General features: G+C 56.9%; 94 protein-coding genes (1 of these 94 running past the window's edge). 54 read left to right on the top strand and 40 right to left on the bottom strand.

Annotation, left to right across the window (positions count from 1 at the left end):
* From glyS to def, 7 genes are all read right to left on the bottom strand, one after another.
* Positions 1-761, bottom strand: the start of a protein-coding gene (gene glyS / locus G565_RS0110525; RefSeq protein WP_028670890.1) for a glycine--tRNA ligase subunit beta. It extends 1,315 nt beyond the left edge of the window; only the first 761 of its 2,076 coding nucleotides appear in the window; it begins with the start codon at positions 759-761; its stop codon lies beyond the left edge, outside the window.
* A 6-nt stretch (positions 762-767) separates the two neighbouring features.
* The gene (gene glyQ / locus G565_RS0110520; RefSeq protein WP_028670889.1) at positions 768-1,754 is read right to left on the bottom strand and encodes a glycine--tRNA ligase subunit alpha; all 987 of its coding nucleotides are present in this window, start codon (positions 1,752-1,754) and stop codon (positions 768-770) included.
* Positions 1,755-1,902: 148 nt separating this feature from the next.
* Positions 1,903-3,351, bottom strand: coding sequence for a TrkH family potassium uptake protein (locus G565_RS0110510; protein ID WP_028670888.1), 1,449 nt, complete (start codon positions 3,349-3,351; stop codon positions 1,903-1,905).
* 175 nt (positions 3,352-3,526) lie between these two features.
* On the bottom strand, positions 3,527-4,903 hold the full coding sequence (gene trkA / locus G565_RS0110505) for a Trk system potassium transporter TrkA (protein WP_028670887.1): 1,377 nt from the start codon (positions 4,901-4,903) through the stop codon (positions 3,527-3,529).
* Between the two features lie 24 nt (positions 4,904-4,927).
* Positions 4,928-6,217 (bottom strand): 16S rRNA (cytosine(967)-C(5))-methyltransferase RsmB, encoded by a 1,290-nt coding sequence (rsmB, locus tag G565_RS0110500; protein ID WP_028670886.1) that lies wholly within the window; start codon positions 6,215-6,217, stop codon positions 4,928-4,930.
* Positions 6,214-7,188 (bottom strand): methionyl-tRNA formyltransferase, encoded by a 975-nt coding sequence (gene fmt, locus G565_RS0110495; protein ID WP_028670885.1) that lies wholly within the window; start codon positions 7,186-7,188, stop codon positions 6,214-6,216. The genes rsmB and fmt overlap by 4 nt, the downstream gene beginning before the upstream one ends.
* Before the next feature lie 3 nt (positions 7,189-7,191).
* Entirely contained in the window at positions 7,192-7,698 is a 507-nt protein-coding gene (def, locus tag G565_RS0110490; protein ID WP_028670884.1) for a peptide deformylase, read from the bottom strand.
* 529 nt (positions 7,699-8,227) lie between these two features.
* Here def and G565_RS0110485 point away from each other — a divergent pair.
* The 5 genes from G565_RS0110485 to G565_RS23775 all read left to right on the top strand — a co-directional run bounded on the left by G565_RS0110485 (position 8,228) and on the right by G565_RS23775 (position 12,734).
* Positions 8,228-9,301, top strand: a complete 1,074-nt coding sequence (locus G565_RS0110485; protein WP_028670883.1) for a LysM peptidoglycan-binding domain-containing protein — start codon at positions 8,228-8,230, stop codon at positions 9,299-9,301.
* A gap of 127 nt (positions 9,302-9,428) precedes the next feature.
* Entirely contained in the window at positions 9,429-10,526 is a 1,098-nt protein-coding gene (gene dprA / locus G565_RS0110480) for a DNA-processing protein DprA (RefSeq protein WP_028670882.1), read from the top strand.
* Between the two features lie 248 nt (positions 10,527-10,774).
* Positions 10,775-11,353: an L-threonylcarbamoyladenylate synthase type 1 TsaC gene (gene tsaC, locus G565_RS0110475; protein WP_245584164.1), complete on the top strand. Its 579-nt coding sequence runs from the start codon at positions 10,775-10,777 to the stop codon at positions 11,351-11,353.
* A 44-nt stretch (positions 11,354-11,397) separates the two neighbouring features.
* A complete protein-coding gene (gene hemF, locus G565_RS0110470; RefSeq protein ID WP_028670880.1) occupies positions 11,398-12,315 on the top strand; it encodes an oxygen-dependent coproporphyrinogen oxidase in 918 nt (305 codons plus the stop codon).
* A gap of 32 nt (positions 12,316-12,347) precedes the next feature.
* Positions 12,348-12,734, top strand: a complete 387-nt coding sequence (locus G565_RS23775) for a thiol-disulfide oxidoreductase DCC family protein (protein WP_051207757.1) — start codon at positions 12,348-12,350, stop codon at positions 12,732-12,734.
* A 5-nt stretch (positions 12,735-12,739) separates the two neighbouring features.
* Here the strand turns inward: G565_RS23775 and G565_RS0110460 are convergent, their stop codons facing one another.
* The 7 genes from G565_RS0110460 to G565_RS0110425 form a co-directional block, all read right to left on the bottom strand.
* Positions 12,740-13,789, bottom strand: a complete 1,050-nt coding sequence (locus G565_RS0110460) for a proline racemase family protein (protein WP_028670879.1) — start codon at positions 13,787-13,789, stop codon at positions 12,740-12,742.
* Complete coding sequence (locus G565_RS0110455) at positions 13,786-14,958, bottom strand: zinc-binding dehydrogenase (protein ID WP_028670878.1); 1,173 nt, start codon at positions 14,956-14,958, stop codon at positions 13,786-13,788. Before G565_RS0110455 ends, G565_RS0110460 begins: the two co-directional genes overlap by 4 nt.
* 100 nt (positions 14,959-15,058) lie before the next feature.
* Positions 15,059-15,502 carry a universal stress protein gene (locus G565_RS0110450; RefSeq protein ID WP_028670877.1) on the bottom strand — a complete coding sequence of 148 codons (444 nt, stop codon included), beginning with the start codon at positions 15,500-15,502 and terminating at the stop codon, positions 15,059-15,061.
* Between the two features lie 27 nt (positions 15,503-15,529).
* Entirely contained in the window at positions 15,530-16,813 is a 1,284-nt protein-coding gene (locus tag G565_RS0110445; RefSeq protein WP_028670876.1) for a TRAP transporter large permease, read from the bottom strand.
* An 83-nt stretch (positions 16,814-16,896) separates the two neighbouring features.
* Positions 16,897-17,487, bottom strand: a complete 591-nt coding sequence (locus tag G565_RS0110440) for a TRAP transporter small permease (protein ID WP_028670875.1) — start codon at positions 17,485-17,487, stop codon at positions 16,897-16,899.
* A gap of 262 nt (positions 17,488-17,749) precedes the next feature.
* Positions 17,750-18,775, bottom strand: coding sequence for a TRAP transporter substrate-binding protein (locus G565_RS0110435; RefSeq protein WP_028670874.1), 1,026 nt, complete (start codon positions 18,773-18,775; stop codon positions 17,750-17,752).
* A gap of 557 nt (positions 18,776-19,332) precedes the next feature.
* Complete coding sequence (locus tag G565_RS0110425; RefSeq protein WP_028670873.1) at positions 19,333-20,175, bottom strand: helix-turn-helix domain-containing protein; 843 nt, start codon at positions 20,173-20,175, stop codon at positions 19,333-19,335.
* 369 nt (positions 20,176-20,544) lie between these two features.
* Here G565_RS0110425 and soxR point away from each other — a divergent pair, with 369 nt between their 5' ends.
* Positions 20,545-20,985, top strand: coding sequence for a redox-sensitive transcriptional activator SoxR (gene soxR / locus G565_RS0110420; RefSeq protein ID WP_037338702.1), 441 nt, complete (start codon positions 20,545-20,547; stop codon positions 20,983-20,985).
* A gap of 50 nt (positions 20,986-21,035) precedes the next feature.
* Here soxR and chrA read toward each other — a convergent pair whose 3' ends face one another.
* Positions 21,036-22,226 carry a chromate efflux transporter gene (gene chrA, locus G565_RS23770; protein WP_084649325.1) on the bottom strand — a complete coding sequence of 397 codons (1,191 nt, stop codon included), beginning with the start codon at positions 22,224-22,226 and terminating at the stop codon, positions 21,036-21,038.
* A 200-nt stretch (positions 22,227-22,426) separates the two neighbouring features.
* Here chrA and G565_RS23765 point away from each other — a divergent pair, with 200 nt between their 5' ends.
* From G565_RS23765 to G565_RS0110385, 6 genes are all read left to right on the top strand, one after another.
* Positions 22,427-23,836, top strand: coding sequence for an ATP-binding protein (locus G565_RS23765; protein ID WP_051207756.1), 1,410 nt, complete (start codon positions 22,427-22,429; stop codon positions 23,834-23,836).
* On the top strand, positions 23,833-24,501 hold the full coding sequence (locus tag G565_RS0110405; protein WP_028670871.1) for a response regulator: 669 nt from the start codon (positions 23,833-23,835) through the stop codon (positions 24,499-24,501). Before G565_RS23765 ends, G565_RS0110405 begins: the two co-directional genes overlap by 4 nt.
* A 235-nt stretch (positions 24,502-24,736) precedes the next feature.
* A complete protein-coding gene (locus G565_RS0110400) occupies positions 24,737-25,207 on the top strand; it encodes a Spy/CpxP family protein refolding chaperone (protein WP_157600050.1) in 471 nt (156 codons plus the stop codon).
* 278 nt (positions 25,208-25,485) lie between these two features.
* Entirely contained in the window at positions 25,486-26,547 is a 1,062-nt protein-coding gene (locus G565_RS0110395; protein WP_028670869.1) for a Leu/Phe/Val dehydrogenase, read from the top strand.
* Positions 26,548-26,609: 62 nt separating this feature from the next.
* Entirely contained in the window at positions 26,610-29,108 is a 2,499-nt protein-coding gene (locus tag G565_RS26010; protein WP_028670868.1) for a GAF domain-containing protein, read from the top strand.
* Between the two features lie 94 nt (positions 29,109-29,202).
* The gene (locus G565_RS0110385) at positions 29,203-29,595 is read left to right on the top strand and encodes a response regulator (RefSeq protein WP_028670867.1); all 393 of its coding nucleotides are present in this window, start codon (positions 29,203-29,205) and stop codon (positions 29,593-29,595) included.
* Here the strand turns inward: G565_RS0110385 and G565_RS0110380 are convergent.
* Entirely contained in the window at positions 29,537-31,228 is a 1,692-nt protein-coding gene (locus G565_RS0110380; RefSeq protein WP_028670866.1) for a diguanylate cyclase, read from the bottom strand. The genes G565_RS0110385 and G565_RS0110380 overlap by 59 nt on opposite strands.
* 135 nt (positions 31,229-31,363) lie before the next feature.
* Here G565_RS0110380 and G565_RS0110375 point away from each other — a divergent pair, with 135 nt between their 5' ends.
* Positions 31,364-32,512 (top strand): response regulator, encoded by a 1,149-nt coding sequence (locus G565_RS0110375; RefSeq protein ID WP_028670865.1) that lies wholly within the window; start codon positions 31,364-31,366, stop codon positions 32,510-32,512.
* Positions 32,513-32,626: 114 nt separating this feature from the next.
* The gene (locus G565_RS23755) at positions 32,627-33,853 is read left to right on the top strand and encodes a multidrug effflux MFS transporter (RefSeq protein WP_051207754.1); all 1,227 of its coding nucleotides are present in this window, start codon (positions 32,627-32,629) and stop codon (positions 33,851-33,853) included.
* A 3-nt stretch (positions 33,854-33,856) separates the two neighbouring features.
* Here G565_RS23755 and G565_RS0110365 read toward each other — a convergent pair whose 3' ends face one another.
* Positions 33,857-34,366, bottom strand: a complete 510-nt coding sequence (locus G565_RS0110365) for a dihydrofolate reductase (protein ID WP_028670864.1) — start codon at positions 34,364-34,366, stop codon at positions 33,857-33,859.
* A 137-nt stretch (positions 34,367-34,503) separates the two neighbouring features.
* On the opposite strand from G565_RS0110365, the gene G565_RS0110360 reads away from it, so the two are divergent.
* Positions 34,504-35,061: a hypoxanthine-guanine phosphoribosyltransferase gene (locus tag G565_RS0110360; RefSeq protein WP_028670863.1), complete on the top strand. Its 558-nt coding sequence runs from the start codon at positions 34,504-34,506 to the stop codon at positions 35,059-35,061.
* A gap of 346 nt (positions 35,062-35,407) precedes the next feature.
* On the opposite strand, the gene G565_RS0110355 is transcribed toward G565_RS0110360, so the two are convergent.
* Entirely contained in the window at positions 35,408-35,686 is a 279-nt protein-coding gene (locus tag G565_RS0110355) for a MoaD/ThiS family protein (protein WP_028670862.1), read from the bottom strand.
* Between the two features lie 4 nt (positions 35,687-35,690).
* The gene (locus G565_RS0110350) at positions 35,691-36,875 is read right to left on the bottom strand and encodes a WD40/YVTN/BNR-like repeat-containing protein (RefSeq protein WP_028670861.1); all 1,185 of its coding nucleotides are present in this window, start codon (positions 36,873-36,875) and stop codon (positions 35,691-35,693) included.
* Positions 36,876-37,272: 397 nt separating this feature from the next.
* Here G565_RS0110350 and G565_RS0110345 point away from each other — a divergent pair, with 397 nt between their 5' ends.
* The 4 genes from G565_RS0110345 to G565_RS0110330 all read left to right on the top strand — a co-directional run bounded on the left by G565_RS0110345 (position 37,273) and on the right by G565_RS0110330 (position 40,451).
* A complete protein-coding gene (locus tag G565_RS0110345) occupies positions 37,273-37,590 on the top strand; it encodes an antibiotic biosynthesis monooxygenase family protein (RefSeq protein ID WP_028670860.1) in 318 nt (105 codons plus the stop codon).
* Positions 37,580-39,544 (top strand): hypothetical protein, encoded by a 1,965-nt coding sequence (locus G565_RS0110340; protein WP_028670859.1) that lies wholly within the window; start codon positions 37,580-37,582, stop codon positions 39,542-39,544. The genes G565_RS0110345 and G565_RS0110340 overlap by 11 nt, the downstream gene beginning before the upstream one ends.
* Before the next feature lie 107 nt (positions 39,545-39,651).
* Complete coding sequence (locus G565_RS0110335) at positions 39,652-40,128, top strand: GNAT family N-acetyltransferase (RefSeq protein WP_028670858.1); 477 nt, start codon at positions 39,652-39,654, stop codon at positions 40,126-40,128.
* Between the two features lie 131 nt (positions 40,129-40,259).
* Positions 40,260-40,451 (top strand): DUF3185 family protein, encoded by a 192-nt coding sequence (locus tag G565_RS0110330; protein ID WP_028670857.1) that lies wholly within the window; start codon positions 40,260-40,262, stop codon positions 40,449-40,451.
* A gap of 250 nt (positions 40,452-40,701) precedes the next feature.
* On the opposite strand, the gene G565_RS0110325 is transcribed toward G565_RS0110330, so the two are convergent.
* The gene (locus G565_RS0110325) at positions 40,702-41,361 is read right to left on the bottom strand and encodes a peroxiredoxin (protein WP_028670856.1); all 660 of its coding nucleotides are present in this window, start codon (positions 41,359-41,361) and stop codon (positions 40,702-40,704) included.
* A 123-nt stretch (positions 41,362-41,484) separates the two neighbouring features.
* Positions 41,485-42,192, bottom strand: a complete 708-nt coding sequence (locus tag G565_RS0110320) for an NAD(P)-dependent oxidoreductase (RefSeq protein ID WP_028670855.1) — start codon at positions 42,190-42,192, stop codon at positions 41,485-41,487.
* Between the two features lie 140 nt (positions 42,193-42,332).
* Between G565_RS0110320 and G565_RS0110315 the strand changes: the two genes are divergently transcribed.
* Positions 42,333-43,232 carry a LysR family transcriptional regulator gene (locus G565_RS0110315; RefSeq protein WP_028670854.1) on the top strand — a complete coding sequence of 300 codons (900 nt, stop codon included), beginning with the start codon at positions 42,333-42,335 and terminating at the stop codon, positions 43,230-43,232.
* 293 nt (positions 43,233-43,525) lie between these two features.
* On the opposite strand, the gene G565_RS0110310 is transcribed toward G565_RS0110315, so the two are convergent.
* On the bottom strand, positions 43,526-44,800 hold the full coding sequence (locus G565_RS0110310; RefSeq protein ID WP_028670853.1) for an O-acetylhomoserine aminocarboxypropyltransferase/cysteine synthase family protein: 1,275 nt from the start codon (positions 44,798-44,800) through the stop codon (positions 43,526-43,528).
* Between the two features lie 350 nt (positions 44,801-45,150).
* Between G565_RS0110310 and G565_RS0110305 the strand changes: the two genes are divergently transcribed.
* The 3 genes from G565_RS0110305 to ppk1 all read left to right on the top strand — a co-directional run bounded on the left by G565_RS0110305 (position 45,151) and on the right by ppk1 (position 48,061).
* Complete coding sequence (locus G565_RS0110305) at positions 45,151-45,612, top strand: GNAT family N-acetyltransferase (RefSeq protein WP_037338693.1); 462 nt, start codon at positions 45,151-45,153, stop codon at positions 45,610-45,612.
* Positions 45,609-45,860, top strand: a complete 252-nt coding sequence (locus G565_RS0110300) for a hypothetical protein (protein ID WP_028670851.1) — start codon at positions 45,609-45,611, stop codon at positions 45,858-45,860. The genes G565_RS0110305 and G565_RS0110300 overlap by 4 nt, the downstream gene beginning before the upstream one ends.
* Positions 45,861-45,979: 119 nt before the next feature.
* Positions 45,980-48,061: a polyphosphate kinase 1 gene (ppk1, locus tag G565_RS0110295; protein ID WP_028670850.1), complete on the top strand. Its 2,082-nt coding sequence runs from the start codon at positions 45,980-45,982 to the stop codon at positions 48,059-48,061.
* Positions 48,062-48,251: 190 nt separating this feature from the next.
* On the opposite strand, the gene G565_RS0110290 is transcribed toward ppk1, so the two are convergent.
* Both G565_RS0110290 and uvrD read right to left on the bottom strand, forming a co-directional pair.
* Positions 48,252-48,767, bottom strand: coding sequence for a DNA-deoxyinosine glycosylase (locus tag G565_RS0110290; RefSeq protein ID WP_028670849.1), 516 nt, complete (start codon positions 48,765-48,767; stop codon positions 48,252-48,254).
* 1 nt (position 48,768) lies between these two features.
* Positions 48,769-50,934, bottom strand: a complete 2,166-nt coding sequence (gene uvrD, locus G565_RS0110285) for a DNA helicase II (protein ID WP_028670848.1) — start codon at positions 50,932-50,934, stop codon at positions 48,769-48,771.
* A 171-nt stretch (positions 50,935-51,105) separates the two neighbouring features.
* Here uvrD and G565_RS0110280 point away from each other — a divergent pair, with 171 nt between their 5' ends.
* Both G565_RS0110280 and G565_RS0110275 read left to right on the top strand, forming a co-directional pair.
* Positions 51,106-53,835: a putative bifunctional diguanylate cyclase/phosphodiesterase gene (locus G565_RS0110280; RefSeq protein WP_028670847.1), complete on the top strand. Its 2,730-nt coding sequence runs from the start codon at positions 51,106-51,108 to the stop codon at positions 53,833-53,835.
* 260 nt (positions 53,836-54,095) lie between these two features.
* Positions 54,096-54,287, top strand: a complete 192-nt coding sequence (locus G565_RS0110275) for a PA3496 family putative envelope integrity protein (RefSeq protein ID WP_028670846.1) — start codon at positions 54,096-54,098, stop codon at positions 54,285-54,287.
* Between the two features lie 184 nt (positions 54,288-54,471).
* Here the strand turns inward: G565_RS0110275 and dctP are convergent, their stop codons facing one another.
* Complete coding sequence (gene dctP, locus G565_RS23750; RefSeq protein ID WP_051207752.1) at positions 54,472-55,431, bottom strand: TRAP transporter substrate-binding protein DctP; 960 nt, start codon at positions 55,429-55,431, stop codon at positions 54,472-54,474.
* Between the two features lie 187 nt (positions 55,432-55,618).
* Here dctP and G565_RS0110265 point away from each other — a divergent pair, with 187 nt between their 5' ends.
* Both G565_RS0110265 and G565_RS23745 read left to right on the top strand, forming a co-directional pair.
* Positions 55,619-57,484 (top strand): DUF294 nucleotidyltransferase-like domain-containing protein, encoded by a 1,866-nt coding sequence (locus G565_RS0110265; RefSeq protein WP_028670845.1) that lies wholly within the window; start codon positions 55,619-55,621, stop codon positions 57,482-57,484.
* Positions 57,477-58,100, top strand: a complete 624-nt coding sequence (locus G565_RS23745) for a 3'-5' exonuclease (protein WP_169579639.1) — start codon at positions 57,477-57,479, stop codon at positions 58,098-58,100. The genes G565_RS0110265 and G565_RS23745 overlap by 8 nt, the downstream gene beginning before the upstream one ends.
* A 264-nt stretch (positions 58,101-58,364) precedes the next feature.
* On the opposite strand, the gene G565_RS0110255 is transcribed toward G565_RS23745, so the two are convergent.
* On the bottom strand, positions 58,365-59,201 hold the full coding sequence (locus tag G565_RS0110255; protein ID WP_028670844.1) for an ion transporter: 837 nt from the start codon (positions 59,199-59,201) through the stop codon (positions 58,365-58,367).
* Between the two features lie 179 nt (positions 59,202-59,380).
* Here G565_RS0110255 and G565_RS0110250 point away from each other — a divergent pair, with 179 nt between their 5' ends.
* From G565_RS0110250 to G565_RS23730, 9 genes are all read left to right on the top strand, one after another.
* Complete coding sequence (locus G565_RS0110250) at positions 59,381-59,692, top strand: putative signal transducing protein (RefSeq protein WP_028670843.1); 312 nt, start codon at positions 59,381-59,383, stop codon at positions 59,690-59,692.
* Between the two features lie 36 nt (positions 59,693-59,728).
* Positions 59,729-60,526, top strand: coding sequence for an acyl-CoA thioesterase (locus G565_RS0110245; protein ID WP_028670842.1), 798 nt, complete (start codon positions 59,729-59,731; stop codon positions 60,524-60,526).
* Positions 60,527-60,776: 250 nt separating this feature from the next.
* Positions 60,777-61,667, top strand: a complete 891-nt coding sequence (locus G565_RS23740) for an NAD-dependent protein deacetylase (protein WP_245584163.1) — start codon at positions 60,777-60,779, stop codon at positions 61,665-61,667.
* Between the two features lie 353 nt (positions 61,668-62,020).
* A complete protein-coding gene (locus tag G565_RS0110235) occupies positions 62,021-62,680 on the top strand; it encodes a hypothetical protein (RefSeq protein WP_028670841.1) in 660 nt (219 codons plus the stop codon).
* A 564-nt stretch (positions 62,681-63,244) separates the two neighbouring features.
* Positions 63,245-64,090 carry an AAA family ATPase gene (locus G565_RS0110230; protein ID WP_028670840.1) on the top strand — a complete coding sequence of 282 codons (846 nt, stop codon included), beginning with the start codon at positions 63,245-63,247 and terminating at the stop codon, positions 64,088-64,090.
* Between the two features lie 6 nt (positions 64,091-64,096).
* Positions 64,097-65,278 (top strand): vWA domain-containing protein, encoded by a 1,182-nt coding sequence (locus tag G565_RS0110225; protein ID WP_028670839.1) that lies wholly within the window; start codon positions 64,097-64,099, stop codon positions 65,276-65,278.
* Positions 65,279-65,350: 72 nt separating this feature from the next.
* Entirely contained in the window at positions 65,351-66,133 is a 783-nt protein-coding gene (locus G565_RS0110220; RefSeq protein ID WP_028670838.1) for a substrate-binding periplasmic protein, read from the top strand.
* Positions 66,134-66,306: 173 nt separating this feature from the next.
* On the top strand, positions 66,307-67,278 hold the full coding sequence (locus tag G565_RS23735; protein WP_169579638.1) for a phospholipase A: 972 nt from the start codon (positions 66,307-66,309) through the stop codon (positions 67,276-67,278).
* 561 nt (positions 67,279-67,839) lie between these two features.
* The gene (locus G565_RS23730; protein WP_425413972.1) at positions 67,840-68,976 is read left to right on the top strand and encodes an ABC transporter ATP-binding protein; all 1,137 of its coding nucleotides are present in this window, start codon (positions 67,840-67,842) and stop codon (positions 68,974-68,976) included.
* A 91-nt stretch (positions 68,977-69,067) separates the two neighbouring features.
* Here the strand turns inward: G565_RS23730 and G565_RS23725 are convergent, their stop codons facing one another.
* Together G565_RS23725 and G565_RS0110200 are read right to left on the bottom strand one after the other, a co-directional pair.
* On the bottom strand, positions 69,068-70,777 hold the full coding sequence (locus G565_RS23725; RefSeq protein WP_051207746.1) for an ABC transporter permease: 1,710 nt from the start codon (positions 70,775-70,777) through the stop codon (positions 69,068-69,070).
* Between the two features lie 99 nt (positions 70,778-70,876).
* A complete protein-coding gene (locus G565_RS0110200) occupies positions 70,877-71,923 on the bottom strand; it encodes an extracellular solute-binding protein (RefSeq protein WP_028670837.1) in 1,047 nt (348 codons plus the stop codon).
* Between the two features lie 211 nt (positions 71,924-72,134).
* On the opposite strand from G565_RS0110200, the gene G565_RS0110195 reads away from it, so the two are divergent.
* Positions 72,135-72,563: a GNAT family N-acetyltransferase gene (locus G565_RS0110195; protein ID WP_028670836.1), complete on the top strand. Its 429-nt coding sequence runs from the start codon at positions 72,135-72,137 to the stop codon at positions 72,561-72,563.
* Positions 72,564-72,576: 13 nt separating this feature from the next.
* On the opposite strand, the gene G565_RS0110190 is transcribed toward G565_RS0110195, so the two are convergent.
* Positions 72,577-74,343, bottom strand: a complete 1,767-nt coding sequence (locus G565_RS0110190) for a choice-of-anchor I family protein (protein ID WP_028670835.1) — start codon at positions 74,341-74,343, stop codon at positions 72,577-72,579.
* A 235-nt stretch (positions 74,344-74,578) separates the two neighbouring features.
* Between G565_RS0110190 and G565_RS0110185 the strand changes: the two genes are divergently transcribed.
* A complete protein-coding gene (locus G565_RS0110185; protein WP_028670834.1) occupies positions 74,579-75,193 on the top strand; it encodes a LysE family translocator in 615 nt (204 codons plus the stop codon).
* Between the two features lie 67 nt (positions 75,194-75,260).
* Here the strand turns inward: G565_RS0110185 and G565_RS0110180 are convergent, their stop codons facing one another.
* Complete coding sequence (locus G565_RS0110180; RefSeq protein ID WP_028670833.1) at positions 75,261-76,106, bottom strand: MBL fold metallo-hydrolase; 846 nt, start codon at positions 76,104-76,106, stop codon at positions 75,261-75,263.
* Positions 76,107-76,936: 830 nt separating this feature from the next.
* Here G565_RS0110180 and G565_RS0110175 point away from each other — a divergent pair.
* Positions 76,937-77,218, top strand: a complete 282-nt coding sequence (locus G565_RS0110175) for an HlyU family transcriptional regulator (RefSeq protein WP_051207745.1) — start codon at positions 76,937-76,939, stop codon at positions 77,216-77,218.
* A 55-nt stretch (positions 77,219-77,273) separates the two neighbouring features.
* Here the strand turns inward: G565_RS0110175 and hslO are convergent, their stop codons facing one another.
* Both hslO and hslR read right to left on the bottom strand, forming a co-directional pair.
* Positions 77,274-78,146 carry an Hsp33 family molecular chaperone HslO gene (gene hslO / locus G565_RS0110170; protein WP_028670831.1) on the bottom strand — a complete coding sequence of 291 codons (873 nt, stop codon included), beginning with the start codon at positions 78,144-78,146 and terminating at the stop codon, positions 77,274-77,276.
* A 39-nt stretch (positions 78,147-78,185) separates the two neighbouring features.
* Positions 78,186-78,578, bottom strand: coding sequence for a ribosome-associated heat shock protein Hsp15 (gene hslR, locus G565_RS0110165; RefSeq protein ID WP_037338688.1), 393 nt, complete (start codon positions 78,576-78,578; stop codon positions 78,186-78,188).
* Between the two features lie 254 nt (positions 78,579-78,832).
* Here hslR and G565_RS0110160 point away from each other — a divergent pair, with 254 nt between their 5' ends.
* Positions 78,833-79,639: a 3'(2'),5'-bisphosphate nucleotidase CysQ family protein gene (locus G565_RS0110160; RefSeq protein WP_051207743.1), complete on the top strand. Its 807-nt coding sequence runs from the start codon at positions 78,833-78,835 to the stop codon at positions 79,637-79,639.
* 282 nt (positions 79,640-79,921) lie between these two features.
* Here G565_RS0110160 and G565_RS0110155 read toward each other — a convergent pair whose 3' ends face one another.
* Positions 79,922-81,052, bottom strand: coding sequence for an imelysin family protein (locus G565_RS0110155; RefSeq protein WP_028670828.1), 1,131 nt, complete (start codon positions 81,050-81,052; stop codon positions 79,922-79,924).
* 3 nt (positions 81,053-81,055) lie between these two features.
* Positions 81,056-81,712 (bottom strand): histidinol-phosphatase, encoded by a 657-nt coding sequence (locus tag G565_RS0110150; protein WP_028670827.1) that lies wholly within the window; start codon positions 81,710-81,712, stop codon positions 81,056-81,058.
* A gap of 486 nt (positions 81,713-82,198) precedes the next feature.
* On the opposite strand from G565_RS0110150, the gene G565_RS0110145 reads away from it, so the two are divergent.
* Both G565_RS0110145 and ptsP read left to right on the top strand, forming a co-directional pair.
* Entirely contained in the window at positions 82,199-82,690 is a 492-nt protein-coding gene (locus G565_RS0110145) for an RNA pyrophosphohydrolase (protein WP_028670826.1), read from the top strand.
* A gap of 1 nt (position 82,691) precedes the next feature.
* Entirely contained in the window at positions 82,692-84,962 is a 2,271-nt protein-coding gene (ptsP, locus tag G565_RS0110140; protein ID WP_028670825.1) for a phosphoenolpyruvate--protein phosphotransferase, read from the top strand.
* Between the two features lie 17 nt (positions 84,963-84,979).
* On the opposite strand, the gene G565_RS0110135 is transcribed toward ptsP, so the two are convergent.
* Both G565_RS0110135 and typA read right to left on the bottom strand, forming a co-directional pair.
* Complete coding sequence (locus G565_RS0110135; protein WP_157600049.1) at positions 84,980-87,442, bottom strand: ATP-binding protein; 2,463 nt, start codon at positions 87,440-87,442, stop codon at positions 84,980-84,982.
* A 122-nt stretch (positions 87,443-87,564) separates the two neighbouring features.
* Positions 87,565-89,382 (bottom strand): translational GTPase TypA, encoded by a 1,818-nt coding sequence (gene typA, locus G565_RS0110130; protein ID WP_028670823.1) that lies wholly within the window; start codon positions 89,380-89,382, stop codon positions 87,565-87,567.
* Positions 89,383-89,562: 180 nt separating this feature from the next.
* Between typA and G565_RS0110125 the strand changes: the two genes are divergently transcribed.
* The 5 genes from G565_RS0110125 (at position 89,563) to G565_RS0110105 (ending at position 105,066) form a co-directional block, all read left to right on the top strand.
* A complete protein-coding gene (locus G565_RS0110125) occupies positions 89,563-90,264 on the top strand; it encodes a glutathione S-transferase N-terminal domain-containing protein (RefSeq protein WP_028670822.1) in 702 nt (233 codons plus the stop codon).
* Between the two features lie 70 nt (positions 90,265-90,334).
* Entirely contained in the window at positions 90,335-90,631 is a 297-nt protein-coding gene (locus G565_RS0110120; RefSeq protein WP_028670821.1) for a Dabb family protein, read from the top strand.
* Between the two features lie 388 nt (positions 90,632-91,019).
* A complete protein-coding gene (locus G565_RS0110115) occupies positions 91,020-97,607 on the top strand; it encodes a Calx-beta domain-containing protein (RefSeq protein ID WP_028670820.1) in 6,588 nt (2,195 codons plus the stop codon).
* Positions 97,608-97,630: 23 nt separating this feature from the next.
* Complete coding sequence (locus tag G565_RS0110110; protein ID WP_028670819.1) at positions 97,631-100,927, top strand: hypothetical protein; 3,297 nt, start codon at positions 97,631-97,633, stop codon at positions 100,925-100,927.
* Positions 100,924-105,066 carry a Calx-beta domain-containing protein gene (locus G565_RS0110105; RefSeq protein ID WP_028670818.1) on the top strand — a complete coding sequence of 1,381 codons (4,143 nt, stop codon included), beginning with the start codon at positions 100,924-100,926 and terminating at the stop codon, positions 105,064-105,066. The genes G565_RS0110110 and G565_RS0110105 overlap by 4 nt, the downstream gene beginning before the upstream one ends.
* A gap of 88 nt (positions 105,067-105,154) precedes the next feature.
* Here the strand turns inward: G565_RS0110105 and G565_RS23720 are convergent, their stop codons facing one another.
* From G565_RS23720 to G565_RS0110085, 4 genes are all read right to left on the bottom strand, one after another.
* Positions 105,155-106,165, bottom strand: a complete 1,011-nt coding sequence (locus tag G565_RS23720; RefSeq protein WP_037338682.1) for a glycoside hydrolase 5 family protein — start codon at positions 106,163-106,165, stop codon at positions 105,155-105,157.
* Positions 106,166-106,216: 51 nt separating this feature from the next.
* The gene (locus G565_RS0110095) at positions 106,217-107,506 is read right to left on the bottom strand and encodes an extracellular solute-binding protein (protein WP_037338711.1); all 1,290 of its coding nucleotides are present in this window, start codon (positions 107,504-107,506) and stop codon (positions 106,217-106,219) included.
* Between the two features lie 106 nt (positions 107,507-107,612).
* Positions 107,613-108,449, bottom strand: coding sequence for a carbohydrate ABC transporter permease (locus G565_RS0110090; protein WP_028670816.1), 837 nt, complete (start codon positions 108,447-108,449; stop codon positions 107,613-107,615).
* Between the two features lies 1 nt (position 108,450).
* A complete protein-coding gene (locus tag G565_RS0110085; RefSeq protein ID WP_028670815.1) occupies positions 108,451-109,533 on the bottom strand; it encodes a carbohydrate ABC transporter permease in 1,083 nt (360 codons plus the stop codon).
* A gap of 168 nt (positions 109,534-109,701) precedes the next feature.
* On the opposite strand from G565_RS0110085, the gene G565_RS0110080 reads away from it, so the two are divergent.
* From G565_RS0110080 to G565_RS27205, 7 genes are all read left to right on the top strand, one after another.
* Positions 109,702-110,667, top strand: a complete 966-nt coding sequence (locus tag G565_RS0110080) for an ArsR/SmtB family transcription factor (RefSeq protein WP_051207741.1) — start codon at positions 109,702-109,704, stop codon at positions 110,665-110,667.
* A gap of 521 nt (positions 110,668-111,188) precedes the next feature.
* A complete protein-coding gene (locus G565_RS0110075; RefSeq protein ID WP_028670813.1) occupies positions 111,189-112,253 on the top strand; it encodes a mechanosensitive ion channel family protein in 1,065 nt (354 codons plus the stop codon).
* On the top strand, positions 112,234-112,920 hold the full coding sequence (locus G565_RS0110070; protein ID WP_028670812.1) for an alpha/beta hydrolase family protein: 687 nt from the start codon (positions 112,234-112,236) through the stop codon (positions 112,918-112,920). The genes G565_RS0110075 and G565_RS0110070 overlap by 20 nt, the downstream gene beginning before the upstream one ends.
* Positions 112,921-112,990: 70 nt before the next feature.
* A complete protein-coding gene (locus tag G565_RS26365; protein WP_084649320.1) occupies positions 112,991-113,410 on the top strand; it encodes a GFA family protein in 420 nt (139 codons plus the stop codon).
* 41 nt (positions 113,411-113,451) lie between these two features.
* Positions 113,452-113,823 (top strand): GFA family protein, encoded by a 372-nt coding sequence (locus tag G565_RS27865; RefSeq protein ID WP_483826394.1) that lies wholly within the window; start codon positions 113,452-113,454, stop codon positions 113,821-113,823.
* A gap of 130 nt (positions 113,824-113,953) precedes the next feature.
* Positions 113,954-114,421: an ion channel gene (locus G565_RS0110065; protein ID WP_028670811.1), complete on the top strand. Its 468-nt coding sequence runs from the start codon at positions 113,954-113,956 to the stop codon at positions 114,419-114,421.
* Positions 114,422-114,662: 241 nt separating this feature from the next.
* Positions 114,663-114,908 (top strand): GNAT family N-acetyltransferase, encoded by a 246-nt coding sequence (locus G565_RS27205; protein WP_425413973.1) that lies wholly within the window; start codon positions 114,663-114,665, stop codon positions 114,906-114,908.
* Positions 114,909-115,343: the final 435 nt, after the last annotated feature.

Genomic DNA, 115,343 nt, shown 5'->3' with positions numbered 1-115,343 from the left:
AACGCCGTCACTTCATCGAGCAGGTCAGGGTCAATCACGACCTCGACGCCTTCGGCCCGGGCGATTGCCTTTGCCTCGGTGGCAATATAGTCCCGGCGCTCATTGAAAGACGCCAGCACCTTGCCCTGTTTGCGCAAGGTGTCGGCATAGGCGGCGGGCGCTGGGATGTCCAGATTAGCGGGCGCGTGAAAGCGGTGGCCGCGGCTGAAACGACCGGATTCAATGCCATAGATAGTGGCGGGAACCACCTCGTTGCCGAGCAACATGACCAGCCATTGTACCGGGCGCACGAATTCGTCGCGGCTCATGCCCCATCGCATGCGCTTGGGAATGGGCAGGGCATCGAGCGTTTGCTGTACCAGTTGCGGCAGCAAGTCGGCCGTGGCTTTACCCGGTTCAACACCCCGGTAGACCAGCCATTCGCCTTTGTCGGTGGCCATGCGCTCCAGGGCATCAACACTGACGCCATTACCACGGGCAAAGCCCTCGGCGGCTTTGGTTGGGTTGCCATCGGCGTCGAACGCCGCTTTTACTGCCGGACCGCGGCGTTCAAAGGCTTCGTCCGGCTGGGCCAGTCCCAGATCGCGAATCAGCACGGCCAGGCGGCGGGGTGCGCCAAAGCGCTCGGTGTCGCCAAAGCTCACGCCGGCGTCTTTCAAACGTTGAGTCAGTCCGTCGGCAAAGGCATCTTGCAGCGGTTTCAGTGCCTTGGGCGGCAGTTCTTCGGTGCCCAGTTCAATCAGAAAATCAGCCTGTGTCATGTGGTCTTAATCCTTGTTCTCGGCACTGAGAATGTCGTCGCGCAACGCTTTTGGCGCCATCGGGAACCCCATGGCCTTGCGTGCTTCATAGTAGGCTTTGGCCACATCCCGGGAGAGGGCGCGAATGCGCAGAATATAGCGCTGACGTTCGGTGACCGAAATGGCGTGACGAGCATCCAGCAAGTTGAAGGTGTGACCGGCCTTGAGGATTTGCTCATAGGCAGGCAACGGCAAGTTCAGGTCGATCAGCTTGCGGGCTTCTCCTTCGTGGTACTCGAACTGACGGAACAGGTTGTCGACGTCGGCGTGTTCGAAGTTGTAGGTCGATTGTTCGATTTCGTTCTGCAGGTAGACATCGCCATAGGTGACCTTGCTGCCATCGGGGCCGATCGTCCAGACCAGGTCGTAGACATTGTCGACGTCCTGAATGTACATCGCCAGGCGTTCCAGGCCGTAGGTGATCTCGCCCGAGACCGGGTAGCATTCAATGCCACCGACCTGCTGGAAGTAGGTGAACTGAGTCACCTCCATGCCGTTCAGCCAGACCTCCCAACCCAACCCCCAGGCACCCAGTGTCGGGTTTTCCCAGTTGTCTTCGACAAAACGAATGTCGTGCACCAGCGGGTCGACGCCAATGGCTTCCAGCGAGCCCAGGTACAGTTCCTGAATGTTGCTCGGGTTTGGCTTCAGAATGACCTGATACTGGTAATAATGCTGCAGACGGTTCGGGTTCTCGCCATAACGGCCGTCAGTGGGGCGACGTGACGGCTGCACATAGGCCACGTTCCAGGTTTCCGGTCCAATGGCGCGTAAAAATGTGGCCGGATGGCTGGTCCCGGCGCCGACTTCCATATCCAGAGGCTGCAGGATGACACAACCCTGGTCGGCCCAGTACTGCTGCAGCGTCAGAATAAGGCCCTGGAAGGTCTTCAGATTCCGGGCTGTGGTGGCGTTTTGGGGTGGTGCTGTCGATGGCGAGTTCTGTTCAGTCACAGCGAAACGTCCTGATGTCGGAAGGTCAAAAATCAAACGCCGCATTATACATAGGCGGTGGGGCGGGGTCACTGTGGCTGGAGAGCCGGGAGCGGCTGCGGGTTTCTGCCAAAGCCGGCTTCTGGCCTTTTAAGGGCGAGCAGCGGCTTTAGCTGCGCCAGAATTGAGGCGAGAACAGCACCAGCAAGGTGAAAATTTCGAGGCGACCTAGCAACATGGCGACGCACAGTACCCATTTGGCCATGTCCGGGATGTTGGCGTAGTGGCTGGCAACGTCGCCCAGACCCGGGCCGAGGTTGTTCAGGGAGGCGGCAACGGCCGACCAACTGGTGACAAAGTCCATGCCGGTGGCCAGTAACGCGAACAAAATCACTCCGTAGATGAGGATGTACATGCTGAAAAAGCCCCAGACGGCTTCGATCACCCGATCTCCGACCGGGCGTTTGCCGATTTTGATGGGAAACACGCCGGCGGGGTGAATCAGCCGCTTGATCTCGCGCAAGCCTTGCTTGAGCAGCAACATGGTCCGAATGACTTTAATGCCACCGGCGGTCGATCCGGCACAGCCGCCAATAAAGGAGGCGAGAATCAGGAAAAAGGGCAAATACAACGGCCAGGCCGCGAAATCGGCGGCGCCGAAACCCGTAGTCGTCAGCAGGGAGACTGATTCGAAGAGGCCGTAGCGCAAGGCCTCGCCGGGCGCGTAGACGCGCGTCAGAATCAGTGTCACCGTGGTCATTACCACGAAGACCAGTAAAATGACGATAAAAAACCGGTATTCGGGGTCGAGCAGGTACTGCTTGATGCTGCGGTTGCGCCAGGCCACAAAGTGCAAACCGAAATTGGCGATCGACAACACCATGAACACCACCGCGACCATTTCCACGGCGATGCTATCGAAGTACCCGATACTGGCATCGTGTGTGGAAAAACCACCAATGGCCACGGTCGAGAAACTGTGAGCGATGGCATCAAACAAACTCATGCCAGCGGCCCAGTAGCCCAACGCACAGGCGATGGTTAGCGCGAGATAAATGTACCACAGGGCTTTGGCCGTTTCGGTTATGCGGGGCGTCAGTTTGGTGTCTTTGACGGGCCCGGGGGTTTCCGCCCGGTACAGCTGCATGCCGCCAATGCCCAGCATCGGCAAGACAGCAACGGCCAGCACAATAATGCCCATGCCGCCCATCCATTGCAGTTGCTGGCGATAGAAGAGCAGGCTTTTGGGCAGGCTGTCCAGCCCGACCACGACGGTAGCGCCCGTTGTGGTTAGCGCGGAAAAGGCTTCAAAAAAAGAGTCGGTGTAGTTGGTGGTCGCGGCCGGCGCCAGGTGAATCGGAATGGAACCGGCGAGGCCCAATACGATCCAGAACAGCACGGTAATGACAAACCCATCGCGGGTGCGCAATTCACCCCGGTAGTGGCGAACCGGCATCCAGCTGACAAAGCCAGCGATCAGCGTCAGCAGAAACCCCAGAATAAAGGCATTGTGAATGCCATCCTGATAATAAAAAGACACCAGTACGGACGGCAGCATCGACAGGCTGAATACCATCAACAGCAACCCAAGAACCTTGATGGTCATCCGGTAATGCATGGTTCGATTCAACTCCTACTGCATGGTTTAAGGGTCTTGATGCCGCCAACGTAACAAGGGTTGCAGGGGCGCTTCATGTAACAGCGGGCAGGACGCCCGCGTCCCGCACTCATGCCACCGAACCGTCCGGCTTTCTATGCAACCATCCTATACAGCTATTCAATACAATGGTGGTTTAAAAGAACGTCAGCCCCACCTGGAACAACCGTTCTACATCGGTAATGCGTCGTTTGTCGATCAAAAACAGAATCACGTGGTCGTCGGATTCAATGGTCAGGTCATCGCGGGCGATCAGGACCTCTTCATTGCGCACAATAGCACCGATGGTGCAGCCTTCCGGCAGGTCGATGTCTTCGATGGCACGGCCGACGACCTTGGATGATTTCCGGTCGCCGTGAGCGATGGCCTCAATGGCTTCAGCGGCACCGCGACGCAGTGAATGCACATTAACAATGTCACCGCGACGCACGTGGGTCAGCAAGCTACCAATGGTGGTTTGCGACGGTGAAATGGCAACGTCGATTTCGCCGCCCTGCACCAGGTCAACATAGGCCGAGTTGTTGATCAGCGTCATTACCTTGCGAGAGCCGAGGCGCTTGGCCAGCATTGAGGCCATGATATTGGCTTCATCGTCGTTGGTCAGTGCCAGAAAGATATCGGTGTCTTCGATGTTTTCATCCAACAGCAAGTCCTGATCGGACGCGTCGCCGCGCAGCACAACGGCATGATTCAGATTTTCACTGAGCCACTGGCATCGGACTTCGTTGCGCTCCAGCAGTTTGACCGAATAGCGGCTTTCCAGGCCCAGCGCCAGCCGATACCCAATGTTACCGCCGCCAGCAATGATGATGCGTTTGTAGGCGCGCTCCTTGCTGCGCAGTTCGCTCATGACGGCGCGGATGTCGGTGCGACCGGCAATGAAAAACACCTCGTCGTCAGCTTCAATCACCGTGGACCCTTCGGGAATGATTGGCCGGTCTTTGCGGAATATGGCGGCGACCCGGGTCTGTACCGACGGCATGTGTTGTTTCAAAAAACGCAGTTCCTGACCCACCAGCGGCCCGCCGTGATAAGCCTTGACTGCCACCAGCTGGAGTTTGCCGTCGGCGAAGTCCAGCACCTGCAAGGCACCGGGTGTCTCGATCAGGCGTTTGATGTAATTGGTGACCAGTTGTTCCGGGCTGATCAGTACATCCACCGGCACCGCTTCGGGGGTGAACAGTTTTTCGCTGTGCTGAGTGTATTGCGGGCTGCGAATCCGGGCGATCTTGGTGGGCGTGCGGAACAGGGTGTAGGCCACCTGACATGCCGCCATGTTGACTTCATCGCTGCTGGTAACGGCGATCAATAAATCGGCGTCTTCGGCACCGGCTTGCGCCAGAATATCAGGCAAAGAGGCCATGCCGGTGACGGTGCGGATATCGAGCCGGTCCTGAAGGTTACGCAACCGTTCAGCGTCTGTGTCGACAACAGTGATGTCGTTGTCTTCACTGGCGAGGTTCTCTGCCAGCGTAGCGCCGACCTGGCCGGCCCCTAACATGATGATCTTCACGCCCGCTTCCTTTTTTGTGCAGGGTTATCCATCTGCTTTTTTAAGTAATGCAAAATAGAATCCGTCGTGACTGCCAGGCTGAGGCAGCCACTGTACCCCGACCGAGACCTCGGCGTCACCCGCCAGTTGCAGCTCCACAACTGAAGCATCGGCCTGCCGGTTTACAAAAGCACTGACCCGTTCTGAATTTTCACGCTGCAATAGCGAACAGGTCGCGTAGAGCAGTATTCCGCCCGGCTTGAGCGTTTGCCACAGACGGTGCAGTAACTGGTCTTGTACCTGAGTGAGAAACTCCACGTCTTTGGGTTTGCGCAACAGTTTGATGTCCGGGTGCCGGCGAATGACGCCGGTGCCGGAGCAGGGGGCATCCAGCAGAATCCGGTCAAAGGGTGTGCCGTCCCACCAGCTTTTCAATTCGGCCGCATCGGCGGCTTTCAGTTCGGCTTTCAGGCCGATTCGGTCCAGGTTCTCTTGCACCCGCTCCAGGCGTCCGGCGTCGATGTCGAGGGCGGTGACCTGAACGTCTGCCCGCTCCAGCAGGTGTCCGGTTTTACCACCCGGTGCGGCGCAGGCATCAAGAATGCGCTCTCCCTGCTGAGGATCAAGCAGGAAGGCGCATTGCTGGGCTGCTTCATCTTGCACGCTGACTCGCCCCTGCTCGAACCCCGGCAGCTGCAGCACGCCGACCGGTTGTGCCAGGGTAACGGCAGAGGCGGTAATGGCGGACGGGGTGATCGACAGGCCGGCTTCATCGGCTTCAGTCAGCCAGTCTTCACGGCTGCCCTGGCGCTGATTCACGCGCAAGATCATCGGCCCCTGCTCATTGCTGCTGGCCATGATGTCGAGCCATTGTTCCGGGTAATCCTTGCGCAATTGCCGGGTCAGCCAGCCAGGCATGGCGTGCTTGTTTTGCAATGTTTCAATCAGTTCTTCGCGCTCACGCTGAAAGCGGCGCAGGGCCGCGTTCAGCAGGGCTTTCGCCCAGGGTTTCTTGAGCGGTTTGGTGGCGTCGACGGTTTCATTAATGGCCGCATGTTCCGGTATGTCCAGATACAACAGTTGGTACAGGCCCACCAGCAACAGCATTTGGATAACCCGTTCCTTGTGCTGAATCGGCTTGTCGAGCAGGGCGCGGGCCAGTTCGTCGAGGCTGAGGTAATGTCTAATCGTGCCGTAGACCAGTTTCTGGTAAAGGCCACGATCGGCTTCTTCGAGGGTGTCGCGATAACGCGGCAGCAAATCGCTCAGGGAGCGACCATGATCGGCCACCTGAAGTACGGTCTGAGCCGCCAGGACACGGACATTCTGGGTCATTGGGCGGCCTCGGTTGGCTGGGGTTGGGTATTGCCGAATATCGGGTCGGCTTCAAAGGCCGCGCGACGTGCGTTTAGAACATCGGCCGCAGACATGGCTTTCTTGCCAGGCATCTGCAGCCGCTCAACGACCAGGGTGCCCCGGCCACAGGCGACAACCATATTGTCTGATCCCATCTGTTCAATAGTGCCCGGGGGTTTGGTCGCAATCCGGTCACCGGGGCGGGCCTGATGAATGCGCAGCGTCTGGCCCTGCCATTGCGTATAGGCGCCCGGCCAGGGCGTGAGCCCGCGAATCTGCCGGTCGATGTGGTCGGCACTGTCGCTCCAGTTGATGTTGCCTTCGGCCTTGCTGAGTTTTTCGGCGTAGGTGGCTTCGGCGTCATCTTGTGGCTCCGCTTTGGCGGTACCGGTGTTCAGGCTGGCCAGCGTGTCGATCAGTGCCGGTTTGCCGCATTCGATCAGTGCATCGTGCAGGCGTTCGCTGGTCATGTCGGGCGTGATCGGGCATCGGGCTTTGAGCAACATGTCACCGGTATCGAGTCCGGCGTTCATTTGCATGATGGTGACACCGGTTTCAATGTCGCCAGCCAGCAGGGCCCGGTGAATGGGTGCAGCGCCGCGCCAGCGGGGCAACAGGGAGGCGTGAACATTGATACAACCCAGGCGCGGGGCATCGAGTACCGTTTGCGGCAGAATCAACCCGTAGGCGACGACGATCATCAGGTCGGCGTTCAGGGCTGCAAGTTGTGTTTGGGCGTCGGTGTCGCGCAAGGTGGCTGGCTGGTAAACCGGAATATCCGCTTGCTCGGCCACCGTCTTAACGGGGGATGCGGTGAGTTTGCGCCCACGCCCGGCGGGCTGATCCGGGCGAGTATAAACGGCGATGACCTCGTGGTCTGAGTTGAGCACCGCGCGCAAGTGCTCGGCCGCGAACTCGGGAGTTCCGGCAAAGATGACCTTCAGTGACATGAATCAGGACGCCATCTGTTTGTGCTGTTTTTCCAGCTTCTTGCGAATCCGCGTGCGCTTCAGATTCGACAGGTAGTCGACAAACAGCTTGCCATCCAGGTGATCGATCTCGTGCTGAATGCAAATCGCCAACAGGTCTTCTGCGACCAGTTCGAAGGTCTCGCCATCGAGGTTCAGTGCTTTCACCCGAATTTTGTCGGACCGGGAAACCTTTTCATAGTACCCGGGCACCGACAGGCAGCCTTCCTGGTACTCGATGTCGTCACCGAGCTTTTCATAATCGGGGTTAACGAACACATGCGGCTCGTCCTGTTCTTCTGAAATGTCCACGACGATAACCCGCTCGTGCACATTGACCTGGCTGGCAGCCAGACCAATGCCGGGGGCGTCGTACATGGTGTCCAGCATATCGCTGGCCAGGGTTCGAATGCGCTCATCCACGGTCGCTACCGGTTTGGCGACGGTTCGCAAACGAGGATCGGGGTATTCCAGTATGTCGAGTAATGCCATGGTTCCAGTGCCCTGTCTTAATTCGGTGTGTTATGACGGTATTTTACACAATATGGGCGCTAACCGGTGCTTGCAACGCACGACGAACCGCTAAAAACGGTAAAAAAACCGGGACATACAGCGTTAGGCGGACTCTCTGACCGGGGCTCCGATACGGGTTTAGTGTGACTTTGCTCTCAAAACCAACGATAAAGCGCCTAAAACAGCTCAGAGTGGGCTTTAATATGTCTCGCTAAGCGATTGACTGCTAAACTAAAAGTGGTCACTCTTAGAGTAGTTGTTTGCGCAACATACAGATCGGACCCCGGCCGCCTTTACGGATCGATGATCAGGCGTGAGACCCGACGGTTACCGAACCGGCTGAACGAAGCGTTCATACCTGCGCGATTGCAGGTCGGCTTTGCGCGCGACTGCTTATATACTGATCATGAAGATTGATCGTTAGGCTAATCGTTAGTATTGACCGCACCATTGACCTTATCGTGGCGCACCATTGACTGTACCGTAGATTGTTATAGGGAAACTGGCCATGAGGAACACCATCGCAGCTTTTGTCATTCTGTGCTTCGGCGCGCTTCCTGCGTGGTCGGAAAACGTTGCGCTCAATGCCGATGTGCCCGAACGCTACACCGTTCAGAAAGGCGATACACTTTGGGATATCGCTGAGATGTACCTGGCCGATCCGTGGAAATGGCAGGACATCTGGCAACTGAATACTCAAATTGAAAACCCACACCTGATTTACCCGGGCGACGTTATCGGGCTGATTCTGATTGATGGCGAGCAACGGCTGACCACTTTGTCGCGGGGTGAAGACGCGAGCACCGTTAGGGTGTCGCCGGAGGATGTTGAAGGCGGGTTGGTCAAGCTGCGTCCTACGGCCCGGATCACGCCTATTTTGGGCGCTATTCCGTCCATACCTCGCGAATACGTGGCAGGATTTCTGACCGGCAATCGCATTCTGTCTGAAAACCAGTTGGCGGAAGCCCCTTATATTGTCAGTGGTCAGGAAGGTCGGCTGATTGTCGGCGCCGGAGACACCGTCTATGCCCGGGGTGAGTTCGACGAAGCACTGCGCACTTATCAGATCTACCGTGAAGGCGAGCCTCTGTCCGATCCGGACACCGGAGAAGACCTCGGGTTTGAAGCCATAGAGCTGGGTCAGGCGCGTTTGTCTGACTATAGCCGGGACATTGGTACCCTGGGTCTGCAGCGCACAAACCAGCAAATTGGTCTGCGTGATCGCCTGTTGCCTTCCGATGAAACCCTGTTGAATTCTGTATTTTATCCGAGTGAGCCGCCCGATGGCGTTGAGGGTGAAATTCTGCGGGTGGCTCGGGGCGTGCGAAGCATTGGCCAGTTTGATGTAGTGACCATTAATAAAGGGCAGCGCGAAGGGCTTGAAGCGGGCAACATCTTCCGCATCTTTCTTCGGGGTGACCAGGTCCGCGATCCGGTCACCAATGATCGACTGCAGTTACCGGAAACAGAAGCGGGCCTAATGATGGTGTTTCGCGTTTTCGACAAAGCATCCTATGGTCTGGTTCTTGAAGCCGACCTTCCGATGAGCGTAGGCGACAAGGTGCGTTCCCCCGGTTTCTGATCCAACGAACGACTTGCCAAAGCGGTACTGCTCACGGTGGAGCGGTGCCGGTTTTGCGATTTACTGAAAGCCATAACCGGCAGGGAAAAGGCCGGTGGCTGACAATCAGGGAAAAGGACCCGTTTCCATGGATGAGCGCCTGCATTGGCTGTGCTGGGTATTGACGCCCGGCCTCGGCCTGAAACGTTGCCACCAGTTACTTGATGTGGTCGACGACCCTCGCGATTTGTTCCGACAGGCCAGACAGTGGCCACTCCCGTCCGCCATTAAACAGACCCTCAGTGACATCCACCGGCTGGGTGAACAGCACCCGGTCTATAGGCGTGCTTTGGAGCAAATGCGCTGGCAGGAGCAGGAAGATTGCCATCTGGTCAGTTTGCAGTGTTCGACGTATCCACAATTGCTGACTCACATTCCTGATCCGCCACTGATGTTGTGGGTTCGCGGTAATCCCGACTTGTTGAGTCAGCGCCAGGTGGGTGTTGTGGGCAGCCGTAATGCCAGCTTGTCGGCCCGCCAGCACGCCCGGGCATTTGGCCAGGGCATCAGTGATGCCGGTCTTGTTGTTACCAGTGGTGGCGCGGCCGGGATCGATGCCTGCGCCCACGAAGGCGCCCTGCAAAGCAGCGGTAAAACCCTGGCGGTACTCGGCTGTGGCGTAGACAGGGTGTATCCAAAGCAGAACGCGGGGCTGTTCTCCCATATCATGCGGCACGGTGCTCTGGTCTCAGAGTACCCGTTGGGTACCCAGCCCAAGCCGGGTCATTTCCCACGCCGAAATCGAATCATCAGCGGGTTAAGTGACGCCATCGTTGTGGTCGAGGCTGCTGAGCGCAGCGGTTCGCTGATAACCGCCGAGCACGCGCTGGAGCAAGGGCGTGAAGTCTTCGCGCTGCCCGGTGATATCAGTAATCCGAACACCGCTGGTTGCCACCGACTGATTCAGGAGGGTGCTCGACTGCTGACCGGCATGGATGATTTGGTGGACGATGGAGCGCTGGACACACTGCGCACCCGCCCAATCCAAGCGCCCTGCCCACCACTGGACCCAAACCTGCCTGAGCTGCAAACCACCTTGCTGGGTTTGCTGTCGTCTGAACCTCAGCCGCTGGATGTGCTGAGCGATCACCTCGAATGTGCCAGCCACACCCTGCTGGAACCGCTACTGGAACTGGAGCTGGCGGGCTGGATTCAACAGCAACCCGGCGGCTATTGTCGGATTTGAATGACGCAGGACATAAAGTGACGCAGAACATTAAGTAACGCAGGACATGGACTGACGCAGGACATAAAGTGACGCGGAACATGAAAAGACGCCGGACATGTACTGACGTCTTTTATTGTTTTGCGTCTTTCCATGTTTTGCGTCCTTTATTGTTTCGCGTCTTTTCCAACCCCACGTCTGTTATTGTTTCGCGTCTTTTAATTCAGTACCCTTTCCGCCTCTTCGACGTAAAACCGGATCCCCCGACTGTGACTGACGCCCTGTTACCCGCTGCCCTCGATTTTTCCGCTCGCCAATTGGCCAGGCGATTGTTGGCCGGGGGTGTCTTGGCCTACCCGACCGAAGGTGTCTGGGGACTGGGTTGTGATCCCTGGAACGCGGATGCTGTGGGTCGAATCCTGGCCATTAAGGAACGATCAGTGGAGAAGGGGCTGATCATTATTGCCAATGACTACGAGCAATTGGCTCCTTTTCTCGCGCCTCTGAGTTCTGACCTGATTTACCGCCTGACAGAACGCTGGCCAGGCCCGTTTACCTGGGTTGTCGAACACAATGGCAGCCTGCCCGATTGGGTGACCGGTAACCGCCCGACCATTGCGGTTCGAGTGCCCGGGCATCCGATGGCCCGTGCATTGTGTCGCCATGCGGGCATGCCGTTGGTGTCGACCAGCGCCAATCGCGGTGGCAAACCGGCGATGACCGACCGCCTGCAAGTGCGATTGAAACTGGGCGCTGAGTTGGATGGCATTGCACCGGGCAAGACGCTGGCCGGCGCTCAGCCGAGCCAGATCCGGGACTTACTGACCGAGCAGCTATACCGTGCCTGAGACGTGCCCTTGCGACACCCGCCCTAACCTCTTCTGGAGACCGAATGACCGATACTGAGTTCGATATTGAACCCATCAAAGCCTACCTGCTGGATCTGCAAGATCGCATTTGTGCGGCCCTTGAGCGTGAAGATGGAACCGCACGTTTTACCGAGGAAAGCTGGAATCGGGCCGAGGGGGGTGGCGGTCGTTCACGAGTACTGCAGGGCGGACCGATCATTGAAAAAGGCGGTGTCGGGTTCAGCCATGTGATGGGCGATACCATGCCCGCCAGCGCGACGGCGCATCGGCCAGAATTGGCCGGATGCCGCTGGCAGGCGTTAGGCGTCTCGCTGGTGATCCACCCGCGCAACCCCTTCGTGCCAACGTCGCACGCCAATGTCCGCTTCTTTGTTGCCGAGAAAGACGGCATGAAACCGGTCTGGTGGTTTGGGGGTGGTTACGACCTCACACCCTATTACGGTTTCGATGACGATTGCGTCCACTGGCATGAAACCGCCCGGGCGGCGTGTTTGCCCTTCGGAGAGTCGGTGTATTCACGTTACAAGCGCTGGTGTGATGAGTACTTTTATCTGAAACACCGTAATGAGGCCCGTGGTATCGGCGGTCTGTTTTATGACGATCTGAATGAATGGGATTTCGACACCTGTTTTGGCTTTATGCAAGCGGTGGGCGACAGTTACCTTGATGCCTACTTGCCGATCCTGCAAAAACGCAAAGAGACGCCCTACACCCAGGTTCACCGCGACTGGCAGGAAGTTCGCCGGGGCCGCTATGTGGAATTCAATCTGGTGTTCGACCGGGGTACCCTGTTTGGGTTGCAATCGGGCGGACGTACCGAGTCGATTCTGATGTCGCTGCCACCCCATGTGCAGTGGGTGTATGGCCACACGCCCGAGCCCGGTAGCGATGAAGACCGCTTGTTGACGCACTTTTTGAGACCACAGAACTGGGTGAATTGATCCCGGCGCACAGTCGATGCGTATAAACGGGTATGAATACACTCTATTTTGACGGGTCTTGCCCGCTGTGCGCCAAAGAAATTCGCCTGCTGCGTCGGCTTTGTGACGATGGCCTGGCCCTGCGCGACATACACGACCTACCGGATTCGCATCAACCTGACCGGGAAGTCCTGCTTAGGACGTTGCACTTGCAAACAACCGATGGCGACTGGGTGACGGGCCTGAATGCGACAGTCAGCGCCTGGCAGCATACCCGTGTTGGCTGGGTGTTCAGGCCGCTGTTATGGCCCGGGGTGAAGACCATTGCCAGCAGGGTCTATCGACGCTGGGCCGACCGCCGGTTTGACCGGCGCTACTGCAGCACCGGTACCTGTCAATTGCCCCCACTCAATTCGACGGATGGGGTAAAACGTTCCTGAGCGGTTTATCGCGCGCTAAACAGTTTGTCGAGCCCTGGGCTGCTGACCATGGGGTCATCAACATTGACGATAATGTCTGATTCTGCAATCACATAGCTTCTACCGGTGATGGTGTTTTCAATCACTGAAAACTGACCCTGCTGTTCAAAGCCGGTAAATTTCCCTACAAAACGGGTATCCCGCAACGAGATCGTTTCCAGCTGGTCGCCGGGTTTGATCAGCCCCTCGTAGTGCATTAGCGCCAGGCGAGCTGAGGTGCCGGTTCCCGTGGTGCTGCGGCAAATAACGCCCGGGTGCACATAGGTAGCAGAGCGTGAACGGAAGCGGCCGCTACTGACTTCTTCAACCGGCCCCATAAAGTGCAGAAAAGGAAGCGGCCCTACATCACCCAGGCTGTAGTGTGACAACGGGGGTTGTTGTTGGAGCGCGGTTACAATGGCGAAAGCACAGTCGTTGAGCGCGCGCTCTTCGTCGGGCGTTAATGCAAATCCCAACTGAGCAGCGTCTACCAGGGCATAGAAGCCGCCGCTGTAGGCAATGCTGTAGGTAACCGTGCCGATGCCTGGTACATCAAGCTGCGCCTGATAGGTATCGATATAGCTGGGCAGGCCTTCACAGGTGATGGCCTTTACCTCGTTGTTTTCAACTCTGGCCGTAATATTGACCAGGCCCGCCGGGGATTCCAGCAGGAAGGTTTGCTCACCCTCCTGTTTATCGACCAGGCCGGTCTCCAGTACGGCGGTTGCCGTGCACAGGGTATTGGAACCCGAATAGATCGGATACCCCATCACTTCCATGATGATATAGCCGGCGGCCGCTCTGGGGTCGGTGGCAGGCACCAGCAAGTCGACCGACATTTCGGGAATGCCGTAGGGTTCCTCAAGCAGCAGCGTGCGCAGCCCGTCTGCATGGTCGCGCAAATATTCCATCTGGGCTCGCACAGTGGCACCTGGCAATGGCGCAATTCCGCCGGTTACGATTCGGCTGACATCACCCCCGGCGTGGGTATCAAGCAGTTGAAGTGTCAGCGTTGTCGGTGCGGCTGCTGGGTTCATTGGGCACTCTCCAGCGCAAAGGGGGCGCCGTGCTCGGCCCATTGCGTATCCGGCACAATCACGATCTTGCCCAGGTAATTGCTGCCGCGATTGACAAAGTATTTTTCAGCCAGGTGCAGTTCGGACAGTTTGAAGGCTGCGTGAAGCACTGGCTTGAGATCCTCGGTTCGTATCCATTCGATTAATTGATCCGCCTCTTCCCGGGTACCGTGAGACACGCCAAACAGCTGTACCTGGTACAAATAAATCTTGGTCCACAGTATTTCACTGAGGTTGCCGCCGCTGGCACCGGCGATGCTTAGCCTCGGGTAGTCGTTGCGGCTGGTCATGTCGGTAATCATGGTGTCGATGAACAGATTTGTCGACTCACCCCCGACCAGGTCCATGACCGCATCGATGGGGTGACCGCCGGTAGCAGCCAATACCCTGTCGGTGAAACCCTGCATGGTGTGTCGGTCCAGTACCGCCTCAGCGCCCAGTTTGAGCAGGGCATCGGCCTTGTCGGCCTGACTGAGTGCATAGGGCACGGCGCCCATGATGCGGCACAACTGAATCAGTGCGGTTCCGACTCCCCCACTGGCACCGGTTACCAGAATGCGCTCCCCGGCCTTGACCCGGGCAGAGGTCAGCATATGCAGTGCCGTTTGATAGGAGCACATGCCCATGGTCGCCAATTGCGCATCGGCCAGTTCGGGGTTATCGATACAATGAAACTGATCGGAAGGAACCGCAATGAAATCGGCGTAGCCACCGTCGCAGCCATGGCCGTAGTAGTCCGGAGCGAGATTAATGGTGCGGCGTGCATCCGGGTAGAGGTTGAAGTCGAGCAGGCCACGCTCGCCGAGCCGGCCTTTATTGACGCCCTCTCCAACAGCAATGACTCGCCCGACGACATCGGCGCCCTGAATGCGGGGGAACGTCAGCGTCGCTTCACCGCCCATCTGAAAAGACGTAACCTCGTTTTTGTCCTGTGTTGGATACAGCCCTTCGCGAGCTTTGCGATCCGTGTTGTTTTTTGCCGTTGCTGTCACCTGCACCAGAACCTGGCCGGGGCCTGGAACCGGTGTGGCGACATCGGTTCGATACACGAGTTTTTCGGTGCCACCGTGGCCAGTCAGAACCATGGCCGCCATCTGGGTCGGGAGCTCACCTCCATTACCGCCGGTCATAAACAACCTCCTGTTTGAAGCAGTCTTGTTAAACGTTCAACGGGAAAAGAAGTGGAGCACCGATCGCAAAGCCGCAATGGCCATGACGACCGGTGCAGGATCAGACGATCAGTGTCGGACAATGGGCCAGGCTGGCAACCCGGTGCGACACACTGCCGAGTAACAGGCCGTCTTTATCGGAATGCGTACCGTGCGCGCCCATGACAATCAGGTCGATGCCTTTGTCTTTGGCGAATTTGACAATCATTTTTGATGGCCGTCCGCCCTTTACAAAACCTCTGACTTTTTTGCCGCCTTTTTCGGTCGCGACGGTCTTGGCATGCTCAACAATTTCTTTGGCGTAGCCGGCCAGTGTGTCGTCCGGGATTTGCAGATCTTCCGGCCGGCCCACCGACAGTGATGCTGCGAAAAGACTGTGGTGTTTATACACACAGATCAGATAGATCTCGGCGTCGGGTGTTATCTGTTGAAATTCAATCGCCTGTTCCATCGCACGAAGTGCGGCTTTGGATCCATCAACGGCCACCAGTATCTTCTTAAACATGCTTGGTTCTCCCTGTCAGTAACGGTATCAACGGAACGCAAGATCCCGCAGGAACAAGGCAATTTGCGGAAACATAATCAGCAAGGCCGCCGAGAAAATCAGAATGAAAATAAACGGAGGCGTTCCGCGAATGACTTCCCAGTAGGGGCGTTTGAAGATGGCAATGGCGGTAAAAATATCACAGCCGAAAGGGGGGGTGGCGGAACCGATGGCAACTTGCAATGTAATCAGAATACCTACCAGAACCGGGTCCAGTCCGGTTGCAGCAATGGCCGGTGCGAAGATGGGTGTCAGCACCAGAATCACAACGATGGGGTCGACAAACATACAGGCGATAAAGAAAGCGATACAAATAGAAATCAGCACGCCCGCCGGGCCCATTTCATTGACGCCTACCGCTTCCAGAATGGTCTGCGGAATCTGAGCAAACGAAATGATCCAGGAGAAACCATTACCCACCGCGACCAGGATAAACACCACGGCAGTGATGAGTCCGGTTGATTTGGCGATGCGATACATATCCGGCAATTTCAGTTCGCGGAAAACAATGAATTCCAAAAATACCGCGTACAGTACGCAGACTGCGGCCGCTTCAGTCGGACTGAAAATGCCACCGTAGATTCCGCCCACAATAATAACCGGGAACATCAGCGGCCACAGGGCACCGAGTACTGCTTTTCCACGATCGTTCCAGCTAGATTTGGGTTCAGTAGGGACATTGTGTCGATAAGCATAAATAAGCGCATAGAGCGAAAAGAACACCAGAATCATCAGGCCCGGGCCGACACCGGCAATGAATAACTCGGCAATGGATGTCTGGGAAATGACCCCGTAGATAATCATGCCGATGCTGGGGGGAATGAGAAAAGCAATGTCACTGGCGTTGATGATCAGCGCCAGGGTGAATGGATCTGAGTAGCCCGCCTTCAGCATTTTGGGGCGCAGTGGCGAACCTACCGCAACCACCGTCGCCTGAGTCGAACCGGAGACCGCACCAAAGAGCGTGCAGGAAGCAGCGGTGCTGATGGCCAGGCCGCCTTTCACATGGCCGATGAAGGACATCACCATGTCGATCAGGCGGTTGGCCGACTGACCTCGGGTCATGATATCGGCCGCGAGAATAAACATGGGCACGGCGATCAGTGAGGCGGGACGAATGCCGCCCATCATTTGTTGAATGAATGTGGTGTTTTGTCCGAAACCATCGAACATCATGTAGAAGCCAACCAGTGCAGCTGTGGTCAGCGGAATCATCATAGGAAAGCCGAGTAGCAGCAGACCTATCATTATGAACATCAGGGTCGTAGCCATGATTGCCTCGTTTTTTGAGTTCTTTTAAGCGACGTGCACTTTCTATCAGAGTGTCCGTTTGACACAGAGCCGGATAACCGCTGTCACACTTCTTTTTCAGTGTCGGCGTAGCCATCCACCACACCGGTAGACAAATAGACATCGGTCGACGTGACGTTCTTGATCGCAGTCAACAGGTATTGGGTTCCGGTAACGGCGAAGCCAACGGGTACCCACACGTAGATTGTCCAGATTGGGAAACCAAGGGCTGGCAATATTCGACCCCGGTCATAGAGGCTGCTGATGTATTGGACGGAGTAGTAACACAAAAAAAACATGACCGCTGACGTAAACAGGGCAATCAGAATCATCATGATACGACGCGGCGTTGTGGGTAATACATCGTAAATCGCTGACATTCGAATGTGTCGGCCGTGGCGTGCCGCATAACCGATGCCGGCAAAGGTAATCATGATGATCAGAATTCGGTTGATTTCACCGGAGAAGAAAAGGCCTTCTCCCAATGCAAAGCGGAAGATGACGTTGGTGCAGGTATTAACGGCCATCAATATCACACCGAGAGCCAGTATAACGGCCTCGGCTTTGCTGATGGCAACATCGATGACACCCAGAAAACCGGGCAGACCGGACTCAAACGTTCCGGTGTCATCCATCTCATTAGGCTGGTCGGACATAGCAATGGCTCCTGTGCGTAAAAACGCAGAGCAAAAGGCTCATGTGAACAGATCCGTGTTGTCAGGGCCAAAGACAGCCGTCTACGCTGAGGCTGTGTCTGGTATCCAGAGTAGGGCGGGATAACTCCCGCTGATGTCAGGCAGAATGTGCCGCCCCGGGGTGGATCTGGATAGTAGTAAAGCCCCGGCCAGCGATCGTTCACTGTGCCCGGGGGGTGACCTGGATCAGTCGGGTGCTTGTCGCACCCGACTGTTGTCACTATTACATGCTTACTGCTTCGAGGTCTTTCTTAAACTGATTCAACAGGTCCCGACCGCTTTCGCCGGTCATCTCGATGAACGTCTCTTCCACCTGAGGTGCCCGGGCCTTGAACGCTTCAATCTGTTCGGCGGTCAGGCGGGTGACGGTGACGTCATCGCTGGCGGCTTCGATCGCTGCCAGGGCTTCGTCAGCAAGGCCGTCAATGTGGACCAGTATTTCTTCGAAGGCATAGTCCGAAGCGTCCTGAATCAGTTGCTGATCGTCTGAGGACAGACCGCTGTAGAAGTCCTGGTTGGCCATCATCGCAGTGGTGAACCAGCCGTGGCCGGTAAACGTCAGGTTGGGCGATACTTCATACAGACCGCCGGATTCAATCCAGAAAATTGGGTTCTCCTGACCCTGAATCATGTTGGTCTGCAGTGCACCGTACACTTCACCCCAGGGCAGCGGGGTTGCCGTGGCACCGAAGGCTTCATAGGTTGAGGCCAGCAGTGGGTTAGTCATGATCCGGATTTTCTTGCCGTCAAAATCGGCCGGTTCGGTGATCGGCTCGTCAGCGGTGACGACCATTTCACCTTCCGGGTACATTTGCAGCAACTCCAGGTTCTGCTCGGCATAGAGTGCCGGGAAGTCTTCGTTGATGGCTTCACTTTCGCGGAAGAAGGTCACCACAGTGTCCATGTCGGTTGGCATCAGATAGGGAATGAAGAAAATCTGTGCTTCCGGAATCAGCGACCCTGTGAAACCCGGTGACTGGTTCACGAACTGCAGAATGCCATTCTGGGTTTGCTCCATGATGTCATCGGACTCGCCCAGCTCACCGAAGCGATATACCTGAATGGTGTGGTCAGAATTGTCTTCAATGTATTCCTTGAACGCGTAGGCGTAGACGTCTTGAACATCGCCTTCATATTCTTCGTGCGCGTAGCGCCAATTGGCAGCCTGAGCCATGCTGGCGGCACCCAGGGTTGCAGCGGCGAGGGCAGAAATGCCCAAAATTTTGGTGACAGATGCAGATGTTTTCATGCGGTTAACCTCCATTCACCCCGGCGCTGGTCGAACACCCCGGGTGGATTTCTGTTGGTTAGAGTTGAGGGTCTGAAACAGGCCGATATCCATCGACTTAGTACCCCCAAAATCCTTTAGAGCTATATCAGAATGGCAAAACAATTCGGCTCTGGCAAGGATTTGGACGTTAAAATATTTCAAAGCATCAGGATGATAGAGGCTTGCAACAATGAAGCGAGCCCGCTGTCAGGCCTTCAAACAGTATTAACCGGGGTGTTGCCCAAGGCTCCGCTAACGCCAGCCCAGATCATGCCTAAAAGGCTATAAAAGCTGATTCCCCTAAAATTATCGCCCCCAAAGAAGGCGGCTGTTTCTGTCGAGCCATGCACGATTAAAGCAAACTAAAAAGGTGCTCGTTTCAATAACTTAGATCGTATTTTGTACAGGAGTCTATAATCGAACAGCGAACGATCAGGAAAATAGGTGGGAACAATAAACTTTCGTGTTCGAAGGTTTATTGGCCTGCTGTTGAGTCTTGTCGCTGGCCGACTAATGGGGGTGTTTTCGAGGGAAAATCAGTATTCGAACAATCGCCACCAGTCTTTATCGGCTGGCAGGTTTGCCAGCGACATCAACAGTTCATCCAGAACGTCCGGTGAGCTCGCATAGCCGGCGATGAGGTCGTTGATCAGGCACAGCCGCTGTTCTTGTTTTAATCGGATCTTCAGGTAGGGGCTGTCATCCAGAATGCGCAGGGGGTAAACACCCGTCGACAGATAAAAACGGGCGTAGTAGCTGAAATTGAGGGTAACTTCACCCGAGAGGATGCGGCGAACGGTGCGCGGTGTCACATTGAGGTGCCGGGCCAGGTCGCGCCGGGTCAGTTGGTTGTCGCGCAGGAAAAACAGCAGGCCTTCCGCCACCATCTTGTAATAGTCCGTATCGTAAAAAAACGGTCGGACACCGGCCAGTTCGCTGGGGTTGATACACACCGACTCATCCGCGTCGCGGCCAATGTGCCGCGGGCAATGGTCAATCATGCTTTTCAAGGTAGTCAGGCAATCTTCCGGTGTGACCCGTTGCAGCAGTGATGCGAGTCGCACCTGGCGAATGTTGCGGTAGTCGCCGATGGGCAGGTGGGCAAAGTAATTTGATTGCGCCAGCAAATGCAGCGGCGACATGCCCATCACAAAACACCACCAGTTGATGATGTGCAGGCGATACTGGCGTTTGCCCTTTTCCATTTCCAGATAGGTCTTTTTGGAAACGGACAGCAATCGCGTCATGGCAGGCGTATTCAGGTCATTCATGTGGCGTACCTGGGCGATGAAGGCACCGGCACTTTCATTGAACAGGTATTCGATGTCGTCAAAGTCGACCACCGGTCTGGGCCCGGGTGCGCACTGATCTGCAGTCATAGTGTTCAGTCTGGTATTGGCCTGGAGTGTTATCAGTCGGACAACAATCCGGGTGAACAAAAACGCCGGCTACGCCTTTTGGGGAGGAAACTCAGGCCAGGTAGTCCGGTAAGACCTCAGACGCTACCGGTATGCGCATCCTTTCACAATAAACAATCCGGCCAATGAGGTGCTTACCGGGCAATACTCATGCAAACGTTGATGTGGCCTCGTTTACAGAGCGGACACAAACGACACCCCTGTGGATAACCTGGGCGGGCTTTGTTCACCGCATGGCACAAATAAGCCAATTCCAGAGCTATCCGGGGTTATGTTCGGGTTTTGTTGGCGTTAATCTGACCCCCAATCGTATTGAACAAGGCTGATCCTATGGCAGAAGTTTCAGTGGGCCAATTGGCGTGTCGGGCTGGGGTGTCGGTGGCCACGCTGCATTTTTATGAGCAAAAGGGCCTGATTCAGAGCCATCGTAACGCCGGCAACCAGCGTCGCTACAATCGCCGCATGCTGCGCCGGGTAGCGGTCATCAAGACTGCACAACGACTGGGCTTCAGTCTCAGAGAGATCGCCGACATGCTCAGCGAGCTGGGAGATCAGCAAGACATCACCAAAGACAACTGGCAACGTCTGTCGCAGCAATGGCATCAGGCGTTAACCGAGCGAATTGATTCACTGCAGCGGCTGCGCGATGAACTGAACACCTGTATCGGGTGCGGTTGTTTGTCGATGGATAACTGCCAGTTGCGGAACCCGGACGATGCGCTTGGTGAGCAAGGCCCGGGGCCGGTATTGTGGGAGAGGAAAGATAGTTGAGAGCTTAGAGCTGCGAGTATTGAGCTCACAGCTCACATAGACTCCGTTCTTCAGGCAGCCAGGGTCACGTTGCTCAGTAAAGCGCCACTGAGAGCAAACCCAAGCACCAGTAACACCAGCGGCACACGTTGGCTGCGCAACAGCAGCACACCGATGACCACAGGCGCCAGATGCCAGGGCAATTGCACTCCCTGCAAAAATACGGGCTGGTATAGCGCTGCCATTAACAAACCTACCACAGCGGCATTGATGCCGGAGACGGCACAGTTGACGCGGGGGCGAGCCAGCAGGGATTGCCAGTAATCACGTACGGCCAGCAACAGCAGAAAGCCTGGCAGGAATATAGCCAGCGTGGCCATTACGGCGCCGAGCAGCGGCGCTTCGGGTTGCAACAGGGCGCCCAGATAAGCGGCGAGTGTAAACAGTGGCCCGGGCAACGCCTGCGCGGTCGCATAGCCCAGTAAAAACGCATCCTGACTGATGGCATCGCCCACGGTGGCCTGTAACAGCGGCAACACCACGTGGCCACCACCAAACACCAGCGCTCCGGCCTGATAGAAACCGGGCCAGATACCACCGAGCAGACCCGGCACACCAAGAACCGCCAACAGCAGAAACAAGACCAGCCATCGCCAGTGTACTCGCCCTTGCGTCCCGTCAGGCACCAAACCTGGCGTGTCGGCCCGGCGACGGGAGCCCCAGAGTGCTGCCAGTACCAGAACCAGCAATTGCCCGCCAACGCCGGGCCACAGCACCAGCGTTGCGAGTGTCAGCAGTGCAATTGCCTGGGTGGCTTTGTCTGCGCAAAAGCGCGAAAACATACCGGTGACGGCATCCAGAACCACCACGACCGCCAGCCATTTCAACCCCGTCATAACGCCGGGAACCCAGGCTGCAGTGGCGGTGAGACTGGTCATTGCTACTGCAGTCATGATGATAAAAGAAGGTAGGGTAAACCCTATAAAGGCCGCGATGCCTCCGGGTAAACCGGCCCGGTGCTGGCCAATTGAAAAACCGACCTGGCTCGAGCCGGGCCCGGGTAAAAACTGACTCAGCGCGAGCAAGTGGGCGTAGTGGTCATCGCTGAGCCATTTTAATCGCACAACAAAGGTTGTTCGGAAATAGCCCAGGTGGGCCGCCGGGCCGCCAAAGCTGGTGCAGCCGAGGAGCAGGAAGCGCCAGAACACTTCCCAGGTTCCTAACCAGGCACGGTTGCCTGGTGAGTCGTTAACGGATGTCAAACGGGTATGCCCTGCTCAGATGAATGGAATCAGGCGATTGCTTTATGATATGGGTGACACAGTTTATGGCGGTAAGATGACAGAACCAAGACAGTGAGCGCAATCGTTGTCCTAAGCAGCGCGCGCTGGCGTTTGCATGCTGGCTGCACAATGGGCGGCTAGAATGCGCTAAGACACACCCTTATTTATGACAGGCGACCATGCGCATCAGTCTTCGATACAAGTTGTTTCTCATCATTCTGCTGGCCAATGCGCTGGTGGCCAGTGCGATTGTAGTGACCAACAATCGCGCTTTTGATGCGGGGTTCGAGGCCTATCTTGAGCAGGTGCAAAGCCGCCGGCTGGCCCCCTTGTTGTCGGCGTTGTCGGATATCTACGCCGACCAGGGCAGTTGGGCCTGGGTGCAGCGCGAGCCGATACGATTCTACCGGTTGGTCAGCAATGCCACTCCGGGGCGCTCACCCCGCGATCAGCGTCGGGAGCCGGTGTTGCTGAGCGATGCCGACAATACCCTGCTGATCGGTGATCCGCGACTGCAGAGTCGGGCATACTGGCTGCCGATTGAACTGAACGGCGACATCGTAGGGTCACTGGGCGTGCCGCAAGCCGTGCGGCTCGGCGCTGAATTTGATCGATTGTTTGCCAGCCAGCAACGCCGGCAATTGCGCTGGATCGCACTGATCACCTTGCTGGTGTCGGCCGCACTGGCCATACCTTTCGCCGCGCGTTTGCTGCGCCCGATGGCTGATTTAAAAACCGCTTTTCACCGGCTTGCCAGTGGCGATCTGAACATAGAGGGTGAGCAGGATCGGCTGGTCATTCGCGGCAACGATGAACTGGCGGATCTGGCAAAGGATTTCAATGTGCTGGCTGAAACCCTGAAGCGCAACCAGCAGGCCCGACAGCGCTGGATCGTCGACATCGCTCATGAACTGCGCACGCCCATCGCTGTGCTCAAAGCTGAAATCGAAGCCTTGCTTGACGGGGTGCGCCAGCCAGACCCCGACACTCTGACCTCGCTGTTTCAGGAGGTTCAGCGGTTGGGTGGGCTGGTCAATGATCTGCGTGACCTGTCACTGGGGGATGCTGGCACGCTCACCTACCAGCCAACCGAACTCGATTTGATGGATGTATTGAGTACCGTTCACGGTCACTTTGACCTGGCGTTGGCGCGCCACCACCTCGATTGGACTCTACAGGCGCCGCCCGCACCGGTGATGATTACCGGTGACCCCAACCGCCTGGTTCAGCTGTTCAGTAATCTGATGCAAAACAGCCTGCGCTACACCGATGGCAGTGCCGGGCAGGCGGGGAGAGTCCAGGTGCAGGTCGAGGTTGCTGACGCCGGCATTACCGTGCACTGGTCGGACTCGGCACCCGGTGTTCCCGATGACGCCCTGGCACTGCTGTTCGATCGGCTCTATCGGGTGGACGCCTCGCGCAGTCGGGCCAGCGGTGGTTCCGGACTGGGCTTGTCGATCGTGCGCAGCATTGTCGACGCTCACCATGGGCAGGTAACTGCCACACACTCACCTCTTGGCGGGTTAGTGGTGTCGGTCGTCTTTGCGCACCCGGAACATCAACCTGGCTTTGGGAGCCCGGCATCATGAATGATCACATTCTTATTGTTGAAGACGAAACCAAGCTGGCAACCGTATTGCGAGACTACCTGGTGCGCGAAAATTTCAACGTCAGCCTGATTGAACGGGGCGATGAAGTGATCGATTGGCTCAGCCGGGAAACCCCCGATCTGATTCTGCTCGACCTGATGTTGCCGGGCATCGACGGGCTCAGTCTCTGCCGTACTATCCGTAGCAAGCAGGACACACCGATCATAATGACGACCGCTCGTGTCGAGGAGATCGACCGCCTGCTCGGCCTGGAGCTGGGCGCCGATGACTACATCTGCAAACCGTTCAGCCCGCGCGAAGTGGTGGCAAGGGTCAAGGCCGTGTTGCGGCGCACCCGTCACAGCTCAGATACCACGCAGGCAGCCCAATTGCAGCTGGCCGAGAACAGCAATCGCGCCCGCTATGGTGATCGGGACACGGAACTGACGGCCATTGAGATGCGCTTGCTGCAATTGCTGATGAAGCAGCCGGGGCGCATTTTTACCCGCGATCAACTGATGGATGACATCTACCCGGATCGCCGCCTGGTCAGCGACCGAACCATCGACAGTCACATCAAAAACCTGCGTCGCAAACTGGCAACCTTGGCGCCGGATCAGGAGTTTGTACGATCGGTTTACGGGGCCGGCTACAAGTTCGAGTGAGCATTTACCCCCGTTAAGTCCGGCACATTTAATGACGGCTACGTCATTGATTGTGACCGATAAGCAAGAATCACACTTTTTGGGTCAACGTGTTTTGAAACAGGCAGGAGGCCATTTTCAACAACCTGAGAGTGCAAAGAATCCGTCATCCACGGTGGCTCCACACTTTCTGCAATGTGTCAGTCGATACTGGTTTTCACCGGGTCAGAAGACCCAATCAGCGGAGAGCCAGACCATGAAAGTATTTTTCTCGAACGCCCCTCGTCAATCACTGATGGCAACCGCCGTGGTTATCGCGCTGGCGGGCAGCGCCGGTGCCGTTTATGCCCACGATGCGATGAACCCTAGCCGCATGACTGAGCGATTCGACTACATCTTTACCCAGTTGGACCTGACTGACGACCAGCGCGCTGACGTCGTTGACATTATGACCACACAGATGACCGAACTGCGTGATCAGCACCGTGCGCAGCGTGACAGCGACGCCGAACGCCCGACAGCGGAAGAACGAGAGGCCCTGCGTGACCAGGCCCGCACCGCCCTGATCGATGAACTGGGCACGGTATTGCAGGCCGATCAGGTCAACGGCCTGACCACCTATCTGGAAGCCCATATGGCGCGCAGCGGCAAAGGCATGCACCGGGGAGGAAGCCACAACCGGGGAGAACGCCAGGCACAGGCCACTCAGCCGCGCGACGCTCAGTAACCAGCCCCGCTCAAATTCAAGACTCCCTTGCCCGCCCAGTGCGGGCTTTTTGCTGTTTGTCAGATCCGGATCGGCTAGCAATAGCCGGTTAAAACTCAGACTCCGACCGGGTGACCCCTGTGTTAAAACACGGCGATAGTGCTGGACAAAACCGCCTGACCAATTAAGGTTATGCCAAGGCCTCACAAGGGCCGACAAGGCTGAGGCGGTTGCACTGCCCAATGCCAATAATCAGTACCGGTGACCCCGGCACTCTCCCAACAAAAAGGACTCTCGTCATGAGCCTGTTTGATCATGTCGACTTCGACCAGCACGAACACGTCAGCTATGTCTGCGACCCAGAATCCGGCCTGCGCGCCATTATTGCCATTCACAATACCCATCTCGGTCCGGCCATGGGCGGTACGCGGTATTACCCCTACCAGAACGATGCCGATGCTCTGACCGATGTGCTGCGTTTGTCGCGTGGCATGACCTACAAGAGCGCCCTGGCACGGTTACCGCTCGGGGGTGGCAAATCGGTCATTATTGGCGACCCGAAAACGCAAAAAACACCGGCGCAGATGCGTGCTTTTGGTCGCTTTCTGCAGCGACTTGGCGGCCAGTACATTGCCGCGGAAGATTCGGGTACGTCGGTGGCCGATATGAAGGTCGTGCGTGAAGTGACCGCTCATGTGTCTGGCTGTGACGACAAACAAACGCTGGAAGGCCATACCAAATCCGGCGACCCGTCGCCAGCGACAGCCTTAGGGTGCTTTCTCGGTATTCAGGCAGCGGTTAAACATCGCCTGAAGCGGGACGATCTGAATGGTTTGACGGTAGGCATTCAGGGGCTGGGCAATGTTGGCTACCGGCTGGCAGAAAGGCTCGCCGAAGCAGGAGCCCGACTGGTGGTAACGGACATCAACGCCGACGCCGTTCAGCGGGCAGTAAAAGAGTTGGATGCCAGTGCCGTTGGGCTGGATGATATCTACCGTCAGCCGATGGATATTTTTGCTCCCTGTGCGCTTGGTGCCACCGTGAACCCGCACACGCTCGAACAACTGCAGGCGAGCATCATCGCTGGCGCCGCCAACAACCAGCTCGACACCGCCAAGACCGGTCAGCTGTTGCATGCCAAAGGCCTGTGTTATGCGCCGGATTATGTGATCAACGCCGGGGGCATTATCGATGTCTATTATGAAAAACAGGGCCACTACAATACGGACACGGTGAACACCCATATCGAAGGCATATACGACACCCTAATGGCGCTGTTCGAGCGGTCGGAACGGGATAACATCGCCACCAGCGATCTGGCCGACACTATGGCTCGTGAGCGGTTGCAATCGGTTTCATGACAGCCAGTCTCGCTGCGCAGTGCTAGACTGTGTAGCAGTGACCCGACACAACGGCCGTATTGATGCAAGCACCCGACTTTCCCGACAACGAACGCGAACGGCTGATTGCCCTGAACAGCCTCGACATTCTGGACACGCCCGCCGAAGCGCCCTTTGACCGGATCACCCGGCTCGCTCGCCGAACGCTGGGCGTTGAAACCGTATTAATCAGCCTGATCGACGCCAACCGACAATGGTTCAAGTCGCGCCAGGGGCTTGATGCGACAGAGACGCCGCGTACTGTGTCTTTTTGCGGCCATGCCATTCTTGGGGAGGGTCTGTTTGAGATACCCGATGCGCTGGCCGACCCCCGCTTTGCCGATAACCCCCTGGTGACCGCTGAGTCGGGTATCCGGTTTTACGCCGGTATGCCGCTGCAGTCGCACTCCGGGTACGCACTCGGCACCCTTTGTCTGATTGATTCGGCACCGCGAACACTCACACTGGCAGAGCGCGACTTGTTGGCCGACCTGGCCAGCCTGGCTGAGGCCGAACTGCAACGGCGTGAACAGCTTGAGCAGGTTCAGTTAAGGGCTACCCTGGCCGAGCTCAAAAACAGTGAATCCAAACGCTTGCAAACCGACCAGGCTCTGCAAAGCCGGGAGCGATTGTTACGCACCATCATCGATAACATTCCGATGAACATTTACGTCAAGGATCGCAGCGGCCGGAAATTGCTCGCCAACCGGTCTGAACTGGCGCATTTGGGGCTGGCCAGCGAAGCCGACATTCTGGGCAAACACGATCGCGACTTATACCCGGCGCATTTGATTCCCCAGTCGGACCGGGAAGACCGGGCGGTGCTGGATAAGGGCGAGACCCTGTCGCAAATGGAGAATGAGGGCGCGGATGATCAGGGTAATCCCTTGTGGTACCGGACATCCAAGATACCGCTGCGCAATGAGAGCGGTGACATCACCGGCCTGGTCGGGCTCAGCATTGACGTCACCGAAGAACATGACATCCGCCAGAACCTGCGCCGACAGTTGCAGTTTTTGCGCATATTGAATGACATAGCCGCCGATGCAAAAAGTAGCCTGGATGAGCGGCTTAACCGGGCGCTTGCGCTGGGTTGCGAATATCTGGGTCTGGAGGTTGGCATCATCAGCCGGATCGAGCAGGACCGGTACACCGTGCAGTGGTGCCAGGCACCCCCGACCACAGATCTGAATCCGGGGGATGAGTTTGCCCTGGGCGATACCTTTTGCAGCCTGGTGCTAAACAATGAGGGCGAGTTGGTCATTCAAACGGCTACCGGGACCCCCTTTCAGCAACATCCCTGTTACCTGCGTTTTGGTGTGAAAAGCTATGTTGGCATTCGACTGCAGGTTCGCTCAACCGTTTATGGGACTCTGAATTTTTCCGCCTCACATAAAAAGTCAGCCCCACTGGATGAAACCGATCTGGCTTTTGTCCGCCTGTTGGGGCGCTGGATTGAGGCAGCCCTAGAGCGCGCACAGGACCAGCGCCAGCTGCAGCAGCGTGAAGCCCGGTTACGCGTACTGTTTGATCTGTCACCACTGGGTATTTCGTTGACGGATCTGGTCAGCGGCCAGTTTCTCGCCGTTAATGATGCTCTGGTGACGCAAAGTGGTTACAGCCGAGTCCAGTTGCTGGCAATGAACCAACGACACTTGTCGTCGAGCCTGAGCACAGTGATTGATCAACAGGGGTTCCGGGCACCGGACAAGAAAGAGCCGTTTGGCCCGGTAGAGGCCAAAGTGCGGCACCGGGACGGACATAAATACCCGGTGATGGTCATCGGTCTGCAAGTATTGGAAGCTGATGGCACCCAATTGCTCTGGACGGTCTACCAGGACATCAGCGATCAGCGTCGTATTGAGCGATTGAAAAGTGAGCTGGTCTCATCAGTGAGCCATGAGTTGCGTACTCCGCTGACCTCGATATCCGGATCGTTAAAACTCTTGGAAGCCGGGCACTTGGGCGAGCTGCCCGAGCCCGCAGGCAAGATGGTCAGCGTCGCTCTTAAAAACGCCGATCGGCTGATTCTGCTGGTCAACGACCTGCTGGACATGGACAAACTCATCGCCGGGCGCATGCCGTTTGACCTGCAGCCGACCTCTGTTCAGCAATTGCTGAGCACCACAGCAGACAACATAGCGGGATACGCGCAACTGCATAAAATCCGTGTAGTGGTTGATGGGGTGCCCCCGGTTAAGGTCCGGGTGGATGCACACCGGTTCGAACAGGTGATGGCCAACCTGCTGTCCAACGCGATCAAGTTTTCGCCGCAAGGCGAGACGGTAACTATAGGCGTGGTTGCCAGTAACAGCAGTGTCGCCATAACGGTTAGGGATCGTGGCCCGGGTATTCCAGACAGTTTTAAACCGCAGATATTCCAGCGTTTTAGCCAGGCCGATAACCGGGATAGCGGGCAAAAAGGTGGCACTGGCCTTGGGCTGGCGATCAGCCAGAGCATCATGCAAACCATGGGTGGCGAGATCGGTTTTGAATCCGAGCCGGGGTTGACCGAGTTTCGCGTAGTGGTGCCACGAGCGTAAAACGCGGTATCCTGATTTAGCTGAGAGCTGAGAGCTGAGAGCTAAGAGTGGTTAGAGTGCCACACCAACCTGTTGAACGAAGAGACGCCAGGCAATGCCTCTGAACCATATTATGCACGTGGAAGATGACCCGGACATCCGCGCCATTGCTGAACTGGCGCTGGCGACCGTGGGCGGCCTGAATATTACCCAGTGCACCTCGGGCAGGGAATGCCTGGCGGTGGTGGAGGAGTGTATTCCGGATCTGATTTTGCTCGATGTCATGATGCCGGATCTGGATGGACCCGAAACCCTGCGTCGGTTGCGCACGCTACCCGGTATGAGCGAAGTGCCTGCCGTGTTTATGACCGCCAGGTGCCAACCCGATGAAATCAGCGGGTATCAGGCGCTTGGTGCGATCGGTGTTATTCCCAAACCCTTTGATCCGCTTACGCTGGCTGATCAGGTGCGTCAGCTGTGGGATCAGTCTCAGGCGGCGGGGGGCTGATCACTACCTGGTTCCTGCCCGTATGTTTGGCCTGGTATAGCGCTTCATCGGCGGCCTTGAATTGCGCCAGATGACTACTGTGCCCCTGAGCGTCGCTGATGCCCGCACTGAAGGTGACTCTAAAGCTGCCTGCTGATGTCGCGAACGTCATTGCCGACATGTCAGCGAGCAGTTCTTCAGTGAGTTGTTTGGCTGTGTCAGGCGCTGTACCGGGCAGTAGAATCACGAATTCCTCACCGCCATACCGCCCGACCGTGTCGGTGCCGCGAAATCGGGCGAGCAACAGTTGCGACAACGTGCGAATGACCTGATCACCGGAGTCGTGTCCGTAGGTATCGTTCACCGCCTTGAAATTGTCCAGATCCAGCATCACCAGACTGCTGGGCATGTGCTTGCGCTGGGCTCTGGCAAAAGCCTGCTCGGAGGCCAGTTGCACGGCACCGTGGTTGTTCAGACCGGACAATGCATCCCGGTTGACCAGGTCGCTCAACTGCCTCGCTCGTTCGGCCCGGGCTGTTATCAGTTGCACCAGCTCGGTTTCATCCATGCCCTTGTACAGCAGATCATCCGAGCCGATGTTGAGCAAATCACTGCGCTGCGTTGCCTGATCGTGATCACCGGTCAGGAACAGAATGGGCAGCGTTTCAAAGCGTTCGTGCAAACGTAAAACCCGGGCAACCTCAGGGCCGGTTGCCTTGGGCATGTTGATGTCGAGCAACAGTATATCCGGGTTAAACTGTTCGATCTGCCGGAAAATGCGCGCCGGCTCACTTTCGGTTTGTACCTTTAGCCCCGAGGCTTCCAGCAGTGTCTGGTAATAGCGCATGACCTGTTCCTGATCGTCCATGAGCAAAACACGCCCCTGGAATTCCGGCGCGTGGCCCATTCCGGGTTTGATCAGCCGCAACAGTTGGTCCACTGATACTGGCCGCATCAGACAGTGCGTCACACCGGCACGTACCAGGGCCAGTTGCGCTTGAAAGTCCAGCTCATCGATCAGCACTATGACCTCAAATCCCTGCCTGAGCCAACGGTGAATCGGCGCCAGAAAGCGACGCACCGACCCCTGGCTTTCGGCCAGATCCAGCAGCACCCATTCGGGCAGTTGCGCCGCCTGACTTGAAAGCGATGCCTGAATCACTTCATAGCCCTGAACCATCAGGTTGTTCAGCAATGCCTGGTCAGTGGTTGCCTCGGATTCGGTAACGTAAGCCAATTGCGGCCGTTTTACCGGTACTGACATTGCGGGGTAGGGTGTGGCTGGCATGGGCGCTGCCACAGACGCTTTCGCCGCAGTCGTGCCGCGGTCGCGAGCAGTGTCGGGCGTCAACGTGGCCTGCAATTCGGCCTGCAATTCGGCAAAACAGTCCGTCGCCGATAGCTGGTTGTGCTGGCGGGCATCCAGCGTCGCCTCCAGCCGAGCCGCGCGTTGACTCAAATCATGGAAACCAAAGGTACCGCTGTTGCCCTTGAGGGTATGAATCTGGCGCAGTAATGAGTGTCGCTCCGACTCCTGTCCGAGCCTCACCCAGCGGTCCCAGAGTTCAGTCAGGCTGTCGTATTCAGCCGGCAAGCGTTGTTGAAACTGAAGTCGCAGAGCATCGAGTTTTGCGGTTACCTCTTTGGACGCCATGGTTACCTCGTTTACGTACAAGTCTTGACGGGACTGGGCTCATCGAACATCCCTACGGCGGGTGTCGCATGGCTTTGAACCTTTATCCACGTTAGTCTAGCTTACCCGGTGGGTAATAGGCAGTGCGCGGCATTTATGAACATTTTAATTGTAGAAGACGACCCGTTGATGCGTGAGTTGCTGCTGACCATTGTCGGCAGTATCCGCAACGGCTTGTCGATGTTTGAAGCCGACGATTCGGGTTCGGCCTGGTCACTGTGGTGCAGTACACCAATGGATCTGGTGCTCTGCGACTGGAACCTGCAAGGCATCGACTCCGGGCTTGATCTGGCTCGTCGCATCCGCAAACAGAACGGCAAGGTTCCCATTGTCATGGTAACCGGTCGGGGTGATCGACACTCGGTGATCGCAAGCCACCGTGCTGGCTTAAATGGTTATATTGTAAAACCCTTCACGCCCGATGATGTGATGGCAAGGCTGACGCCGTTCTTCCCGTCAGTGACTCCGCAGGCAGAGTCACTCGGTGTTGCCCGGGAGCCAACGGACTGGATTGGCTGGTTGAACGAACAGGCGAACAACCTGGATCATTTGACCTTACTGCCAGAGGCGCAAAAAGTACTGACTTTGCAATGGCAGGAAGAGTTACCAACAGCCAAGTCACTGGCCAGATTGTGGCAGGACGATGTCATCATAACCTCCCGTTTGCTCAGCGTCGCCAACGGCAGTGAAATGCGACGTCATGGTCGCACAGTGTCCACCTTACTGGAGTCGATAGCGACCATGGGCGTGTCGATGGCGATTGCACAGGTGAGTGCGTTGTTGCTGAACCAGAACTCGGGAAGCCGAACGCCCGCTGTTCGAAACGCCATGAAACGTTACGCTGAAGAAAGCCAGCGCGTTGCCGAGGCCGCCGCCAAGCTCGCCGCGCGACTCAGACTGGACCCTGCACCCTATTACACGGCGGGCCTGTTGTACCGGTTGGGAGAGTTTGCAGTGCTGGATGTGATGGAGCAGCACCCCAACCCGACCAGTCCGCCAGATGAAACGATGCTTGATCGATGTGTACCCCTATTCGCTTCACAGTATGGCAATGCGGTGAAGCTAAGCTGGCAACTGCCATTGCAGATGCGTGAATTCATCGGCGCTGCCTATTATTTACCACCGGATACCGTCCGTCGGGATTTGCTGCTGATGCACCTGGCCGGGGAACTGGCATTGCCCGACGCCAGGCCCGAAAAAGTGCTGCGCTTGCAGCGAGTTCTGGGTTTGGATGCAAGCGGCTGAACCGCCATTAGTCACGGAGTTGGCTTGCAGCCCATTGGGCGTATTAAAGCGTGGTAAACTGCGCGTTTGTGTCGCTGGCACTCCTGCCGCAGACCTGTTCTGGATTGACCTGTCATGACCTCCGCTCCTTCGGCGAACACCGCCCGTTCCGAGATGCGCCTGCCCGAATTTGTGACCCTAATGGCGTTGATGACCTCTCTGGTCGCGCTCAGCATGGATGCCATGTTGCCGGCTATGCCCGCCATTGCCGCAGACCTGGGCATTACCGACGTGGCCCGCACGCACATGATCATTACCTTTTTGGTGCTGGGTATGGCCTTTGGTCAGTTGTTCTACGGGCCTTTGTCAGACGTCATCGGCCGGCGACCTTCGATTTTCAGTGGGCTAATCTGCTTCACCGTCGGCTCGGTGATTTCCATGCAGGCGCAGTCGCTGGAGTGGATGCTGTTCGGGCGCCTGGTGCAGGGGTTTGGGGTGTCCGGGCCCCGCATCGTGTCGGTCGCGATCATCCGTGACCGTTACATTGGTCGGGCCATGGCGCAGGTGATGTCGTTCATCATGATGGTGTTCATCATTGTGCCGATGATTGCGCCGGCGATCGGTCAGCTGGTGGTGAAACTCTCCAACTGGCGGATGATCTTCGCGGTATTCATTGGCCTGGCACTGATCATTACCGTTTGGTTTGGGTGGCGTCACCCGGAGACCCTGCCCAAAGACAAGCGTAAGCCTTTTTTATGGGCGGTGCTGTTCCGCAATGGCTGGATTGTGCTGACCACGCGCAGCACCATGTGGTTCACTGCGGCGGCGGGCTTTATCTTCGGCGGTTTTCTCACCTACCTGAGTTCAGCGCAAGCGATTTATCAGGAGCTGTACGATGTGGGCGACCGTTTCCCGCTGTACTTCGCCGCTCTGGCGGGCTCTATTGGCGTGGCGTCTTACGTGAACAGCCGATTGGTCATGCGCTTTGGCACCCGGCGGATCAGCTATTTGGCCCTGTTCGGATTTATCGGCTGTTTTGCCATACTCTGGGTGCTGGCACTGCTGCAGGGCGGGCTGCCACCGATCTGGCAATTCATGGTTTTCGGCGCCAGTGGTTTTTTCTCGGTCGGCCTGCTGTTTGGCAATTTGAATGCCATGGCGATGCAGCCACTGGGCAAGGTGGCGGGGCTCGGGGCGGCCTTGATCGGCTCGCTGACCAGCTTTATCTCAGTGCCACTGTCTTACCTGGTCGGTTTGTTTTTTAACGATACCCTGATTCCGCTCGTGGCAGGCTTCACCCTGTTCGGCAGTGCGTCCCTGTTCTGCACCTGGATGGGCCTGAACGGCTTTATTGAGGAGTAGGGGTCAGGCGTCCGGCCGCTCGTAGACGACAAAGGAGTAGTCGTACGGGTTGGGGCCTTCGGCTTTGAAGTCTTCCCGCGCCAGCTCCTGGTAGGCGTCCAGGTCGATGGGCGGGAAAACCGCATCGCCGTCAACCTCGGCATGCACCCGGGTGACATACAGCCGGTCGGCATACGGCAGCGCCTGGGCATAAATCTCAGCCCCGCCCATCACGATCACTTCCTCGACGTCGCTGATCACCGATTCGGCCCGGGCCAGCTCCAGGGCGGCATCCAGGCTGGTGACGACTTTCACGCCTTCCAGTGAGAGGTTTGCATCCCGGGTGACCACGATGTTGGTGCGGTTGGGCAGCGGCCGACCAATGCTGTCGTAGGTTTTGCGGCCCATGATAACGGGCTTGCCGGTGGTGACGCGTTTGAAGTATTTGAGGTCTTCGGGCAGATACCAGGGCAGTTTGTTATCCCGGCCGATAACGCCGTTGCGGGCCATGGCCCAGATCAGCGCGATGCGCATTGCGTTCTCCGTCACTATTCGTCTTAAAAATCAGCGACTATACTACCGAACAGTGAACAGTCTGTCGCTCCACTTGCGCCGCACTCAAGTAGCCGCTAAAGTTCGCCCCCGTTTAAAACCTGACCACAGAGGCAGCAATGACCGCCATCCCGTCTGATATCCAGCAAGTTTGGAATGAAGCTGATTGCCTGTTTACAGAGGCGCAGGTCGAGCAAGCCATCGATAACATGGCGGTCGGCATTTCCCAGGACCTGGCCCAGAAGAACCCCATTGTCTTCAGTGTGATGAATGGCGGCCTGGTGCTGACCGGCAAGCTGGTTACCAAGCTCGGTTTCCCACTGGAGATCAGTTACCTGCACGCGACCCGTTACCGCGATGCAACCCGCGGGGCCGATCTTGAATGGCGCACTTATCCACAGCAGTCGCTAAAAGACCGGGCTATCCTCATTGTCGATGACATCTACGACGAAGGCTCTACTCTGGGTGCCATTGTCGACCACGCACACAAAGAAGGCGCCGCCGAGATCCACATCGCGGTCCTGGTCGACAAGCAACATAACCGCAAAGCCCGCCCCGACATCATCCCCGATTACATCGGCCTGCAATGCGCAGATCGCTATGTGTTCGGTTACGGGATGGATTACAAAGGCTACTGGCGTAACGCCCCCGGCATTTATGCGGTGAAAGGGCTCTAACAGGCCCGCAAACCAAGGCCACCAGCGTTCGCCCTGAGCCTAAAACCCTCCACAGCCCTGAGCCTGTCGAAGGGCCTTGGGGCTGCATCATCAACCGCTGTACCCACCTCTAGCCTCAACCCGGCCCGAACCGGTACCGGCTTTCGCCCGGTCTTGCAGGGGCATCCATGCCCCCAAGCCCTACCGCAGGCATCCCTGCCTGCTGAGAAACCCGACCCCGGTTCGAGCCTGGTGCAGAGTCAACTCCTGGCACCAACAACGTAGGAAGCCAGTCCCCCTGGGTGACAGGAAGTAGAACAAACTCCGGACCCATCACCGTTCACTCTGCGTCAGCCAGCAGTCTGGCTCACCCTCCACTCAACGCTTGAAAGATAAACAGGGTGTCCTCTGCTTTCAACTGGTCGGTCAGTGCTTTGCGATCGATCACGATGGTGTCGTTAATACAGAGTTTCACATGCCGTCGCAAGGCGCCGCGGTCATCGAGAATGTAGTCGGTGAAGCCCGGGGCCTGTTCGTTGATGGTGTGTAACGCGTTACCGACAGGGCCCGCGGGAACCGTAACCGGCTGGTTCTGTAATTGCGGGAAAAACCGATAGAGATGCGATGTCATTTTTACCGTTGGCATTGAGTCACCCGAACCGAACGGAGTAGATGGGCGGGAAGTTATTGCCCAGGCAGTGCCAGGTGTCACCACGGTCTTCCGAGACATAGGCATTGCCGGTGGTGCTGCCAAAACAGAGGCAGTCGCCTGAACTGTCCAGGCCGTGCCTGAGCACGATGTCGTGCGCGTTTTCCTGTGGCAGGCCCTTGCGCAGGGGTTCCCAGGTTTGGCCGCCATCGGTGGTGCGGGCGACGAACAGGCCGCCATCGATGGCCATCCGTTCGGCATCGGCCCGGGCTGGCACGACCCAGGCGGTGCGGCCGTCGTGATCATCCACCGCGATCGGGAAACCAAAATGCACGCCGGCTTCCGGCACGCTGACTTTCTGCCAATGGTTCGCCCCATCCTCGCTGTAGAAAACGCCGCAGTGGTTCTGTTGCCACAGGTGCTCGGGCTGGCCCGGGCATTGCGTGATGTAGTGCGGGTCATGCCCCCAGTCGGCCGCCGGTTCGGGCAGGTAATCCATCAGCATGCCGGTGTTGCGCCCGGCCCAGGTCTGGCCACCGTCTCTGGTTTCGAGCACACCGGCAGAGGAGGCCGCCACGTGAATGTGGTTCGGGTCCTTCGGGTCAACCAGGATGGAATGAATGCCGGGCTCAAACACGCCATAGTCGACGCTGGCGGGTGTGCCGCCCCAGTGGGTTTCGCTGGTGGCATCGCCGGCAAAGAGGTCGCCACCCCGACTCTCGTGGTTCCACAATGGTCGGTTCAGCGTCCAGCTATCGCCGCCGTCATCGCTGACAAAGAGGCCGCCGGGAATGGTCCCGGCGTAGAGTCGCCCGGGCTGGTCTGCGCTGCCAAAGGCGATGACCCAGATCTTGTATACCGTCGCATCGGCATAGTCGGGTTGCCCGGTGGGCGCTTCCGGGTCGAAATCGGGTGTGGGCAGGTATTGCAGGATGTGTCGCGCGCCTTCGGGGTATTTCAGGGTGCTCAGGTCTTCCCAGGTAGCGCCGTCGTCTCGCGAACGGGATAATTTGGGGCCCCAGTGGCCATGGTCCAGTGAAGCCCAGAGGGTGCCATCCCGAGGATCACGGGTGGCGTAGCAGACGGGGACACCAGCGTGCAGTATGGGGCGCGCGGCCCAGCCCGTCGCCGTCCGGTCGAGGATAACCGTACCCTTGCGGGTACCGAGTAGAATCGTGTTGTTCATTGCCTTGCCCTCATTGTGTTGCTCGTGCACTAACAACCGGACTGCGGCACTGTTGAATCCCGACATCGACCGCAAACGCCAGTACTGCGGTAGAGTCGGGTGGGAGCCCTCAATTTAGACACCGAAACCCAAAAAAACAATCTCTGGAACCTACAGACAAAATGGCAAGTACATGGGTCCCTCCCGGGCTCTCTTTTGGCGAACCCCGGCGTTGTGTTTTGAGCATGCAGAATAAATCTGCAAGCCGTCACTGCCAGTAAAACGGATTCAATTTGTAACTGCCTCTGAACAATGGCTTCATGTAACACTGAGAGAGGCTGGAAGTGGATAGGCAAAGCGCCCTGAAGTCTTCAACAAGCCCGGTTGACTGTCGCGTCATGTACTCTAAGGAGACCCTGTGTCATTCATTGCCAGAACACCCGAACCGCCCTACTACGCGGTCATCTTTACGTCTATTAGAACGGAAGGTGATCAGGGCTATGCAGACCGGGCTGACAGAATGGTTGAGCTCGCGTCAAAACAACCCGGCTTCCAGGGTATAGAGTCAGCCAGAGAAGGGGTTGGCATTACCGTATCCTACTGGTCCGACCTTGAATCAATCCGGCACTGGAAATCCCATGTTGAGCATCAGGAAGCTCAGCGGCTCGGTCATGAAAGGTGGTACTCGTCTTTCAAGGTGAGAATCTCAAAGGTTGAACGTGATTATGGCTGTTAGCACTCTTGAGCAGGCGTCAAAGCTGTTTGACGCTGCATTGGCAGACTTCGGCAGAGCGCGAAGTTCCGATGCCCAGGCATCGAGCCTGGCGCTGTTGGAACGTGCGCGACTGTTGATGGAACTAGAGGGTGGCTTTGACACGCTGTACCGGCGCGTCCGCTCGCTGGAATCTGCCGGTATCTTTGGCACCAGCGATTGGGCTCAGCCAGGGATCCTCCAGCCGGCACTGGCCAAGCACTCTCTGCGCGAAGCCGGGGCTGTTACGACGGTGGTCGAAGTCATCAGCGAGCTGCGCATGCTGGCCGTTACCCGGGGCGATTACTTCCACCCCGGTATATCCGCAGAGCAAGCCCGCAATTTTCTGACCCAGGTGATGGCGTTGAACCTGGATTTGCTGTCTGGCCAACTCACGGAAGCCGACCGGGAGCGGCCGAAGCAACTGGGGCCCATCGTTCAGGGCCTCTACCAATACCTGATTTCCCACCTCGGCTATGAGAGCCTGCTCGATAGCCTGGTGGCAGAAGTCTGGCGGTTGTTGGACCAGGGCCCGGTTCAGGTTGAAAGTATCTGTGAAATGATTAACCAGATCGCCAAATGCCTTTACGATCCGGAAATAAAAACCACAGAAAATGCTGATGCAACTCGTCTGGTCAAGGCGCTTTTTTCGCCCACGCCTGCCAGCGCAGAAGACCCGGGCTTGTCGATTTATGAGCAGCGCCTGATGCAGATGGACAACGCAAAGCTCAAAACCGAAGCAGTGAGCTTTGCGCGCAGTATGCACGACACCGGTCTCGCCTCCGCATACCATGCGGTAATGCTTAGATTCCTGCGCGCCAGTGACCGGAACGATCTGATTCCCGTTATTCTGGGGCTGACCATGACCGGTCAGGACGACCTCTATTGCTATACCGAACTGGTTCACGCGCTGATCGACGAAGCCATCTACCCGCAGACCAGTCAGGCGGTTTATGGCCTCACCATGATGCTTGAGCGAGGATCACTGTTTACACCGTCTGTTGCCCAGGCGTTGTGGCGACAGATCAAACTTCGCCTGTCTCCTGAGACCGATACCACCTTGCAAGAAGCGTTTGGCAATGCCCGACCCCCCCGGGTTTTTCTGCTCGCTGGTGTTATTAACCTCCTGGGTCAGCCGCTGGGTGTCGGGCAGGGTAACAACCCGACGTGTCAGTCGGCCATTGGTCTGTCGGTGTGGGCTTCCGGAGAGGCCGATTACTTGCTCCAGGTACTGGCCTGGGCCGCTCGCGACAACGAAGTGCTGAGCCGCTTCGAGGGCCAAAATGTTTCTTCCAGAAACCTGGAACCCGGATTGGTAAAGGGAACGCCCATCGATGTCGACCCGGTATCGCTGATCCTGATTCCCCACCTCGATCGCCTGTATGGCGAGATGTGGCGCCAGTGCGAAAGCCGTGATGACGATGCTCACCGTTGGATCAACCCGGAATTCTATGGTTGGTGGGTAAGCCACGGCTTTCGTGTGGTGGCGGATATACACACAGGTGAGGTGACCGACTATGAAGGTTTTATCCGCCACTTTTACGCCAGCTACCACCCATACTACAACGGCAATATGACCGTCATACATGCTCAGCCTGCTGGCATTGCGGTGACCGATAGCGCTGCCCGTTTTGTCGGCCGCCACGCCATCAATATTCTGAGGGTCGGGTTGAGCCCCCACGAGGAAATGCGCGTCTACTTTTTTAACCCCAATAACGACAGCGGTCAGGACTGGGGCCAGGGAATTCATTGCTCTACCCGGGGCAATGGCGAGTTTCGGGGCGAAGCTTCCTTGCCCATTGCCGAATTCGCGTCCCGACTTTACGCCTTCCACTACGATACTCTGGAGCTGGGCGACCTGTCTGCCGTGCCTGATACAGAAGTGGCTTATATCATGGAGCTGGGCCATGCCAGTTGGGCGGCACAGTCTGAGCAGTGACCGCGCCAGGCGCGGTAAGTCAAAAGAGGGAACGTCAATGGTAGTCATTTTAGGAGTCATAGCACGCTGCTGGGCAGCCTATTGCCGACATTGCCGACGGAGTTGTAATGAAGATTATTGCGGTATCAAAAAGCAGGTGTTTGGATCTGCTCCCACTGTTCATTGAACTTGAAAAGTATTACTTCAAGGAGCAAGCGGCGTCAGATAATGAGCTAAAAAGTTACCTTGAGGAGAGAGTGTTTTCCGAGCAATCTGGCGTTAAAGCCATTGCCGCTTATGAAGGGTCTCAAGTACTCGGCTTCGCGACGTTCACCATCATGTACCCTGCGCCAAAGCTGTCTGGCCAAATGTATATGAAGGATCTTTTCATTTCGTCGAAAGCGAGAGGTCAGGGAATAGGCGTGAGTTTGATGAAGCACTTGGCGAAACTGGCAAGGGACAATGGTTGTTATCGACTGGACTGGACAGCGGAGTCAACGAACCCCGATGCCGGGAATTTTTATCAGTCAATTGGCGCAATGCAAGTGCAGGAAAAAGAGTACTACCGTTTCGAAGGGTCGGCACTGGTGTCGTTTGCGCAATAACCGCAGTTAGGTGAAGGTCGTTGGCTCCATCAGGCCATTAGGAGGATCATTGCGCCAGGCAACTCAGATCTTCATTATGTTAGGTTAGGCTGAAGTACACTTTAATCGTTGTTCAAAACTTGGGTTGAATCATGAAAAATAAATACATCGGTATAATTTTGTTAGTCGTTGGCGTGGCTTTGGCCGTTTGGGGGTATAGTGTTTATGACTCTGCCGCCTCTCAGGTAACGCGAGCGTTGAGTGGCGATGCGCCTTTGGAAGCCTGGGCTGGTATGGTTGGTGGCGGTATTTGCATCCTGATTGGCCTGTTAAAAATAAAGTAACCCGGTTCAGTCGCTGCGTTCGCATGGTTGCTCCTGGCAGGTGGTCGGTAAAGGCTACCTGCTTTTGTTCAAACACCGAAAGCAAAGCGCGTAATTGTTTCCTTTCTCGCAGTTGCTGAGTTAGCAGGCATCGGTTTCGCTGTAAGGTGGATGTTCCGGATGTGGTGTGTTGACGTCAGAGGCTCCTTAACAGCCTGTTAGATACCAAAAAACCCGGCAAAGCCGGGTTTTTCTCGTGGTAAAGTTCAGGTTATTTGGGTTGGTTGACGATGCGCAAATAGGGCTTGAGTGTGCGGTAGCCCTGAGGGTATTTCTTTTGCGCTTCTTCGTCGGAAACGGCCGGCGGAATGATGACATCCTCACCGTCTTTCCAGTTAACCGGGGTGGCGACCTGATGCCTGGCGGTAAGCTGAATCGAATCCAGTGCGCGCAGGATCTCATCAAAGTTACGACCGGTGGTCATCGGGTAGGTCATCAGCAGTTTGATTTTTTTGTCCGGCCCAATGATGAACACTGAGCGCACCGTCGCGTTGTTGGCCGCAGAGCGCCCGTCGCTATTGCCCTCTTCATCGGCTGGCAGCATGTCGTACAGCTTGGCAACCTCCAGTTCGGTGTCACCGATCATCGGGTAGTTGGGTTTGTGTCCCTGAGTTTCTTCGATGTCTTCGGCCCACTTGGCATGGTTGTCGATCGGGTCGACACTCAGCCCAATAATCTTGGTGTTGCGCTTGTCGAACTCCGGTTTCAGGCCGGCCATGTAGCCAAGCTCAGTGGTGCATACCGGGGTAAAATCTTTGGGGTGGGAAAAAAGAATCGCCCAGCTGTCGCCGATCCAGTCGTGGAAGGTGATTTCGCCCTCAGTGGTCTGGGCTGTAAAATTCGGTGCAACGGCGTTTATTCGCAGTGACATAGTCAGTCTCCCTGTTTTGTTAGATGACGTCATAGTCTATCGGTGCCAGAGCGCCTTATTTCAACCGGAGACCCTAGGCTCGGTTAGTGCGAGTTGTCATAGCTTTAGATCGTTTTTCTCACCTCAGTCGCTTTGTGTGTTGTAGAGGACGGGCATTTGATGTCGCCACCGCGCCCAGGCTGCCGTGTCGCTGACCAGTGAGCCGATAAAGTGGGCCACATTGATGCGGCTGGATTTTCCAGCGTTAAAAATCGGGCTGCGCAGGGGGGATGGCACCGTCTGATAGGGCGTGACACTGGCTTCGTCGGTCAGCGTGTCGGGACGAACGACCACCCATTCAAGTGCCGGGTTGCTGTTGCGTTGTTCGGCCAATAACAAAGCCGCCTGTTCATTGTCCGAGTGCGGCGGCACCAGATGGCGGATGAGATTTATGGCCAGTCGGTCTTGCAGGGGGTGTTGCTCGTTGAGCAGGCCGTTTGAGCAGCCACTGGAGCCCAGCAAAATGATATTTGCCCGCCGCCCGGTTGAAGCCATCGCCGTCATTACCCGCCTTAGGCTGTCGCGAACGAGCTTTCTCGGCTGACCATACATGCCTGAGAAGGTGACGCGATGCCCGAGGCAGCTGATGACCACATCCACGTCAGTCATGAGTTCAGCCAGCCATTGTTGATCGCAGTCCAGAGCGGTGGTCTGGTGACGGTCAAGCCGCGGGTGCGCCGAAAGTGCGTCCGGGCGGCGAACCAGGGCGGTTACCCGGTGGCCCCTCTCCAGAAGGTGTTGTAGGGTCAGTCGGCCGACAGCGCCGGTGCCTCCCAGTATCAGTGCGTGCATCGTTTGTCCTGCGTCCGTTTAAGCGAAGCGGGCAGTCTACGCTTCACTCAGGCCGATTAAATCGGCTATAAATGCACAGCGGGTATACAAAAAAGCCGACAATCAGCCAACACAACGAGACAGAAAGCCGGGCCTACTGCATGAAATGGACACATCTGACATTCGACTGGAATCAGGCCAAAGCGTTCTACATTGTCGCCTCTGAAGGCTCTTTTTCTGCCGCAGCGAGAGCGCTGAACACAACCCAGCCAACCCTCGGCCGGCAGGTGCGGGCGCTTGAAGCAGCGCTGAGCGTTACATTGTTTGAGCGAGTCGGGCGAGGAGTGGCTCTCACGGCCAGTGGCCAGGCGCTGTTTGAGCAAGTGCGGCCAATGGGTGAGGCTGCCTCCCAGTTTTCGATGGCAGCACAGGGGCAGACTCAGATCGATGAAGGGGATGTCAGTGTCTCTGTCACTGAACTCGATGCCATCTACCGTTTGCCGGGCATGCTTGCGAAGTTAAAGCGAGAGGCACCGAATATTCGGGTTGAGCTGATTGTCTCGAACCAGATAAGTGACCTCAAGAAACGCGAAGCCGATATCGCGATTCGCTATCAGCGCCCGGAGCAGGAAGACTTGATCATTCGCAAAATAGACACCGAGCGGGTGCGCTTATACGGCAGTCAGTGTTTGGTTGATCAATACGGTCAGCAAGCGCCTGATGAAACAACCGACCTTAAACTGATCGGGTTCGGTAAAGGTGACCCCTTGTTGAATTTTTATCAGGAGCAGGGCTGGGATGTTAGCGAGTCTGATATTTCGCTTTATTGTCAAAGTCAGATTGCTCAGATCGAGCTGGTCAGGCAGGGGCTGGGTCTGGCCCTGTTACCAGACCACGTTGGCGACATCCTGGAGGGCGTTAGCCGGGCTTTTCCCAATCATTTAGAGCCCGTAGAGGTCGATGCTTGGCTGGTGTGCCATCGGGAGCTGCGCACTAGCCGGCCTATTCGCAAAGTATTTGATGCTATCGTTGCCCACTTTACTCATGAACAGGGTCGATAGCTTTGCTGGCTGTTGAAAACCCATGGATTTCTGCCACTGGCGATTGGAGCGGGAATGTTCCTGTTAGACCCGAACGTTGCCTTCAGGGGTGTTTAAAATGCCGGTTAGTATCCGACGGTAAACGCTTCATGGATGTGGTGTGACAAATCCGCCTCATCCATCATTGCGACGGCAAAGTCCTTCAGGACTCATCGCATTGCCTGGGCGGTCGCGTTGAGACGCGTTTATTCAGGGCTTGGGCGATGCGTGTTCCGCATCGCCCGGTTTGGGTGGGTTTTGTAAGCCCGAAACCCTTAACTGGCCGACTTTTCCAGTGCCTGGTCGATGTCTTCGATCAGGTCATCAACGTGCTCGATACCAATCGACAGTCGAACCATGTCGGCACTAACGCCGGCGGCTTTCAGCTCTTCGTCGTTCAATTGACGGTGAGTGGTGGATGCGGGGATGGCAGCGCAGCTTTTTGCATCGCCAATGTTGACCAGGCGCAAGATCAGTTCAAGGGCGTCGTAGAATCGGGCACCGGCTTCGCGGCCCCCTACAATGCCAAAACTGAGAATCCCAGAGGCCGTGCCGTTCATGTATTGCTGCGCCAGGGCATGGTCTTTGTGATCAGGCAGGCCTGCGTAGTTAACCCAGCTTACACGCGGGTGTTGTTGCAGGTGTTCGGCAATTTTCCGGGTGTTTTCGCAAACGCGCTCAATGCGCAGTGCCAATGTTTCCAGGCCTTGCAGAATGTTCCAGGCGGCCTGTGCCGACAAGGCTGCGCCCATGTTGCGCAAAGGCACAACCCGGGCTCGAGTGATAAAGGCGGCCTCCCCAACATCGCGGGTGTAGCTGACGCCGTGGTAAGACACGTCCGGTTCGTTTAACAGCGCAAAGCGTTTGGGCTGATCGGCCCAGGGGAATTTTCCGGAGTCGACGATGACGCCGCCAACCGTTGTGCCATGGCCGCCCATGTATTTGGTCGCTGAGTGCACCACAATATCGGCACCATGCTCTATGGGCCGCCACAGGAAAGGCGTTGCAACCGTGTTGTCGACGATCAATGGCACGCCTGCCGCGTGAGCGACGTCGGCCAGGCGTTTGATATCAACCACACTGCCTGAAGGGTTACCGACCGACTCGCAGAAAACGGCTTTGGTGCGTTCATCGATCAGCTTCGCAATGCCTGCAAAGTCGTCTTTGTCGGCAAAGCGAGTTTCAATGCCCTGGCGGGGCAGGGTGTGGGCGAGCAAGTTGTATGTGCCGCCATAGAGTTCACTGATCGAGACAATGTTATCACCTGCTTCGGCGATCGTTTGTATCGAATAGGTGATGGCGGCCATGCCGGAGGCAACCGCCAGGGCACCGATGCCTCCTTCCAGCGCAGCGACTCGTTGTTCAAGCACGGCACAGGTTGGGTTCATGATGCGTGAATAGATGTTGCCCGTGACTTTCAGGTCAAACAGGTCCGCCCCGTGTTGGGCGCTGTCGAAGGAGTAAGACGTTGTTTGATGAATGGGTACGGCAACGGCGTTCTGGTTGTCGGCTTCGTAGCCATGGTGCAGAGCAATGGTTTCGCGTTTCATGTATGAATCCTTTTTAGCGGGTTGTTGAAAAAGGCTTCCTGCCGTTTTCAACACACAGATAGCAAAGAGTGTGATGTTTGCATTACTCCCGAAATCAATGACCTGGCGGCAATCGATTTCGACGGAACATCCAGTTCCGGACGCAGGCCGCTGACGCTCAACGCACCCCGGCAGCCTGTTAAAGGGGTACAGGCATGGTACCTTGGGCGAGTAATTTCACAAGCGAATACAGGGTGTGACCGCTAATGGCAGAACCTACTCCGTTTTCCGGAACACCCACATGGGTTAATGTAGGTATTCCTTTGGTAGCTTTATTGGCTAGTGACCAGCCTACAATCGTTGGGATTCCCATGACGACATTGCACTTCAGAAAAACGGAAAATGGTGACGTGACGGCGCTGTTTGATGTTCGCAGCAAGACAAGAGAAAACCCCATTTCCACAGCCCGGCTGGCTGAGATGGGGGTCACTCATGCCAGTACGGTTGAGGGTCTGGAAACCGGTCAGCTGTGCAGTTGGGTGTGTTTGAGTGGTCCGAACGTCGTCGGTTTTTGTACGGGTCACCTACCCACTGGCGAAGTACTGGTTCTGGCGGTTTTGCCGGAATTTGAAGGCCAGGGCATTGGTAAGCAGTTGCTGGGTAACGTTGTTGATGCAATACAGCAGGGCGGCACCCATCCGATATGGTTGTCCGCGGACAGCAATGCCACGGTAAAAGCGCATGGTTTCTACCGGCGGTTGGGCTGGGTACCCAGTGGCCAAACACTGGGCAACGGCGATGAGGTTCTGGAATTGGACTCGCCCCATAAATGAACCGATTGGCACAGCCCACGATGCTGGGCTTGCACATTCTGCAATACTTCCCCGACCGGCTAGACGACATCAGCTACGATCCCACACCCATTGAAACCTGGCCCTATCGCCTGATTTTCACCCGCAGCCCCAGAGGCGAGGCACTGAACCGGGCATTTAACCAGGGGCTGGAAGCTCTAAAGGAGCGCCAGAAAGTCCAGATCCACCTGAATAACGTCGCCAATGGTGTTTATCTTCCTACGGAATAGCCGTTGCCTGAACGTTCAGCCAACCGCCCTGGCCGAAGGGAAAGCGTAAATCCTGATGTCTGTCACACCTCTGCAACAGTTTTGTCATACACTGATCGCGTCTGAATCAGAGGTGGGTCATGGCTGAACCAATTACGCACGAGCATTTCATCAATCGCGAGCTGTCATTGCTGGAATTTCACGACCGGGTACTGTCACAGGCTCTGGACGACCAGATTCCGCCGCTGGAACGGCTTCGGTTTCTCTGTATATCCAGCACCAATCTGGATGAGTTTTTTGAAATTCGTGTGGGCGGTTTAAAAGAGCGTTTTGAGGCCGGCTCCATGGTTACGGGGCCAGAGGGCATATCTCCGCGAACCCAGCTTGACCAGATTGCGAGCCGAGCCCATGACCTCGTGCAGCGCCAATATGAAACACTGAATGCAACCCTGTTGCCCTTGCTCGCGGAGCACGATATTCGGGTGATTCGGCGTGAAGACTGGAGCGACATGCAGACCCAATGGTTGCAGTACTACTTTGAGCATGAAGTGCTGCCCTTGCTGAGCCCGATCGGGCTGGACCCTGCGCATCCGTTTCCGCGCATTCTGAATAAGAGCCTTAACTTTATCGTCAAACTCGATGGCAAAGACGCTTTTGGCCGAAACAGCGGACAGGCCATCGTGCAATGCCCGCGCGCCCTACCCGATATGATCAAATTGCCACCGGAGCAAACCCAGTCAGGCTCGAACGATTACGTGTTCATGTCGTCAATCATTCACTATTTCATGGACGAAATCTTTTTCGGCATGACCGTGATCGGTTGTTACCAGTTCCGGGTGACGCGCAATTCGGATTTATTTGTCGATGAAGAAGAAACCGGCGATCTGCGTCGCGCCATTGAAGGCGAGCTGGTGTACCGCCAATACGGTGATGAGGTCAGGCTGGAAGTGGCCGCTAATTGCCCCGATGAACTGGTGCAGTTTCTGTTCAAGCAGTTTGAGATCAGCGAGGTTGACCTGTACCGGGCGGATGGGCCCGTTAACCTGAATCGCCTGGCAACGCTGATCGACCAGGTCAATCGGCCTGACCTGATGTACACCCCCTTTGATGCCCGGGTACCCAAGGTTCTTAAGCGTAAAGACACCATTTTCGATGCCATTCGCAAAGGCGATATTCTGTTGCACCACCCGTTCGATTCGTTCATGCCGGTGGTGGATCTGATTCGCCAGGCAGCGAAAGACCCTCAAGTTCTGACCATCAAGCAAACCCTCTATCGCACCGGGGTGAACTCGATCATCGTGGAAGCGCTGGTGTCGGCGGCCAAAGCGGGTAAGGAAGTGACGGTCATTATTGAACTGTTGGCCCGGTTCGACGAAGAGGCCAATGTGGCATTGGCCGAGCGGTTACAGGAATACGGTATTCACGTTGTATACGGCATCGTCGGGTATAAAACGCATGCTAAAATGCTGCTGATTGCCCGGCGCGAAGGTGAAAAGTTACGCCATTATGTGCATTTGGGAACCGGCAACTATCACCCGAAAACCGCGCAAATTTATACCGACTATGGATTGATGACCTGCAACAAACAGATCGGTGATGATGTCTATCGGGTGTTTCTGCAACTGACCAGCCTGGGCAAAGTCAGTAAGCTCGAGTGTTTGTTTCAGTCGCCCTTTACCTTGCATAAGAACCTGATGCGTAAGATTGAACGTGAAATCGACTTGGCAAAAGCCGGCAAGCCGGCCCGGGTATTGCTGAAGATGAATTCCCTGTACGAAGAGCAGTTGGTGCGCAAGCTGTATGAGGCCAGTCAGGCGGGTGTTCAGGTGGACCTGATTATTCGCGGTATTTGTCAGATCCGGCCCGGCATCAAAGGTGTCTCGGAGAACATTCGGGTGCGTTCCATCGTCGGTCGTTTTCTGGAGCACACCCGGGCGTTCTGCTTCCACAACGACAATGACCCTGAAGTCATTCTCGCCAGTGCCGATTGGATGAGTCGCAACATGTTTCACCGCGTCGAAACCGGTTTCCCGCTGGTGACCAAAAAACTGCGCGACAAGGTCATCAAGGATCTGGAGTTGTACATGACCGACAATCTGCAAGCCTGGGAGCTTGAAGCCGATGGTCGCTATCGCCAGCAAAAACCGAACGGTCACGACCCCTTGTCGGCGCAGATGATGCTACTCGAAGAAGCCATCGGTTCGGGTAGTTTGGCGCCATGAGCTCGGCCAATGTTTCTTGGGTGCCAGGAGTCCGTGTCAGACACCGGATGTGCTTATCTGGGTGGTGCGACATCTCGATCGGCGTTAACCCATCCATGGGGCCTAGACCGCAACATCCATGTTGCGGACTACCCCAGATAGGCACACCCGGCGCCTGACACTCAATTGGACGCCAATTCTGATTCGTGACTTACAAATAGTCGAGTAGTATCCGCCACTGATCTTTCTTTTCTTCGAAGTTGAGGCTGGCGTGTGCCGGGCTGGTTGAGGGTAACCTGTGCAGAGGCAGGGCCTGGTCGGCGGTACTCAGTGTTGGCAGAACTTTCTTGCTATAGTTATCGAATGCCGCCGCGCCATTGCACAGTACCGCCTGTGTTTGCGGGTGTCGCGCAAACCAACCGGCAAAGTCATTCGGTACGATACTGGTTTTTACGATGTCGGCATCAAGGCTTGAAGGGCGTTCGCACTGGTAGAGCGCATCCCATAAACCGATATGACGTTGGGTCAACTGGTTCAGTCGTTCCTCGTAAGGCAGCGCTGCATCGAACCCAAGCCAGTATCCGAGAATAGGCCAGAAGGCATTGCGCGGGTGGGCGTAATACTGGTGCGCGTTCAGCGACGCCTTGCCCGGCATCGACCCGATGATCAGTACCCGGGCCTGGCCGGGTTCCACCGGCGCAAAACTGTTGATGGTGCTGCCGGCCACGTCAAACCGCTTCGAGTTTGGCGTATTGCATCATCAGCCAGCGTTCGCTGCCGTCGTCGAACGAGACTTGCACCCGGGCGTGGGCGCCGCTGCCTTCGGCGTTGATCAGAGTGCCTTCACCGAACATGGGGTGCAGTACGCGCTGGCCCAGGCTGAAACCGGCATGGTCCATCGCCATGTCTTGTTGCAGTCCGAAATTGACCGGGCGGCTGACGGTTGAGCGCAGCCGCACTTCGGTCAGTAATTCCTGGGGAATTTCGCGTACGAAGCGCGAAAGGGAATTGAAGGTTTCCGAGCCATAGAGCCGGCGGCTTTCGGCGTAGGTGAGGGTCAGGATCTGGCGGGCGCGGGTAATGCCGACATAGGCCAGTCGCCGCTCTTCCTGGAGGCCCGAGGCATCGTCCATCGACATTTTGTGCGGAAACAGGCCTTCTTCCAGGCCAACCAGAAACACATGGTCGAACTCCAGACCTTTGGCGCTGTGCAGCGTCATTAAGTTCACGCTGTCTGCGAACTCGTCTGCCTGGCTGTCGCCGGCGTCGAGTGAGGCTTCCCCCAGAAATTGAGCCAGCAAGGCAACCGGTGTGTCGGCTTCGTCGTTGCCGGCAAAGCTTTGTGCGCCAGAGACCAGTTCCTGCAGGTTTTCGACACGGGCCCGGCCTTTTTCGCCTTTCTCTTTTTCGTGATGCTCAATCAGGCCGGAGGCGGCGGTTACTTCCTTGACCATGTCGCCGAGCTCTTCCTGATCGGTGACGATTTTTTCCAGGTCGGCGATCAGCAGCATGAAGTCTTCGAGGGCGTTGGCAGCGCGCTTGGGCAGCACCGAATTTTCCAGGGCCGATAAACAGGCTTCCCACAGAGAATACCCCTGGTCCCGTGCGATCACGCGCAGGGTTTCGATGGTTTTATTGCCAATGCCGCGCGTCGGTACATTGATGATGCGTTCGATCGCCGCATCGTCTTGCCGGTTCAGTACCAGGCGCAAATAGGCGACGGCGTTTCTGACTTCCAGCCGCTCGTAAAAGCGCTGGCCGCCGTAGATGCGATAGGGAATCTGACTGTGAATCAGCGCTTCTTCCAGTACCCGGCTCTGGGCGTTGGAGCGGTACAGCATGGCGATGGTGTTGGCATTGGTGCCGTTCTCGATCAGCCGGTTGATTTCATCGGCGACGTAACGTGCTTCGTCCTGCTCATTGAAGGCGGCGTACAGGCGAATCGGATCGCCGCGGTCACCTTCGGTCCACAGGCTTTTGCCGAGCCGGGCCGGGTTGTTGGCAATGACAGCGTTGGCGGCATCGAGAATGGTCGCGGTGGATCGGTAGTTTTGCTCCAGGCGAACCATGTGAGTGCCCGGAAAATCCTGATTGAAGGTCTGAATGGTTTCGACCTTAGCACCCCGCCAGCCGTAAATCGACTGGTCGTCGTCACCGACGATGGTCAGGCTGAGTTTGTCGCCGGCCAACACTCGTAGCCAGGCGTATTGAATGGTGTTGATGTCCTGAAATTCGTCGACCAGCAGGTGGGTAAAACGCTGTTGGTAATTCGCCAGCAACTCCGGGTTGTGGAGCCAGAGCTCATGCGCGCGCAACAGCAGTTCGCCGAAGTCGACCAGGCCGCTGCGCTGGCAGATTTCTTCGTAACGCAGATAGATGTTTTTCAGCGTTTCCTGGTACCAGTCGCCATGTGACTGCACGAATTCGGCGCGGCGGCCTTCGTCTTTCTGGCCGTTGATGAACCACTGCACCTGCTTGGGCTGGACGCGCTCATCGGTAATGCCAAGATCGACCAGTAGCCGTTTGACCAGCCGCAACTGATCGTCGCTGTCCATGACCTGAAAATTGTCGGGCAGGTTGGCGAGCTTGTTATGGTGTTTGAGCAGGCGGTGCGCGAGGCCGTGAAACGTGCCGATCCAGAGGGTATTCGACGGGGTTTCCAGCAACTCTTCGACCCGGCCCCGCATCTCCCGGGCCGCCTTGTTGGTAAAGGTGACGGCCAGCACGCTGTAGGGCGATGCGAGGCCTGCCGCGATCAGCCAGCCAATACGGTGGGTCAGCACCCGGGTCTTGCCGCTGCCGGCGCCGGCCAGTACCAGCAAGTGCTGGGCATCGCTCTCTACGGCCTGGCGTTGTTCGGGGTTGAGTTGGTCTAGCAGGGCATTCAGGCTCATCGGCAAGGTCACTGTACAAAAAAACAGGGGTAGTGTACCAGAAGGCATGCCGCTTTGTGGATGGGCACTGTGCCTGTAGCCCTTTAGTCTTAGGCTGGTTGCTTTGCGTCGATTCGCCCTGCGGCCAGTAGTGACTGGTCTATACTCCCCCCAAACCAGTCGGGATTGAACATGCAGTCGGTCAGCCATTCTTTTCGTCAGGAGCGCCAGCGCCAGGTATTGCGCCACAGTAATTTGCTGTGGGTGTCTTCACTGGCCATGGGACTGGTGTGCACAGCCGTGCACCCCAGTCGGCCGGATATGCTGCTGGTGGGCGGATTGATTGTTGTGTTGGCGCTGGCAGGTCTGGCGTTGTCCCGTTTTGGGCTGCTCTGGCAAGAGAAGGTCACAGGTTTCAGGGTTATGCCAGCCGTGGTGGTTATGACGGCGCTGCAGTCTTCTGTTTGGGGGTATGAAGCTCACTATGGCGGGCTGTGCCTGACGCTCTCAATTGCTTATGTGGGAATGGCGTCTATCGCGCTGTATGCGCATTGGCGCGCGTTTTTGGCTGCCTGGGCACCGGTGATGGTACTGCCCATGTTTGTTGGCCCGCCACTGCCGACCGAAACCCTGATCGACGTGCACCTGCCACTGATGAGCATGGTGCTGCTGGGAGCCTGGCAGGGGCATTTGATGGCGCGTCGCGCTACTCGCCGCGCTTTGGTCAACAAGCGGCTGAATGCGTTACTGGCGCGCAACCGCGACACTCTGGAAGCCACTGTCGGGGAGCGCACCCGGGCGTTACACCAGAGTAATGAACGCCTGCAGGAAGAGGTTGCGTTGCGCAAACAGGTCAATCAGTCGCTGATCAAGCATGAAGAACAAATGAACCTGGCAATGACCGCCAGTGGCATCGGTTTTTGGGACTGGGATATTACGGCCCGTCGTGTCTACCATTCGGATCAGCATCGGTTCTTCGGTGAGACGGCCAGTGCTGAAGATGGTGTCAATCTGGTTGCGCGGGTGCATCCGGATGACCGCTGTCAGGTCAAACGCGCACTGTCGGCTCACCTGACCCGGCGCAGCGATTTTTACCATGCCCGCTATCGCTTGTTGACGGACAATGACGCCGAGCCAGTCTGGCTGGAAGACAGTGGCCGGGTGATTGAACGTTCCGCTACGGGTCAGGCTGTGCGCATGGTGGGTACACGCCGTGACATCAGCAGCGATATGCGCCAGCGTGAGGAATTGCGTTTGTCGGCCTCGCTGTTTAACAACAGCTCGGACGGGGTGTTTGTGCTCGGGCGGGATCAGCGTTTCAAAACGGCGAACCGAATGTTCAGCCAGATCGTGGGCATGCAGAAAAGCCAGTTACTGGGGCGTGATCTGTTTGCGGTTATGCCGACTCATCAGTCGCAGCACATAGCCAAGGCGCTGTTGAACAATGGCCGCTGGCATGGCGATTTGGTGATCAGAGTCAGTGGTTCGCGCCGCATTCAAGTGTTGTTGACGCTGACCGCCGTGCGCAGCAAAGACCGCAGCATCAGCCACTTTCTCGGTATCTGCCAGGATTTGTCGCAGCGCTATAATGGCCTGATTCCAACCGACAAAGATGCCTACGACGCGCTGACCGGTGTTTACAACCGGCGCTTTTTTCAGGAGTTGCTGTCCGGGTTTCACCAGCATGAACCCTTGTTACCCGATCACTATGCCATCGCCATTCTGAATCTGGACGACTTCGCCGCGCTGAACCGTCATGTCGGAACCGATACCGGTGATCAGTTGTTGCGCGATGTCGCTGCCAGGCTGACCAACCAGAACGACCCGCTGCGCTGGGTAGCGCGGCTCGGCGGCGACCGCTTTGGACTGTTCCTTGAATACGAAGGCGACCGGACGACACTGGAGGAATGCTTGAATGCGCTGTTGCAGGAAGTGGCCCGGCCGATGCTGATCGACGATCAGGTGGTGTCGGTGACCGCCAGCATCGGGGTGTGTCGGGTGCAGTCCGATAACATCGATACCCTGCTGACGCTGTCGCAGCAGGCAATGATTCAGGCCAGCGCGGCTGGAGGCAATGGCATCAATTACCATGCGGCTTATCCACCAGGGTTGCCGCAGTTGGGTGACGCCTGGGCCCGGGAATTCAGACAAGCGCTTGACGGGCAATTGCTGCGTCTTGATTTCTGGCCGCGCACTCGCCTGGAAAGTGGGCGGTTGGAGGGCGTCGACGCCCGCGTCAGCTGGCATCACCCGGTTTACGGTCGACTGGAATCGGATGTGCTGTTGTCGATGGCTCAGTCTGTCGGGCTGGGTCAGTCGCTGCAGTACTGGTATCTCTGTCAGAGTTGCACTGAGGCAGTGCGCTGGCAGCGAGAAGGATGTGAAACGGTGCGTCTGTCGCTGCGCCTGGCCAGCAATCAGCTTGACGACGATGACTTTGTAGACCAGGTCAGCGCGGTATTGGCCCAAACGGGGTTGGCCAGCGACGCGCTCGAACTGGTGGTGACCGAAAGCCAGTTGATGGCAGATGTAACCCACGTGCGCGGGGTGTTGGACCGGCTGTCACGGCTCGGGGTGAAACTGGTGTTGGGTGACTTTGGGGCGGGTCAGTCGTCGCTGAGTCATCTGAAGCACTTGCCGGTCGATGCTCTGAGCCTGGCGCAGAATCTGGTGCGGGAGGCGGTCGCCAAAGGCCAGCAGCCAGTCCTTAAGGCGGTGATCGAGATGGCGCACAGCTTGAACCTGGCCGTCGTCGCCAGCCCGGTTGAACAGCCGGCGCAATTGCGGATGCTTAAAAAACTGGGCTGCGATATAGCCCAGGGGGGCCTGGTCAGTCAGGCATTGTCGGCCGATACCCTCCTGGCGCTGGTGAAGCAACGCCACCAAATGCAGCTGGCGGCGTCACCCATTCAAGTGCACTGATATCCGTCGTGACATGCTTTGGGCTTAAAGTACCTTACCAATTTGGGCATATAAACTGCATAGGCAAGCCTCGGTTGCGAGTCGTTCCCTGTTCGATGAAGACCTAGACTGGCGTCACTGAATTGCCATACAGAGCGAATAGTATGTCGCTCGGTTCGGCGCCAGCGGGCACTTCTGTGAACGGATGCTCCTTCGAACCACACCCGGTTTCAAAACGATCAACAATAAGAAAACGGCAGTCGCCCTAAGGAGTTCAACTTATGTCGGTCAACCTGTTCGATCTTGAACTGGCCAATATTGAAGACAATCAGTTGCATAAGCCCACGGAGTCCAGCGAGAACAAACGGTCCAATAATCACCGTCGACTGGCCGCTCGTCGTGCCATTGAAGACCATATGGAGCAACAGCGCCTGCGCACTGACCTCGACGACCTGGATCTGGAGTTGTTCTGAGCAGCCACGATTGTCGCTGGTGATGGATTTCGGCTTGAAACAGCCGCTGGCAAAAGGCAGAGCGGTCTCCTGACTGTCTTTTGCCAGCGGCGTATTTCCGTCGAGTCGTGCGCCGGTTGGTGGCCATGGCAGACTCACGGGCGCAGCATCCGCCTTTTGTTGTTACCCAATCCTACACTCTGTGTTACGAACCGTTACCTGATGCGATTCGTTGGCCTAATTCCTCACGAATCGACCTGAGCGAGGGGGGCGCGATTGACACCTCGGTGAGGTGTTGGCGCAAAGCCTGGTCCGCCGAGTGGTTGCTGTCGCGCATCTGTTCGTCCAATTGTTCGGCCCAGTGCGAGAGAACCCGATGAGCCGCAGCCTGCTGATCGACCGACAGCCGGGCCAGGCTGCGTTCTGGCAATACCAGCATTCCCCAGGTATAGACGACTGGCTGGCCGGTTACGTAGCTAACCCGGCTGTGCCAGTTCAAGGTCAGAGCCGCGCTCGGTGGTGCGATCAGCGCATCCAGGGCGCCGGTTTCCAGGGCGGGCAATACATCGGCGATGCCCAGTACCTGGTAATCCACCCGAATCTGCTGGCTCAGCTCACGGATCGTATCGGTATTGGGCAGCCAGAGTTTGCTGGCACGCAACCCGGCTAGATCGGTGACCGGTTGTTGTGACATGACGTAGGAAAACCCGCCGTCCAACGGTCCAAAGCCATGCCAGCCGCGACGGGCCAGGCGCTCGCGCACCGTTCCGTCAAAGGAGGTCCGCGCCTGATACACTTCAGCCAGGGTGTCGAACTGAAACGGCTGGCTGAGGTCATTGATGTCGACGTCCAGAGCTTCCAGTGTGCTACTGCTTACCAGGGCCCCCTGCAATTGCCCGATGCGCATTTTTCGCAGCACGGTAGCATCATCTCCCATCACCCCGCCGGGGTAGACCTTTAACGTCAACCCACCCTGGGTGGCGCTCTCCAGTTCAGCCGACAACGCATTCAGGCTGAGCACGGGCGCGGAACCCGGTGGGTAGAGCGTTGAGATCTTTAACGTCTCGGCTGTCAGTGGAACGCACCCGAGACTGATGCTGAGCAAGAGTAACGCCCGGTAAAAAACGGCTGGCAGTGCGATAAGGCTTACGGTGTAAACCGGCATGATGTTCCCCCCTGGTGTGCTCAAAGCGCACAGCATAGGGGCGTTTTGTTACGGCTGGATGGCACTGGCGACATAGATCGCCAGTGGTCGTAACCGCTTTCTATTCCCAAGACGGCGAAAAAACGGGGCAGCCATGGTAGATTGCAAACAGTGCCAACCGATACGCCGCCCGCAGACAGGAGGGGCCATGAACAGCGATGACTTGCATGACGTGGTGGATTTTCTGGCCCGGACTCTGCCATTTTCAGCGCTTTCCCCTGAAGAACGGTCGGAAGTCGCCCGGCGGCTAAGCATCGACTATGTGCCCCGGCAACAACAATCGGCGCTGACACTGACCGGCTACCTGTATCTGATTCGCACCGGTGCGTTTGAACTGCGAACCCAGCACGATGAACTGATTGACCGGCTGGGTGAGCACGAAATATTTGGTGTTAATACGTTGCTCGAAGGCAATACCGGAGGCATACGGGTCTTCGCCATCGAAGATGCCCTGGTGTTCAAGTTGTCGAGCGAGGATTTTACGTCGCTGTGTGAACGATACCAGCCGATGCGCCAGTTCTTTCAGCAGATCAGTGAACAACGCCATCGCCAGAACCGGTTGATTCTTGATCGTGATGTACAGCCCCGGTTTGAACAACCATTGAACCAGTCGGTTCGACAGTTTGCCCACCTGGGGCCGGTGATTGGCCAGAGTGACATCAGCATCAAGGCGGCCGCGGGCATCATGCGGGAGCACCGGGTGTCGTCGCTGTTGCTGATGAATGGTGAGGCCCTGGCTGGCATCGTCACCGACCGCGATTTGCGCAACCGCGCCGTCGCCGAGGGAATGGATCTGACCCTGCCGGTATCGAGCATCGCCACCGACGAACCCTCCACCATTGATGCCGATGCGCCGCTGTTCGATGCGCAAAAATTGATGACGCAGCAACAGATCCACCACTTGCCCGTTATGGAAAAAGGCAAGCCCGTGGGCATGATCTCCGCGACCGATCTGGTGCGGGCACAGCAGGTGTCGCCACTCTATCTGATCAATGATATTCAGCGCCAGTCATCACTCGACGCCCTGGCCGAGTTGCGCCACCGCATTCCCCGGTTGATCCACAACTGGGTCCAGGTTGATACCAGCCCCTATGAAATGGGTCATATTCTGGCAGCCATCGGCGATGCCTTTGTGCAGCAATGCCTGCGGCTGGCCAAGCTGGAAGTCGGTGATGCGCCGATGCGTTTCGCCTGGCTGGCCTTCGGTTCCCAGGCGCGGATGGACCAGACGTTTGCCTCCGATCAGGATAACGCCCTGATTCTGGCGCGCGAACCGACACCGGAAGAAGCGGATTATTTCGCAGCCCTGTCCGACTGGGTCTGTGTCGCACTCGACCGCTGTGGCTATGTACTGTGCCCGGGAGACATCATGGCGCGCAACCCGACCTGGCGACGCAGTGTTGCTGGTTGGCAGGCGGCTTTCGACGACTGGATCGATGAACCCACGCCCGAGGCCCTGCTCAATAGCAGCATCTTCTTTGATGTGCGGGTTATTGATGGCGATGCCAGCCTGCTCGATCCGATTCAGGCGCATCTGGCCGCCCGAACCCCCAAATCCGATATCTTTCTTGCCATGCTGACGCAGACAGCCGTGCGCAGTCGCCCGCCGCTGGGTTTTTTCCGGCAATTTGTGCTGAAAAGCAGCGGTGAGCAGGACGATGTGCTGGATTTGAAACATCGCGGTGTTGCGCTGGTCAACGACCTGGCCCGGGTCTACGCCCTGGCCTCGGGCGTTACCGTAGCCAATACGCAAGAGCGTTTGTTGGCTGTGAAGGCCGCCGGAGGCATCGACAGTGAACTGGCGGAAAGCCTGATCGAAGCCTGGTCGCTGATCGCGCATCTGCGCATCGAGGGGCAGAGCAATGCTTTGGCCAATGGTGAAGAACCGACCAGTTTTGTCGACCCGGATACGCTAAGCTCACTGACACGGGCGCATCTGAAAGACGCCTTTGCGACCATCAAGCGCGCCCAGTCACTGGCCTTGCAACGCTTTGCGCGAGGTCAGCTTGGTTAACTGGATCAACCATTTTTTTCGAAAGGGTGACGCCTGGGAGTCCCGTCGTTACTGGGTGCTGGATTTGGAATTATCCGGCCTGGATCCGCTCGACAGCCACATTTTGAGCGCGGGTTGGGTTTGCATTGAAGGCGGCGTCATCCAGTTGGACCAGGCAGGGTATTGTCTGTTCAAACAAAGCGCCCTGATGGGCGACGATGTGCGTGACAGCGCGCATGTGCATCACATTACCGACCAGCAACGCGAGCAAGGAGTGGACCTGAAGCTTTGGTTGCAACAGCAACTGGCGCAGCACCATCAGGATATCTGGGTCATGCACCATTCACCGCTTGATCTGCGTTTTTTGAAGCTGCACAGCCAGCGTCTCGGTGTGCACTGGCCCAAACCCGAAACACTCGACACCATGCTTTATGAAAAGCGCCGGGTTCCACCCGATCGGCTCGGCACCCATGCGACATTGAACCTGAATGCCTGTCGTCACCGTTACAGTCTGCCGCACTATCGATCACATCATGCGTTCAGCGATGCACTGGCAACGGCCGAATTATTTCTTGCTCAGGTTAAATCCCGTCGCGATACCGGGCTGACTGATCGGAAATTGAAGCGGTTGTTTTAGAATTTGATACTGGCAATCAGGTGAGTTTCAGGTGCCGTCAGTGCCTCTCCGGGGTAGTTCGCAGCATGGACTAAAACGCCAGGAGCGTTTTAGCATGAGCGCAGCGAGCCCGGAGGGTGGATCCCACGGAAGGGATCCATGTTATGCGATCTAGGCTCCATGGATGGATTGAGTGGGCGGCATCCCGCCCGACCCCGGAGAGGCACTGACGGTGCCTGAAACGGGCGACAGGCACTAAATCAAAACAAACCACCAAAACTGTATTTAGTGGTTTGAATTGGGTTTCGATTTTTCTTCCAGTAATTGTTCCATCCGCTGCATCTGCGCCTGCATCTGGTTCATTTGTTCGGCCAGGTCATGGCGTTCCTGGTGCGCCTGCTCCTGTGAACTCGCATTCTGTTCAGCCGTCATCACGTCGAGAATGGCACCGACCATCATGTTTAAAAAAACGAAAGCGGTCAGGAAAATAAAGGTCAGGTAGTAAACCCAACTGAGTGGGTGCACGGCCATGGTTTCGTACATGACGTCCGTCCAGTCTTCAAAGGTCGCGACGCGGAACAGCGTCAGCATGGCAATGGAGACATCGCCCCAGAGGAATTCATTGATGTTGGCAAAAAACAGTGAACCAATGGCACCATAGATGTAGAAGATGATGAACATCAGTAAGGCGATGTAGCCCATGCGCGGAATGGCCTTGAGCAGCGCATTGATCAGCGAGCGCAATTCGGGCACCACCGACACCAGGCGTAAGACCCGAAAGACGCGCAGCAGACGACCAATCAATACCGCATCGGCGTTGTCGAGCGGGATCAGGCTACCGACCACTACCAGCGTGTCAAACAGGTTCCAGCCATCACGAAAGAAGCGTTTCTTGTTTTCACAGACGGCAAAGCGAAACAGGATTTCTGCCAGGAAAAAATAGGTAATGGCGTAATCCATCACCGAGAGAGCCCGGCTCAGCAGCGGTGGCAAGTCGTAGGTTTTAGCACCGATGGTAATGGCGGACAAAATAATGATGCTGATCACCACCATCTGAAACAGTCGGCTCGATTCGACCCGCTTCAATTGTGCCGCCAGGGATTGGGAAGACACGCCAGGCATAGTGCAGGGACTCCAGTGTATTAAGGGGGGGGATTATACGGCGCCTGTGCAGTGCATCCTATGGTCCTGTCCTTTGAATGTGAAAAAATCGCGTCTGCATTGCGCCGCAACCCGGCCTTCCCTAAGCTGGCCCTTGAGTGGCCAGAGGCCCTTCTCAATAACTCGCTAACGGAGGAATCATGAAGCTGGTGTTTACTCACCCAAACCACTTTGCCGTGATCCATGTGCGCCATTTACTGGAGTCCCGCGGGATCGGCTGCGAAGTGCGCAATGAATTTGCCGTGGGTGCCATGGGTGAGTTGGCTCCCATTGATGTCTGGCCTGAACTTTGGGTGGCTGAAGATGACGATGAGGAAAAGGCTCGCAGGCTGATTGATGAGGCAGACGCCAAGGCCGAACAGGCCGACTGGTTCTGTAGCCAGTGCGGCGAACGCAATGCCGGCAGCTTTGAGCTGTGTTGGGCGTGCGGCGCTGAACCGCCACAACGATAACAACAGGCCGGTTTGGCCAACTAAGGATTCACTGTTATGACGATAGATGAGCTTTTGCAGCAGGCCCGGCAGTGCGATAACGGCCAGACGATGACCGTCCCTGACAGTTGGGGCCAGGGGCGCACGGTATTCGGCGGTTTGTCAGCCGGTCTGGCGTATCAGGTGATGCGCGCCTCGGTGCCAGTAGACCGGGTATTGCGTTCCATGAGCATCAGCTTTGTCGGGCCAGTGGCGACCGACACGCCGTTCGGGTTTCAGGTTGAGGTGCTGCGCGAAGGTAAAAACGTCACCCAGGTCGAGGCACGGGTGGTGCAGGAGGGGCAGGTGGGGGTCGCTTTGCTGGCCAGCTTTGGTCAGGCCCGAGCCTCCGTCACGGGCGTTGAAAACACCGAAACGCCGCCTTTCAGCCGGCCAGAGAGCCCTGTCTGTCTGCCGTTTATCCCCAACGTTACCCCTCAGTTTTTTCAACATATTGATGTTAATCTGATTGACGGCAACATGGCCTTCACCGGCGCCGATACTTCTCACCACGGTGGCTTCATGGCGTTCCGGGAAGCTCCGGCAGCGCTCACCGATGCGCACCTGATTACCCTGATCGACGCCTGGCCACCGACCTTGTTGCAGCAACTGAAAGAACCAGCCCCAGCCAGCACATTGGCCTGGAACCTGGAGTTTTTGCACCCCCACGCCGACGTACCGGCGGATGCCTGGTTCGGGTATCGCGCGATAACGCGCCAGGCTGGCGAAGGCTACGGCCATACCGAGGCCAATATCTGGAATGCCCGGGGCGATCTGGTCGCCATCAGCCGTCAAACCATTACCGTGTTTGCGTGACCGGATTGAGGGTGTTTTGCGTAGGTTGACAGTACAGCCGACGATTGAATGTGACACTTAGCTGGTTGCTGAAAAAGGCTTCCTGCCTTTTTCAACACACGAGAACCAAACATTGCGATGTTTGTTTATCTCGCAAAATCAACGACTTAACAGTCATTAATTTTGCCGGAACGTCCATGTTCCGGTAGCAGGCCGCCGAAATACTGCGAATTTTAACAGCCTGTTAGACGTTAATGGAGTGAATGGCACCATGAGGGCAACCGAATCCGGGTTTCGCAGCATTGCCATGCCACCGTCCAGCCGTGACCCCCGGGTACTGGCAGTCGGGGAGGCGGCGGAGCAACTTGCTGATTTCATCGAACGACATCCCCGGTTGTTTATCCTCACCGGTGCGGGCATCAGCACGGGGTCGGGCATTCCGGACTACCGTGACGACAAGGGAGGCTGGAAACGCAGCCCACCGGTTCAACATCAGGCCTTCATGACCCGTTACCCGGTGCGCCAGCGCTATTGGGGTCGCAGCCTGATCGGTTGGCCGGTGATGCAAAGCGCCGCCCCGAATGAGGCTCATCAGGCGCTGGTGTCATTGGAGCGAGCAGGTCAGGTGTCGGCACTGGTCACTCAAAATGTCGACAGGCTGCATCAGAAAGCCGGGAGCGAGCGGGTTGTGGACTTGCATGGTCGTGCCGACGAGGTGGTCTGTATGAGTTGCCATTACCGGTGTCTGCGCGAGGAGGTTCACGATCGGTCACGCCAGGCAAACCCGACCTACTGCGGCTATTCGGCCGAAACGGCCCCGGATGGTGATGCCGACCTCGAATTGGATTTCAGTCAATTTACCGTGCTTGATTGCCCGCAGTGCGGGGGTATTTTAAAGCCGGATGTCGTCTTTTTCGGCGACAATGTCCCCAAAACCCGGGTAGAACATGCCATGGCGGCTCTGGAAGCCAGCGATGCCGTGCTGGTCATCGGCTCCTCTCTGATGGTGTTTTCAGGCTACCGCTTCTGCCGCCACGCTCACCAGTCCAACATCCCCATGGCAACCCTCAACCTCGGCGCCACCCGGGCCGACGCCCTGATGGACCTGACCCTGAACGCGCCCATAGGCGACACCTTGGCTTGTTGGTCGCGTTCCCAGTAATTGGTCTGGGTGGTTGATCCAAATACGTTGAATTCCATTTGGTGGCAGAATTCGTGAACGGCACCGGGTACTGTCCTCCGGGGTCGTGCGGAATGCCGCCCACTCAATCCATCCATGGAGACTAGGCCGCAAAATCCCTGTTGCGGACTGCCCCGGAGGACAGTACCCGGCTCCCTGGCTGTGATCTGTCTACTTGGCGATTGATTCTAAGCGGCAATCCCTCGCCGCTAACTTGAGTCGAACCTGCAGAGCGTTAACTGACAATACGAGTAAAGCGGCTAATAGCGCGGGCTCCGCCTATCTGGAATAGCCTTTGCAATGGTCCACTCCGGACTCCAGACAGGATGCAAACGATGGCCATTTCACCTCTAATCCCAGTGTCGTCTACCGGGGCTAACCAGAACGTCAGCGGACAGGGTACAGCGGTTGGCTCCACGACACTGCCTACTCAAACTGCTCAGGCTGAATCGGCCACTGAGACCAGTGATGACAGTGCCAGCTTCAGCTCGCGCGCAGAGCGCCTGGCGGCGTTGAATGAAGAGTTCACCATCACCGGCCCCGATTTCGAAGTCAGCGCGGCCTTCATCAGTCGCCTGCAGGAGTTTGAATTCATCAGCCCGGGCGAGGCCGAAGGCTTGCTGGGGCAGTCAGCGCCGGGTGCTGAGCCGGCGGTTAAAGACGCAGGCCCGCAAGCGATCATCGACCTGCAGCAGGACCTCGAAGCGCTGGCCGGCACCGTGCCCGAAGACGGCAATCTGGCGCTGCTCCTCAACGAGACCTCTGCTGCCCTGACCGACCTGAAAGCCTCCTCTCCCCTGGCCAACGCCCCTCAATACAAGGCCCTGCAACAACGCCTGGAGCAATCCCTGGCCAGCGACCCGGATGCCGCCGCCCTGAGCGATGCCGACCGCTATCGCATGACCCAGGCCATGGATGTGATGCTCATCGCCAGCCGCCTGGCCCCTGGCTCGGAAACCAATGCCGGCATTCGCAGTTACCTGGCCAACACTTGAGTTTATTGCCTATGGTTGGCCTGGGTGGTTGAACTTTGGTGGCTGAATTTTATTCGGTGGCAGAATGCGTGACCGCCACCGGGTACGGTCCTCCGGGGTCGTGCGGAATGCCGCCCACTCAACCCATCCATGGGGTAGTCCGCAGCATCCCTGCTGCGGACTACCCCGGACAACCACACCCGGTACCGGTCACTAATCCCAGTGGTTTAAATTTTAATCTTGAATCGACATATCAGACCAGCGACGGCATCGGGTGCGCCTCCAGCGGGGCGTCGGTCCCCATGGATGGGGACCGCCGAGCTTACATGGATGTACTTGCAGCGACCCGCTGGAGGCGTACCCGGTGCCCTCGCGGCCCACTGGCAACCAAGTCAAGGCAACGGAGGTAGCAGAGGCAACCTCCCAGGCAGCCCACAGACTGCCAATGGTTAGATTCAACCAGTAAACAATCCACATGCAACCAACCCGATTGCCAACTTGAGCGACGTGCTGACGCACCAGCCGTTTATTCTGGAGCGGGCTCGGCCTACACTCGTGGCACATCCGCTTTGTACAGGTTATCGAATGTCGACGTTTTCCGGGTCCGATCGTTATATTGCCACTGGCGAATTGCAGCGCGCTGTGAATGCCGCCATTACCTTACAGCGACCGCTGCTGGTCAAGGGAGAGCCGGGTACCGGCAAAACGTTGCTGGCTGAAGAGATTGCCGCTGCTCTGGGTATGCCGCTGGTGCAGTGGCACATTAAATCAACAACTCGGGCGCAGCAGGGGTTGTACGAATACGATGCGGTGTCGCGCTTGCGCGACAGCCAACTGGGGGATGACCGGGTGCATGATATCCGCCATTACATTCGCCCCGGTAAGCTGTGGGAAGCCTTCACCGCCGAGCAGCGGGTGGTGTTGCTGATTGATGAAATCGACAAGGCCGACATCGAGTTTCCCAATGATTTGCTGGTCGAGCTGGACCGCATGGCGTTTCATGTATACGAGACCGGCGAAACCATCGAGGCCGTGCAGCGCCCGGTAGTGATCATTACCTCCAACAACGAGAAGGAGCTGCCGGATGCCTTCTTGCGACGCTGCTTCTTTCACTACATTCAGTTTCCGGATGCCGAGACGTTGCAGGCCATTGTTGATGTGCATTTTCCCGAGATCGAGTCCCGGCTGGTGCGTGAAGCCTTGCAGCTGTTTTTCCAGGTTCGGGACGTACCGGGCCTGAAGAAACGGCCCTCTACCTCAGAACTGATCGATTGGCTCAAGTTGCTGGTCAGCGACCGCCTGGCGGCCGATGCGTTGAAGGAAGGGGATATTCGACAGGCGTTGCCACCTTTGTACGGGGCTTTGCTGAAAAACGAACAGGACGTGCACTTGCTGGAGCGGCTGGCTTTTATGAGCCGGCGCGAGCGCTGAATCGTTATGCTGATTCGTTTCTTTACCACCGTCCGCCAGCACGGCGTCAATGCGACACCCAAGGAGCTGCTGACCTTGCTGGAGGCGCTGGACGCCGGGCTTGGTTCGGCTGACCTGGACGCCTTCTATGAACTGGCGCGTCTGTGTCTGGTGAAGGATGAGACCCAGTTCGATCGCTTCGACCGCGCCTTCGCCGACTTTTACGAAGGTCTGGAGACCTTGCCCAACCCGCTGGACGTCGATCTGCCCGAAGACTGGTTGCGCCAGCAGCTGATACGTGATCTGACCGACGAGCAAAAAGCCGAACTGGACGCCATGGGCAGTCTGGATGAATTGCTGGCCACACTGGAAGAACGACTTAAGGAGCAGGAAGGCCGGCACGAAGGTGGCAATCGCTGGATCGGTACCGGCGGTACCAGCCCCTTCGGGCATGGCGGCTATAACCCCCAGGGCATTCGCATTGGCGGGCCCGGTAAACACCGGCGCGCGGCCAAAGTCTGGCAGCAGCGTCAGTATCGCAACCTCGACGACAACGTCGAGATCGGTACCCGCAACATCCAGATGGCGCTGCGTAAATTGCGCCAGTTCGCGCGCACCGGTGCCCGCGAGGAACTGGCGCTCGACGACACCATTCGTTACACCGCCCGCAACGCCGGCATGCTCGACATCCGAACCCGGCCGGAGCGACACAACGCGGTGAAAGTCTTGTTGTTTCTGGATGTCGGTGGGTCGATGGACGATCACGTACGCATCTGCGAAACCCTGTTTTCTGCGTGTCGTAACGAGTTCAAACACCTCGAACACTTCTATTTTCACAACTTCATTTACGATCACGTCTGGCACGATAACAGCCTGGGTCGGCAGGCGATTACCCCGCTTGGCGACGTGCTGCACAAGTACGGGCCTGACTACAAAGTCATCTTCGTCGGCGATGCTGCCATGGCCCCTTATGAAATCGCCGCCGCATACGGCAGTATCGATTTCATGAATGAGGAGCCGGGTGCCGTGTCGTTTGAGCGGTTGCGCAGACATTTCAAGCGCAGTGTCTGGCTCAATCCGATTGGTCGGGAATACTGGGACTATACCCAGAGCATCGGTATGGTGCGCCAGTTGATTGAAGGTCGGATGTTCCCGTTAACGGTGGACGGTTTGAGCCAGGGGATAGCCGCGCTCAGCGGCAAAGCCTGAAGGTGCCTTCCCGGGTTGGCATGGGGTATACTCAAGGTAAAGACGTACCGCGACACACCGAGGTTATGGAAGATGAAAAAGGTGTGGGTGTATGCCCTGTTTTGGGCGGGCCTGGCCGCATGCCAGGTGCCTATAGCCAGTGGCGACACAATTCGGCTGGTTGCCGACCCCTGGTGTCCCTATAATTGCGAGCCTGGCACTGAGCACGCGGGGTTTATGGTGGATCTTGCGCGCCTGATATTCCAGGCCGAGGGACATGAGGTGGAGTACCACCAACGGCCTTGGGTGAGGGCATTGCAGGAAACCCGTGATGGGGCTTTCCATGGCGTTATTGGCGCTACCCGGCTCGAAGCACCTGACTTTATCTTTCCTGACCTGGCTCAGGGACAAATGGCCAATGCTTTCTGGACCCTGTCCGACTCCTCCTGGCAATTCCACGAACCTGCATCACTCGAAGGTCATTATCTGGCCGTCATCGCCGGATACAGCTACGGTGCCCTTATTGAAGGCATGCTGCAGGATGAGCGCCACCGGCCTTATATTACCGAGCTGCACGGCGTGTCTCCGCTGAAGAACGGACTCAAAATGCTGGAGCGAGGGCGAATTCAGGTATTGTTGGAAGATGAGCACGTGATGCGTTACCAGCTGCGTCAAACCGGACAAACCCCGCAATTCAAACAAGCCGGTTCTGTCCCGGCACAACCCGAATCCGCTCGCGTGTACATTGCCTTTAGCCCGGCGCATGACGCTTCTGCTGACTATGCCCGACTGTTAACCGAGGGCGTAGCTAGAATGCGCGCCAGCGGCGAATTGGCGAGCATTCTGGCTGACTACGGAGTCAGTGACTGGCGCTAACAAGGTTATATTCCCCCCATTTCTGGTAGTCTGACAGTCGGTTGTCTGTTGGGGTCAAGAAACCTATGTGTTTGGTAGTAAATCGTTTGGCTTACCTGTTTCAGCTGTGTCTCTGGGTGGCGGTGCTGTGTGTTTCTGTAGCCCCTGTCGCGGTGGGCGAGGTTCAGGACTCCATGGCTGATAAACCTGAACCTAAACCTGAACCTGACGCCGTTGTGCTGTCGCCTTATGAGCAGTGCATGCTGCAACTGATCGAAAGCGCCTCCAACGTGCTCAGCGCATCCCAGCTGCGCAATTATTGCAGCCTTGAAAGCCGCACTGGCAGTGGCGTAAGCAACGCGGAAACCCCGTTGCGACGGCGCATCGCGCTCGAGCAGTTCTCGTTGAACAACCCTTTTAGCTTGCTCCCGCACCGGCCCAACTATCTGCTGCCACTGGCGTATTCGACCGACCCTGACCCCAATGCCCAGGGCGACGTGGACTTGCAAGCCGTCGAAATCGAGTTTCAGCTCAGTCTCAAGGTGGTGATCCTGGAAAGTCTTTATCGGGATTTCGGAACCTTTTCATTCGCCTACACGACCCGGTCTTTCTGGCAAGCCTATAACTTTGACCTGTCCTCTCCGTTTCGTGAAACCAATCATGAACCCGAGTTCATTCTTGCACTGGGTAGTCGGCTTGAATTGGCCGGGGTGCGTAACATTGGTAATGCGATTTCTCTGAACCATCAGTCCAATGGCTTGAGTGGCGAAAATTCTCGCAGTTGGAATCGGGTGATTTTCCAGACCGTTTGGGAGCGCAAACGCTGGGCCCTCGCTTTCCGGCCCTGGCTTCGCATTCCTGCTCCCAAAGAGCGCTACCCCGGTGATCCGCTGGGCGACGACAACCCGGATATCCTGGATTACATGGGCCATTTTGACGTCAATGTCGTCTATGGCGGGAATACGCACCAGTTTGCGTTAATGCTGCGCAATAATTTGCAGGCAGATCCCAACCGGGGCGCCGCGGAATTAAGCTGGTCGTTTCCGGTGAACGATCGGGTACGGGGCCGTTTGCAGTATTTTCACGGCTATGGCGAAAACCTGATCGATTACGACCGGTTTAATCAAACGCTGGGGTTGGGTTTTGAACTGAATGGCTGGCTCTAGGGAGCCTCTGAACAACTCCCCCAGGGCTCTGCGCGAGCTAAAACGTTCTGGCACAAGGCGCACTTCGCAGCGCAATGGCCGTAGCCCTTGTCAAGAAGTGCAACGCCGGGCCAGGACGTTTTAGCCGCGCCCGCTGGGGCTTTCCGAGGAACGCTGCCACTTCGTTGGACTTATTTGAAAGGTCTAGACATTTCTGCATAAGTCCGCCTTGTGGCAACGTCCCTCGGATAAGCCAGAGCCCCGGGGGAGTTATTCAGAGGCTCCCTAGCAGTGTGTTGAAATTCTCTGAATGTGAGCATTCTGTACCTGGAACATGGCTGTTCCAGCGACATCGATGACGGCTAAGTCATTGATTTCGGCAGGAATGCAAAAATCACACTGTTTGTATTCCGTCTTTGGGAAAAGCCAGGAAGCCTTTTTCAACACCGTGCTAGGGAGTGAGTCGGAGGTTCTCTTGCACCCGGTCAGGCTCCCGTAAAACCGCGCGAGTGACTTGCCACATACTGAGATTCATTTACACTTGCTAGTGAGAATCTGAATAGATCAGGCACCGGGGGTGTGGTGAATTCATTGTTGAAGATCGACAATCTGGCTTGCCAGTATGGCTCGGTACCGGTGCTGAAAAACATCGGATTGCAGGTGCTTGAAGGCGAAATCTGCTGTTTGCTGGGCCCCAGTGGCTGCGGTAAAACCACCCTGTTGCAAGCCATTGCCGGCTTCACACCGCTGGTAACCGGCCAGATCGAGCTTGATGCCCAGATTATTGCCGAGCCGGGGTCAGGTATGGCGCCGGAAGCCCGGGGCATCGGCATGGTGTTTCAGGATTACGCCCTGTTCCCGCATCTGACGGTGCGCCAAAATATTGGTTTTGGGCTCAAATCGGTCGATCGTACCGAGCGCCAGGTCCGAATCCGGGAAGCGCTGGATCTGGTCAAAATGGAGGCTCTGGCCGACCGTTACCCCCACGAGCTATCCGGTGGTCAGCAACAACGCGTTGCCCTGGCGCGGGCGCTGGCGCCCAAGCCGCGTCTGCTATTAATGGACGAACCCTTCTCCAACCTCGATACCGAGCTGCGTCGCAGTCTGTCGCGAGAGGTTCGCCGTATCCTGAAAACCGCTGGCATCACCGCCATTATGGTGACTCATGATCGTGACGAAGCCTTTGTGGTCAGCGATCGGCTGGGCGTTATGGATCAGGGCCGTTTGTTGCAATGGGGCACTCCGGCACAGGTGTATCATCAGCCAGCAACACCGTTAGTGGCCAGTTTTGTCGGCGACGGTAACTGGATCGAAGGCCGGGTTCTGGACAGCCAGACACTGGCAACGGAATTGGGCACGGTTCATCAACCTGGCCATCTCTGGACTGCAGGCAAGAGCCTGGACATTTTCGTTCGCCCCCATGAAGTCACGGTAACCGATGCCTTCGACGCCGTTCAGGTAGAAACGCTCAGTGGTGAGTTTCTGGGGACCCAGACCCTCTATCGTTTTAGATTGCACAGCGGGCGTGAGCTCGAAGCCCAGTTCGGGTCTCAAGCGGTCTTTCAGCCTGGCTCAACTCTGGGGTTGGCGCTCACCTCGGCCAACCTGGTCGCTTTTCCCGCCAGCGGTGACTACGACCAGACTGACTGGTACGGTCCTGTCACCCCTTTGGCGACACAAGCCCAGTCTGCCACGTTACTGAGTGCGACAGCCCGATAAAGAGGCGGTTTTTAGTGCCCGGGCCGACCTGCAGACGCCAGGGTGACCCTGGGTAGCTGAATCAATGCAAACCAGGAAACCAAAGGGTGTTCTAACCCTGTTCCGCCACCGGCAAAACCGGCGTCGCCGCTTTACGCCCGCCCTGAATTGACCGGCTTAGCATTATCACCGGCAGCAACCCCACCAGCACAATCATCAGCGCGCCCATGGCCGCCACTTCAATTTTTTCGTCCGAGGCGTATTGGTATACATAGGTGGCCAGGGTGTCGTAATTGAAGGGGCGCAGCATCAGGGTGGCGGGCAACTCCTTCATGGTGTCGACAAAGACGACTAAAGCGCCGGTGAGCAGCCCCGGACGGATCAGTGGCAGATGCACCCGACGCAGGGTCTCCAGGCTGTTCATGCCAAGGGAGCGGGCAGCCTTGTCCATCGACGGCGTGACCTTGTCGAGGCTGGACTCAATGGCCCCCGCCGCGACGGCCAGAAAACGAACGCTGTAGGCAAAGACGAGAGCGAAGACGGTACCGCTGAGCAGCAGACCACTGGAGACGTCGAACCGGGCACGCAGAAACGCATCGACGGTGTTATCGAACGTCGCCAGAGGGATCAGAACGCCAATCGCCAGTACCGTGCCGGGCATGGCATAGCCCAGCTTGGAGAGGCTGACAAAGGTGCGGACACTCCGGTTGGGGTGCAGGCGGCGGCCATAGGCCAGCAAGGTGCCGATGACGACGGTAACCAGCGCGGCGGTGGCCGATAGGAACAGGCTGTTCCAGGAAATGGCGATGAAATCGTCGGTCCAGTAGCTGGAAAAGTTCCCCAGTGCATAGCTGGCCAGTTGATAGGCGGGGACCGCGAAGCCAAGCACAAGAGGCAGTGCACAGGCCATAAAAGCCAGCCACCCTTTGGCGCCGGTTAAGGTGTAGAGGGCGGAATCCTGATTGGGTTTGCCCTGACCAAAGTGGCGCTGCCGGGCGCGGCCGATGCGTTCAAGCGTAATCAGCACCACAACAAACACCAGCATCATACTGGCGATCTGAGCGGCCCCGCCCAGGTTGCCCATATTTAGCCAGGTATCGTAAACGCCCAGGCTCAAGGTACGAATGGCAAAGTAATCGACGGTGCCGAAATCGTTCAGGGTTTCCATCAGCGTCAGCGCCAAACCAACGGCGATAGCCGGGCGGGCCAGCGGCAGCGATACCCGGTAGAAGCTTTGCCAGGGAGTGCAGCCCAGGGTGCGACTGGCGGCCAATATATTGCTGCCTTGTTCCAGAAATGCAGCGCGGGCCATTAAATAGACATAGGGGTACAGCACCAGTGACATCAGCACAATGGCACCACCCATGCTGCGGATGTCCGGGAACCAGTAGTCGCGTCGGGTTTGCCAGCCAAAGACATCACGCAGGGTTCCTTGCAACGGGCCTGCGAATTCGAGCATGTCGGTGTAGATGAAGGCTATGACGTAAGCCGGTACCGCAAAGGGCAGCAGTAAGGCCCATTCAAACAGCCGGCGGCCGGGGAAGTGGCACAGCGTCACCAGCCAGGCCGTGGTCACCCCGATGGTAAAGCTCAGTAGTCCGACTCCGGTCAACAGCAGCAAAGTGGCTTCAAGGTAGCGGAACAAAACGGTGTTATAGAGATGCCGCCAGATGTTATCGGTCGGGAACAGAGCCAGGTAGAACACGGACAGTACGGGTAATACGACCAGCCCGGCGATGATAAAGACCAGAATCGGCCAGGCACGCAAGTGCTTGAAAAGTCTAATGCGCGGTTGGGTGCCCAGTGCTGGCGGGTTGGCCATTCATGCCTCGGTTGCAGATAAAAGAAATGGACGGGGTGTGTGCAAACAAAAACGGCAGCCGAGGCTGCCGTTTATAAGTTTACTTCAAGGCTGGGGTGCTTAGAAGTCGTAACCGACTTCGTCGACGAGTTTGGAGGCGTCTTCGACGTGGTTCACGACCGCCGTCAGGCTGACGTCATCGGCTACAAAGTCACCCATATACTGGTTTAACAGTGCTGAGCGCGGAGTATCGGGTTTAACCGGGAATTCGTGGTTCTCCTGAGCATACATGTACTGAGCCAGATCCTGGCTCATGAACTCCAGCAATTGCACGGCTTCATCGCGGTTCGGTGCGTGTTTGGCAACTGCCGCGCCAGAGATGAACATGTGCGCACCGCGGTCTTCCTGGTTCGGGAAAACGATGTTAACCGACTGGGCCCAGGCAATTTGCTCGGGCTCTTCGTAGTTGGTCATCATGGCGCCCCAGTAGTAGCTGTTGCCCAGTGACAAATCGCATTCGCCTTCCATAATGGCTTTCACCTGCGCCCGGTCGTTCCCCTGAGGAGTGCGTGCCAGGTTGTTTTTCAACCCTTCGAGCCAGGTCTGGGTGTAGGCTTCGCCATGATGTTCGATCATTGAGGCAAACAACGACAGATTGTAGTTGTGTTTGCCGCTGCGGGTACAGATGCGGCCTTCCCATTCGGGATCGGCCAGTTCTTCATAGGTGGTAATTTCGCCGGGTTCAACGCGATCCTTCGATGCGTAGATAACGCGGGCCCGGGTAGTCAGACCAAACCAGTGATTGTCTTCAGCGCGGTATTGCGCCGGAATGTTGCTGGTCAGAATGTCGCTGTCGACCGCCTGTGTCAGGCCTTTGTCGTAGGCGTCGACCAGAATGGTGGTGTTGGGCGTCAGAATGATGTCGGCCGGGCTGTTGCGACCTTCCTGCTCGATGCGCTCGTTCAGGCCGGAACTGGCGTAAATGACATTGGTTTCAATGCCGCTTTGTTGGGTAAATGCTTCCAGGAGAGGTTCGATCAGAAACGCCTGGCGATAGGAGTATATGTTCACTTCTTCCGCCTGGGCGGCGGTGACAGTCAGGCTGGCGGCCAGTGGCAGCGCAGCAAGTGTCAGGTGTTTCACGGTGCGTTTGATGGTTGTATTCATTCTCGGTCTCCATTGCGAAAGGCTTTCAACATGATAAGTATTCTCAGTTGTATGCAATGACGTGTCAAGCAATGTGGTCGACACCGACCGGGTTTGAGTATGATTTGGCCGTGTTTTCGGGGAATATCCCGCGTGGTGAAACTGATTCGGGCTGCTAAACTGGGGAAAGCTCAGGCTCTAACAGGAGGCCCCGTGTGGGCAGGAGTGACCGATGATCCGACACGCCACCAATACTGACTTCCACGAATTGGCCGAGCTGTATCACGATGCCAGTCTGATTGCCCATCCGTTTATTGACCCCAACTACATTGCCCGGGACCGACGGCATCTGCGTGAGCACCGTTTGCCGCTTGAGCAGGCGTTTTTGTGGGAGCGGCAGGGTGACATTGCCGGGTACATTGCACTGGAAGGCAAGCGGATTAACGGCTTGTTTATTAAGGTAGAGCATCAGCGCCAGGGCATAGGCCGAATGCTGGTAGACCACGTGAAGCACTTGCACGATGAGTTGCGGGTCAAGGTTTTTCAGGAAAACTATCAGGCTCAGCGCTTTTACTTCGCCATGGGGTTCGACATCGTTCCCGAAACGGACACCCCGGAAGACGGGCCACACGCACAATACTGCATGCGCTGGCCCGTCTGAGGCTCACTCCAGCTTATTGCTGTTGTACCTGATACACGCTCAGGGAACCGCTGACTTCGTTGGCGACCAACAGCAGCGCAACACCGGATGGGCTCTGACTGGCCGGTATGAATTGCATGCCCTCCGGCGCCAAGTCGCCCGCTTGTGCGGTGATGTCGCCGTTAGCACTGGCAGCGGTCGCATCGTAATTGCGGTGGTTGGTGTAAGCCACAAACTGCACCGCTTCCGGGTTGGTGATATCGAAGGTCATAAACCCGCCCATGCGCTCAAGGCCAACAAACGCCAGAGTGCGGTCACCCAGTTGCCCCAGGGTCAGCGCTTCGGGTTCAGGCCCCTTGTTGTCACTGCGGTCGTCTACGGCCAGTTCATTGTCGGTGGTATTGAAGTACGCCGGGAACCGATCGGCCGTGATGCGTTCGATCAGGTCGCCGGAGTCGTACACCAGGGCGCCAATGTCGTCGAAGATCGCAAAAGAACGGGCGCCGTAGGCGTAAACAGACTCGTAAACTCCGTCGCCATTGGCATCGCCCAGCGCTTTATTGATTTTCAGGCCGCCGATGTCGTCGAAGCCGGCAAGCGAAGCGGCCAGTTGCACATCACCGATCTCGGTTTCGTCGGTGTAGACAAGGCAGCCATCGTCTTCATCCCAGTCATACTGACCCATCGGCAAAGCGCCCTGGCACTGTGCTTCGGTTTCAGCATCCGAGAAATATTCGCGAGCATCCCCTTCGTTGGCCGTGACCACATAGGTGCGGCCATTGATGCTGTAACTGGCGATGGAGTCCGGATGGTAGGTACCATAGAGGCCAGCGTAAGTCGCCAGGGCAGCTACCTCGTCATCTTTGTTTGCATCCAGGCTGTTGTCGGCCAGGCTATGATCCTTGAAACCCAGAGGGTAAAGCCCGGTGATGCTGGGTGTATCGCTCAGACTGATTTTGGCCAGGGCGTTGTTTTCCTGCAGTGACACAAAGGCCGTGCGGCTGTCAGGAGTGACGGTGATGTATTCCGGCTCCAGGTTTTGCGACAGACGGGTGTACTCCGGGTCCGGGTTGTTGGCGGTGATGATGTCCGGGTGGTGGTTGTCGTCAAAACCATTGAAGTTCAGTTGAATTGCCAGATCATCCGGAATGCCGCGGGTTACCGGAATCACCGAAACGCTGCCTTCCGGGTCGATCAGGTAGTCGCCGCTGGGCTCGCCTTCATTAGCGACCAGTACGTAGCGGCCATCGGGCGAAAAGGTCACCATATCTGGCAATGCGCCTGCCAGTACACCTTTGACGAAGTCGGTGTCACCCTGGTCATTGAGGCGGTAAAAGAGAATGGCGCCTTTATCAACCTTGCTCTCGTTTTCAACGGCAATCGCCAGCAGGTCACCATGCACAGCCAGGCTGTTGGCTCCGCCGATCATGATTTTGCGGTATCCCGTATACGGGTCTGCGACCCAGACTTGCGCCGGCACGGCATCGCTGCGATCGGCCAGGTTGCTCAGAGTGTAGGGCGCATCAGTGCTTTCCGTCAGCAAGTTGCTGATGCGCACCGCATTAATGCGCCCGGTGGCGCCATTGGTCAGGTAAGCGAAGCCAGAGGCTTGGTGGTAGGCGACGATTTCAGCCGCACTTTCATCAAAAATACCGCTGGTGTAGCGGCCAACCATATCAATTTGTACGCTGGGATCGCCTGCGGGCAGCGCACGATCGGCTGATTGGGTTGGGTTTGTGCTGCAGGCACTGAGTGTCAGGCCAGCGGCGAACGTAATCGCCAGGGGTTTTAGGGGCGTCATGGTGGCATCCTGTCGCGGGTTGGTGAGCGTTGTTGTATTTGCTCACGCTACGGAGTCTGTGTGACAGAAAGACGACAATGGGATGACAGTCTGAATACAGTCGGGGTGCGCAGTGACTTTGCTTGTGGCTTTGGTTAGTCTGCCAGACTGGTTGGAAAGCTTTTAATATGGCCCGGGCGTCTCGCTGCATTGTTCAGAGCCTCCCCGGCCCTAACTCCTATTGATGAGGTGAATTGTGACCTGGACGACCTGGCTGGCAGTGGTCAGCATATGCATGTTGGGCGCGATGTCGCCAGGGCCATCACTGGCCGTCGTGTTGAAGCAAACCCTGGCCGGTGGACGATCCAACGGTGTGGTGGTGGCTGTGACACATGGGCTGGGCATCGGTCTCTATGCGCTGCTGAGTATCTTTGGTCTGGCTGCGCTGATTACGGCATCACCCCTGGCTTTTACCGCCTTGCAGTGGAGCGGCGCCCTGTACCTGGCCTGGTTGGGGGTAAAGGGGCTACGCGCCCGCGCTAACCCGGATGCCGAGTTGCCAGACGTACCCACCACCGCAAGCGCCGCCCGCGATGGTTTCCTGGTGGTCTTTCTGAACCCGAAAGTGGCGGTATTCTTTATCGCGTTGTTCAGTCAGGTTGTTGGCGCTGATACCAGCGTTTTGGCCAAACTCGGCTACGCCGCTACCGCCATGGTGATCGACGGCAGCTGGTACCTGGTTGTGGCCTGGTTGTTTTCCACGCCCGCGTGGCTTGACCGGCTAAAGCAGCATTCAGTCTGGTTTGAGCGAGTATTCGGGGTGATTCTGGTAGCGCTGGCGGGTCGGCTGGTGCTATCGATACTCCGTTAAGCGCTGCCGTCAAGATCGATGAAAACGGCGACGGGTCATCGATGGTGACCGGCCGCCAATGTTGGTATCAACAAGCCACGGACTCATCGGTCACCGTAAAACGCCCTTTCTCATCTTTCACCACCCGCCCCGAGGCAATATGGGGATCATGGGTAAAGAATAAGCGCCCGTTGCGGCTGGCAAGATCTGATAGCAGGCGGCGCTTTTCATCGATCAGCGCTTCTGGAAATCGGTCGTAGCCCATGGTTATCGGCAGGTGTACCCAAGCCTTGCCGGGAATCAGGTCTGCTGCAAACACAAGCGGGCCGTCGTCTGTCTGAATTTCCGTCAGTAACATGCCCGGTGTGTGGCCATCGCTGTAGTGAAAGCGATAAGCATCGCCCAGGCGTTTTGAGCGGGTGCCGTTTATTCGTTCCAACCGCCCCGATGCTTCCAGCAAGGCAGGCAGTTCGGGAATGAATGACGCTTTGTCGCGCGGGTGGGGATGTAATGCGCGTTGCCAGGCTTGTTCCCCGACGATAAACCAGGCGTTTTTGAACACCAGGTGCGGTGCCTGGCCTTCCTGCCAGGCGCCAAGCAAGCCACCGGCGTGATCAAAGTGCAGGTGGGACAGCACCACAATATCGATGTCATCGGGCTCCAGGCCCAAGTCTGCCAAGGCCTCCAGCAGGCAATGATTGTCTTCCTGAACGCCGTAGCGTTCGCGCAAATCCGGTGGGAAAAAAGCGCCTACACCCGTTTCAAACAGTATCGTGCGGTCGGCTTCCTGAACCAGCAGGCAGCGACAGTTCAGATCGATCCGGTTGTGCTCGTCGCTGGGCAGCCATCGTTCCCACAAGGCCTTGGGCGCGTTGCCGAACATGGCGCCACCATCGAGTTTTTGGGAGTTTCCGAGCAGGGCATGCAGTTTCATTGTGGTCTCCTGTGGCAGGCATAACCTTACCTTAGGCCTTCGTTCCCGCAGTTCACAGGGCAGGGGCAGCAGAGACGGCGGTTGACTATGTCACGTCGGCGTTACGAGGAGGGTCGTACGGGCGGCATAGATGAAACGGACGAAGGGGTAGCCAGTCAGGCGCGATCCAACAGCCAGACACAGCAAAATCGCCCGACAAGGGCGACTCGATCAATAAGGTGAATCGATGCAGGTAATACACGTGACTGACACGTTGGTTAGCAAATAAGCTAAGCTGGCCCTGTTGTTGTTTTTAGGAGGCCCTAAATAAAAACTGTGCCCTTGTTATTGTTTTTAGGCAGGCACGTATCGCTCTTATATCACCCTGTTTTTGTTTTTGTTTGTGGGTGTCTTTATCGTTGTGCACAGATGATTGCAGGCTGCGTGCCAGTTTTAAAAAATCTTTTAAAAACAATGAGTTAAAAAATAGTGGTTATAATTTGATCAGCTTACTCCGGGGCTGTGATCGCTTTACACGGTGTTGACGTGTGTATAGGTAACACTCGGAAGGTGTCAGTAACACTTTTGGAATCCCGTTCGACCACTTTACGCAAGCCGGTTACCTAACATTACAGTTCACGCAGTGAATTTGACGCCGCGATTGCAATAAGACGGTACAATCCTGGCTGACAGTGGTCGGGTCTGCCGTTTTGCCGTGAGTCCATGCTGGCGGCCGGTTAGGCATCTACCCGGCCGCCAACGCTCGGCTCGAAATGCGGCCGGTGCCAGTTTGGTTGAACTCTATTCACACAATAAAAAGTGCAGTACTGCTGAAGCAGTGAGGATGAATCATGTTTGGATGGTTAAAGAAAGCGATGGCCGGTGGCCCGGCGAGCCCACGGGAAGTGAAGGGCGAGACGATTGAGTACAAGGGCTATCAGGTCACCCCGACGCCGATTCCCGAGGGCGGTCAATATCGGGTCAGCGGTATTATTGTGAAGCCAGGTGAGCCTGAGCAACGGCACACTTTTATCCGCTCGGATCTGGTGGCCGGTGAAGACGAAGCGTGCAACTTTACGGTCGTGAAGGCCCGGCTGATGATCGACCAGTTGGGTGACCGAATATTTGAGTAACGAACAATGGCCCCGGCGCGATGCCGGAGCCAGCCATTCTACTCAGTCAGTGACCTCAGTTCAGCTGTTGCTTGTATGACTCGAACAGCTCGGTAACGTCGTCGGCTCCGAACTGGTAGTGCTGGTGACAAAACTGACAATCACTGCGAATTTCTCCCTGTTCGGCCACGACTGCCCGGGCTTCCTCTTCACCCAGCATCAGAATGGCATTGGCGCAGCGTTCGCGGGTGCAGGTGCATTCAAACGCGAGTGAGCGTGCCTCGTAAACCCGAACGGTCTCCTCATGGAACAGACGCTGCAATACCGTGGTGTTGTCGAGTGTCAGCATTTCTTCCGGGGTCAGCGTTTCCGCCAGATGGACAACCCGGTTCCAGGCATCGTCATCCACTTCCAGGCTGCCTTCGCTGGCTGAGTGCGGCATGGCTTGCAGTAATAAGCCGGTCGCAATGTGCGGGTCGGCAAACAGCCAGACCCGGGTGCGTATCTGCTCCGACTGGCGGAAGTAGTCTTCCAGCGCATGACTCAGGCTGTTATCCCCGTCGTTGATCGAGACAATGCCCTGGTAACGTTTGCCGTTTTTTGGCTCGATGGTGATGGCCAGTTGACCATTGCCAAGCAACGCCTGCTCCGGGCTGAAGTCGTCGTTGTACTGGGCGATGGCGCGCAAGGCCTGATTGTCACGGCATTCAGCCATCAGCATGCGCACCTGCCCCGCGCCGCGAACCTGCAGACTCAGGGTGCCGTCGAATTTCAGCGTATCGCTGAGCAGCGCTACCGCCGCCATGAATTCGCCCAGCAGTAGCTGCACCGATTCCGGGTAGTTGTGTTTGGCCAGTACTTCCTGGTAACTGTGTTGTAATCCGGTAATTTCACCCCGGATGTGGGTGTTGTCGAACAAAAAGCGTTGCGTCTGGTCGGGGTTGCTCATGCAGACCTCATCGGGGCTTGGGCGACTGGCGACAGTGCCCTAGGCGTTAAAGGAATCTTTCATTTTACGGATATCGCGGCGGTCTTTCTTGTTCGGCTTGTGATCGGGCGCCGCCAGGCCGGCATTCTGCGCTTTGCGCTGCGCGGCCATGGCAAGCCGTTTTTCGGCAGACTCCGCTGTCTCCCGATAGAGCAGTTGGGCCTCAGGCGCGCCCCGGCGTTTGTCGCTGAGAGCCAGGACTTCAACGGTTTTTTCATCGAAGCCCACACGCATGCGCAGCATGGTACCGATTTCAACGTTGCGGCTTGGCTTGGCGCGGGCACCGTCGTAATGCACTTTGCCGCCTTCGATGGCGTCTTTCGCCAGTCCCCGAGTCTTGAAAAAGCGCGCGGCCCAAAGCCATTTGTCGAGACGTACGGCGGTATCAGTCATAACCTCTCTCAGTATCGTTAGCCCAGCTAATCGCTGCTAACTCTAGTTTAGTAGATGGGATCGGCTGGGTGGCATGGGTCCGCGCCGGATACCAAGGTTGCCCCGGTGGCTGGCACGAAAATCTCGCGTTTAAGCTAATTAAACCAGGGCAGCCGTTAATAAGGGTGGCGCCTCCGAGTTACAAGGGGGTGATCAGCTTCATGGTAGACTGAGCAGTTCTGAATTCAATACCGTAAGCGCAATGAGGGTACGACATGCCAGCCAAGCCAGACTTGTCGGAGCAACAGATTGACGCCTTGTTTCATTTGATGAAGCAAGCGGGAGGCGACATTCTGGCCGTCTATCATGACCGGTCGCGCTGGCAGACGGATCATAAAGCCGATGACTCTCCGGTAACGGCGGCTGACTTGGCTGCGTCCCGGCGATTGGTGGCCGGGCTGCCCGCCATCGTGGCCTGCCCGGTGTTGTCAGAGGAAGCGCTGGTGCCCTTTGCGCAACGGCATGACTGGCAGACATACTGGCTGGTCGACCCGATGGATGGGACACGCGAATTTCTGCACCAAAGTGACGAGTTTGTGATTAATGTCGCCCTGATGCACGAAGATCAGCCCTTGTTCGGCATGGTGTTGCAACCGGTAACCGGCATCGGCTGGTGGGGTGGCGTGAACGTTCGGCCGCGACAGGGGGCTCCGGGCTTGTCGAAGGCAATTGCAGCCGCATCGGCGACAGACCGGGTGCAGGTGCTGGGCAGTCGGCGGTCAGCCTGGAAAGGCCCGTGGCGCGACCGGCTTGAAACCGCCGGCTACTCAGTGGAAACCCGCTCCGTTGGCAGCGCCCTTAAATTCATGTTGCTGGCCAATGGCACGGCGCATTGCTATCCGAGGCTCGGGCCGACCAGCGAGTGGGATACTGCAGCCCCCCAGGCCATATTAACGGCAGCCGGAGGTGGGTTGGTGCAATGGAATGGCGCTCCGCTTGCCTACGGTAAAGAATCGACGCTCAATCCCGAGTTTGTCGCCGTATCCGACCTGGCACTGCTGGCAGTGCTGTGTGATCCCTAGGGAGCCTCCCTAGGGAGCCTCTGAATAACTCCCCCGGGGCTCTGGCTTATCCGAGGGACGTTGCCACAAGACGGACTTATGCAGGAATGTCTAGACCTTTCAAATAAGTCCAACGAAGTGGCAGCGTTCCTCGGAAAGCCCCAGTGGGCGCGGCTAAAACGTCCTGGCCCGGCGTTGCACTTCTTGACAAGGGCTACGGCCCTTGCGCTGCGAAGTGCGCCTTGTGCCAGGACGTTTTAGCTCGCGCAGAGCCCTGGGGGAGTTGTTCAGAGGCTCCCTAGATCATTGGGCGGCTCGTAGCTGACTGATCAGATCGGCCAGTCCGGTGAACGCCACTACGGCCGCTTGCCAGGCTTCGGCGTCGCTCTCTGTGGTCGGGGTGTTGTCCGGTAAAGCATTTAATGCTTCCCGGGCCGAAACGATTTGGTTGCCCAGCGTCTCACTGGTGACTGCGCCACCGAGGCGGTCGAGCCAGGATGAAAAGGCGCTGATGCTGTCATCCGGACTTGCAAACAACGCTTCAAGGCCAGCCAGCCGGGCTTGCAAGTGGCGTTTGCCCTGGCCGGCGACCAGGCTGGGGTGATGCCAGTCTGGTTCCTGAAGGGCATCATCGGTAAAGGTTAGAGCGAGCAGGTCATCACGAACCTGGTGCTCTAGGCTGGTCAGAACAATGCGCCGCTGTGCCGGCTCAGGCAGACCGGTAAACCCCACCTGACCCGCCCAGCGAAGGCGTGCCTGCTCAAGTTGTTGCAGTAAGTGGTCGGTCGCCAGGCTCAGATACTGGTGTCTGCGGGTGATGGTCAGATCTCCGTCTCCTCCGGAAGTCAGCCAGTAGGTGTCCGGATCGGATTGCCAGAGCAGGGTTTCGACGACGGGAAACCCCAGGGCAGGCGACTCCAGATCCATCAGTTGATGTTGCTCAAGCAGATTGTCCAGCGTCAGATCCATGCCGGTCTCGTGTACCAGGCCGCTGTAAGGGTACTCCGGCAAGGCATCGACGTAACCGGGCAGGAAGGGGCGCACGTTGATCAACCGGCGAGAGCGATCCAGTGCTTCCTGGGCTGCCGGGTTAAACGCGACCTGATGAAACAGTGAGAAGGCTTGCCAGTGCTCGTAACAGTCGTGCCAGACCGCCTGGGCTTCACTTTGCAGCCCGGTTTCCACAGAATCCAGAAACGCGGTAACAGCAGAACCCAGGGGCTGGCAGGCGGCCTGCATGGCTGTACCAGCAATGTCGGCCCGGTCCTGAAACGCCCGGGCAAGGCTCGCGAACTGGACATCGGGTTTGGCCGTCTTAATATCGGGCAGAGGGCTTTGCGCCAGCTGGTCGGTCTCGCTGGTCGGCTCGTTTGGCGAAGAGCAGCCCAGTAGCACCAGGGCGAGCAGGGTATGGGCACGAATCACATGACGCATAGGTCAATCCCTCAGGCTGATGATGGGCCAGTTCTGGCGTTGTGCCTCGGCCGCCAGGGTTGCATCCGGGTCAACCGCCACCGGGTTATCCACGAGTCTTAGCAGCGGTAGATCGTTCAGCGAGTCACTGTAAAACCAGGCCCCATCGAGCGATTCCCGGTGCGCGTCGAGCCAGCTTTGCAGGCGCACTACCTTGCCTTGCTGATAGCTGGGGGTGCCTGTGGGCAAGCCGGTGTACCGGCCATTGTTCATTTCGGCCTCGCAGGCGATCAGATGCGGGATGTTCAGATGCCGGGCAATGGGGCCGGTCACAAAGTGATTGGTTGCGGTAATGATCATCAGTGTATCACCGCGCTGCCGATGCTGATCCAGCAGGGACAGGGCGCCGGGGGCTATCATCGGTTCTATCACAGCGCTCATGAAGTGCCGGTGCAAGCTGGCCAGTTCCTCAATCGGTTTGTTCGCCAGGAACGACAGTGAAAAGCGCAAGTAGCGATCAATATCCAGCTCCCCGGCCTGGTACTGCTTGTAAAAAGCTTCATTGGCGGCTTTGACGACAGCAGAATCGACCAGACCCTGGTCAATCAGGAACTGACCCCAGGCGTGGTCTGAATCCCCGGCTAGCAGGGTGTTGTCGAGATCAAAAATAGCGAGGGTCACGGCAAGGCTCCGTTGTTGCCTGGGCAGGGTAGACTCGGCGGCCTCCAATAAAGGGGTGTCCGATGGGTGTCAAGAATACGGGCATGGCCTGAAAGGTACAAGGCAAGGGCTTCACCTCTGACCATACTGCGCAAGAAGCTGGTTTGAATGTGACCTGTTTTGGTGTTTTGCAGCCGATGTGGAACAATGCAGTCTGAACAGACGGACTCTCTTGCGGTTAGTGGAGGGGGTCGTGCACGCCAGCAGGCTAGTAGTCTGTCTGACTTAGGATGAATCGGCTGCGGAAGCGGGACAACGGCCCAAATATCCGCAAATTTCGAGCACATAGGATCACTATGCACACGAAATTTGCGAACATTTGGTCTTGCCGTCCCACTCCCTCGCTTCGATCCCCCTAAGTCAGTCAGACTCCTGGGCTGCGGCGGTCACCAACATTCATTGATTCGCGCACTGTGCGAATCCAGTCACAGGGGGATGCTGGCGATCATGATCGATTCCGATGGCTATCGCCCCAACGTGGGCATCATATTGACCAACCCGGAGGGGCAGGTTCTTTGGGCCCGCCGCATTGGTCAGGATGCCTGGCAGTTTCCGCAGGGTGGCATTCGCGCTCATGAAACCCCAACCGACGCGCTTTACCGCGAGTTGCAGGAAGAAGTCGGCCTGCTTCCGGACAGCGTCGAGATTCTGGCCTGCACCCGTGGCTGGCTGCGGTACCGCTTGCCCAAACGGATGATTCGCTACAATGCCCTGCCTATCTGCATCGGTCAGAAGCAAAAATGGTTTTTGCTGCGCATGACCGGGCAAGACGACAACATCATTCTCAACGATTGCGAAGATCCCGAGTTTGATGGCTGGGAATGGGTGTCCTACTGGTATCCGCTGGCCCGGGTTGTCTCGTTCAAACGAGAGGTCTACCGTCAGGCGCTCGCTGAGCTGGCACCTAGAGTGCACAAGGAGCTGAGACGCCGTGGTTGATATGTTGCATTTACTCCGCCAGGTGGTGGAGGAAGTAAACAGCACCCGGGACTTGCAGGCTTCGCTGAGCACTGTGGTGGGTCGTATTCGTGCCGGTATGAATGTTCAGGTTTGCTCCGTCTTTCTGTGGGATGCTCATGTTAACCGTTACGTACTGATGGCCACCGATGGCCTGAGTGCGGAAGCCATCGGTAAGGTCACGCTGACTCAGAATGAGGGCCTGATCGCTCTGGTGGGCAAGCGCGAAGAGCCGCTCAACCTCAGTGATGCCACCCGCCACCCTAACTATCATCACATTCCGGGTCTGGGTGAAGAACCGTTTAAAAGCCTGTTGGCGGTGCCCATTATCCACCACCGCAAGGTGCTCGGTGTGATGACCATTCAACGGTCTGAGCCCGGGCGCTTCGAAGACACTGAAGAAGCGTTCATGGTGACGCTATCGGCCCAATTGGCCGGCGTGATTGCCCACGCTGAAGCCACCGGAGCACTGTCGGGTCTGAACCTGATGGGTGGCGAGCAACTGGATGTCCGCTTTGCCGGTGTGGCCGGGTCACAGGGCGTTGCCATTGGTAACGCCCATGTGCTGGTACCGCCGTCGGATCTTGATTCGGTGCGCTACCGGCCTGCTCGCGATATCAACGCGGAGCTGGTGTTGTTTGAAAACGCCCTGGCCAAAGTCCGCTCGGAACTGACAGCCACGCGGGAGCGGTTACGAAGTGAACTGCGCCCCGAAGAGTTGGCGCTGTTCAATGTTTACGTCGGTATTCTTGAAGACCGGGCGCTCGGTGACAGTGTGGTTGAACTGATCAATCAGGGCGAGTGGGCGCAAAGTGCGCTGGCAACGGTCATGCGCCGCTACATTGATCATTTCGAAAGCATTGAAGACGATTATTTGCGCGAACGCGCTGCGGACATGCGCGATCTGGGGCGCCGGGTGTTGTCCCATTTGCAGGCCTCGGTACCGGAAGTCGCCATTCCCGATCACGCCATTCTGGTAGGCGAAGAAATTTCACCGACGGTGTTTGGTGATTTGGCCGCCGGTCGCATTGCGGCCATTGTGTGTACCACCGGCTCCGCCAACTCGCACGTGGCAATTCTTGCCCGGGCGCTAGCGATTCCAACCATTATGGGTGTACAGGAACTGCCCTGGCAGGGCCTACAGGGTGAAGAATTGGTGGTCGATGGCTATCGTGGCCACGTGTATTACCGGCTCTCAGCGGAAAAACGCCAGTATTTCGAAACCATCTGCAAGGAAGAAGCCGAACGCGAGGCGGACCTCGAAAGCCTGACTGATGAGGCCAGCGAAACCAGCGATGGCGTAGCCATCAGCTTGATGGTCAACACCGGCTTGCAAACCGATGTGGTGCGCTCACAGAATAAGGGCGCCGATGGCGTTGGCCTCTTTCGGACCGAAGTGCCCTTTATGATGCGCGATCGCTTCCCGTCGGAAGATGAACAGGCCAAAATCTATCGGGCGCAACTGGAAGCCTTTGCGCCACTGCCGGTGACCATGCGCATGCTGGATGTTGGCGGCGATAAGAGCCTCGACTATTTCCCGATCGTCGAAGACAACCCCTTTCTGGGCTGGCGCGGTATCCGGGTCATGCTCGACCATCCTGAACTGTTTATGGTGCAGATCCGTGCCATGTTGCGTGCCAGCCTGGGCCTGAATAACCTGAAAGTTATGTTGCCCATGGTCACCAGCGTCAGTGAGGTGGAAGAAGCTCTGGCGATCATCCACAGGGCGGTACTGGAGCTGAACGAAGAGGGCGTGTCGGTCACCTTGCCGGAAGTCGGGGTGATGGTTGAGGTGCCCTCTGCGGTGTATCTGGTGAAGGAGTTTGCCACTCAAATCGATTTCATTTCGGTCGGCTCCAACGACCTGACCCAATATTTGCTGGCCGTAGACCGCAACAACCCGCGCGTCGCCAACATCTATGATTCACTCCACCCAGCCGTGCTCAAAGCACTGAAAATGGTCGTCGATGCGGCCCATGAGGGCGGCATTCCGGTCAGTTTGTGTGGCGAACTGGCCGGTGACCCGCTGGGCGCCGTTACTCTGGTGGGGCTTGGGTACAGGAACCTGTCGATGAGCAGTTCAAATCTGTTGCGGGTTAAATCGGTTCTGCGGCAGATAGACAGCGACTGGGCACATACCATCGCCTCTGGCCTGCTGCACCTGGATGACCCCAAAGTCGTTCGCTCCACATTACGACTGGCGTTACGCAAAGCCGGTATCCCGCTCACCGACATCGGCATTCTGCCCTCCTGATCGCCAGGCCTGGCTGTCTAATCGTCCGCAAGCAACCATTTGCTGAGGGTCAGCTCCAATGAACGGCGGCGCAGTGGCTTGGTCAGATAGTCATCCATCCCGGCTGTCAGTGCTTTTTCCTGCTGCTCCATCATGGCGTGAGCGCTGAGGCCGATGATGGGTATCCGCCGAATCCGTTCGTTGTCGGAATGTCGAATGGCGTAGGTCGCGGCGTAACCATCCATCACCGGCATTTCGCAATCCATCAAGATCAGATCGACGCTGGCTGAGACGAGGCCGTGCCCGGAAATGGCTTCTGCTCCGGCATCGTCGAGTTCATTTGCCGGCACATTATTTTCCAGATAATCCAAAGCCTGTTGACCGTTGCTGGTCACCGTAACATTCAGTCCGAGTCGTTTTAGCATGCCTTCGGCGACACGCTGATTAACGTGGTTGTCTTCAACCAGCAGCAGGTGCGCTGGCGGAAACTCGGGCGATTGCAGGCCGGGGTCTTCGTTTGGCAACCCCGCAGGACCGGGCTGTCGTTCTTCACTCAGTTTCAGCAGGCTTCGTGGCAGCGACAATGGCTTTTCCATCAGGCGTTTAAACTGGTGTCCCGTCAGAGTTTGCCAGTCGGGTGATGCCATGCGACTGGCGATCAGCGCGAGCAGGGCCTCGGGTTGGGCGTTGGCCAATCTGGGCCCCAGTGCCAGGCCCTGGTTATGATCCACCGTAGCATCGACCAGAATGACGTTGAACTGTTGCTGGGCACACAGGGCCAGTGCTTCGACTCCGCTGGAAGCGCAGGTGAGTGTCAGAGCCGTAGCCTCTGTGTGGTGGCAAAACAGGCGTTGCAGCGTCAGATTACTGGTCACCAGCAGTGCATTGCCGCTGAGGCCACCGCGATCGGTAGCAGAAAATGGCAGGGTCGAGGATATTGCCGCAGTGGCGGAGTTAAGCGGTATTTCAATCCAGAACGTTGAGCCCTTGCCCGGTTCGCTGTTAACGCCTATCTCCCCGTTCATCAATTCGACCAGGCGTTTGCAGATGGCCAGCCCCAGTCCGGTGCCGCCGCGTTCACGGTGCGTACTTTTGTGTGCCTGGAAAAAAGCGTCGAACAAGGAGGTGACTTTATCCGGCTCGATCCCGAGCCCGGTATCGCTGATCGCCAGACCAAGGCGTTGCCGGTCGGCGTGCCACTGCAGGTGTACGATGATTTCGCCGTCATCGGTGAATTTAAAGGCATTACCCAGCAAATTTAACAGCAACTGCTGCATGCGAATGGGGTCACCGACAATGGTTTCCGGAGTGCCCCGTTCGATGTCGGCAATCAGCAGCAGCCCTTTCTCTTCGGAGGGTTTGATAAAGAGCGCCAGGGTTTCCTCAACCAGCTCAGGCAGATTAAAGCTGATGGATTCAAGCTCAAGCCGCCCGGCTTCGATTTTTGACAGATCCAGAATGTCATTGATGATGGTGGTCAGGGTGTGACCCGAATTGAGGATGGTGGTCAGATAGTCTCGTTGACGCTGATCGAGTCGAGTGTCCTGGAGCAATTCGGCCATGCCGATAATGCCGTTCATGGGTGTGCGTATTTCGTGGCTCATGTTGGCCAGAAACTGGTTTTTATGGTCGGTGCTGATTTGCAGGGCTTCGAGGGTCTCTTCGAGTTCATGAGTGCGCGCCTGGATTTTTTGTTCCAGGTTATTCTGGTGCTGGCGGATGCGTTGTGACTTTTCGGCCAATTGGACCTGTAGTTCGTTGAGTGCATCACACAGGGTAGCAATTTCATCGCGCTCGCGACCGATCCAGTCGGGAATCAGCCGGGGTTGAAAGACATCGTGCTCGGTTTCGATGGTCGCAAGAACACGTTCGACCACATTCAGGCGACGGGCCACCAGCCTGTGTACAGACCAGGCAGTAATCACAACCACCAGAATGCACAGCAGAATTGAACTGGTCAGTGTAAATACGAAGTTAAGCAGGCTCTGGTTGAGGATCAAACGCACGTTTGAATAGACAGTCACGGTGCCGACTGGGTAAAGGCCGTCACCAGTGTCGAAGTTAATGGATTCGGTAAACTGCAGGGCTTTTTGCAGCAGCCGACCCTGGCTGGCAATATCAATATCAGGGTAGCCGGGGTTCAGATCGCTTGCAGGCAGATACCCTGTCGGGTCTGGCAGTTCGCCGCGAATCTGGTTCAGTGCAGGGTCTTCTGATTCGATCAGCACGCCTTCAATCAGCGGATGGGCGATCAATAAATCGGCCGTGGCATTCAACTGCACCGGGTCAAAACTCCACAGGGCATTGGCCAGAACATCACGCGAGCCGAAAAGGGCGAAGCCAATTTGCTGGACACCGGATTCTTCTTCGAGGGAGTATTCGACGCTCAGCTGAAGGGCTGTGGTCAGGCTGACAAGTGCAATGAAGATGCCTGCTATCCAGACCAGCAAGCGGCGCGATAATGACAGCGGGTGCCGGGTAGGCATGGCAGGTGTGCTCAAAGGTCGCTCTTCCGCTAAGCTTTTAGGTCAGTGTAGCTCAGTTTCCGGAAAAACGTCACCCTTCCAGGAAGCGCCTGTGGCGCAACCTGGAACGGTGGTTTGGTGGTGCTATAAGGCAGCCTTTACTTGGGGCCACGACCGGCGCGCTTGCGCTCGTTCTCGGCCAGCAATTTCTTGCGGATGCGGATCGACAGCGGCGTCACCTCGACCAGTTCATCGTCTTCGATAAACTCAAGCGCCTGTTCCAGAGTCTGGTGAATCGGCGGCGAGAGGGTCAATGCTTCATCGGTGCCGGCAGCCCGGATGTTGGTCAGCTGCTTGGCCTTGGTCGGGTTGACCACCAGGTCGCTGTCGCGTGAATGAATACCGATGACCTGGCCTTCATAAATATCCACACCATGTCCGAGAAACAGGCGACCGCGACTTTGTAACGTAAACAGACTGTAGGCCAGGGTTTTGCCCTTGGCCATGCTGACCAGCACACCGTTCTGGCGGCCAGACATGTCACCACCTTTGACCGGGCCGTAATGGTCGAAAATGCTGGTCATGATGCCGGAACCGGAGGTCAGCGTCAGGAACTGGCCGCGGAAGCCGATCAGGCCGCGCGAGGGGACCATGAACTCAAGCTTCAAACGGCCCTGACCATCGTTTTCCATGTTGGTCATTTCGGCCTTACGCAGGCCCAGCTCTTCCATTACACCGCCCTGGTGCTGTTCTTCCAGATCGATCACGACTTGCTCGTACGGCTCCTGAATCTCACCGTCGACCAGGCGCTGAATCACTTCGGGGCGCGATACCGCCAGCTCAAAGCCTTCGCGACGCATGTTTTCGATCAGTACCGACAAGTGCAATTCACCACGACCCGATACCTTGAACTTGTCCGGGCTGTCGCCCTGTTCAACTCGCAGAGCCACGTTGTGAATGAGCTCCTGGTCAAGGCGGTCTTTCAGGTTACGCGAGGTGATGTACTTGCCTTCGCGACCGGCAAACGGCGAGTCGTTGACCAGGAAGTTCATGCTTACTGTCGGTTCATCGACTGTCAGCGGCGGCAAGGCCTCCGGAGTATTGGGATCACACAGGGTATCGGAGATGTTCAGACCTTCGATGCCAGTCACACAGACGATGTCGCCGGCTTCGGCTTCTGGTACTTCGATCCGTTCCAGACCGTGGTAGCCCATGACCTGTAAAATACGGCCTTTTTTCTTGCTGCCGTCTTTACCGACCACAACCACTTGTTCATTGGTCTTGATGCGACCGCGCTTGATGCGGCCAACACCGATAACGCCAACGTAGCTGTTGTAGTCCAGCGCGGAGATCTGCATTTGCAGGGGTCCGTCACGCTCAACTTCCGGCGGTTGTACCTGGTTGACGATCATTTCGAACAGCGGCGTCATGTCTTCAGCCATGTTCTCCGGGTCGTCGCCGGCAACGCCGTTCAGGGCCGATGCATAGATAACCGGGAAATCGAGCTGCTTGTCGGTCGCGCCGAGGCGGTCAAACAGATCAAATACCTGATCCATGACCCAGTCAGGACGGGCGCCCGGACGGTCAACCTTGTTGATCACCACAATGGGGTGCAGGCCTTGCTCGAACGCTTTGGACGTTACAAAGCGGGTCTGCGGCATCGGGCCGTCGACGGCATCAACCAGCAGCAACACCGAATCGACCATAGACAGTACCCGTTCGACTTCGCCGCCAAAGTCGGCGTGTCCTGGGGTGTCCACGATGTTGATGTGGTAGTCCTGCCAGTTGATGGCGGTGTTTTTCGCCAAAATCGTAATACCGCGCTCACGCTCCTGGTCGTTGGAGTCCATGATGCGCTCAGTGCCCTGGTCTTTACGGCCCAGAGTGCCGGATTGTCGAAGCAGTTTGTCGACCAGTGTGGTTTTACCGTGGTCAACGTGGGCAATAATGGCGATATTACGAAGTTTCTCGATCACAAGCAGGGTGTCCGGCTTTAAATTAGGGCGCGCATTATACCTGTTAAAGCTGAATAAAAAAGAGACAACTGGGTTACAGAGCGTGACCGGGTTAAAAAGACCCGGTTTTACTGATTTTACGGGCCAAAACAGGGCAGAATGCGAGTCTTATTCACTGAAATGCACCGATGGAGTCCGAATATGATCAAGCTTTATTACTGGACGACCCCGAACGGCCACAAGATCACCCTCTGTCTTGAGGAGCTCGGGCTCCCTTATGAGGTGATTCCGGTGCATATTGGCAAGGGCGACCAGTTTGAACCGGCGTTTTTGCGGTTCTCGCCCAACAACAAGATTCCAGCCATCATCGATACAGAGCCGACGGATGGCCCTGAACCGGTATCGGTATTTGAGTCTGGTGCTATCCTGACTTATCTGGCTGAGAAAACCGGGCGGTTTTATGGCAACAGCACGCGCCAGCGTCTGGAAGTCATGCAGTGGCTCTTCTGGCAAATGGGTGGGTTGGGGCCAATGGCGGGGCAAAATCATCATTTTAACGTCTACGCCCCGGAAAAGGTGCCCTATGCAATCGACCGCTATGTGAAAGAAACCGCCCGTCTCTATGCGGTTATGGACCGGCAATTGGCCGATCGGCCGTATCTGGCGGGTGACTATTCCATTGCCGATATGGCGAGTTACCCGTGGGTAAAATCCCACGAGCGTCAGCAGCAGGACCTGAACGATTTTCCGAATGTGAAGCGCTGGTTTGAGGCCATCAGTGAGCGACCTGCTACGGAGCGCGCCTATGCGGTTGTCGAGCAGATAAACACCTCCGGTCAGGGCTATACCGAAGACGAAAAGAAGGTTTTGTTTGGGCAGGATGCGTCGAGCATCAAACGCTGAGCTTGCGGGTTATGATGGCTGATTCGCATCGGTAAAATCACACGTGGCAGATCTGTTAAGAGGTAAACCCATGATCAGACATATTTTGCTCATTGCCTTTAAATCGTTTGTTGAACCGTCTCAAATCGCGGAAGTCAGACAATTATTTGAGGCGATACCCGAGAAAGTGCCTGGCGTTCTGACGGTTGAATGGGGTGTGAATGACAGTCCGGAAAATCTGAACCGCGGCTACACACACTCGGTATTGATGACCTTTGCGGACGAGCAAGGGCGTCAGACCTATCTTCCTCATGCTGAACATGACGCTCTAAAGCGTGTTTTTACTCCGTTGCTCCAGGACATTGTCGTATTCGACTATCTCATCTAGCCAGCTGTTGAAATTCGTAGAATTCCGGCGGCCTGCTACCGGAATATGGACGTTCCTGCCGTATTAAAATACAACGTCTGAGTTACCCCTGCCAGCCCGATCGATTGTTCGAAAAACCACAGTCATCCTGATTGGCCGTTTACCCCCGCATGACCGGTTCCGGATCCAACTAACCCAAATGGGTTACTGCATGTGTGCTATAGCGCAGAGTGATTGCCTGGCTTAGTGTTCTGTGTGGGTGATCAGCTAACCCCAGAGCCAGCGCTGCAGCGTGAAAAAAGAGTGTCGGCTCTGGGGCGGCCTATAAGGCCCGAGGCCAATTAACAGCGGTACTGGCTTCGGTTGAATAAAAAGACAGTGCAGGGTTTGCTTGCCAGGGAAGAAGACAATGCCAAGACAGTTTACTTCGCTTCACGTCCTAATTCCGGCGTTACTGGTCAGTCTGCTTACCGCCTGTGGCGGCGGTGGCTCCGGTGGCGGCGCGGACTCCGGAACAGATGACCCGGCGCCCGGCGGTGGCACCGACGAGCCGGTAACCTATCGGGTTAGCGGGCAGGTCCAGAAAGGCCCTTTTACCCAACTGACTGTTCAGGTTCGCTCTCTGGATCCGGTCACCGGTGACACGGGTGAGTCAATCGATGCTGTGGTCGACGGCTCCTCTTACCAGGTCGATGTTCCTGAAGGCGACCTTTACGTGGTCGAGGCCCGTGGCGAGTTCACGAACGAGGCGACCGGTGACCCGATTCAGGTCAGCCAGCCCTTGCAGGCACTGGCGCCGTTGGAAGAGCAGGATCGTACCACCCACCTAAATGTGGCCTCCCATTTCTCGGCTGATCGTTTCCTGCAGGCTCCGAAGGACCCTGAAACCGGCTGGCAGGATCGCATAACGCAAAATAACCAGTTCGTTTCCAAAGCACTGGGTCTTCCGGATAACACGGACCCGACCCAGGTGGAGCTTTCGGCTGTCGGCTCAGACGCTCAGTTGGGTGATGCGTCGCTCTCGCTGTTGTTGATGTCCGGAGCCCTCGGTGACAGGCTCTCCGGAGACCGGTTGTTCGGTCCTGAACTGATCAATCTGGTCGAGCGCTTTCGCTCGGCGACTGATCCGCTGGAACTTAAGCAGGATCTGGACCTCTTTGCCGGTCTGGACGCCGCTGATCTTTACCGTCGCATCCGTAACCATGTACCCGAATGGTCTTTGCCCGAGATCAGCCTGCCCGACACGCCCATCTGGTTTTGCGAAATCGGCCAGCCGTGCGACTGGGTGAGCCAGCCCGATCCGATGCTGTCTGTCGCGTCCACGGCGTTGTTCGAAGCACAGGGGGAAGCCAGGGTCACGCTCAGTCTGAGCAGAGCGCTGGACCAGGACGCGACCGTCAGGGTGTCCACGGCGGAAGGCACCGCTCGGGCGGAGCAGGACTTTCGGCCGACGCAGCAGGATCTCGTTTTCCCCGCTGGCGAGACTCAACGCACTTTAGCTATTCCGGTCGTCGTCGATAACCGCAACGAAACCACCGAAGCATTCCAGCTAATCTTCGAAGCGGTGAGTGACAACTATCAACTGGCCCGGCCTGACGTTAGCGTCACTTTGCTGAATGGTGCTCCGGACGACCTCGCCAACCAGACACCCACCGAGGTGGCGCTGGTCTCGGCCTGCATTCGCCAGATCGGTACACCTACCGATCTTGATCTCACCACCTGCGAACTGGACGCCTCGGTGTTGACCACCGTCTCCGCTGCTGAAGACGATGCCGCCTCGGTGCAAGTCGACCTGGCGGTTCAGTGTGGAGCGGATGAAGCCTGCCCCGACCAGGGCAATGATTGGTTGGTCGAGTTCGCTCTGTTGGCACAGGATGGCGAAGATGTCGTCGTCGAAGAAGTCATGCTGGGGCGCTATATATACCCGGGCCAATCGCTGCAGCGTCAGAGCGAGGCGGTGGTATTGAGCGAATTGCTGGTTTCGCTGAGCGCCAACGCTACCCGCTTGTTTCTGGTAGAAAGCCGCAATGCCGGGCATTCATTGGCGTTTGAAGCCCGGCTGGTCGGCGCTGACGAACAACTGAGCCGCCAGGCCTTGCCGGATATGGTGGCGATGCCCGATCGGATCATTGCGGGCGATCAGACCCTTATACCGGCTGAAGACATGGTTCTGGTGGATGGCTCAAGCCAGGGCTGTCCCGAGGGACACTACGGTCTGGACGGTGATTTTGAATTAAATACAGACAGTACAGTGACTGGTTCTGTCTGTGTGGACCTGTCTGTGACGGATGGTGACACAGTCACCGCGCACCTCAGTGACGGCACTCTGGATTTACAGGGAGCGGTGTTGCCGCTGCCTGACGGACTGGTTGCACTGATAGGCACTGCAGAGTCAGAGCTGTTGCCGTTTGGTGCATCCGAGCTTCAGATCTTCGGCTCCGCGGATTCCACCACCGACCCTGTGCAACAGTCCATGTGGCTGCATCAGCAAGGGATGCCGGTCAGGTTTCGTGTCAGCCACGGGCAAATAACGCCAACCGGTCTCGACATCGGCTACGACCAGGTGCGTTACCTGATGGACCCGGGATACTCCGCTCAGGACCCGCGCGCGGGCGGTACTGTCGTCAGCAACGACATACTCTACAAACAGCCCGGGCCGGGCACCGGTACATTGACCTGGGGCGACGCAGGTCTCACGGTCGATTTGACTCTGGCTGAACATTCCGGAGGAAGTGACGGGCCTGTGGGGACCGTTTTCCCCAGAGGTGAAATGCTTTGGGAGTCGATTGACATTCAGTATGTGAACGGCCAGTTCACCGCGCCTGAACCCGTAAATCTGGACTTTTACCTGGTACAGGCCGGTGGCTGTCGAGAAGCCGATTGCAAGATAGAGCGGCAACGAGCCTACCATGTGAATGGGGCGGTGAAACTGGACGATCGCGGTTTCATGCAGGGTGAAACCCAATATCAGCCGTTTGAAATTTCCGATACCACGTACATATTGGATCCCGCCTGGGGCGCTCGTGAAGGTGCTGAAGGTGAAGACCGCAACAGCTTTGCGCGCCCCAATGACCTGGCGGCGAACAGCCCGGTTATGCTGGCCCTGGCTGGCTACCGATTCCCGGCGAATCGGGATCGGGCCAGTGATTTTTTGGTGGCCCACATTGAACCGGCAACTGGCCAGACGCGAAACGGTATACACCCGCTGGGTTCTGCTGCGGAGCGTAATGGCAATCAGTTTCCGACAGGTTTGAGCCTGGGGCCGCAAATTTACCGCGACGCCAATGGCCAGCCAAGCCTGGGCGGTGGCCAGTGGTTGGATACCAAGCCGCTGGACATCGACAACGGCAATGACCAGTTAAGCCTGCCGGCGTCACGGGGAACCAAATACACCATTCGCAATGGTGGCATCACCGGTGTCTTCAATATCGACAGCAGTGCCCTGGAAGACCCGCTGCCGTTTTATGGCTACGACCTGGCGCTCGACCGCTTTGCGATTCGGGTTGTCGACAACGAGGTGGACGAAGAAAACTGGCTCGACGGTCACACCTCCATCGCTGGCGATGCCGGCCTTGATGTTCATTTCGAGAACCTGACGCTCGATTGCGCCGGACGCTTCGGTCAAGCCGAGGTGGTATATGAAAGCTGTGACCAGGCGGATAACAACGGCAATGGGTATGTTGACGAAAACTGCGGGCAACAACTGGCCAGCTGGCGGGCTGATACCGACGTATTTGGCATGAGTTTCGACGATGCCGGCGGCGACAACGCCTGCAGTATCGGCACTCAGCAGTTGCGCCTGCAACAACAGGTTAATTTCGAAGCGTTGAACAAGCCGATAGGCCTGGATTCTGCCTGGACGCCTGACGGCGAAATGGGCGACCAGTTGCTCGCACTGCTCGATGACTACCGCATGGATGCCGTCGAAGACGAGTCGGAAGGCTTTCCACTGGTACCTTCTGCCGGGCGCTTCGATGTGGTTGATCTGACCAACGATACGGGCACGCGATATGGCAGTTTCGATATCACACCGGGACTGATCGCCGTACCCTTCTGGGAATCGATCGAGGGTGACGTCCGCATCGCTAATTGGCTTAGCGACCAGACCCGTGACGCTGATCCAAACGTGTTTCTACCGATGGCTGAACCCAGTGTAGTGCTCCCCGAGAATGCCTGGACCGATACCTTTGCCGCCAAGCGCAATGGACCCCTGTTCTCTCAGGATATCCTCAATTCTGAAAACGAAAACCTTAACCTGTTCGCTCGCTACCCCTGGGGTAATACCGGCTTCGAATTCAAGCTCCCGGTCTACTACTATCCGCACCAGTTGAACACGGCAGGCGTACCCAAGTTTATGGGTCGCCGTCTGAGCACAGACCTGTTCGTCATGGAAGCCGGAGCCGGCATCAATTACATCGAACCCGATCGCACTAAAATGAGCTTTGGCGCCAGTGCGGATTTCGAGCGGCTGCAGGAACTGAATGTCCAGATCGACCTGAACAATCCGGACAACCTGGCGCAGGTGGATCAGTGGCTGGAGTCCCTCGGCCTGATCAGCGGGCCGGTTTTGAAACCGGCATTGGAGCAGGTTATGGAACCGGTCTCGGTGCTCAATCGTTACGCTAACAAGGGGCTGGACTCCGCCATGCGTGAAGGCTTGTTGTTGGCTGTTGAGCAGGCGGAATCTGCGACTTCCGGCCTGATGCCGAACGGTCAAAGCCCCATCGTTGCCATCAGCGAAGGCCTGGCGCAGGTAAAAAACTTTCCGCACCAACTCGCCGTCGTGTTGGATGACCAGGTTAAAGCGCCGATCGATAACTCCCTGAACAGTCTGGAAACTGAGTTGAGAGATCAATGGCTAACACTGGAAACCGATCTGGTGAACGCCAGTATTGATACCCAGGTCAACTTGTCATCCACGACCGATGCGATGGAAACACTGGCATCAATGCGTGAGCAGATTGAAACGGTGAATCGCTCCCTGTCTGAACCCGTGGATGCCCTGCACGATTTGATTGATGATCTGGCAACGCCCATTAGCCGGCTCGATACCGCTACCAGATCGCTTGATCAGAAGCTGACAGAAACGTTGGACGTTACGTCGCAACAGTGCACCGAAAGCACCTACGGGGATCCGGATAATTACGGCTATCTCGGTGAGATGGTCACCAATCTGAATGCGGTGCAATCCCTGCTTTCGGTAGTGGAAGGCAATGAAGTGCTGGAACCCCTGTTGATTCTGGTCGCCAGTGATCCTGCGGTGCAGCAAAGGCTTCGGGATGCCCAGCAGTCGGTACGCCGCCAGGCAGAAGAACTGGACAGCTACTTGCAGCAGGCACGCACCGCTATTCAGAACCAGGTGTGTGGCGACCAGATGCAGGATCTGGTTGCCAGCGTCAAACAGGTACTGACCGGAATCCGGACGCAGACGGCCAATCTTGAAACGCAACTTGCAACCATCAAGAGCCATTTGGGCACCATCGAGCAAATGCAAGACAAACTGGTCGCCAAGGTGTTAACCCCGATCAAGCAGGTCGAGGAAGCGATTGGCTCCATCGACAATCAGTTGCGCAATGGCTTCGTTGGGGCAGATCCCGAGATGACGGTGATGGATCAAATGGACCAGGAAATCGCCGAGCTGACGAATGGACAGATCGATGCCTTCGTGGCGGCGAATGGTGAAACGGATTTACTGGGGCTGGTGTTTGAAACGGCTGAGAACGAACTGGATGCCCAGTATCAAAGTATGCGCAATCAATTGATCAGCTCGGCACAAGTGCATTTGCCGGGCGCGTACTACAGTCCGGAACAATTGCGCCAAATGCTGGTGACGAAACTGATGGATACTCCGCCTGTGGCTGACGTTCGGACTGCGTTGAATCAACATCTGCGTGAAATCAACAAACAGGTAAACGACATTGCCTTGCAGGTGACCGACCAGGCAAACCAGGCGGTTCGCGAAGCCATCAAGATCGTGGAAACCGAGGCTAACGAGGCGCTGGCCGCTGCCAAGTCGGTCGTGCGTGACCTGCCACTCAAGGGCGGTGAGCTCGACGGCTACGCGGTGATTGCCGGCGATGAGCTGGAGCGCGCCCACATCGGTGCCGAATGGGCCATGGCTGCGGCTGAAGAAGGCGAAGACCCGAACACCTTCAGTGCCGCACTCGACGCCGTCAGCTGGGACGCCGACAACAAGGTCGCCGGCTGCAGCATCCCGGAAGGCCAAAGCCGGTTGGACGTGACAATTTCCGGTTACAGCGTTCCGGCGAACATCGCCGCCTCAGAACTGACCATCGAGAAAGTCTACCTTGGCTTTACGCTGGCCAGCGGCACCGACTATGCCCTGGCGCCAAAAGGCGTGTTTGGCGGCATTGATACGCTTGGGGATATCGGCTTCAGTGAATTCGTGATCTACGATCCGGCCCTCGCGGCCGGCATCGGCGATAAGGAAACCTACCTCGGAGCCCGCGCCGGTGCGCTGTTCAGTGAGGTTCAGGCCGAAGTCGCCTTTCTGGTCGGACGCACCTGCAACCAGGACATTCTGCTCGAACTCGACCCCAAGGTGGCACAGTTTATTGACTTGCCCGACAGTGGCTTTGCCGGTGGCTACGCCCGTGGCTCCGCCAGTTTCCCGGTGATCACCACCGGTTGCCCGCTGACTGTAGGCGTCGGTGCCGATTTCGGCGCCTGGGTTCTGGTCGGTGATCCGACCACTCTGGGTGGCCTGGTTGGCGGCGGCGCCTATGGCAAGGTTGCCTGTGTTGGCGCGTTGCGTGGCCAGGTCAGGGCCATCGGCCAGGTCAATACCGACGGCGACATGTCCTTCGTCGGCGAAGGCTTCGGCGTGGCAGGGGTGGGCTCCTGCGAGCCGGCAAGCTGGACCTCGGTCAGCCGCAGTCGGAATGACAGCTGGTGCGCTACCGGCGACGCCCGCTTCCAGGCGGGCTATCAGGACGGCTGGTCGGTCTTTGATCTCGACGTCAGTGCGATTCACTAAGCCAGAATAAAGGAGCATTCAGAATGAAACGGAAACCGCAGTTTTGGCTTGGTCGCATCATCGGGTTGTTGCTACTGGCGCCATTGGCCGTCTGGGCTGAATCCGGACAGTTCTATTTCCTGGCGCAAACCGCCCCGGTCGGTTCGCTGTCCGCGCCCGGGCAAAACCAGCAAGGTGTTTACCTTCGCTGGGATGCACTTGAAGGCAAACTCCCCGCGGACGTCGAGCAATTGCGACTGCAGCGTGACGGTGAGGTGTTGCTGGAAGTGGGCGCAGACGAGGTGATGCCGGAAAACGATATTGCGACTCTGTACCAGGGGGCTACCCAGCAGCGTCGATTGCTGGAAACGGTGACCCAGTTACAGGAAGCCCGGGCCAGCGCCGGCCAGAGCTTCAGCGCCACTATTTTCGCCGGCCTGGTGCATGATCGACTGGTCAGCGACACCGGGGCCGATACCAACTGGGCCTTCCTCGCCTCGCGCAGTGACTTTAATATTGCCCGGGCGCGCTATCGCGGTTATTTCGACCAGCCCGGCCGTGGCGAGTTTACCTACGAACTGCTGGCGGTTGACCCGGAAGGGGTCACGGCGCGCCTGGGACGAGCCGTGGTCGATACCACCAGCCCCCGACAGGTGCAGGCGCCGGATCGTTTTGAACAGATATCCCAGGCGCGCTGCGACGCACCGGAATACGCCAAGGATCACTACACCGTCACACTCGACTGGAGTGCTCCTGGGGCCGACCTGGTAACCGACCGGCTGGCTTCCCAGTTGTTCGTCAGTGGTTACGACCTGTACCGAACCACCGACAACCTCGACCCCAGCGTCGACGAGGCACCCACCCGGAATATCGCCGAGCTGGCAAAAGCGGCCGATCATGACAGTCGCGGCCAGGTGCAAATCGATGGATTGGAAAAGGTCAACGATGTCCTGCTGACGCTGTCACCGGATGACAATGAGCAGGTTCCGGAATGGCTGGAGACGCATGAGGATTTGCGCAACGCCGGGCTGGAGCCGGGGGATCACCGCGCCTATTATCTGGTGCCGCGCGACTTCACCGGGCACTACGGTCCGACCATAGGCACTATGGTGACCGTGCCCAACCTGACCCGCCCCGCCCGGCCCTGGGATGTTCGGGTGTTCGCCGACAACTCACCGGAAGATCCGGACAAAAACATAGCCCTCAGCTTCGACCGGGTCACGCTGCGTAACTATCTCGACCTCTACGAGGACAACTACCGGATCTGTAATCGCGCCGAGGCCGCCCAAACCGGCGTATTGAACTACGTCGGCAAGAACGAAAGCTGTCAGGAGGATACCCAGCGCAGCCTGAGACTGGACGTCACCGACTACAAAATATACCGGTTCGGGTCGTTCGAAGCCGCCAGTCAGTTCCGTGACAGCGATGGCGACGGCGTGGCCGACGCCGATGAACGTGACCCGGATTACCCGGGCCGGCAGTGCGATCCGGACGTTCAACCGGCCAGTGCCGAATCGGCCCTGGTTGAGACCACCGACACCAACCCCAGCATCGAAACCCTGCCCAATTCCGGACGCGAGCGGGTGCGCTTTCGCGATACGGTTCCGGCCAGCGAAACCAACCGGGAAACCGGCCGGGTGTTCTGGTACCGCCTGGCGGCACAAACGGCCGACAAGCGTCTGAGCCTGCTGACCTCGCCGCAACGCGCCCTGTTTCCGGAGCGGGAGCTGCCGGATAAACCGCTGCTGACCGCCGAGCGCAGTAACGACTATTTGTGTGGCTGTACCATTGAGTCGACTGTGACGACCGATCCCTGGGACTACATAGACGACCTGAAACAACCGGGTACGACCGCGCTCAGTTGTGATGGCCAGGTCTTCAGTTCACAGGAGCCCGATGCGCTGCAGTCGGGTGGCCAATTGTGTGGAGACTCAAAGGTGTCGCTCTATTGTGACGGTGCCGCTAACCAGGCACTCGGCTTTACCTCGGAGAGGTCAGCCCGGATCGGTGGTTTTTCGTGCCAGGCCGAGTTGCCGGTGGGCGTTGATATCTGCCAAAGCGGCCAGGTTCGGCTGAAGCCTGATTACTGCGAAGCCCGGACGGAACTGGAGGGTCTGGGTTCCGTGATCGCCGGGAATTTGGAACTGACACTAGTCGCTCCCGATGCAGACAGCTGTGTATCGCTGTTCCGCGATGTCGATGGCAGTCAGACCCGGGTAGTGACCAGTTGCGGTACCGATGTTCCCGGTCAGATCGAGTACACGGCCGATAAGGGTCTGTTCTGCGGCTACGCGGTAACGCACGACGGGAACAACAACGTCTCTTTGCCCACAGAAGTCCCCTGCACCCTGATCCGGCCCGAGGGCCAGAAAGCGCCCGGCACGCCGCAAACCGTATCGGTCGATACGACAGATACGACGGCCGATGTGCGCTGGCGTCTGCCGGTTGAACCCGTCGCCGCCACACTGATCGAATTTCGGCATACCGATGCCGATGGAGAGCGCAATGTCACTCTGACCAGCGTACCCGCAGCGGGGTTGGGCTCGGGAGAAGTACAGCAGCACCTGGAAAGCATATCGCCCCTGTCGGGTGCCGAAGATGAGTGGTGTATTCGGCTGAAGGCGGTTTCACCCGCTACCGTTGACAGCGACAGTCAGGCTTCCTCGTGGAGTGCGCCGCGGTGTGTGACCCGGTCCGGCTCACCGGCAGCACCACCGGAGTATCTGCCCTGGCCCAAACAGACTGCCGTACCGCAGGGCTCCGACCTCAACGCCCGCCTGGGCATCGAGTTCATGTTGACCGACCGGACCGGGCCGGAAATCTTCAATATCATGGTCGATCTGACGGAGGTCGAAGACCTGGAAACCAGCTGTTTTATCCAGGACTACAATCCAATCGAGGAGACCTACAAACAGTTTCCTGAATTTCAATGTTCCCCGACTGGCAAGGGCCGGGTAAAAGCCGCGATCGATCCACATCTGAATTTCGTAGTCTATCGTCAGGGTCGTGCGCCGGACGGGACCCTGGAAGACTGGATTCAGGTCTCACCCCTGATCGACTTCGTGCACTGGGATTCGATCCCCATCGACGACAAGCTGCAAGTAAGCACTCAACTGAATGATCCCTACATCAAGCTCTATGATCAATTGGGACAGTTTGATCTTTGGGGAGCCGCTTTTATCGATCGATACCCCTACATCGGTGGTCATGAGTATCGCTACCAGTTCCTGTATTTCACAGAAGATCATCGCCTGAGTCGTTGGCGGCAAACCAACTGGCTGGTCGCTGACCCGGTGGATTACCTGTCTGCGCTTCAACAACAGCAGGAGGCCGAGCAATGAGTATGACGCAGTGCAACCGAATGCTGTTGGCCCTGACGACACTTTGGGCCGTGAACGTGAACGCCAGCGCCCTGTTCGATGGCAGCAACGCCAATCTCTGGCTGGTCGACGACCAGGCGCGGCAGTTGACCGGCTACACGGCCGGGAGCTGGCTCAGCCAATTCAGTGAGGATGTTTATTCACTGGACTCTGGCCAGCAAGCCCTGGTCAATGAAGTGCCGGGCAGTTCATTGCCGTTGAGCCCCGGCATGCCCTGGCTCAGCCTGGCGGGTCTGGGTGCAGCCGACTACAACGTCGACACTCCCGAAGGGCAGCCGATGTTGAAGCTGGAGCCTGCCGACGGTGAGTACACCTCGACCATCGCGGTGGAAATCTTCGTCGCCACAGGCGAAATAGAACAGGGGCCAGTCGACCTTACCTGGCAGGTCGACAGCGCACCGGAGCAAACCCGGTCGCTGTCTGCAGACGACCTGGAAGCCGCTGACGCCGAGATCCAGAACGGTTACTGGCAGTATAAGTTCCACCTGGTGCGTGATGGCTCTTACAGTATCAGTGCCCGACTGAACGCCAGTGACGGCACCTTCATGACCTCGGCATCCCGCAGTTTGAACCTGACAACCGACCACGAGAATGGCTTCCGGAGGGATACAGACGGCGACGGCCTGCCGGATTTGATCGAAGCGGCGATCGGACTGGACCCACTCGGTGGCAATGACTGGCAGCACGACAGCAACGACGACGGCTGGTCGGATTTTGACGTCTGGTTGCGCGAAGGGGGTTCCTATACGCTGAACGCGGACGGTAAGCCAGTCGACAGCGATAACGATGGCTGGTCGGATTTTGACGAAGACCTGCGCGGCACCAACCCTGATGATCTGGCGCTTACCGCTTTGCTGGAAGGCAACGAGACGCTTGAAAGTGCCAGCTACCAGCAACGTCGACAGCGGTTCCTGGACTTCCCGGCGGCGACGCGCTTGTATGAAGTGGAACACGAGATAGACGGCACCCTGACGCCGGAGCCGCTGGCCGACCCGGTGAACTGGGCCTCGGTACGGGCCACCCGGTTGCACGGTGCCGTGCTCTACGATCGCGACGATCTGATCATCGAGGATGATCTCAAAGACGCCGAAATCCTGCCCGAAGACCTGACTGATCGTCGTATTGCCAGTCTGGCGACCAACCGGCTGAATGCCGATCAGGTACCGCTGATGCGGCTGCCAGCGGGTAATCCCGCCATCCTCAGCGCCGGGCAGCGCTTCGAAGGCGATGAGAACAAAGACGCCTACACCCAAATCTACAAGGGCTGGTTACCCGGGATTGAAGACGTCAGTCCGGTGACTTTCCTTGAGGACGAGGGTGTGGGCACCTGGAACACCGTCGGGGAATGGAAAACCGCATTTACCGATTACCTGAAAGAACAGCTCCTACAGCCACTGACGCCCGAGTTGACGGCACAATCGACGGTTACTCTGGCCATTCTCGAAGCGGCACTCAGCCAGGAAGCCCGGTTGCGCAATCAGTCCACTCCACAACTGTTCGCCAACGACGCCTATCCGGTATCCCGTTCTGTGCTGGAGGCGATCGGGCGTTACTGGCGGGCCCAAACTCCCGGGGAGTATCAGTGGCAGGCACTGCATCAACGGATAGCCGCCAACCAGTTGGAGGGCGACCTGTTACAGAGCTTGTCGGCAGACATGTCTGCCCGGTTGGCCGCACCGGAAGCAGGTCAGCGCAGCGACCGCGCCATTGTCGAGCCTTATCTTGCCCCCGACGCCGGTGACGGCCTCTACCGGGCCAGACTGTTGCTCCTGCCCGGTGCCAGCAGCCAGCTTGGTGATACCACGTTGCATCAGCCCGGCGACGACAGCGACGGCGACAACCTGACCAACCTGAGTGAGCTTGACGCCCCCTTGCATCGCGTCAGCCTGCCGTGGGTTGCCGATACCGATGGCGACACTATCGCCGACGCGGCCGACCCCTGTCCGGTTGACCCGCTCAATGGCTGCGACGGTGACTCCGATCTGCCCGAGATCACAGTCGCGGCGAGCATCACTGTGAACGAACCGGGTGTGGATGCCGGTATGGCCTTGCTGACACTGACGCTGAATCGCCCGGTGGATCGACCTGTACGCGTTTTCTATGAAACGCTCGAAGGCGGAGCCGAGGCCGGTCTGGATTTCGAGGCAATCGAGAACAGCGTGGTGATACCCGCCGGATCAAGAACAGCCACCATAGCGTTGCCCCTGCTGGCGGATGCCGAAGACGAGGCAGATGAGTCATTTCAACTGGTTGTTTCCAGGGTGGAAAACGCCGCCTTGACCGGGGACGGAGAAGTCGACGTGACGGTGCAAAACACCGTGGCGCAATCACCGCAGGCGCGTGTGGCAAACGCTGTGCTGAGCATTCCGGAACGTGAGCCAGTATGGCTTGACGCATCGCCGAGTACTGATCCGGCCGGGTTTTTGCTCGACTTTCTGTGGTCGCAGACCGGCGGCTCTTCGGATGGCATTGGACTTGTTGACACCGACCAGGCTGTGGCCAACTTCGACGCGCCGGAAGTGACGGCTGAACGCACCGTTAATTTTGAGGTGGAGGTCGCCAATGAAGCAGGCCTGACCGCTACCGGGACCGTTGCCGTAACGATTCTGCCGGTCGAGGACCCGCCCGAAGTGACCGGAGAGCCCCAATTCAACGCCGTTCAGGGTCAGCCGCTGAGCATCACGCATGAAACCCTGCTGCAAAACGTGCGCGAGCCGGACGGCCAGGATCTGAGCGTCGACGGTATCGCCAGCCGGCCGCTGGGACAGCTGATGCCGGTAGACGCCGGGTTCGTGTATTACGCGCCCCTGGGTGAGCGTTCACTCGCGGATCCGGGCGCCGGATTCCTGTCCCGGGTGAGCGAGAACCTGGCACTTTACTTCGACAGGGCAACAACCGGAATGCCGGTCGTGGCCTATCGGGCCGAATCGCGGAAGACCGAATGGCTGGTCGACATTGAAGCCGACGCGGTTACCGGCATCCTGAGTGAACCTGGCCAGAATCTGGCCTATTTCCACGACCAGAATGATGGCCAGCTTTACCAGTGGCACCCGGAACAGGGGTTGCAGCAAACAGCCTATAATTTGCCCTTCCCGAGGTCAGTCGTTGATGGCATCAACGGCGATCTCTATACCTGCGATGCCAATGATTCGGGCGAGTGGATGCACCTCGATCGTGACACCCTGATAGCGAGCCCGGCAGGCGTTGCCTGTGCCGATACCGACGCAGTGCTGGGGGCCGTTGCGGACGACCGATTCTGCGTTGCTCAGACGCATCAGCTGTATTGCACCGATGGCGCTGGCAACCTGAACGTCACAGCGTCATTTGATGCGAACGCCCGTATTCGCAGCCTGGATGCCGTGGGTAACCAGTTGCTGGTCTCCTTGTCCGGTATGCCTGACGGCAGCGGTGGAATCGACTATCAGGTCCAACTGATTCAGCCTGACGATAGCCGTGACCCGCTGATCAACATAGCGACCAGTGCCGATTTCGAACCCGCTGTGCTGGCACTGGAAGACGGCAGTCGTCTGCTGATGCTGAGCGACGGGACCGAGGCCCGGCTTTGGCGCTGGAGTGGCCAGGCCGGTGACCGGGCGACGTCGGTCGGTCTGGTTTCAGTGCAAGTGGGCGCCAGTCAGGTTGGTGACCTGGTCCGGTTTAACGACAGGGTTTACTGGCTACACCCCGCTCCCAAGGATCTGCAGGTATTGGAAACCCTCGATCCGGACACCGGTGAGCTGACCTTAGTTGACAGCGTGCCGGGGCGCAGTGATATTCCGATGGAGTTGCAGACCGCCCATGAACGACTGCACTGGCTGACCGCACCGGCCTCCGGCAGTCTGGACGTCTGCGACCTGACGCGTCTTGAGCGCGACGAATCCACCATCACACCGGTGGTTGAGGATGTTAGCTGCGTGATGCCTCTGACCCTTGGTCAGGAGATCCTTGGCACCCGCACTGCAGGCTCGCGCGGCGACGAAATCTGGCAGTATGATGGCCTGGTAGCAGGCGCCGGGAAAACTGGATTCGAGGTGGACGTCAGCGACACCCAGGGGAACAGCGTCGAGCTGACCGGGTTGATTACGATCACCGCGCCCTGAGGCGCGGTTGTTTGGGTCTGCCAGTCTGACAAAAAAAGGCGACCACAAGGGTCGCCAAAAGCGTGCTACGAGGTTGCACTGAAAAAGGTTAACCGGCGGTGCTGTCTGCGCCGGTCAGGTTGCGTATCAGGTCGACTTCCTCTTGCCGATACGGCGAGCCGTCCTGACGAAATATCTCGTGGAACCAGAGCGGCGGCTCCTGCTGCCCCGGCTGTGCTTCCCAGGGAAACTGAGTTTGGGTCTTGCCGGCGACAAAGCCCCAGTTCAACGCGCCGATGTTGTGTTCTTTAAAGTAGGGCAAGTGTGTGTCGAACCGGCAATCGGCAGGACGAGCCATGTATTCGGTACACAGCAGCGGGCGATCCAGATTTTTTAATTGATCGACAATGGCTCGTGTGACATCCAAAGTTTCGTAGTTGTGAAAACTGATGATGTCTGCATTGGCCAGATGACAGTCATTGATCGTCTTGAATCCGTCAGTCCAGCGAAACGGGGCGGTGGTGAGCGGTTGCATCGGGTTTACCGCTCTTGCCCATTGATAGGCCGCTTCCAACAGTCCCAGCGAGTTGCCGAGCAAACCTTCATTGCCGGGCTCGTTGTACAAGTCCCAGCCGAATATCCGGGTGTCGTCCTTAAAGTGCTGCATGACGCCTTGTACATAGTCTTTCAATCTTGGCCAGACGTCGGGGTTGATGACATGCCGGGCGCCGGGCGATTGCAACCACTGGGAGTTGTGAATGCCGGGTCTGGGCTCCGGTTGTGCGCCCGCAAAGGCGTAGTTGTTCCAGCAGTCGTCGAAAAATACGAACAGAATGTTGATGCCACGAACGTCAGCCATGGTCAGAAACTGATTCATGCGACTGAGCAAACCTGACGCGTCGGTTTTCCAGGCCAGGTCGTGCAAGTAAACGCGTAGCAGGTTAAAACCAAGGCTGCTGGCCAGTTCCAGTTCCCGCTCCAGAGTCGGGACATCAAAACTGTCGGCTTGCCAGAACTCGAGCTGATTGCAAGCGGTACTGGGTGTGAAGTTGCAGCCAACGGGCCAGCCATGGCGTTCAGTCCATTGCCAGGCGGCTTGAGGGCTCCATCGGTTTGACATGATTCGGTTCCTGTTGAAGGGGCGGGGCCTGCCGGGCCCCGCGTGTTGGGTTTACAGCAAGCGGTTGATTTCGCGCTCAGCGTCGGAAAGGGCTTTTTCGATGTCTTTGCCTTGCAGCCAGACGGATTGCAGTTCTCGATTCAGCACGTCCTGAATGGCGCTGTAGCGAACCGCCGGTGGGTTGTCTCGCGCGATGTTGACGGTGTTGTTGTATTCATCGCGATGCGCCAGGTTCTGGTACTCAGCCGAGTCGAGTACCGATTGGCGAATGGCCAGGTGGCCGGTGCGTGCCCAGTCGACATTGTGGTCATTCAACCAGGCTAGAAAATCGAGCGCGGCTTCGTATTTTTCGGGGTCGTTTTTCAACGTGACTGGAAGAGCCCAAATGTGGCTATCGGCCCAGGTTGCTGGCTGGTCAAACAATTGCGGGTAGTCGGCAACGTAATAGGATTGCAGGGCTGAGTCGGCATTGGCCGTTTCACTGTCGTAAAAATCGACCATCCAGGTGCCATTGATCTGGATTGCGGCTTCACCGGCAAGAAAAGCTTGCTGGCTGTCACTGTAGTTCAGGTTGGGGTCGGCATAGCCGGCATCGAACAGGCCAACAATGGTCTCCACTGCTTGCTTTGCTTCGGGCGTATTGACGGTAGCGGTATCGCCGTCAAAGACATTGCTGTTTTGCTGCCACAACATCGCCAGCACCATCCGAACGCCAATGGGGAACTGGGCAAAATCGGCGGTCAGGTAGTCTTTGCCGGTCGCGTCTTTGACCTGTTTGGCATGAGCCATCAATTCATCAGCGGAGGTCGGCAGAATCGGTTCGCCGGCGTCATTGACCAGGCCCGCCTGATCAAGAATATCCAGATTGATGTGCCAGAGGTTGGCGTGCATATCCATGGGCACTGCATACAGTTGGCCGTCGTAGGTGACTGCATCGCGCGCACGGTCGACCCAGTCGTCGGGGTTGATGCCGGCGGCTCGCAGGTCGGCTTCCGGCAATGGCAGCAGCGCGCCGAGTGAAGCGAATTCGGCCACAGAGGATTTGTGCATGACGTGTACATCCGGTGCGCTGTTACCCGCATACATGGCCTTCAACTGATCGTAGTAATTGCCCCAGTCGGTCGGCAGCGTTTCAATCGTTACGCCGTTGTCTTCTGCCGAGTAGGCGTTGATGATCGTCTGGATGATGCAGGCCTCGCCCACGGCGGTGCTGACATCGGTGCCTGCATTGTCACAGTCGCCAAAGAACCGGGCCAGCTCCAGTTCGGTGTCGGCCTGCGCTCCGGTGGCCGTGACACACAAGGCCAGTGCACTGGCGGTTAGTGTTTTGGTCAGTTTCATGGTTTTCTCCTGCTGTTGTTGTTTTTGCTTTTTCATGTGCTGCGGGTCTTGCTGGTTGTGGAAAGCCGAATGGGCATTCCGGTTTTGTTGTGCGCCAAAGAAGTGGCTATTTGTCGGTAGACAACGCGATGCCGCGCAAAATGTATTTCTGAAAAATCAGGAACAGAATGATGACTGGCAACGACGCCAGTACCCCCGAAGCCATCAGTTGGCCAAGCCCCTGTGACTGCGCGAAATTACCCTGTATTTTCGCCAGACCGACAGTAATGGTGAAAAAGTCGGTACGCTGAGCAGACACCAATGGCCACAGGTAATCGTTCCAGGAATAGAGGAAGGTGATGATCGCCAGGGTCATCATCATCGGTTTAGCCAGCGGCAGCATGATCGACCAGAATATGCGCCCGTGACCGCAGCCTTCGAGCCGGGCTGCTTCTTCCAGTGAATCGGGAATGTCCTTGAAGAACTGTGTCATCAGAAACACGCCGATGGGCAGTGCAACGCGGGGCAGTGCCAGGGTCGGTAAACTGTTGTGCGCGTTCCAGTCGGCGAACATGACATAGAGCGGGATAAACACCACTTGCTCCGGCACCATCAAGCCGGCGAGCACTAGTGGATACACAATGCTGCGTCCGGTGAAGCGAATGCGGGCAAAGGCGTAACCGGCCATGGTCGATGTCACCAGCACCAGAAAGGTGGAACCGCCGGCAACGAGCATGGAGTTCAGAAACCAGCGCGGTGTATCACCGATGGACAGAATGGCTTGAAAATTATCGAGCGTGAACGGCACGGGAACCAGCCCGAGAAACGTATTCGCGGTGGTGCGACTGAGCAGGTCGTTGGGCTGCAACGACAACGACACCATCCACACTACCGGGATCAGCCAGACTACAGCAGCCAGAGTAACAACGATGACCACCCAGCGAGGCAAGGCGTGCTGATTCATGTTAGGACTCCTGCCGTTTGGTGACCCAGAACTGGATCAGCGAAAATAACATCATGAAGGCGAACAGAACGGTCGCCATCGCGGACGCATAGCCCACTTCCGAATCCCGAAAGGCGGTCTGGTAGATATACCGGACCCAGACGTTGGTCGCATCACCAGGGCCACCCTGGGTCATCAGTTGCGACTGCCCGAATACCTGGAAGTGCAAAACGATTTGCATGATCATCACAAACTGCACGGTGCGAATGATCGACGGCACAATGATCTGGACGATCTTGCGCCAGCCTTCGGCACCGTCGAGCGTGGCGGCCTCCAGTCGTTCACCGGGAATTTGTTGCAAGCCCGCCAGAAACAGAATCAGCGCAAAGCCTACTGACCACCAGACCGTTGCAGCGACGATAGCGCCCATGGCGAGTTGGTCATCGGTCAGCCAGTTGGGGGACTCGATTCCGAACGGGGCGAGCAGGTTAGCGATGAAGCCGTTGCGAGCGCCATACACAAGTTGCCAGATCAGAGTGACCACGGTTACCGAGAGAATCTGCGAGAAGAAAAACACACTGCGCAAGGTGGCTGCCCAGCGACCTTCACGGTTCAACGCGATCGCCAGCAGCAGGGCAACGGCCGTCGTCACTGGAACGACCCAGGCGACGAACACCAGGGTGTTGCGCACCACGATCCAGAAGCGGGTGTCGTACCAGTCGCCGGTCAGGCCAAGCAGCACAACCGTCGTGAACAAGGCAATGGCAGCGATAAAGTGATGGCTTATCCCGGCGGTCGCCTGGCTGCGAAGCGTCCTGACATACAGCGCTATGATCAGCGCAGTGACGACCAACCGAAATGGCCACAGGGGTTGCAGTGACCAGCCCAGGTTATCGGCACCCATCAACCGGATGTAATTACCCGCACCTATGAACTCCTTGGCGGCAGGGTTAAACGTTACCGCCAGCAAGTTCCACTCATGCATGCTCATCCAGAAACCCTGGAAAAAGGGCCACAGAAGAAGCGGTACGAACGCAATCAGATACGGCAGGATGAATGCCCAGCCGGAAAAATTATCACTCTGTAAAAACGAACTCAGACGCATCGCGCTTGCCTTTGTTGTTGTTTTTTTAAAATAATGCGCTTCAATAAGGGATCAGGCAATATGCCGATGGAAACCTTTATAGATTTCTAACCTATTGTTTTATATGAATTTATATAGAATTTAACTTCCCGGAAACCGGCAGGCACCCTGAATAAAGGTATTGAATAAATGGAAACAAAAGCCAGGCGAGAGTCGGATCCCACTCATGTCTCGCCGACACTGGTACTCAAGTCCGACGATCGGCGTGACCTTATAACGATCAAGGCACTGGCCAGCGAGACACGGGTACGCATCCTGAGTGAGCTTGCTGAAGGCCTGCACAGCGTGGGCGACCTGTCACGGTCTCTGGGGTTGCCACTGTCGACCGTGTCGCAGCATGTAAAAAAGCTGGAGAACTGCGGGCTGGTGCACATTGAAGACAAGCCCGGCGAGCGCGGCATACAGCGGATCTGCCAGCGGGTGTATGACCGGATTGTCATCGATATGCCGACGCATTCCGTGCCCAGCCACGAACACCCGATCTGGGAATTCAGCTGGCCGGTGGGCGCCTATTCAGACGCCAGCGTAACCCCGACCTGCGGGCTGACTAGTGAGCATGGTTTGATCGGGCTGACCGATGACCCAAGCTCTTTTTACGAGCCTGATCACCCCAGTGCCCAGTTGGTCTGGTTTAAATCGGGATACCTGGAGTACCGAATACCCAATCGACTGCCGCAATCGGTGGCGCCCAGAAACCTCTGGCTGACCATGGAAATCTGTTCCGAAGCACCTATGTACCATCCTGACTGGCCGTCAGACATCACTCTCTGGATCAACGGTGTGGAACTGGGTAGTTGGACCTCACCGGCGGACTTTGGTGACCAGCGCGGCCTGTTGAACCCCAGCTGGTGGGAAGACCGCAACACTCAGCACGGCTTGCTCAAAGGCTGGCGCGTAACCGAGCGAGGGAGTTTTATCGACGGTATTCGATTGTCGGACGTGACCTGCGATGATTTGAAACTGATGGACAACCGCTTTATCAGCATCCGCATCGGGGTCAAAGAGGATGCACGGCATGTCGGCGGGATAAATCTGTTCGGGCAGAAGTTCGGGAATTACGAGCAGGATATTGTGTTGCGGGTAGAGTACATTTAAAGCCCGCCGAGTACACATCACAATAAACCGGCACTATGCCTGCCGATGGTTTACGTCAGTCGACATGTGCAGGTAACCCGGGATCGATTCGCGATACTCCTTGTGTTTTAGAATGGCTAGAAATGCTTGTACCTTTTCTGACCGGTGCAGATCACCATGGGCTACGATCCAACTGGGTATCTCCCATGAAGTGTCGGGCAGCACAGGCTTGAGTGTTGCTGCTTACTTCCGGTTGGATAGACAGAACAGATAATGCTTCGTTTTGAACAAAAAAGGGTTTCGTTATGGATCTCTCATTTTCTGTCACTTTGTCCATAGCCTGAAAAAGGAGTGTCATTCATTGACTGCATCGACGTTCCGGTGACCGGCCGTGTCTTTTAGCCCTCCCTGGTTGTGAGTGCAATCCGTTTGGGGTTTTTCCGGGTCGTATTGGAAGGCAATCAACTCGCTAACCCATTTGCGATGTGCTCATATCCTGTTAGTTTAAGAGTGTAAGAGAGGCATAACGGCGGTGGGTGAGCATGCAGCAGATGATCTTAGATGGCCTGGTTGCCTGGGCAGGACCTGCAGGGCTGTCACTGTTGGCCATCGTGTTCGGGTTTGGACTTTATAAGCTGGTTGTTTTCCTGGTTGTCCGGTACACCAGGCCCAACTCCGTAACACGTATCTTCTTCGATGCCTCGGCCCGGGCGCTGAGTGTGGTCTTATGCCTGGTTGCGTTAAATAGCGTTTTGCATACGGTGCCTCAGGACTTGCCGCTCCTGTTCCCTGTTCAGCGTATTACGGTACTGCTGATGGTCATGTCGATCACCTGGGCTGCGGTGGGGTTTACCTCGGCGATCGGCGAGGTGATCGTCAAGCTGAACCCGGCCTTTGAAGATGAGTGGAAGCGAGCTCGCAAGGTTGAAACGCAGACTCGCTTTCTGGTCAGGTGCCTGAACGTCGTAATTGTGCTGATCGGCGCCGGTGTCGCGCTGATGACCTTTGAGTCGGTTAACCAGATTGGTACCAGTCTGCTTGCCTCGGCCGGGGTGGGTGGTGTAATTCTTGGTTTCGCGGCACGCCCGGTACTGAGCAATCTTTTGGCGGGCATGCAGATTGCGCTGACTCAGCCTTTCCGGATTGATGACGTTCTGTTTGTGGAAGACCAGTGGTGCTGGGTTGAAGAAGTAACGGCAACCTATGTGGTACTGAGAGTATGGGACCTTCGCCGGCTGGTGGTTCCGTTGCAGTGGTTTATCGAAAACCCCTTCCAGAACTGGTCAAGACACAGCACAGAACTGATCGGTAGCGCCATGATCTGGGTCGACTATGGCATGCCTGTGGAGTCACTGCGTGAGGAGTTTACCCGCCTGTTGCAAGAGACCCCGCTCTGGAATGGTGTAACCGGAACGGTTCAGGTAGTGGAAGCCGGTGAAAAAGGCATTCAGATCCGGTTTTTGATGAGTGCCAAAAGTTCTAACGCACTGTGGGATCTCCGGTGTTTCATGCGAGAAAGTATGATCAGTTTCGTTCAGAAACAGTACCCTGAATATCTGCCCAGGTATCGGGGGGAATTGTTGAACAATGAAAACGCTGACTCTTAAAGATAACGCCGGGTCATTTGACGTTACCCTTTACCCGTCTGATGCCGAGTACGGCATCATGTTGTTTGCGGTAGGATCAGGTGGAAGCCCAGCTCGTCACGAGGGTTTGCTGTCTTTTCTGGCCAGCGCCGGGCACACCGTGGTTGCACCTCATTTTGAACGGTTGACCTCAGCGCACCCTTCGGCAAGCGATTTGAAGGTTCGCGCTCGGCGGCTAAGCCTTGCACTGGATGAGTTCGCTCCGTTTGGTTTACCGGTGGCGGGTGTCGGACACTCAATCGGAGCGTCTGTTTTGTTGGGGCTCGCAGGTGGGCATATGTGGCTCGGCCCTGACAAGCGCGTAGCTATTATTCCGGATTCCCGACTCGCACGGCTTGTACTTCTGGCGCCCCCTACTGGGTTCTTTATGGCTCCGCAAGCACTGAGGTCGGTGCGGACACCCGTTCTGGCCTGGTCCGGGACTAAGGATGCCCTGACTCCGCCAGACCAGGTCAATCTGCTGAGACACGCCATGAACGTTGACACGCCACTTGAGGTGCGGGTTACGGAAGGAGCCGGTCACTTTTCGTTTATGAGTACTCCGCCACCGGGCTCCGCTGAACCATTGCTCGACAGGCAGTCATTTCTGGATGATTTGGCGAGAGGCATCCAAACCTTCCTCACCTGATAGAAAGCTTGTATGTTAGTGGTAGGGACGGCGCTAGCGTTCAAGATAATCCAGTTGCACGGGAGAAGGTATGTATAAGGGCCAATGTCTCTGTGGCAAAGTGTCGATAAATGTAAAGGGTCCAATTGACTCGATTATTCACTGCCATTGTTCGAAGTGCAGAAAGAGCAGCGGTACTGCGTATGCAACCAACGGGTTTATTCAGACAGCCGATCTGGAAATAACATCAGGCGAGGAACAGATCGCTCATTTTGAAACGTCACCTGGTAAGCGCCGGCATTTTTGCACCGTTTGTGCGTCACCGGTTTACAGCAGCAATGATCTGGCACCCGAACAGCTTCGACTGAGGCTCGGTATTTTGGATACCGACATAGTCGAGAGGCCGTCATCGCATATCTTTGTATCGTCACGCGCGAACTGGGACCGTTTCGATGAATCGCTGTCAATGTACGATGGGCATGAGCCTGGCCGTAACAAAGCGAAAGTGTAACTGGTTGGTTAAAGGCGGCTAATTGAGTCCGGAGACTATAGATGGACGCTGTATTGAATTTGCACTGTCATTGTGGTGCTGTTCACATCGCTATAGCTCGGTTGCCGGACAGGCTGATTCAATGCACATGTTCGATCTGCCAGCGGTATGGTTCACTTTGGGGACACCTGACCAGACAGGATGTGTCAGTCACTTGTTCTCAGGGTGCCGAAGTCAGTTACCGTTGGGGCGATAGAGTCATCGAGTTCTATCACTGTAATACGTGTGGTTGCGTCACTCATTATGAAGGGATTGAAAAAACAGATAGCGAACGGCTATCGGTTAATTTCCGCATGGCGCCACCAGCTGCGTATGAGGGTATTGAAATACGTGTTTTTGACGGTGCGGGTACCTGGACGTTTCTGGATCGTTAACCTGTCCCGGCTGTAGACTGGATGCCTGATAGGGCATAAGCCGACACAGCATGTATTAACTAACACACAGGTAAAAGTAAACAGGAATAAAGACAGGTGGGCATGGATAACAGGTTTTGGAGGTGTCGACATGTTGATCCCATCTGAAGTAGGGGTCACGGTGATCACGATCCTTGTTGTGGGGTTCGTCGTTGTTTTCCACTATGAGGTTGTACAGGTATTGAACCGTTTGGTGGTGCGTCGGGTGGGTCGCTCTGAAGGGTATGTCCGGGACAGACCTTTCATTTTAACGGTTATGTTCACTTTGTTGCTCGCACACGTGGTAGAGATATGGCTGTTCGGAGCTGCTTTTTATCTGTTGCTGAGCCACGGTGGGTATGGCGCCATCACCGGGTATGATGAGGTGTCGTTTCTCGATTGTGTTTATTTCTCCGCGGGTAACTTCACCACCTCCGGATGGGGTGATCTGGCGGCCAGGGGAGATATTCGGTTTCTCGCCGGCACCGAAGCATTGGTTGGTTTCATGGTGATCACCTGGTCGGCTTCATTTGGGTATCTGGTTATGGCCAGAACACTGCCTGGGGGTTCAGCCGAGTGAGTGAGGACCAATAGCAGAGTGACGCAAGTGTGAGTATAAGACCGTTTGTGCCCGGTGATTTCAGCGATATTGAACATATCTATTCTCTGTCCAAACTCGATGAACTTCGCTACGAGAAGGGCGTGTTTGACCTGCTGCCCCTGACGCGGGATGAACCCAGGAGAGAGGCACTGATGGCCTCCAGAATCTTTGTATATGATGAGGGCCGAATCAAGGGGTACAGCCTGTATGTAACAATGAGATTCGCGCACTCTTTGTGCACCCGAAACATCGGGGAAACGGCGTTGGAAAACGGTTATTGCAACACGCGATTTTGCTGGCCGGGCGAAACCCGACTCTCTATGTTGCCAGAAGTAATCAGCCTGCGGTCGGGCTGTATCAGAATCATGGGTTTGAGGTTACGCGGGAGTTTGAAGCGGATTATAATGGCCGGGCTGTTATGGCCAGTGAAATGGTTCGTCATTCAACGGCGAACCCGGTTGATTGATATTAAGGAGGCGTCAGCTATGAAAGGACGAGGGAGTAGGTTATTGCGGGCTGGCCGATCGCAGCGCGATGGATTTTTAGACAGTTATTATCCTGAATCCGTGATTTTATTGCATTAACTCATTTCTTCTCTGTAGACACTGTTAGTCATGCCAATAATACGATGTTAGTCTCCATTATTCTTGCCTTTCTGATATCTGCTCAGCATAAATAGCGCGTTAATATTTTCGTATTGCCATTTTATCTACAATTTCTTCTTTTCAAGCGAGTCTATTCTGCAGAACCTAGCCTGAGAAGAAGTTAATCATTCAATACCATTTTATTTAGCTACTCATAAGCTAATTTTTCATACACATGCTTAAAAGCATCCAGTGACCGGCAGCCTTTCCCGAATGATAAGTGAATTGAACGGGCTGTTTTAATGATACGTGCGGCA

This window comes from Saccharospirillum impatiens DSM 12546, assembly GCF_000423605.1.
GTDB classification, from domain to species: domain Bacteria; phylum Pseudomonadota; class Gammaproteobacteria; order Pseudomonadales; family Natronospirillaceae; genus Saccharospirillum; species Saccharospirillum impatiens.
Note: the sequence above shows the minus strand (reverse complement) of the source record. Positions and strands in the feature narration are given on the sequence as shown.

Coding starts and splice junctions, on each gene's coding strand:
- G565_RS0110095 (WP_037338711.1), bottom strand. CDS start 107,506: ATGAAACTGACCAAAACACTAACCGCCAGTGCACTGGCCTTGTGTGTC.
- G565_RS0110310 (WP_028670853.1), bottom strand. CDS start 44,800: ATGAAACGCGAAACCATTGCTCTGCACCATGGCTACGAAGCCGACAAC.
- fmt (WP_028670885.1), bottom strand. CDS start 7,188: ATGTCACTGAAGGTCATCTTTGCCGGAACTCCCGAGTTCGCGGCCGAG.
- G565_RS0110280 (WP_028670847.1), top strand. CDS start 51,106: ATGCAGTCGGTCAGCCATTCTTTTCGTCAGGAGCGCCAGCGCCAGGTA.
- G565_RS0110440 (WP_028670875.1), bottom strand. CDS start 17,487: ATGTCCGACCAGCCTAATGAGATGGATGACACCGGAACGTTTGAGTCC.
- G565_RS0110075 (WP_028670813.1), top strand. CDS start 111,189: ATGCAGCAGATGATCTTAGATGGCCTGGTTGCCTGGGCAGGACCTGCA.
- G565_RS0110190 (WP_028670835.1), bottom strand. CDS start 74,343: ATGACGCCCCTAAAACCCCTGGCGATTACGTTCGCCGCTGGCCTGACA.
- G565_RS0110220 (WP_028670838.1), top strand. CDS start 65,351: ATGAAAAAGGTGTGGGTGTATGCCCTGTTTTGGGCGGGCCTGGCCGCA.
- G565_RS23740 (WP_245584163.1), top strand. CDS start 60,777: ATGAGGGCAACCGAATCCGGGTTTCGCAGCATTGCCATGCCACCGTCC.
- G565_RS0110145 (WP_028670826.1), top strand. CDS start 82,199: ATGATCGATTCCGATGGCTATCGCCCCAACGTGGGCATCATATTGACC.
- G565_RS0110325 (WP_028670856.1), bottom strand. CDS start 41,361: ATGTCACTGCGAATAAACGCCGTTGCACCGAATTTTACAGCCCAGACC.
- G565_RS0110460 (WP_028670879.1), bottom strand. CDS start 13,789: ATGAACCCAGCAGCCGCACCGACAACGCTGACACTTCAACTGCTTGAT.
- G565_RS0110275 (WP_028670846.1), top strand. CDS start 54,096: ATGTCGGTCAACCTGTTCGATCTTGAACTGGCCAATATTGAAGACAAT.
- G565_RS0110395 (WP_028670869.1), top strand. CDS start 25,486: ATGAGCCTGTTTGATCATGTCGACTTCGACCAGCACGAACACGTCAGC.
- G565_RS0110380 (WP_028670866.1), bottom strand. CDS start 31,228: ATGGCGTCCAAAGAGGTAACCGCAAAACTCGATGCTCTGCGACTTCAG.
- G565_RS0110375 (WP_028670865.1), top strand. CDS start 31,364: ATGAACATTTTAATTGTAGAAGACGACCCGTTGATGCGTGAGTTGCTG.
- ppk1 (WP_028670850.1), top strand. CDS start 45,980: ATGGCTGAACCAATTACGCACGAGCATTTCATCAATCGCGAGCTGTCA.
- G565_RS0110230 (WP_028670840.1), top strand. CDS start 63,245: ATGTCGACGTTTTCCGGGTCCGATCGTTATATTGCCACTGGCGAATTG.
- G565_RS23765 (WP_051207756.1), top strand. CDS start 22,427: ATGCGCATCAGTCTTCGATACAAGTTGTTTCTCATCATTCTGCTGGCC.
- G565_RS0110105 (WP_028670818.1), top strand. CDS start 100,924: ATGAGTATGACGCAGTGCAACCGAATGCTGTTGGCCCTGACGACACTT.
- G565_RS0110365 (WP_028670864.1), bottom strand. CDS start 34,366: ATGCGCATCGCGCTGATCTGGGCCATGGCCCGCAACGGCGTTATCGGC.
- G565_RS0110250 (WP_028670843.1), top strand. CDS start 59,381: ATGAAGCTGGTGTTTACTCACCCAAACCACTTTGCCGTGATCCATGTG.
- hemF (WP_028670880.1), top strand. CDS start 11,398: ATGACCGATACTGAGTTCGATATTGAACCCATCAAAGCCTACCTGCTG.
- G565_RS0110335 (WP_028670858.1), top strand. CDS start 39,652: ATGAAGATTATTGCGGTATCAAAAAGCAGGTGTTTGGATCTGCTCCCA.
- G565_RS23725 (WP_051207746.1), bottom strand. CDS start 70,777: ATGGCCAACCCGCCAGCACTGGGCACCCAACCGCGCATTAGACTTTTC.
- G565_RS0110355 (WP_028670862.1), bottom strand. CDS start 35,686: ATGCCAACGGTAAAAATGACATCGCATCTCTATCGGTTTTTCCCGCAA.
- G565_RS0110320 (WP_028670855.1), bottom strand. CDS start 42,192: ATGCACGCACTGATACTGGGAGGCACCGGCGCTGTCGGCCGACTGACC.
- G565_RS0110265 (WP_028670845.1), top strand. CDS start 55,619: ATGAACAGCGATGACTTGCATGACGTGGTGGATTTTCTGGCCCGGACT.
- ptsP (WP_028670825.1), top strand. CDS start 82,692: ATGTTGCATTTACTCCGCCAGGTGGTGGAGGAAGTAAACAGCACCCGG.
- G565_RS23720 (WP_037338682.1), bottom strand. CDS start 106,165: ATGTCAAACCGATGGAGCCCTCAAGCCGCCTGGCAATGGACTGAACGC.
- G565_RS0110125 (WP_028670822.1), top strand. CDS start 89,563: ATGATCAAGCTTTATTACTGGACGACCCCGAACGGCCACAAGATCACC.
- G565_RS0110300 (WP_028670851.1), top strand. CDS start 45,609: ATGAACCGATTGGCACAGCCCACGATGCTGGGCTTGCACATTCTGCAA.
- G565_RS0110485 (WP_028670883.1), top strand. CDS start 8,228: ATGAGGAACACCATCGCAGCTTTTGTCATTCTGTGCTTCGGCGCGCTT.
- G565_RS0110200 (WP_028670837.1), bottom strand. CDS start 71,923: ATGAATACAACCATCAAACGCACCGTGAAACACCTGACACTTGCTGCG.
- G565_RS0110425 (WP_028670873.1), bottom strand. CDS start 20,175: ATGACTGCAGATCAGTGCGCACCCGGGCCCAGACCGGTGGTCGACTTT.
- G565_RS0110350 (WP_028670861.1), bottom strand. CDS start 36,875: ATGAACAACACGATTCTACTCGGTACCCGCAAGGGTACGGTTATCCTC.
- G565_RS0110085 (WP_028670815.1), bottom strand. CDS start 109,533: ATGCGTCTGAGTTCGTTTTTACAGAGTGATAATTTTTCCGGCTGGGCA.
- G565_RS0110400 (WP_157600050.1), top strand. CDS start 24,737: ATGAAAGTATTTTTCTCGAACGCCCCTCGTCAATCACTGATGGCAACC.
- G565_RS0110120 (WP_028670821.1), top strand. CDS start 90,335: ATGATCAGACATATTTTGCTCATTGCCTTTAAATCGTTTGTTGAACCG.
- G565_RS0110195 (WP_028670836.1), top strand. CDS start 72,135: ATGATCCGACACGCCACCAATACTGACTTCCACGAATTGGCCGAGCTG.
- G565_RS23755 (WP_051207754.1), top strand. CDS start 32,627: ATGACCTCCGCTCCTTCGGCGAACACCGCCCGTTCCGAGATGCGCCTG.
- uvrD (WP_028670848.1), bottom strand. CDS start 50,934: ATGAGCCTGAATGCCCTGCTAGACCAACTCAACCCCGAACAACGCCAG.
- G565_RS0110510 (WP_028670888.1), bottom strand. CDS start 3,351: ATGCATTACCGGATGACCATCAAGGTTCTTGGGTTGCTGTTGATGGTA.
- G565_RS26010 (WP_028670868.1), top strand. CDS start 26,610: ATGCAAGCACCCGACTTTCCCGACAACGAACGCGAACGGCTGATTGCC.
- soxR (WP_037338702.1), top strand. CDS start 20,545: ATGGCAGAAGTTTCAGTGGGCCAATTGGCGTGTCGGGCTGGGGTGTCG.
- G565_RS0110090 (WP_028670816.1), bottom strand. CDS start 108,449: ATGAATCAGCACGCCTTGCCTCGCTGGGTGGTCATCGTTGTTACTCTG.
- G565_RS0110175 (WP_051207745.1), top strand. CDS start 76,937: ATGTTTGGATGGTTAAAGAAAGCGATGGCCGGTGGCCCGGCGAGCCCA.
- G565_RS0110225 (WP_028670839.1), top strand. CDS start 64,097: ATGCTGATTCGTTTCTTTACCACCGTCCGCCAGCACGGCGTCAATGCG.
- G565_RS0110455 (WP_028670878.1), bottom strand. CDS start 14,958: ATGACCGGCGGTAATGGAGGTGAGCTCCCGACCCAGATGGCGGCCATG.
- G565_RS23775 (WP_051207757.1), top strand. CDS start 12,348: ATGAATACACTCTATTTTGACGGGTCTTGCCCGCTGTGCGCCAAAGAA.
- dctP (WP_051207752.1), bottom strand. CDS start 55,431: ATGCCGGTTTACACCGTAAGCCTTATCGCACTGCCAGCCGTTTTTTAC.
- G565_RS0110360 (WP_028670863.1), top strand. CDS start 34,504: ATGACCGCCATCCCGTCTGATATCCAGCAAGTTTGGAATGAAGCTGAT.
- G565_RS0110255 (WP_028670844.1), bottom strand. CDS start 59,201: ATGCCTGGCGTGTCTTCCCAATCCCTGGCGGCACAATTGAAGCGGGTC.
- dprA (WP_028670882.1), top strand. CDS start 9,429: ATGGATGAGCGCCTGCATTGGCTGTGCTGGGTATTGACGCCCGGCCTC.
- G565_RS23735 (WP_169579638.1), top strand. CDS start 66,307: ATGGCTGATAAACCTGAACCTAAACCTGAACCTGACGCCGTTGTGCTG.
- G565_RS0110070 (WP_028670812.1), top strand. CDS start 112,234: ATGAAAACGCTGACTCTTAAAGATAACGCCGGGTCATTTGACGTTACC.
- G565_RS0110385 (WP_028670867.1), top strand. CDS start 29,203: ATGCCTCTGAACCATATTATGCACGTGGAAGATGACCCGGACATCCGC.
- G565_RS0110160 (WP_051207743.1), top strand. CDS start 78,833: ATGCCAGCCAAGCCAGACTTGTCGGAGCAACAGATTGACGCCTTGTTT.
- G565_RS0110245 (WP_028670842.1), top strand. CDS start 59,729: ATGACGATAGATGAGCTTTTGCAGCAGGCCCGGCAGTGCGATAACGGC.
- G565_RS0110065 (WP_028670811.1), top strand. CDS start 113,954: ATGTTGATCCCATCTGAAGTAGGGGTCACGGTGATCACGATCCTTGTT.
- G565_RS0110405 (WP_028670871.1), top strand. CDS start 23,833: ATGAATGATCACATTCTTATTGTTGAAGACGAAACCAAGCTGGCAACC.
- G565_RS0110435 (WP_028670874.1), bottom strand. CDS start 18,775: ATGAAAACATCTGCATCTGTCACCAAAATTTTGGGCATTTCTGCCCTC.
- G565_RS0110330 (WP_028670857.1), top strand. CDS start 40,260: ATGAAAAATAAATACATCGGTATAATTTTGTTAGTCGTTGGCGTGGCT.
- hslR (WP_037338688.1), bottom strand. CDS start 78,578: ATGACTGATACCGCCGTACGTCTCGACAAATGGCTTTGGGCCGCGCGC.
- rsmB (WP_028670886.1), bottom strand. CDS start 6,217: ATGACCCAGAATGTCCGTGTCCTGGCGGCTCAGACCGTACTTCAGGTG.
- G565_RS0110110 (WP_028670819.1), top strand. CDS start 97,631: ATGAAACGGAAACCGCAGTTTTGGCTTGGTCGCATCATCGGGTTGTTG.
- hslO (WP_028670831.1), bottom strand. CDS start 78,146: ATGAGCAACCCCGACCAGACGCAACGCTTTTTGTTCGACAACACCCAC.
- G565_RS0110305 (WP_037338693.1), top strand. CDS start 45,151: ATGACGACATTGCACTTCAGAAAAACGGAAAATGGTGACGTGACGGCG.
- G565_RS0110115 (WP_028670820.1), top strand. CDS start 91,020: ATGCCAAGACAGTTTACTTCGCTTCACGTCCTAATTCCGGCGTTACTG.
- G565_RS0110080 (WP_051207741.1), top strand. CDS start 109,702: ATGGAAACAAAAGCCAGGCGAGAGTCGGATCCCACTCATGTCTCGCCG.
- G565_RS0110315 (WP_028670854.1), top strand. CDS start 42,333: ATGAAATGGACACATCTGACATTCGACTGGAATCAGGCCAAAGCGTTC.
- G565_RS0110340 (WP_028670859.1), top strand. CDS start 37,580: ATGGCTGTTAGCACTCTTGAGCAGGCGTCAAAGCTGTTTGACGCTGCA.
- G565_RS0110445 (WP_028670876.1), bottom strand. CDS start 16,813: ATGGCTACGACCCTGATGTTCATAATGATAGGTCTGCTGCTACTCGGC.
- def (WP_028670884.1), bottom strand. CDS start 7,698: ATGGCATTACTCGACATACTGGAATACCCCGATCCTCGTTTGCGAACC.
- G565_RS0110155 (WP_028670828.1), bottom strand. CDS start 81,052: ATGCGTCATGTGATTCGTGCCCATACCCTGCTCGCCCTGGTGCTACTG.
- G565_RS0110235 (WP_028670841.1), top strand. CDS start 62,021: ATGGCCATTTCACCTCTAATCCCAGTGTCGTCTACCGGGGCTAACCAG.
- G565_RS0110180 (WP_028670833.1), bottom strand. CDS start 76,106: ATGAAACTGCATGCCCTGCTCGGAAACTCCCAAAAACTCGATGGTGGC.
- G565_RS27865 (WP_483826394.1), top strand. CDS start 113,452: ATGGACGCTGTATTGAATTTGCACTGTCATTGTGGTGCTGTTCACATC.
- G565_RS26365 (WP_084649320.1), top strand. CDS start 112,991: ATGTATAAGGGCCAATGTCTCTGTGGCAAAGTGTCGATAAATGTAAAG.
- G565_RS0110450 (WP_028670877.1), bottom strand. CDS start 15,502: ATGTTTAAGAAGATACTGGTGGCCGTTGATGGATCCAAAGCCGCACTT.